This is a genomic window from uncultured Sphingomonas sp. (genome assembly GCF_913062585.1).
Taxonomy (GTDB): domain Bacteria; phylum Pseudomonadota; class Alphaproteobacteria; order Sphingomonadales; family Sphingomonadaceae; genus Sphingomonas.
Genome location: NZ_CAJXWX010000004.1, coordinates 57672 through 168979 on the forward strand (window position 1 = coordinate 57672; position 111308 = coordinate 168979).

The 111308-nt window shown below is 66.7% G+C and carries 106 protein-coding genes and 1 tRNA gene (2 of these 107 cut by a window edge); 61 read left to right on the plus strand and 46 right to left on the minus strand.

What is annotated here, in order from left to right; genetic code table 11:
* Positions 1 to 295, minus strand: the 5' portion of a protein-coding gene (locus QZ546_RS04800; RefSeq protein WP_294235349.1) for an RNA pyrophosphohydrolase. Its footprint begins 221 nt before the window's first position; 295 of the gene's 516 nt are visible here — the first part of the coding sequence; the start codon lies at positions 293 to 295; the stop codon falls past the left edge of the window.
* A gap of 2 nt (positions 296 to 297) precedes the next feature.
* A complete protein-coding gene (locus tag QZ546_RS04805; RefSeq protein WP_294235352.1) occupies positions 298 to 1272 on the minus strand; it encodes an alpha/beta hydrolase in 975 nt (324 codons plus the stop codon).
* 19 nt (positions 1273 to 1291) lie between these two features.
* On the opposite strand from QZ546_RS04805, the gene QZ546_RS04810 reads away from it, so the two are divergent.
* Both QZ546_RS04810 and QZ546_RS04815 read left to right on the plus strand, forming a co-directional pair.
* On the plus strand, positions 1292 to 2230 hold the full coding sequence (locus QZ546_RS04810; protein ID WP_294235354.1) for a histone deacetylase: 939 nt from the start codon (positions 1292 to 1294) through the stop codon (positions 2228 to 2230).
* 7 nt (positions 2231 to 2237) lie between these two features.
* Positions 2238 to 3605 (plus strand): deoxyribodipyrimidine photo-lyase, encoded by a 1368-nt coding sequence (locus QZ546_RS04815; RefSeq protein WP_294235356.1) that lies wholly within the window; start codon positions 2238 to 2240, stop codon positions 3603 to 3605.
* Positions 3606 to 3697: 92 nt separating this feature from the next.
* On the opposite strand, the gene QZ546_RS04820 is transcribed toward QZ546_RS04815, so the two are convergent.
* From QZ546_RS04820 to QZ546_RS04830, 3 genes are read right to left on the minus strand one after another with little or no spacing between them, the layout of a single operon-like run.
* Complete coding sequence (locus QZ546_RS04820; RefSeq protein ID WP_294235357.1) at positions 3698 to 3838, minus strand: DUF2256 domain-containing protein; 141 nt, start codon at positions 3836 to 3838, stop codon at positions 3698 to 3700.
* Complete coding sequence (aroB, locus tag QZ546_RS04825) at positions 3838 to 4938, minus strand: 3-dehydroquinate synthase (protein ID WP_294235359.1); 1101 nt, start codon at positions 4936 to 4938, stop codon at positions 3838 to 3840. The genes QZ546_RS04820 and aroB overlap by 1 nt, the downstream gene beginning before the upstream one ends.
* Positions 4935 to 5477, minus strand: a complete 543-nt coding sequence (locus tag QZ546_RS04830; protein WP_294235361.1) for a shikimate kinase — start codon at positions 5475 to 5477, stop codon at positions 4935 to 4937. Before QZ546_RS04830 ends, aroB begins: the two co-directional genes overlap by 4 nt.
* A gap of 81 nt (positions 5478 to 5558) precedes the next feature.
* On the opposite strand from QZ546_RS04830, the gene QZ546_RS04835 reads away from it, so the two are divergent.
* From QZ546_RS04835 to QZ546_RS04850, 4 genes are read left to right on the plus strand one after another with little or no spacing between them, the layout of a single operon-like run.
* Complete coding sequence (locus QZ546_RS04835; RefSeq protein WP_294235363.1) at positions 5559 to 5693, plus strand: hypothetical protein; 135 nt, start codon at positions 5559 to 5561, stop codon at positions 5691 to 5693.
* Positions 5677 to 7515 carry a hypothetical protein gene (locus QZ546_RS04840; protein WP_294235365.1) on the plus strand — a complete coding sequence of 613 codons (1839 nt, stop codon included), beginning with the start codon at positions 5677 to 5679 and terminating at the stop codon, positions 7513 to 7515. The genes QZ546_RS04835 and QZ546_RS04840 overlap by 17 nt, the downstream gene beginning before the upstream one ends.
* Positions 7512 to 8411 carry a tyrosine-type recombinase/integrase gene (locus QZ546_RS04845; RefSeq protein ID WP_294235367.1) on the plus strand — a complete coding sequence of 300 codons (900 nt, stop codon included), beginning with the start codon at positions 7512 to 7514 and terminating at the stop codon, positions 8409 to 8411. Before QZ546_RS04840 ends, QZ546_RS04845 begins: the two co-directional genes overlap by 4 nt.
* Positions 8412 to 8422: 11 nt before the next feature.
* Complete coding sequence (locus tag QZ546_RS04850; protein ID WP_294235369.1) at positions 8423 to 9373, plus strand: acetyl-CoA carboxylase carboxyltransferase subunit alpha; 951 nt, start codon at positions 8423 to 8425, stop codon at positions 9371 to 9373.
* A 119-nt stretch (positions 9374 to 9492) separates the two neighbouring features.
* On the opposite strand, the gene QZ546_RS04855 is transcribed toward QZ546_RS04850, so the two are convergent.
* On the minus strand, positions 9493 to 9660 hold the full coding sequence (locus QZ546_RS04855) for a Flp family type IVb pilin (RefSeq protein ID WP_294235371.1): 168 nt from the start codon (positions 9658 to 9660) through the stop codon (positions 9493 to 9495).
* Positions 9661 to 9787: 127 nt separating this feature from the next.
* Entirely contained in the window at positions 9788 to 9979 is a 192-nt protein-coding gene (locus QZ546_RS04860) for a Flp family type IVb pilin (RefSeq protein WP_294235373.1), read from the minus strand.
* Between the two features lie 33 nt (positions 9980 to 10012).
* On the opposite strand from QZ546_RS04860, the gene QZ546_RS04865 reads away from it, so the two are divergent.
* The gene (locus tag QZ546_RS04865) at positions 10013 to 10477 is read left to right on the plus strand and encodes a (deoxy)nucleoside triphosphate pyrophosphohydrolase (protein WP_294235375.1); all 465 of its coding nucleotides are present in this window, start codon (positions 10013 to 10015) and stop codon (positions 10475 to 10477) included.
* On the opposite strand, the gene QZ546_RS04870 is transcribed toward QZ546_RS04865, so the two are convergent.
* Positions 10423 to 13092, minus strand: coding sequence for a DUF5695 domain-containing protein (locus QZ546_RS04870; RefSeq protein ID WP_294235378.1), 2670 nt, complete (start codon positions 13090 to 13092; stop codon positions 10423 to 10425). The two genes, QZ546_RS04865 and QZ546_RS04870, sit on opposite strands and share 55 nt — an antisense overlap.
* A 182-nt stretch (positions 13093 to 13274) precedes the next feature.
* Between QZ546_RS04870 and QZ546_RS04875 the strand changes: the two genes are divergently transcribed.
* From QZ546_RS04875 to QZ546_RS04900, 6 genes are all read left to right on the plus strand, one after another.
* On the plus strand, positions 13275 to 15650 hold the full coding sequence (locus QZ546_RS04875; RefSeq protein ID WP_294235380.1) for a glycoside hydrolase family 127 protein: 2376 nt from the start codon (positions 13275 to 13277) through the stop codon (positions 15648 to 15650).
* A gap of 11 nt (positions 15651 to 15661) precedes the next feature.
* Positions 15662 to 16657, plus strand: a complete 996-nt coding sequence (locus QZ546_RS04880; RefSeq protein WP_294235545.1) for an Ldh family oxidoreductase — start codon at positions 15662 to 15664, stop codon at positions 16655 to 16657.
* A gap of 17 nt (positions 16658 to 16674) precedes the next feature.
* A complete protein-coding gene (locus QZ546_RS04885; RefSeq protein WP_367113511.1) occupies positions 16675 to 18453 on the plus strand; it encodes a DUF885 family protein in 1779 nt (592 codons plus the stop codon).
* Positions 18454 to 18524: 71 nt separating this feature from the next.
* Positions 18525 to 19439, plus strand: a complete 915-nt coding sequence (locus QZ546_RS04890) for a dihydrodipicolinate synthase family protein (protein WP_294235385.1) — start codon at positions 18525 to 18527, stop codon at positions 19437 to 19439.
* A complete protein-coding gene (locus QZ546_RS04895; RefSeq protein ID WP_294235387.1) occupies positions 19439 to 20149 on the plus strand; it encodes a GntR family transcriptional regulator in 711 nt (236 codons plus the stop codon). The genes QZ546_RS04890 and QZ546_RS04895 overlap by 1 nt, the downstream gene beginning before the upstream one ends.
* A gap of 57 nt (positions 20150 to 20206) precedes the next feature.
* On the plus strand, positions 20207 to 21610 hold the full coding sequence (locus QZ546_RS04900; protein ID WP_294235389.1) for an amino acid permease: 1404 nt from the start codon (positions 20207 to 20209) through the stop codon (positions 21608 to 21610).
* Here the strand turns inward: QZ546_RS04900 and QZ546_RS04905 are convergent.
* Complete coding sequence (locus QZ546_RS04905) at positions 21574 to 23916, minus strand: EAL domain-containing protein (RefSeq protein ID WP_294235391.1); 2343 nt, start codon at positions 23914 to 23916, stop codon at positions 21574 to 21576. The two genes, QZ546_RS04900 and QZ546_RS04905, sit on opposite strands and share 37 nt — an antisense overlap.
* A 156-nt stretch (positions 23917 to 24072) precedes the next feature.
* Between QZ546_RS04905 and QZ546_RS04910 the strand changes: the two genes are divergently transcribed.
* From QZ546_RS04910 to QZ546_RS04920, 3 genes are all read left to right on the plus strand, one after another.
* Positions 24073 to 24681, plus strand: coding sequence for a TetR/AcrR family transcriptional regulator (locus tag QZ546_RS04910; RefSeq protein ID WP_294235393.1), 609 nt, complete (start codon positions 24073 to 24075; stop codon positions 24679 to 24681).
* Positions 24682 to 24881: 200 nt separating this feature from the next.
* Positions 24882 to 25301 carry a hypothetical protein gene (locus QZ546_RS04915; protein WP_294235395.1) on the plus strand — a complete coding sequence of 140 codons (420 nt, stop codon included), beginning with the start codon at positions 24882 to 24884 and terminating at the stop codon, positions 25299 to 25301.
* 77 nt (positions 25302 to 25378) lie between these two features.
* Positions 25379 to 25975, plus strand: a complete 597-nt coding sequence (locus tag QZ546_RS04920) for an alpha/beta hydrolase (RefSeq protein ID WP_294235397.1) — start codon at positions 25379 to 25381, stop codon at positions 25973 to 25975.
* Between the two features lie 108 nt (positions 25976 to 26083).
* On the opposite strand, the gene QZ546_RS04925 is transcribed toward QZ546_RS04920, so the two are convergent.
* The gene (locus QZ546_RS04925; protein WP_294235400.1) at positions 26084 to 26314 is read right to left on the minus strand and encodes a hypothetical protein; all 231 of its coding nucleotides are present in this window, start codon (positions 26312 to 26314) and stop codon (positions 26084 to 26086) included.
* 114 nt (positions 26315 to 26428) lie between these two features.
* On the opposite strand from QZ546_RS04925, the gene QZ546_RS04930 reads away from it, so the two are divergent.
* The 3 genes from QZ546_RS04930 to QZ546_RS04940 all read left to right on the plus strand — a co-directional run bounded on the left by QZ546_RS04930 (position 26429) and on the right by QZ546_RS04940 (position 29960).
* Entirely contained in the window at positions 26429 to 27616 is a 1188-nt protein-coding gene (locus tag QZ546_RS04930) for a hypothetical protein (protein WP_294235402.1), read from the plus strand.
* Between the two features lie 62 nt (positions 27617 to 27678).
* Entirely contained in the window at positions 27679 to 28683 is a 1005-nt protein-coding gene (locus tag QZ546_RS04935) for an NAD(P)-dependent alcohol dehydrogenase (RefSeq protein WP_294235404.1), read from the plus strand.
* Between the two features lie 5 nt (positions 28684 to 28688).
* The gene (locus tag QZ546_RS04940) at positions 28689 to 29960 is read left to right on the plus strand and encodes an NAD(P)/FAD-dependent oxidoreductase (RefSeq protein ID WP_294235406.1); all 1272 of its coding nucleotides are present in this window, start codon (positions 28689 to 28691) and stop codon (positions 29958 to 29960) included.
* A gap of 9 nt (positions 29961 to 29969) precedes the next feature.
* Here QZ546_RS04940 and QZ546_RS04945 read toward each other — a convergent pair whose 3' ends face one another.
* From QZ546_RS04945 to QZ546_RS04955, 3 genes are all read right to left on the minus strand, one after another.
* On the minus strand, positions 29970 to 30614 hold the full coding sequence (locus tag QZ546_RS04945; RefSeq protein WP_294235408.1) for a GntR family transcriptional regulator: 645 nt from the start codon (positions 30612 to 30614) through the stop codon (positions 29970 to 29972).
* Between the two features lie 108 nt (positions 30615 to 30722).
* Positions 30723 to 32777 carry an NAD(+) synthase gene (locus QZ546_RS04950; RefSeq protein WP_294235410.1) on the minus strand — a complete coding sequence of 685 codons (2055 nt, stop codon included), beginning with the start codon at positions 32775 to 32777 and terminating at the stop codon, positions 30723 to 30725.
* 64 nt (positions 32778 to 32841) lie between these two features.
* Positions 32842 to 33219, minus strand: coding sequence for an excalibur calcium-binding domain-containing protein (locus QZ546_RS04955; RefSeq protein WP_294235412.1), 378 nt, complete (start codon positions 33217 to 33219; stop codon positions 32842 to 32844).
* A gap of 36 nt (positions 33220 to 33255) precedes the next feature.
* On the opposite strand from QZ546_RS04955, the gene QZ546_RS04960 reads away from it, so the two are divergent.
* The 5 genes from QZ546_RS04960 to der all read left to right on the plus strand — a co-directional run bounded on the left by QZ546_RS04960 (position 33256) and on the right by der (position 38090).
* The gene (locus tag QZ546_RS04960; RefSeq protein ID WP_294235413.1) at positions 33256 to 33600 is read left to right on the plus strand and encodes an ArsC family reductase; all 345 of its coding nucleotides are present in this window, start codon (positions 33256 to 33258) and stop codon (positions 33598 to 33600) included.
* A gap of 50 nt (positions 33601 to 33650) precedes the next feature.
* Entirely contained in the window at positions 33651 to 34520 is an 870-nt protein-coding gene (gene panB, locus QZ546_RS04965; protein ID WP_294235415.1) for a 3-methyl-2-oxobutanoate hydroxymethyltransferase, read from the plus strand.
* Between the two features lie 116 nt (positions 34521 to 34636).
* Entirely contained in the window at positions 34637 to 35305 is a 669-nt protein-coding gene (locus QZ546_RS04970) for a tetratricopeptide repeat protein (protein WP_294235417.1), read from the plus strand.
* A complete protein-coding gene (locus tag QZ546_RS04975) occupies positions 35302 to 36624 on the plus strand; it encodes a PQQ-binding-like beta-propeller repeat protein (protein ID WP_294235419.1) in 1323 nt (440 codons plus the stop codon). The genes QZ546_RS04970 and QZ546_RS04975 overlap by 4 nt, the downstream gene beginning before the upstream one ends.
* Positions 36625 to 36719: 95 nt before the next feature.
* Positions 36720 to 38090, plus strand: coding sequence for a ribosome biogenesis GTPase Der (gene der / locus QZ546_RS04980; protein WP_294235421.1), 1371 nt, complete (start codon positions 36720 to 36722; stop codon positions 38088 to 38090).
* 306 nt (positions 38091 to 38396) lie between these two features.
* Here der and bfr read toward each other — a convergent pair whose 3' ends face one another.
* The 4 genes from bfr to QZ546_RS05000 form a co-directional block, all read right to left on the minus strand.
* Positions 38397 to 38918, minus strand: coding sequence for a bacterioferritin (bfr, locus tag QZ546_RS04985; protein WP_294235423.1), 522 nt, complete (start codon positions 38916 to 38918; stop codon positions 38397 to 38399).
* A gap of 86 nt (positions 38919 to 39004) precedes the next feature.
* Positions 39005 to 39080 (minus strand) — tRNA-Ile (locus QZ546_RS04990).
* A 136-nt stretch (positions 39081 to 39216) separates the two neighbouring features.
* Entirely contained in the window at positions 39217 to 39483 is a 267-nt protein-coding gene (locus tag QZ546_RS04995) for a hypothetical protein (protein ID WP_294235425.1), read from the minus strand.
* Between the two features lie 194 nt (positions 39484 to 39677).
* Positions 39678 to 41075: a M20/M25/M40 family metallo-hydrolase gene (locus QZ546_RS05000; RefSeq protein ID WP_294235426.1), complete on the minus strand. Its 1398-nt coding sequence runs from the start codon at positions 41073 to 41075 to the stop codon at positions 39678 to 39680.
* A 106-nt stretch (positions 41076 to 41181) separates the two neighbouring features.
* On the opposite strand from QZ546_RS05000, the gene ettA reads away from it, so the two are divergent.
* On the plus strand, positions 41182 to 42861 hold the full coding sequence (ettA, locus tag QZ546_RS05005) for an energy-dependent translational throttle protein EttA (RefSeq protein ID WP_294235547.1): 1680 nt from the start codon (positions 41182 to 41184) through the stop codon (positions 42859 to 42861).
* Positions 42862 to 42997: 136 nt separating this feature from the next.
* Positions 42998 to 44182 (plus strand): histidine kinase dimerization/phosphoacceptor domain -containing protein, encoded by a 1185-nt coding sequence (locus QZ546_RS05010; RefSeq protein WP_294235428.1) that lies wholly within the window; start codon positions 42998 to 43000, stop codon positions 44180 to 44182.
* A gap of 37 nt (positions 44183 to 44219) precedes the next feature.
* Here QZ546_RS05010 and QZ546_RS05015 read toward each other — a convergent pair whose 3' ends face one another.
* The 4 genes from QZ546_RS05015 to QZ546_RS05030 all read right to left on the minus strand — a co-directional run bounded on the left by QZ546_RS05015 (position 44220) and on the right by QZ546_RS05030 (position 48040).
* A complete protein-coding gene (locus QZ546_RS05015; protein ID WP_294235430.1) occupies positions 44220 to 44996 on the minus strand; it encodes an NYN domain-containing protein in 777 nt (258 codons plus the stop codon).
* Positions 44997 to 45022: 26 nt separating this feature from the next.
* Positions 45023 to 45403, minus strand: coding sequence for a DoxX family protein (locus tag QZ546_RS05020; protein WP_294235432.1), 381 nt, complete (start codon positions 45401 to 45403; stop codon positions 45023 to 45025).
* Between the two features lie 114 nt (positions 45404 to 45517).
* Entirely contained in the window at positions 45518 to 46000 is a 483-nt protein-coding gene (greB, locus tag QZ546_RS05025) for a transcription elongation factor GreB (protein ID WP_294235434.1), read from the minus strand.
* A gap of 30 nt (positions 46001 to 46030) precedes the next feature.
* Positions 46031 to 48040: a lytic transglycosylase domain-containing protein gene (locus QZ546_RS05030; RefSeq protein ID WP_294235436.1), complete on the minus strand. Its 2010-nt coding sequence runs from the start codon at positions 48038 to 48040 to the stop codon at positions 46031 to 46033.
* A gap of 80 nt (positions 48041 to 48120) precedes the next feature.
* Between QZ546_RS05030 and dapA the strand changes: the two genes are divergently transcribed.
* The 11 genes from dapA to QZ546_RS05085 all read left to right on the plus strand — a co-directional run bounded on the left by dapA (position 48121) and on the right by QZ546_RS05085 (position 62280).
* Positions 48121 to 49020, plus strand: a complete 900-nt coding sequence (gene dapA / locus QZ546_RS05035; RefSeq protein ID WP_294235438.1) for a 4-hydroxy-tetrahydrodipicolinate synthase — start codon at positions 48121 to 48123, stop codon at positions 49018 to 49020.
* 232 nt (positions 49021 to 49252) lie between these two features.
* On the plus strand, positions 49253 to 49732 hold the full coding sequence (gene smpB / locus QZ546_RS05040; protein ID WP_007403364.1) for an SsrA-binding protein SmpB: 480 nt from the start codon (positions 49253 to 49255) through the stop codon (positions 49730 to 49732).
* Positions 49733 to 49767: 35 nt separating this feature from the next.
* Complete coding sequence (locus QZ546_RS05045; protein ID WP_294235445.1) at positions 49768 to 50307, plus strand: DUF2062 domain-containing protein; 540 nt, start codon at positions 49768 to 49770, stop codon at positions 50305 to 50307.
* A 109-nt stretch (positions 50308 to 50416) separates the two neighbouring features.
* A complete protein-coding gene (locus QZ546_RS05050; RefSeq protein WP_294235447.1) occupies positions 50417 to 52474 on the plus strand; it encodes a M13 family metallopeptidase in 2058 nt (685 codons plus the stop codon).
* A gap of 60 nt (positions 52475 to 52534) precedes the next feature.
* Positions 52535 to 54562 (plus strand): M13 family metallopeptidase, encoded by a 2028-nt coding sequence (locus QZ546_RS05055; protein ID WP_294235449.1) that lies wholly within the window; start codon positions 52535 to 52537, stop codon positions 54560 to 54562.
* Positions 54563 to 54638: 76 nt separating this feature from the next.
* On the plus strand, positions 54639 to 57056 hold the full coding sequence (locus QZ546_RS05060) for a PAS domain-containing sensor histidine kinase (protein WP_294235452.1): 2418 nt from the start codon (positions 54639 to 54641) through the stop codon (positions 57054 to 57056).
* A 43-nt stretch (positions 57057 to 57099) separates the two neighbouring features.
* A complete protein-coding gene (locus tag QZ546_RS05065; RefSeq protein WP_294235454.1) occupies positions 57100 to 57450 on the plus strand; it encodes a response regulator in 351 nt (116 codons plus the stop codon).
* A 155-nt stretch (positions 57451 to 57605) separates the two neighbouring features.
* Entirely contained in the window at positions 57606 to 59327 is a 1722-nt protein-coding gene (gene ilvD / locus QZ546_RS05070) for a dihydroxy-acid dehydratase (protein WP_294235456.1), read from the plus strand.
* Positions 59314 to 59700 carry a hypothetical protein gene (locus QZ546_RS05075; RefSeq protein ID WP_294235458.1) on the plus strand — a complete coding sequence of 129 codons (387 nt, stop codon included), beginning with the start codon at positions 59314 to 59316 and terminating at the stop codon, positions 59698 to 59700. The genes ilvD and QZ546_RS05075 overlap by 14 nt, the downstream gene beginning before the upstream one ends.
* Positions 59697 to 61079, plus strand: coding sequence for an NAD(P)H-hydrate dehydratase (locus QZ546_RS05080; RefSeq protein WP_294235460.1), 1383 nt, complete (start codon positions 59697 to 59699; stop codon positions 61077 to 61079). Before QZ546_RS05075 ends, QZ546_RS05080 begins: the two co-directional genes overlap by 4 nt.
* Positions 61080 to 61083: 4 nt before the next feature.
* Entirely contained in the window at positions 61084 to 62280 is a 1197-nt protein-coding gene (locus QZ546_RS05085) for a class I SAM-dependent RNA methyltransferase (protein WP_294235461.1), read from the plus strand.
* Here the strand turns inward: QZ546_RS05085 and truA are convergent.
* Both truA and fmt read right to left on the minus strand, forming a co-directional pair.
* On the minus strand, positions 62262 to 63011 hold the full coding sequence (gene truA / locus QZ546_RS05090) for a tRNA pseudouridine(38-40) synthase TruA (protein ID WP_294235463.1): 750 nt from the start codon (positions 63009 to 63011) through the stop codon (positions 62262 to 62264). The genes QZ546_RS05085 and truA overlap by 19 nt on opposite strands.
* On the minus strand, positions 63008 to 63913 hold the full coding sequence (gene fmt, locus QZ546_RS05095; protein WP_294235465.1) for a methionyl-tRNA formyltransferase: 906 nt from the start codon (positions 63911 to 63913) through the stop codon (positions 63008 to 63010). The genes truA and fmt overlap by 4 nt, the downstream gene beginning before the upstream one ends.
* A 55-nt stretch (positions 63914 to 63968) precedes the next feature.
* Here fmt and recR point away from each other — a divergent pair, with 55 nt between their 5' ends.
* From recR to rmuC, 3 genes are all read left to right on the plus strand, one after another.
* Positions 63969 to 64565 (plus strand): recombination mediator RecR, encoded by a 597-nt coding sequence (recR, locus tag QZ546_RS05100; RefSeq protein ID WP_294235466.1) that lies wholly within the window; start codon positions 63969 to 63971, stop codon positions 64563 to 64565.
* Positions 64566 to 64610: 45 nt separating this feature from the next.
* Entirely contained in the window at positions 64611 to 65132 is a 522-nt protein-coding gene (gene def / locus QZ546_RS05105) for a peptide deformylase (RefSeq protein WP_294235467.1), read from the plus strand.
* 92 nt (positions 65133 to 65224) lie between these two features.
* The gene (gene rmuC / locus QZ546_RS05110; RefSeq protein WP_294235468.1) at positions 65225 to 66691 is read left to right on the plus strand and encodes a DNA recombination protein RmuC; all 1467 of its coding nucleotides are present in this window, start codon (positions 65225 to 65227) and stop codon (positions 66689 to 66691) included.
* A 133-nt stretch (positions 66692 to 66824) separates the two neighbouring features.
* On the opposite strand, the gene QZ546_RS05115 is transcribed toward rmuC, so the two are convergent.
* The 7 genes from QZ546_RS05115 to QZ546_RS05145 are packed head-to-tail and all read right to left on the minus strand — an operon-like array spanning position 66825 to position 71915.
* Positions 66825 to 67637 carry an RNA methyltransferase gene (locus QZ546_RS05115; protein ID WP_294235469.1) on the minus strand — a complete coding sequence of 271 codons (813 nt, stop codon included), beginning with the start codon at positions 67635 to 67637 and terminating at the stop codon, positions 66825 to 66827.
* A complete protein-coding gene (locus tag QZ546_RS05120) occupies positions 67637 to 67909 on the minus strand; it encodes an HPr family phosphocarrier protein (protein WP_294235470.1) in 273 nt (90 codons plus the stop codon). The genes QZ546_RS05115 and QZ546_RS05120 overlap by 1 nt, the downstream gene beginning before the upstream one ends.
* Entirely contained in the window at positions 67906 to 68313 is a 408-nt protein-coding gene (locus QZ546_RS05125) for a PTS sugar transporter subunit IIA (protein ID WP_294235549.1), read from the minus strand. The genes QZ546_RS05120 and QZ546_RS05125 overlap by 4 nt, the downstream gene beginning before the upstream one ends.
* 18 nt (positions 68314 to 68331) lie before the next feature.
* Positions 68332 to 69243, minus strand: a complete 912-nt coding sequence (gene rapZ / locus QZ546_RS05130; protein ID WP_294235471.1) for an RNase adapter RapZ — start codon at positions 69241 to 69243, stop codon at positions 68332 to 68334.
* Positions 69243 to 69677 (minus strand): HPr kinase/phosphorylase, encoded by a 435-nt coding sequence (locus QZ546_RS05135; RefSeq protein WP_294235472.1) that lies wholly within the window; start codon positions 69675 to 69677, stop codon positions 69243 to 69245. Before QZ546_RS05135 ends, rapZ begins: the two co-directional genes overlap by 1 nt.
* Positions 69674 to 71239: a stimulus-sensing domain-containing protein gene (locus tag QZ546_RS05140; RefSeq protein WP_294235473.1), complete on the minus strand. Its 1566-nt coding sequence runs from the start codon at positions 71237 to 71239 to the stop codon at positions 69674 to 69676. The genes QZ546_RS05135 and QZ546_RS05140 overlap by 4 nt, the downstream gene beginning before the upstream one ends.
* Positions 71208 to 71915 (minus strand): response regulator transcription factor, encoded by a 708-nt coding sequence (locus QZ546_RS05145; RefSeq protein ID WP_294235475.1) that lies wholly within the window; start codon positions 71913 to 71915, stop codon positions 71208 to 71210. The genes QZ546_RS05140 and QZ546_RS05145 overlap by 32 nt, the downstream gene beginning before the upstream one ends.
* A gap of 213 nt (positions 71916 to 72128) precedes the next feature.
* On the opposite strand from QZ546_RS05145, the gene QZ546_RS05150 reads away from it, so the two are divergent.
* Positions 72129 to 73736, plus strand: a complete 1608-nt coding sequence (locus QZ546_RS05150; protein ID WP_294235476.1) for a phosphoenolpyruvate carboxykinase — start codon at positions 72129 to 72131, stop codon at positions 73734 to 73736.
* A gap of 142 nt (positions 73737 to 73878) precedes the next feature.
* Here QZ546_RS05150 and QZ546_RS05155 read toward each other — a convergent pair whose 3' ends face one another.
* Positions 73879 to 74328 carry an NfeD family protein gene (locus QZ546_RS05155; RefSeq protein WP_294235479.1) on the minus strand — a complete coding sequence of 150 codons (450 nt, stop codon included), beginning with the start codon at positions 74326 to 74328 and terminating at the stop codon, positions 73879 to 73881.
* Positions 74325 to 75299 (minus strand): SPFH domain-containing protein, encoded by a 975-nt coding sequence (locus tag QZ546_RS05160; RefSeq protein ID WP_294235481.1) that lies wholly within the window; start codon positions 75297 to 75299, stop codon positions 74325 to 74327. Before QZ546_RS05160 ends, QZ546_RS05155 begins: the two co-directional genes overlap by 4 nt.
* A 123-nt stretch (positions 75300 to 75422) precedes the next feature.
* Here QZ546_RS05160 and guaB point away from each other — a divergent pair, with 123 nt between their 5' ends.
* From guaB to QZ546_RS05175, 3 genes are read left to right on the plus strand one after another with little or no spacing between them, the layout of a single operon-like run.
* Positions 75423 to 76880 (plus strand): IMP dehydrogenase, encoded by a 1458-nt coding sequence (gene guaB / locus QZ546_RS05165; protein ID WP_294235483.1) that lies wholly within the window; start codon positions 75423 to 75425, stop codon positions 76878 to 76880.
* Positions 76881 to 76898: 18 nt separating this feature from the next.
* Positions 76899 to 78086: an RsmB/NOP family class I SAM-dependent RNA methyltransferase gene (locus tag QZ546_RS05170; protein ID WP_294235485.1), complete on the plus strand. Its 1188-nt coding sequence runs from the start codon at positions 76899 to 76901 to the stop codon at positions 78084 to 78086.
* 32 nt (positions 78087 to 78118) lie between these two features.
* Positions 78119 to 78622 carry a tetratricopeptide repeat protein gene (locus tag QZ546_RS05175; protein ID WP_294235487.1) on the plus strand — a complete coding sequence of 168 codons (504 nt, stop codon included), beginning with the start codon at positions 78119 to 78121 and terminating at the stop codon, positions 78620 to 78622.
* 118 nt (positions 78623 to 78740) lie between these two features.
* Here the strand turns inward: QZ546_RS05175 and rsmA are convergent, their stop codons facing one another.
* From rsmA to QZ546_RS05195, 4 genes are all read right to left on the minus strand, one after another.
* On the minus strand, positions 78741 to 79565 hold the full coding sequence (gene rsmA, locus QZ546_RS05180) for a 16S rRNA (adenine(1518)-N(6)/adenine(1519)-N(6))-dimethyltransferase RsmA (protein WP_294235489.1): 825 nt from the start codon (positions 79563 to 79565) through the stop codon (positions 78741 to 78743).
* A gap of 1 nt (position 79566) precedes the next feature.
* Complete coding sequence (gene pdxA / locus QZ546_RS05185) at positions 79567 to 80562, minus strand: 4-hydroxythreonine-4-phosphate dehydrogenase PdxA (RefSeq protein ID WP_294235491.1); 996 nt, start codon at positions 80560 to 80562, stop codon at positions 79567 to 79569.
* Positions 80563 to 80575: 13 nt separating this feature from the next.
* Positions 80576 to 81940, minus strand: a complete 1365-nt coding sequence (locus QZ546_RS05190; protein ID WP_294235493.1) for a peptidylprolyl isomerase — start codon at positions 81938 to 81940, stop codon at positions 80576 to 80578.
* Between the two features lie 76 nt (positions 81941 to 82016).
* Complete coding sequence (locus QZ546_RS05195) at positions 82017 to 84254, minus strand: LPS assembly protein LptD (protein ID WP_294235495.1); 2238 nt, start codon at positions 84252 to 84254, stop codon at positions 82017 to 82019.
* Between the two features lie 171 nt (positions 84255 to 84425).
* Here QZ546_RS05195 and QZ546_RS05200 point away from each other — a divergent pair, with 171 nt between their 5' ends.
* The 4 genes from QZ546_RS05200 (at position 84426) to QZ546_RS05215 (ending at position 87508) form a co-directional block, all read left to right on the plus strand.
* A complete protein-coding gene (locus tag QZ546_RS05200) occupies positions 84426 to 85892 on the plus strand; it encodes a leucyl aminopeptidase (RefSeq protein WP_294235497.1) in 1467 nt (488 codons plus the stop codon).
* A gap of 20 nt (positions 85893 to 85912) precedes the next feature.
* The gene (locus QZ546_RS05205; RefSeq protein ID WP_294235499.1) at positions 85913 to 86353 is read left to right on the plus strand and encodes a DNA polymerase III subunit chi; all 441 of its coding nucleotides are present in this window, start codon (positions 85913 to 85915) and stop codon (positions 86351 to 86353) included.
* A 214-nt stretch (positions 86354 to 86567) separates the two neighbouring features.
* Complete coding sequence (gene ndk / locus QZ546_RS05210) at positions 86568 to 86990, plus strand: nucleoside-diphosphate kinase (protein ID WP_007403624.1); 423 nt, start codon at positions 86568 to 86570, stop codon at positions 86988 to 86990.
* Positions 86990 to 87508 (plus strand): GNAT family N-acetyltransferase, encoded by a 519-nt coding sequence (locus QZ546_RS05215; RefSeq protein ID WP_294235501.1) that lies wholly within the window; start codon positions 86990 to 86992, stop codon positions 87506 to 87508. The genes ndk and QZ546_RS05215 overlap by 1 nt, the downstream gene beginning before the upstream one ends.
* Here the strand turns inward: QZ546_RS05215 and QZ546_RS05220 are convergent.
* Genes QZ546_RS05220 through purM form a run of 4 tightly spaced genes read right to left on the minus strand, consistent with a single transcriptional unit; the run spans position 87505 to position 90086 of the window.
* Entirely contained in the window at positions 87505 to 88104 is a 600-nt protein-coding gene (locus QZ546_RS05220) for a hypothetical protein (protein ID WP_294235503.1), read from the minus strand. The genes QZ546_RS05215 and QZ546_RS05220 overlap by 4 nt on opposite strands.
* Complete coding sequence (locus QZ546_RS05225; RefSeq protein WP_294235505.1) at positions 88101 to 88388, minus strand: MmcQ/YjbR family DNA-binding protein; 288 nt, start codon at positions 88386 to 88388, stop codon at positions 88101 to 88103. The genes QZ546_RS05220 and QZ546_RS05225 overlap by 4 nt, the downstream gene beginning before the upstream one ends.
* Positions 88385 to 88963, minus strand: a complete 579-nt coding sequence (purN, locus tag QZ546_RS05230) for a phosphoribosylglycinamide formyltransferase (protein ID WP_294235507.1) — start codon at positions 88961 to 88963, stop codon at positions 88385 to 88387. Before purN ends, QZ546_RS05225 begins: the two co-directional genes overlap by 4 nt.
* Positions 88953 to 90086, minus strand: a complete 1134-nt coding sequence (gene purM, locus QZ546_RS05235; protein WP_294235509.1) for a phosphoribosylformylglycinamidine cyclo-ligase — start codon at positions 90084 to 90086, stop codon at positions 88953 to 88955. The genes purN and purM overlap by 11 nt, the downstream gene beginning before the upstream one ends.
* Before the next feature lie 59 nt (positions 90087 to 90145).
* Between purM and QZ546_RS05240 the strand changes: the two genes are divergently transcribed.
* The 4 genes from QZ546_RS05240 to QZ546_RS05255 are packed head-to-tail and all read left to right on the plus strand — an operon-like array spanning position 90146 to position 95685.
* Positions 90146 to 91405 carry a heavy-metal-associated domain-containing protein gene (locus QZ546_RS05240; RefSeq protein WP_294235511.1) on the plus strand — a complete coding sequence of 420 codons (1260 nt, stop codon included), beginning with the start codon at positions 90146 to 90148 and terminating at the stop codon, positions 91403 to 91405.
* Positions 91402 to 92010, plus strand: coding sequence for a chromosomal replication initiator DnaA (locus tag QZ546_RS05245; RefSeq protein WP_294235513.1), 609 nt, complete (start codon positions 91402 to 91404; stop codon positions 92008 to 92010). The genes QZ546_RS05240 and QZ546_RS05245 overlap by 4 nt, the downstream gene beginning before the upstream one ends.
* A gap of 43 nt (positions 92011 to 92053) precedes the next feature.
* Positions 92054 to 94195 carry an RNA degradosome polyphosphate kinase gene (locus QZ546_RS05250; RefSeq protein WP_294235551.1) on the plus strand — a complete coding sequence of 714 codons (2142 nt, stop codon included), beginning with the start codon at positions 92054 to 92056 and terminating at the stop codon, positions 94193 to 94195.
* Between the two features lie 17 nt (positions 94196 to 94212).
* Positions 94213 to 95685, plus strand: coding sequence for a Ppx/GppA family phosphatase (locus tag QZ546_RS05255; RefSeq protein WP_294235515.1), 1473 nt, complete (start codon positions 94213 to 94215; stop codon positions 95683 to 95685).
* Here QZ546_RS05255 and QZ546_RS05260 read toward each other — a convergent pair.
* The gene (locus tag QZ546_RS05260) at positions 95672 to 95956 is read right to left on the minus strand and encodes an I78 family peptidase inhibitor (protein ID WP_294235553.1); all 285 of its coding nucleotides are present in this window, start codon (positions 95954 to 95956) and stop codon (positions 95672 to 95674) included. The genes QZ546_RS05255 and QZ546_RS05260 overlap by 14 nt on opposite strands.
* Positions 95956 to 97134, minus strand: a complete 1179-nt coding sequence (rnd, locus tag QZ546_RS05265; protein ID WP_294235554.1) for a ribonuclease D — start codon at positions 97132 to 97134, stop codon at positions 95956 to 95958. The genes QZ546_RS05260 and rnd overlap by 1 nt, the downstream gene beginning before the upstream one ends.
* A 139-nt stretch (positions 97135 to 97273) precedes the next feature.
* Between rnd and aspS the strand changes: the two genes are divergently transcribed.
* Positions 97274 to 99088, plus strand: a complete 1815-nt coding sequence (gene aspS / locus QZ546_RS05270) for an aspartate--tRNA ligase (protein ID WP_294235517.1) — start codon at positions 97274 to 97276, stop codon at positions 99086 to 99088.
* A gap of 98 nt (positions 99089 to 99186) precedes the next feature.
* On the opposite strand, the gene QZ546_RS05275 is transcribed toward aspS, so the two are convergent.
* Positions 99187 to 99843, minus strand: a complete 657-nt coding sequence (locus tag QZ546_RS05275; RefSeq protein WP_294235519.1) for a carbonic anhydrase — start codon at positions 99841 to 99843, stop codon at positions 99187 to 99189.
* Positions 99844 to 99995: 152 nt separating this feature from the next.
* Between QZ546_RS05275 and lipA the strand changes: the two genes are divergently transcribed.
* Together lipA and QZ546_RS05285 are read left to right on the plus strand one after the other, a co-directional pair.
* Positions 99996 to 100919 (plus strand): lipoyl synthase, encoded by a 924-nt coding sequence (gene lipA / locus QZ546_RS05280; protein WP_294235555.1) that lies wholly within the window; start codon positions 99996 to 99998, stop codon positions 100917 to 100919.
* The gene (locus tag QZ546_RS05285; RefSeq protein ID WP_294235522.1) at positions 100919 to 101377 is read left to right on the plus strand and encodes a type II toxin-antitoxin system RatA family toxin; all 459 of its coding nucleotides are present in this window, start codon (positions 100919 to 100921) and stop codon (positions 101375 to 101377) included. The genes lipA and QZ546_RS05285 overlap by 1 nt, the downstream gene beginning before the upstream one ends.
* Here the strand turns inward: QZ546_RS05285 and QZ546_RS05290 are convergent.
* Genes QZ546_RS05290 through QZ546_RS05300 form a run of 3 tightly spaced genes read right to left on the minus strand, consistent with a single transcriptional unit; the run spans position 101338 to position 103521 of the window.
* Positions 101338 to 101838 (minus strand): CinA family protein, encoded by a 501-nt coding sequence (locus QZ546_RS05290; protein WP_294235524.1) that lies wholly within the window; start codon positions 101836 to 101838, stop codon positions 101338 to 101340. The genes QZ546_RS05285 and QZ546_RS05290 overlap by 40 nt on opposite strands.
* A gap of 1 nt (position 101839) precedes the next feature.
* Complete coding sequence (locus QZ546_RS05295; RefSeq protein WP_294235525.1) at positions 101840 to 102364, minus strand: hypothetical protein; 525 nt, start codon at positions 102362 to 102364, stop codon at positions 101840 to 101842.
* Positions 102361 to 103521 (minus strand): bifunctional 2-C-methyl-D-erythritol 4-phosphate cytidylyltransferase/2-C-methyl-D-erythritol 2,4-cyclodiphosphate synthase, encoded by a 1161-nt coding sequence (locus QZ546_RS05300; RefSeq protein ID WP_294235527.1) that lies wholly within the window; start codon positions 103519 to 103521, stop codon positions 102361 to 102363. The genes QZ546_RS05295 and QZ546_RS05300 overlap by 4 nt, the downstream gene beginning before the upstream one ends.
* Positions 103522 to 103613: 92 nt before the next feature.
* Between QZ546_RS05300 and dusB the strand changes: the two genes are divergently transcribed.
* The 6 genes from dusB to hfq all read left to right on the plus strand — a co-directional run.
* Positions 103614 to 104615: a tRNA dihydrouridine synthase DusB gene (dusB, locus tag QZ546_RS05305; RefSeq protein WP_294235529.1), complete on the plus strand. Its 1002-nt coding sequence runs from the start codon at positions 103614 to 103616 to the stop codon at positions 104613 to 104615.
* A gap of 34 nt (positions 104616 to 104649) precedes the next feature.
* Positions 104650 to 105666 carry an ATP-binding protein gene (locus QZ546_RS05310; protein WP_294235556.1) on the plus strand — a complete coding sequence of 339 codons (1017 nt, stop codon included), beginning with the start codon at positions 104650 to 104652 and terminating at the stop codon, positions 105664 to 105666.
* Positions 105663 to 107111, plus strand: coding sequence for a nitrogen regulation protein NR(I) (gene ntrC / locus QZ546_RS05315; RefSeq protein WP_294235531.1), 1449 nt, complete (start codon positions 105663 to 105665; stop codon positions 107109 to 107111). Before QZ546_RS05310 ends, ntrC begins: the two co-directional genes overlap by 4 nt.
* Positions 107112 to 107168: 57 nt before the next feature.
* Complete coding sequence (locus QZ546_RS05320; RefSeq protein ID WP_294235533.1) at positions 107169 to 109415, plus strand: ATP-binding protein; 2247 nt, start codon at positions 107169 to 107171, stop codon at positions 109413 to 109415.
* A 7-nt stretch (positions 109416 to 109422) separates the two neighbouring features.
* Positions 109423 to 110799, plus strand: coding sequence for a sigma-54 dependent transcriptional regulator (locus QZ546_RS05325; protein WP_294235535.1), 1377 nt, complete (start codon positions 109423 to 109425; stop codon positions 110797 to 110799).
* An 89-nt stretch (positions 110800 to 110888) separates the two neighbouring features.
* On the plus strand, positions 110889 to 111308 hold the 5' portion of the coding sequence (gene hfq, locus QZ546_RS05330) for an RNA chaperone Hfq (RefSeq protein WP_294235557.1). It continues 111 nt past the right edge of the window; the window shows 420 of its 531 coding nt (coding positions 1-420); it begins with the start codon at positions 110889 to 110891; its stop codon lies beyond the right edge, outside the window.

Genomic DNA, 111308 nt, shown 5'->3' on the forward strand with positions numbered 1-111308 from the left:
CCTGACGCTGGCCGCGCCACTTGCCCTTCCATACCTTGCCGATCAAATCCTCGGGCAGGTCGTAGGTCAGCTCGCGCGGGGCGCGGGCGATCAGCTCTACCTTGTCGGCGGTGACGCCGGTTTCCTCGAATAGTTCGCGCAGGCCCGCCGCATCGGCCTCCTCGCCCGGATCGATCCCGCCCTGCGGCAACTGCCAGGCCTCCAGCGTCGAATCGATCCGCTGGCCGACAAAGACGCGGCCGTCGCGGTTCATCAGGATGACGCCCGCGCAGGGGCGATAGGGAAGGTCGGTCATCGTCATTGTCCCATCGGGCTTGCCGCTCCCGCCTCGGCGATCATGGCCTTCAACGCAAGCAGGAATGCGTCCAGGTCCGCCGCGCCGGAGGGGATCGCCTTGCGCAGTGTCGCAAAGCCATGGATCGTGCCGCGCGCCTCGCGGAACGTGACCGGGACGCCCGCGCGGGCAAGCGCGGCGGCATAGGCGCGGCCTTGATCGCGGATCGGATCGCACTCGGCGGTCATGATGACGGCGGGCGGCATGGCGTTCAGCTCGGCGCGCATGGGGGCGGCGCGGACGTCGCTCAGATCGGCGGCATAGCAGGCGACGAACCAGTCGAGCATCGCGCGGGTCAGGAAATGACCCTCGGCGAAATCGCGCAGCGACGGGTGCGCGCGTGCCATGTCGGCGGCCGGATAGAGCAGCGCCTGCGCGATCACCGGCACCGCGGCGGGCCGCTCGCGCAAGGTCAGCGCGGTGACGGTGGCGAGCGTTCCCCCCGCGCTGTCGCCCGCCACGATCAGCGCGGTGGTACCCGGCTGTCCGGCCAGCCAGCGCGCCGCCGCTTCGCAGTCCTCGGGCGCGGCGGGCCAGGGGTGCTCCGGGGCCAGCCTATAGTCGATCGACACCACGGGCAGGTCGAGCGACCGCGCCATCTCGGCGGCGAGCGGGGCATGGGTGTCGATGTCGCCGATCACGAAACCGCCGCCGTGGAAGAACAGCACGACCGGTCCCGGTGCGCGTTCCGCGCGCGGGTCGAACAGCCGGGCGGCGATCGCGCCCGCCGGCCCGTTGATGGTGAAGTTCCGGTCGGTGCCCAGCGGCCCGATCGGCGGATCGGTCAGGTCGCGGGCGGCACGCATCATCGCGCGGGCCGCCTGGGGCCCCAGTTCCTGCTGGGGCGGTCCTGGCAGGCGGTTATAATAGCCGAGGAAGCGGGCGACATCGGCGCGCAACTCGGGCAGCGGGGCCGGGGCCCTCCTATCGCGGGTCATGGCTTCCTAACTAGGGCGCATGATCCATGTCGTCCATCACCCCGCCTATGTCACCGAGGCCCCGGCGCGCTCCACCTATCGCTGGGGAAAGAACGGTGCGATCCGCGATCTGCTGCGGGCGCGGGGCGATGCGGTCACATGGACCGAGCCCGAGCTGATCCCGCGCGGATGGCTGGAGGCGGTGCACGATCCGGACTATGTCGCCGAGGTTCTGGAGGCGCGGGTGCCGCCGGAAAAGACGCGGCGGACGGGCTTTCCGATTACCGAACAGGTGGCCTATCGCGCGCAGGCGGTGCCGGGGGGTACCTGGACCGCGGCGATGCTGGCCCTGGACCATGGCTTTGCAGCCAACACGGCCGGGGGCAGCCATCATGCGCTCGCCAATACCGGCGCGGGTTACTGCGTGTTCAACGACCTGGCGGTGACCGCCGTGCGGCTGGTGGAGCAGGGCACGGTGGCGCGGGTCGCGATCGTCGATTGCGACGTCCATCAGGGCGACGGCACGGCCGCGCTGACCGCCGGGCGCAGCGATATCGTCACCTATTCGATCCATGCCGAGAAGAATTTCCCGGCACGCAAGGCACGCTCGACATTGGACGTGGGCTTGCCGGACGGGGTGGATGACGAGGGCTATGTCGCCCAGTTGAAAGCGACGCTGGTGCCCTTCCTCGACGATCATCGGCCCGACATGATCCTGTATCAGGCGGGAGTCGATCCGTTCGTCGAGGATCGGCTGGGGCGGCTGTCCCTGACACAGGAAGGGCTGATCGCTCGTGAAAATCTGATAGCCGATATCGCGCTGGCAAGGGGGCTGCCGCTCGCGAGTACGGTCGGCGGCGGCTATGGCGATGACGTCATGGCGATCGCCGAGCGGCATGTGACCGCGATCCTGACCCTGGGCAAACGATTGAGTGAGCGGGAACCGGCCGGGGGGAACCAGAACATGATCGAAACGTAGCGCGTGCATGACTTCCCCGCACATCGTCTGGTTTCGCCAGGATCTTCGCCTTCATGACCAACCCGCGCTTCTGGCAGCCGCGCAGGCAGGGGCGGTCATCCCGCTCTACATCCTGGACGACGAGACACCGGGCGACTGGCGGATGGGCGCGGCGCAGCGTTGGTGGCTGCATCACAGCCTGACGTCGCTGGGCAACGACCTGACGGATCAAGGCAGCCGCCTGATCCTGCGGCGCGGCAAGGCCGTCGATGTCTTGCGGGCCATGATGGAGGAGACGGGGGCGGAGACGATCCACGCGATCCGGCATTACGAACCCTGGTGGCGCTTGGCCGAGCAGGAATTGGGCGATCGCCTGTGTCTCCACGACGGCAATCACCTCGCCCGTCCGGAGCTGGTGACGACGGGAAGCGGCAGTCAGTTCCGCATCTATTCCGCCTTTTGGAAGGGGTTGCAGGGCCACATGCCGCCCGAGCATCCGCTAGACCCGCCGGGCAAGCTGTCCGCGCCCGCCCAGTGGCCGGAGAGCGAAACACTGGCCGACTGGGCGCTGCTGCCGACCAAGCCCGACTGGTCAACGGGCTTTGCGAAGGACTGGACGCCCGGCGAAACGGCGGCGCGGGAGCGGATGGCGGATTTCGGCGACAAGGCGGTGGCCTATGACACGGCGCGCAATATGCCGTCGGAGGAAGGCAGCTCGCGCCTGTCGCCCCATCTCCACTTCGGCGAGGTCTCGGTCCGGGCCGTGTGGTACTCGCTGAACCGGCGCGGCGATACCGAGACGTTCCGCAAGGAGCTGGCGTGGCGCGACTTCACGTCCGGGGTGGTGATGGCGATGCCGGACTATGCGGATCGCAACGGCCGGGAGGCCTTCGATACGATGCCGTGGCGAACGGGTGCCGAGGCGAAGGCGGACCTGAAGGCATGGCAGACGGGCCGCACCGGTTATCCGATCGTGGATGCGGGGATGCGCCAGCTATGGGCGACGGGCTGGATGCACAACCGCGTGCGGATGATCGCGGCGTCCTTCCTGATCAAGCATCTGCTGATCGACTGGCGCGAGGGCGAGCGCTGGTTCTGGGACTGTCTGGTCGATGCCGATTACGGGAATAATGCGGTCAACTGGCAATGGGTCGCGGGGACCGGCATCGATTCGAACATGTTCGGGCGGATCATGGCACCGCTCAGCCAGTCGGAGAAGTTCGACGCGGGCGACTATATCCGGGAATGGGTGCCGGAGTTGAAGGATCTGTCGGACGCGGCGATCCATGATCCGGAGGAGGCCGGACGTCGACCCGAGGGTTATCCGGCCAACATCATCGGGCACCGCGAGGGGCGGGAGCGGGCGCTGGCGGCGGCGAAGCGGATACGGGGATAGGGCTTCCCTTGGCCTTCGACTTCGCTCAGGCTGAACGGGTTTCAGAAAAACCTCCGTTCAGCCTGAGCGAAGTCGAAGGCCACGCGAAAACCTCACCGCTTCTTCCGACACGCATCCGAACAGTAAACGACCTGCTCCCAATCCCGCGCCCATTTCTTGCGCCAGGTGAAGGGCCGCCCGCAGGCCGGGCAGGTCTTGCTCGGCAGATCCCGCTTGGCGACCCCGTTAGGCATCAGCGCGGTTCCGCATCCAGGAAGGTCGTGACGTCGGCCAGGTCGACCGTCTTGTCGAGATAGGTCCGGCCGATCCCGCGGGCGAGCAGGAAGGGCAGGGTGCCCGCCGCCATCTTCTTGTCGTGCTTCATATGCTCGACCAACGTCGAAGACGGCGCATGAATCCTGGCGGCGGCCAGGCCATCGGGCAGACCGACCGCACGCAGATGCGCGGCGACCCGTTCGGCCTCCTGTCCTTCGCAAAGCCCCATCCGCACCGAATAGCGGAAGGCGAGCGCGCAGCCCGCCGCGACGCCTTCGCCATGGAGCAACCGGTCGGAGAAACCGGCCTCGGCCTCCAGCGCGTGGCCGAACGTATGGCCGAGGTTCAGCAGCGCGCGGATACCGTTGGTCTCATGCTCGTCCGCCGCGACGATCCGCGCCTTGGCCGCGACCGAATGGGCGATGGCATAGACCCGCGCTTGCGGATCGCCCGCCAGCAGGGCAGCGGCATTGCCCTCGCACCATTCGAAAAAGGCGAAGTCGTCGATCAGGCCGTATTTGACGACCTCGGCATAACCGGCGCGCACCTGGCGCGCGGGCAGCGTGTCGAGCACGTCGGGGTCGATCAGGACCATGGCGGGCTGGTGGAACGCGCCGATCAGGTTCTTGCCCGCCGAGGTATTGATCGCAGTCTTGCCGCCCACCGACGAATCGACTTGCGACAACAGCGTTGTCGGGATCTGCACGAAGCGACAGCCGCGCTTTACGATCGAACAGGCGAAACCGACCAGATCGCCGATCACCCCGCCGCCCAGCGCGATGACATGGTCCGCCCGCTCGATCCCCAGTTCGAGCAGCCGGTCGCAGACATGCTCCAGCATCGACCAGCTCTTGGTCTTCTCGCCTGGCGGCAGGATGATCGCCTCACTCTCGACACCCGCCGCGCGCAGGGACGCCTGAAGCACGTCCAGATGCGGCCGGACATGCTCGTCGGTCACGATCGCCATGCGCCGCCCGCGTGACAGCGGCGCCAGGAACTCGGCGGCGCGGGGCAGCAACCCGCCTTCGATATGGATGGGATAGCTGCGGTCGCCCAGCGACACGGTGACGGTCTTCATCGTCCGATGGCTTTCAATATGGCATTGACGGTGGCCTCGTGCGGCCCCCGCTTGCTGGAGACATGGATGGGCGCGAGCGCATAGATGGGATTGCGCTTTTCCGAGAGTTCGCGAAGCACCTTCAGCGGGTCCTTGCCGCGCAGCAGTGGCCTGGTGTCGCGCCGCCGGACGCGCTCGGCGAGCACCTCGGGACTGGCGTTCAGCCAGATGGCGGTCGCCTGTTCCAGGATCAGGGCGCGCGTGTCGTCGTTGATGAAGGCGCCGCCGCCGGTTGCGATCACCTTGGGCCGTCCATCGACCAGCCGGGCGATCACCCGGCGTTCGCCGTCGCGGAAATAGGGTTCGCCGAACTGCGCGAAAATCTCGGTCACGCTCATGCCGGCGGCTTCCTCGATCGCGGTGTCGGCATCGACGAAGGGCACGCGCAACCGATTCGCCAGGCGGCGGCCCACGGTCGACTTGCCCACGCCCATCAGGCCGACGAGCACGATGGGCGACCCGTTCCAGCTTGCATCTATAGGGTTGTGGCTTTGCAACATTGCACTCTGCGCTATACAGCGGGCGCGCGCCCGGCAACACCGGCCGGGCTTTCACGGGTCCATTATAAGGTTTTGCGTTTCATGTCCCGTATGGTCGTCACGCTCATCGTCCTTCTCGTCATCGTCGTCGGGGGCCTGTTCCTGCTTTCGGGGCGGGCGACCGAACGGCCGACCACCCAGGTCGAAAAGGCGGTCTCGCTTGGCAACCTGCAATAAGCGGAACGCCGCTTTTCGCCACCTGCCCCGGGCCGTCGCCTTACTGATGGTCGGGGCCGCCGCGATTGCCGCGGCGCAGGATCGGCCCGAATCGCTGCTTCCCCCCGGCTTCGGCCAGCCCGCCGCCCCGGCCAGCCCGCGCAGCACCCCGCGCGCCGCGGCGACGCCTGTCCGCACGACACCGGGCGCGGTCGCGACGCCCGCTGCCGTACCGACGCCCACCGCCGCGCCCGCCGATCCGGTCGGTGCGCTGATCGAATCGCTGTCCACGCCGACGCCGTCGCCGACCCCGTCGCCCAGTCCGACGATGGATGCCCGGATGCTGGCCGATTACGAACTGCCGGCCTCCGCCCGGCGTTCGCTGGCGCTGGTCGGCCCGGCGGGGCCGGGCGAAGGCGCGCTAGACCAGAATGCTTTTGTCGGGGTCGATGGCCGCGTCGCGGAGACCCTGATGCGGCGGCTGTCCGCGCCCCTCCCGTCGCGCTGGACCTCGATCCTGCTCCGCCGGACGCTGGCTGCGCGGATGACGACGCCGCGGGGCGTGAACGGCGCGGATTTCGCCGCCGAGCGGGCCTGGCTGCTGCTGCGCATGGGCGAGGCGCAGGTCGCGCGTGCGGTCGTCCAGTCGGTCGACACCGCCAATTACACGCCCAAGCTCTATCAGGTCGCAATGAACACCCTGCTGGCGGCGAGCGATCCGGCCGGTCTGTGCCCGCTGGCCGATGGCGGTGCCCGTGCGACCGGGCTGGGCGGCTACCGCGTGGCGCAGGGCTGGTGCGCGGCGCTCGCGGGCAATGCCGCGCGCGGGACGATGCTGGTGAAGCAGGTCCGGCGGCAGCATATCGCCGACGAGTTCGACCTGAAGCTTGCCGACAAGGTGATGGGCGCTAGTGCGGGCGGCCGCGCGGTCAGCATGGATTGGGGCGGTGCCGATCGCCTGACGACGTGGCGTTACGGTCTGGCCACGGCGACCGGCATGACGGTGCCCGAGGAATATCTGTCCTATGCCGGTCCGCAGGTGCGCGGATGGCTGGCGACCTCGCCCTCGATCGCGGCGACCGACCGGGCGGCGGTGGTCGATCGGGCGGCGGCCATGGGCGTGCTGTCCAATGCCGCGCTCGTCGACTTTTATGCGGCGCTGGCCGATGACGATCAGGCCAGCCGAGACCAGAGTGCGATCGGCAACGATCTGCGCAACGCCTATGCCGCCAGCGACGAGGGGCAGCGGCTGTCCGCGATCCGTTCGCTCTGGGGCGGAGCGGGACAGACGCCCTATGCCCGGCTGGTGCTGACTGCACGCGCAGCGGCGCGCCTGCCCGTCGTGACGGGGCATGACGAGGCCGACCGGCTGGTCGCATCCATGCTGTCGGCCGGTCTGGACCGCAGCGCCGCGCGCTGGCGCGACGCGGTGAAGCCGGGTGGCGATGGCTGGGCGATGATCATGCTGAGCGATCCGGACCAGCAGGGCCGGGTCGCCTATGACCAGGTCGGCAATTATGGCGGTGGCGATGCCTATCGGCAGCGTATGTTCTTTGCCGGGCTCGCGGGGCTCGGCCGGTTGTCGAGCAGCGACATCGAAAAGGGAGCCGAGGCGCTCGACGTGCGGGTCGGCCAGCGTAACGCCTGGACCGAGGCGCTGGACCAGGCAGTGGCCGATGGCCAGCCCGGCATGGTCGTGCTGCTCTGTGCGATCGGTATGCAGACCGGCGACTGGCACGGCGTCCCGCCCCAGGCTCTTTTCCGCATCGTCCAGGCGCTCAGCTCGGTCGGGTTCGATGCCGAGGCGCGGATGATCGCGGCGGAGGCGATCGCGCGGGCATGACATCCCGCGACGCTGCGCTTCTGGACCGTTTCCTGGAGATGATGGCGGCGGAGGCGGGCGCGGCGGGCAACACGCTGGCCGCCTATCGCTCCGACCTGCGGCTGGCGGGCGAGGCGATGGAGGGACTGGCCGATGCGCGGCCCGAGGCGCTCCGCACCCTGGCCGAGGGCTGGTCGCGGCTGGCCAATGCCACCGTCGCGCGCAAGGCCGCGGCGTTGCGTCGATTCTACGCGTTCCTGCACGAAGAGGGGCTGCGGGCCGACGATCCCTCCTCGGTGCTGCCACGGCCCGGTCAGAAGCGTCGGTTGCCCAAGGTGTTGAGCCATGCCGATATCGACCGGCTGTTCATGGCGATCAGCGAACGGACCACGGCCGCACATCCGAGCGCGAACGATCTCCGCCTCGCTGCGCTGGTCGAGCTTCTCTATGGCTCGGGTCTGCGAGCGAGCGAACTGGTCGCCCTGCCGCGCAACGCCGTCCATCCCGATCGTCCCTTCCTGATCCTGAAGGGCAAGGGCGGGGCCGAGCGGATGGTGCCGATTTCCGACCGTGCGCGCGGGGCGGTGGCGGCGTGGCGGGTGCATGTGCCGACCGAAGCGCCCTGGCTGTTTCCCGGCGGCAAGAAGCATCTGACGCGCATCCGCCTCTATCAGTTGATCAAGGCGCTGGCCGCGGAGGCGGGCATTCCGCCGGACCGGGTGAGCCCCCATGTGCTGCGCCATGCCTTCGCCACGCACCTGCTGGGCGGCGGGGCTGATCTGCGCGCGGTGCAGGCGATGCTGGGCCATGCCGACATCGCGACGACCGAAATCTACACCCATGTCGAGGCGGGCAAGCTGGTCGAACTGGTCAACACCCGCCACCCGCTCGTTGATTTTCGCATCAAGCGCCCTTAGGCGCTAGGCGCATGTCCACGACCTTCCTCGATTTCGAGAAACCGATCGCCGAGCTTCAGAGCCGGATCGACGAGCTGCGCGACACGACCGCCGAAGGTGCGGTCGATATCGGCGCGGAGATCGCCAAGCTTCAGGCCAAGTCGGATAAGCTGCTGCGCGATACCTTCGCCAAGCTGACCCCCTGGCAGAAGACGCAGGTGGCGCGCCATCCGCAGCGTCCGCACTTCAAACATTATGTGGCCGGGCTGTTCGACGAGTTCGTCCCCCTGGCGGGCGACCGCGCATTCGGCGACGACCAGGCGATCATGGGCGGCTTCGCGCAGTTTCGCGGCCAGCGCGTCATGGTGCTGGGCCATGAAAAGGGCGAGGATACCGCCAGCCGCCTGCGCCACAATTTCGGCATGGGTAAGCCTGAGGGCTATCGCAAGGCGATTCGTCTGGTCGAGCTGGCCGATCGTTTCGGCCTGCCGATCGTGACCTTGGTCGATACCTCGGGCGCCTTTCCCGGCATCCAGGCCGAGGAGCGCGGCCAGGCCGAGGCCATTGCCCGTTCGACCGAAGCCTGTCTGGCGGCGGGCGTGCCGGTCGTCTCCGCGATTGTCGGCGAAGGCGGCTCGGGTGGCGCGGTCGCGCTGGCGGCGGGCAACCGGGTGCTGATGTTCGAACATGCGGTCTATTCGGTGATCTCGCCGGAGGGCTGCGCCTCGATCCTGTGGCGGACCGCCGACAAGGCGGCCGAGGCGGCCGAGGCGATGCGCGTGACCGCGCAGGACCTGAAGAGCTTCGGCGTGATCGACACCATCGTGTCCGAGCCGGTCGGTGGGGCGCACCGCGATCATGCGGGCGCCATCGCCAATCTGGGCGATTCGATCCAAAAGGCGCTGGGCGAGCTGGCCGGGCTGGGCCGCGACGAGCTGAAGCGCGGGCGGGCCGCCAAGTTCCTGGCCATGGGGCGGCTGTAACCCCACGGCTTGCCAAAACACCAAAACCGCCGATCGGTGGACGATCGGCGGTTTGAATGTCAGCGAAAAATTGCCGCAGACAAGTGACGGCGGACCGCCACCCGCTACGACATGGCCGATCAGGGGTTGGCCAGCTTGGTGTTGATGTTGGTGAAGGTGGTGCTGAGCGTGCCGCCCAGCGTCTTCATCGCGCCCATCGCGGCAACAGCGATCAGAGCCGCGATCAGGCCGTATTCGATGGCCGTCGCACCCTTGCTGTTCTTGAAAATCTTGCGAAACGTCTTCATTCCGGTCTCCGTCTCTTTCAATACGGTCGATCACCCGGCTGAGCCGGAGCGCCGGTTCAGCTGTCGATGGTGTAGCGGGCCACTGGTTGACGAAGATTTAAGATCGCTGGGGGTCGGATAGAAAAACCTAGGTAATCGCGTCGCGTAGCGCGGCCGCCACATAGGTCATGAAGCCCTCCAGCCCGCTGCCAAGCTGTGACAGGGCGGCGAAGATCATCAGCATGATACCCGCCAGCAGCAAGCCATATTCCACGGCGGAGGCACCGCGCGTATCAGCGCAGAGCTTTCGCAGATCGTGATAGAGCGATGTCGCTTTCATGACGCTGGTGGAATAAGCGGATAAGGTTAACAAATGATCGACGCTTCGGCCGTCCCTTCGCTCTTTCCTGTCGTTGCCGCCGCTCTGGTGGATTCGGGCGGACGCGTGCTCCTTCAGCAGCGCCCGCTGGGCAAGGCCCTGGCCGGCTTGTGGGAATTCCCCGGCGGCAAGCTGGAAACCGGCGAGACGCCGGAGGCCGCGTTGATCCGCGAACTGCACGAGGAACTGGCGATCGTGGTCGAGCCCCACGCCCTCGAACCCGCCGGATTCGCGACCGAGCCCTTGGCCGGCAAGCATCTGTTGCTGCTGCTCTATGTCATCCGGACATGGTCGGGGACGCCGGTTGCGCTGGAGGCGGATGGGCTGACCTGGTGCGAACCGGCGGCGATGGGCGCCTGGCCCATGCCGCCCGCCGACGGGCCGCTCGTCCGCCAGTTGCAGACCTATCTCGCCGACAGCACGATCTCGGTCGGTGCGGCGGACAGCGGAATGCTGTAACCGCCACGCTCCGGCGTGCCCCGGTCGGGACGATAGGGGCGGCCTTTCGGCGTGGTCGTCTCGACGAACAGGCGCGCGGTCGGCGTGTCGGCGGTCGCCGGGTCGAGGGTCAGGCGCACGGTGGCGCTTGCTGGATCATAGTTGACGCGTCCGATCTTGCCCGCCTCCAGCGTCAGCCAGAGCCCGGCAGGAGCGACGAACAGACGCGAGCGCGCGCCATCGCGCGGGACGACCTGGATCCGCCCGCCGACCTGCGAGAGATTGCCGCCATAGCTGAGCCAGCCGAGCGTCGGATCGTCCACGACATAGGTCGCGGCCGCATAGGCATGGCCAAAAAAGCCCATGCCATAGTCGCCGCTATAGGGATCCCACTGCATCCGGTCGGGCCAGCTGTGGAAGGCGGCGGACGAGGCGCCGTCCTGGTCGATATTGGTGATGCCGCCCATCAACCCGCCATAGGCGACGCGCAGCAGATGCATGTCGGCCGGGTTGCGGCGGAACGAATCGAACAGCGGAATGGCGTTCAGCGTCGATCCGTAATGATGGATCTGCCGCTCCAGCCGGGGATATTTGCCGCCATACAGGAAATCCCAATAGCGCCGCGCATTGCCGTTATAGCCCCAGTGCGGGATGGAGGGATCATAGCCCAGGATCACCTCGCGCGTGACATCGGCCTGCGGGCCATAGCCGAAATAGCGCATCCAGGCATACACCTCCGCCTGGCCGGTCGAGTCCCAGGCCATTTCGCTGCCGAAGGGATATTGCAGGGTGCGCCAATGGTCGGCGCGCCCTTTCATCAACCCCTCCACCTCGGCGGCCTTGGCGGTCCAGCCCTCGCGCTTCAGGTCGGTCAGGATGTCGACGAAGACATCGCCCTCCATCAGCCCGAATTGCGCATAATGCGGCGCGTCGCGCATCATCGCCACGATCGTCTGATAGGCATGATCGAGATACCAGTCCCAGGCGTGCACCTTGGTCATGCCCGGATGGTTGCGGGCGATCCGATAGAGCACCCAATGCCCCGCCGCGACATGCGGGTAGTTATAGGCGCGGCCCAGATCGTCGGCCTGGTCCTTTTTCCAGGAGGTCCAGCTCTGCCAGTCCTTGGCGGGCTGATAGAGGTCGGGGAAGGCGGCCGAATCATAATAGAACAGGCTCTTCTTCACGCCGCCCGCATGGGGGCCGTCGGCGACCTGGAGGCGGCCGACGACCGTCTTGTCGACCAACTGCTCGATCCGCGCGATCTCCTGCGCATCGGGGTTGTCGAGCTGCTTCATGACGGCTGCGACCCAGCTGCCCGCGCCGCCTTCGTCGCTCATCCCCGAGATCCAGACGCGCGGATCGGCGGTGACGATCTTCTTCGCCTCGCGGTCATAGGTCAGGATGGCGGGCGATCGCCCGAACGGATCGCCCTGGCCCTCGAACCATTGTTTCGTGGTCGAGAAGCGGCCGAGATCGGCCATGGTCTGCTCGAGCGGCTTGGTCACGAAATACTGGACCGTCTGCTCGCTCCCATCGGCATAGCTGAGCGTCAGGCGGGCGCGACCCCATTGTTTGCCGCGTACCGACAGGCGCGTCCAGCCGGGCTTGCCCGGTTGCCGCGTCACGTCCAGCGCCCCCGCCGGATAGCTGGCGATCCCGGTGATCGCGGACGGCGAACGGACGAAGAGTGCGGCGTCGAGATCGGTCGGCACGACATAGCCGGGCACGCCGACCACCACGGGTCGCTTCTGCGCGATCAGCGTCGGCTCGATCGCACGAATGCTGGGCGCGGCGACTAGGCGCAGGCCGATCTGGCGGCTCTGGCCGGGGGCCAGGGTGAAACTCGTCGGCGCGTTCCAGGGGGCGCCCGCCTTGGCCCATTCCTTGTCCGCATAGGCGGCGCTGGCGATCGTCCAGTCGTAAAAGCCCTCCGACGTCTGGGCGCGGGGGCTGGCCTCGACGATCACCGCCTGGCCCTTGGTCTCGCGCATCGTCGGGATGGGCACATAGGCCTCCAGCGGCGTATTCCGCTCCGGCACGACGAGCAGCGCGGGCCCGGCGCCGTTCAGCCGCGTGACCTGCACATAGCCCGCATCGCGCCCGATATAGGGATCGGCGAAGCTCGCCTGTGCATGGGCCTGTTCCAGCGTCCGGTCGGTGATGATGTTGTCGAACACCATCGGAATGCCCAAGCCACCCACCTCCACCGGCGCATTGGAGGTGTTCGTCAGGGTGAAGCGCAGCGCGGGCGTCCCCTTGTCGTTCACCCATTCGCGGACGATGCGCAGCGGCAGGCCCGCGCCCATCGAAGCGCTGATATCCGCCGAAGCCATCACGGTGCCCTTGACCGGCAACGCGCGGACCGGCCGCCGTTCGCGCGACGAGGAATAATCCCGCCACTCGCCCGTCCCGGTCCGCAGCCGCAGATGGATATCGCCGAGATGGTTATAGCCATTCCCCGCGCGTTCCTTTGCGCGACCGATCGGCAGGAAGTCGAAACCCGGCGTGCCGATCGGCGACAGACCGCGCGCCGTCTGGCTGGCGGGGTCCAGAATAAGGTTGAACGCCCCGACGCGGATGCGCGGCGCGGCGCGGACCGGCGCGGCGGATGCCTCTTTCCCGGTGGCAGCCACGCCAGGCCCCTGCGCATCCGCGACGACCGAAACCAACGCTAATGTTACGGGAAGAAGGTAGATAAGGCGATGACGCATCACGAAAATTTCCCCTGACGGCGGGATGTTCGATCGCGGAACCATCGCGATTGACCCTCTCCCGATCGGTCGATATTGGTATACAGTATTACCGGGAGGGCAAGATGCTGCGTACGAATAGGCGCGAATGGATGCGGGGTGCGGCCACCATGGCGCTGGTCGGCGTGGCGCCCCGAGCGATGGCGGCGAGCGGGGGGATGCTTCCCGAAAAGGCGGAGCCGTTGCCGCTATCGGCCGTGCGGCTGCGCCCCTCTATCTATGCCACGGCGGTCGAGACGAATCGCCGCTATCTCTATCGCCTGAGCCCCGATCGGCTGCTCCACAATTTCCGGGCCTATGCGGGGCTGGAGCCCAAGGCGGAGATCTATGGCGGCTGGGAGAGCGATACGATCGCGGGCCATACGCTGGGCCATTATATGTCCGCGCTGGTCCTGACCTGGCAGCAGACCGGCGATACCGAAATGCGCCGCCGCGCCGACTATATCGTCGCCGAGCTGGCCGAGGCGCAGGCCAAGCGGGGCACCGGCTATGTCGGTGCGCTGGGTCGCAAGCGGCCCGACGGCAAGATCGTCGACGGCGAGGAAATCTTTCCCGAGATCATGGCGGGCAAGATCAAGTCGGGGGGGTTCGACCTCAACGGCTCCTGGTCGCCGCTCTACACCGTGCACAAGCTGTTCGCCGGGCTTCTCGACATTCATGGCGGCTGGGGCAATGCCCAGGCGCTCGACGTCGCGGTGAAGCTGGGCGGCTATTTCGCCAAGGTCTTCGCGGCGCTCGACGATGCCCAGATGCAGACCGTGCTCGGCTGTGAATATGGCGGCTTGAACGAGAGCTTCGCCGAACTCTATCAGCGGACGAACGACCGGCAGTGGCTGGCGCTGGCCGAGCGCATCTATGACCGCAAGGTGCTCGACCCGCTGGTCGCGGGTCAGGACAAGCTGGCCAATTTCCACGCCAACACACAGGTGCCCAAGCTGATCGGCCTGGCGCGGATCCATGAGATCACCGGCAAGCCCGAACCGGCCAGGGGTGCAAGCTTCTTCTGGGAAACCGTCACCGGCCATCACAGCTATGTCATCGGCGGCAATGCGGACCGGGAGTATTTCTCCGAGCCCGACACGATTGCGCGGCATGTCACCGACCAGACGTGCGAGCATTGCAACACCTACAATATGATGAAGCTGACCCGGCATCTTTACGGATGGAAACCGGACGGCAGCCTGTTCGACTATTATGAGCGCGCGCACCTCAACCACACGATGGCGGCGCAGCATCCGGACAATGGCGGCTTCACCTATATGACGCCGCTGATGTCCGGCACGGTGCGCGGATATTCGACGCCGCAGGACGACGCCTTCTGGTGCTGCGTGGGCTCCGGGATGGAGGCGCACGCCAAGCATGGCGAGTCGATCTTCTGGCAGGGCGGCGACACCTTCTTCGTCAACCTCTACATCCCGGCCGAGGCGCGCTGGGAAAGGCGCGGGGGCATCGTCACGCTCAACACCGCCTATCCGATGGACGGCCAGGCGACGCTACGCTTCGACCGGCTCGACCGCGCGGGGCGCTTCCCGGTGGCGCTGCGCGTGCCGGGCTGGGCAAATGGGCAGGCGGTCGTGGAGGTCAACGGCCAGCCGGTCACGCCGGTCTTCGAGCGGGGCTATGCCATCGTACAGCGCCGCTGGAAGGCGGGAGACAGCGTCGCCATCCGCCTGCCGCTCGACCTGCGGGTCGAGGCAACGCCGGGCGACGACACGGTGGTCGCGGTTCTGCGCGGGCCGATGGTGATGGCTGCGGACCTGGGCGATACCGAGGGGACGTGGGACAAGCCCGACCCCGTCCTGATCGGCGCCAATCCGCTGAACGCCTTTACCCCGACCGATGCCGCCAAGGCGCGCTATGCCACCAAGGGCGTCTTCCGTCCGGCCGATCTGTCCTTCGTGCCCTTTTTCAGCCAATATGACCGGCGCAGCGCGGTCTATTTCAAGCGCTTCACCGAGGCGGGTTGGCAGGCGCAGGAAGCGGCCTTCCTCGCCGAACAGGCCCGCGCCCGCGACATCGCCGCGCGTTCGGTCGACGTCATGCATCTGGGCGAGATGCAGCCAGAGCGTGACCATGCGCTGACCTCCGACATTTCCTATCCCGTATCCTATCGCGGCAAGCAGGGCCGCGATGCGCGGTCGGGCGGTTATTTTGAGTTCACCATGGCGGTGCGGCCGGGGCCGATGATCCTGCAGGGCACCTATTGGGGCGACGAGCGCAAACGCGACTTCGATATCCTGGTCGACAATGTGAAGATCGCGACCCAGCATCTGGAGAATGACAAGCCGGGGGCGTTCTTCGATGTCGAATATCCGCTGCCCGAGGCGCTGACCAAGGGTAAGAAGAGCATCCGCATCCGCGTCGTGCCGCATGACGGCAGCTCGGCAGGGCCGATCTTCGGGATGCGGCTGTTCGCGGCCAAGCCGGGAGCGACCGCGTGACCGGCATTCGCATGACGTTGGACGAATTGCGGCAGCTGGCGCGGGCCAAGCTGCTGGGCGCCGGGCTGGCTCCTGCCCATGCCGAGGCGGTTGCCGAGACGATGGTGGCGGGCGAGCGCGACGGCTGTACCTCGCACGGCATTTATCGCCTGCTCGTCGCCGTCTCCAGCATCGACAAGGGCGTGGTCGTGCCCGATGCCGAGCCTGTTTTGTCCGAACCGGCGCGTGCACTGGTACGGGTGGATGGCGGCGGCGGTTTCGCCCAGCTGGCGTTCCAGACCGGCCTGCCTATGCTGATCGAGAAGGCGCGCACCAACGGCATCGCGGCGCTGGCGCTCAACAACGTCGTCCATTTCGCCGCGCTCTGGCCCGAGGTCGAAGAACTGGCCGAAGCGGGCCTCGTCGCGCTCGCCTTCACGCCCAGCCATGCCTGGGTCGCGCCGTCGGGCGGCGCGGAGCCGGTGTTCGGGACGAACCCGATCGCCTTTGGCTGGCCGCGCCTCGATGGCCCGCCCTTCGTCTTCGACTTCGCCACCAGCATGGTCGCGCGCGGGGAGATCGAACTCCACCGCCGGGCGGGCAAGCGCGTGCCGGATAACTGGGGCGTCGATGCGGAAGGGCGGCTGACCACCGACCCGGCGGCGATCCTGTCGGGTGCGATGCGGACCTTCGGCGGGCACAAGGGATCGGCGCTGGCGGCGATGGTCGAACTGCTGGCCGGCCCGCTGATCGGCGACATGACCAGCCGCGAGTCGATCGAGTGGGACGCCGGGCGGGGCGGATCGCCGCTGGGTGGCGAGCTGATTATCGCGATAGATCCCAAAGGTTTCCTCGGCGATCTTCTGCCCGAACATCAGGCGCGAGCCGAGGCGATGTTCGGCGCGATCACGGGGCAGGGGGCGCGGCTGCCCTCCGCCCGGCGCTATGCGGCGCGGCGCGTCTCGCTGGCCGAAGGGGTCGAGATTCCGGCGGACCTGTACCGGGACGTCATGGCATTGAACGGTTGAATAAGGGGGGTATGCGCATGACGAACCGGATCGGATGGCTGCTGGCGGGTGTGGCGTTGGCGACCGTGCCGCTGGGTATGGCCGAGGCGAAGGCCCCGGTGGTCACGGCGGCGCGAAGCGCGGATGCGCGCTTCCGGGCCTTGTCGGACGCCGAGTATAAGTGGCGGACCAGCCAGACGGCGGTCGATGAAGACAGCGGCAGCGGCGGCTCGCGCCAACTGCCCGATGTCGGTCCCAAGGCGCAGGCGGCCCGGCTCGCGCGCTGGGAAGCGACCGCCAAGGCGCTGGACGCCATCGCTCCGGCCAGCCTCTCGCCCGCGGTGCGCATCGATTACATGGTCTATCGCGGCCAGATCGACGCGCTGCTCGCCGAGCAACGCTTTCACGAATATGAAAAGCCGCTCAATTCGGACACCAGCTTCTGGGGCAATCTGGCCTCCTGGTCGCGCGACAGCTTTACGAAGGAAAGCCAGTATCGTGACTATATCGCGATGCTGCGGCAGATGCCGGTCTATTTCGATCAGCAGATCGGCAATATGCGGGCCGGGCTGGCGCGCGGGTTCACACCGCCCCGGATCACGCTGAAGGGGCGCGACATCGGCGTTGCGCAGGTCGTGGATGCGGGGACGGGCGACGATCAGCCCTTCTACGCGCCGTTCAAGACCATGCCCGCCACCATCCCGGCGGCCACTGCGAACGCGCTGCGCGCAGAGGCCAAGGCCGCGATCCGTGACGACGTCCTTCCGGCGCACCAGCGCCTGCTGACCTTTCTGCGCCAGGACTATATCCCGCATGCGCAGGTCAGCACGGCGGCCTATGACCTGCCCGACGGCAAGGCCTATTATCGGTCGAAGATCCGCGAATATGTAACTGCCGACATGACCCCGGAACAGGTCTATGCGATCGGCCTGTCGGAGATGAAGCGTATCCGCGGGCGCATGGACGATGTCATGCGCGAGGTGAAGTTCAAGGGCGATTTCGCCGCCTTCCTGGCCTTCCTGCGCACCGATCCGCAATTCTATGCCAAGACGCCGCAGCAATTGCTCGATCGCGCGGCCTGGTTCGCCAAGAGTTTCGACGGTGTCGCGTCCGACTGGTTCGGCCGCCTGCCGCGCAGCCGTTTCGCGATCAAGCCGGTGCCAGCCGACCTCGCGCCCTTCTATACCGGTGGGCGGGGCGGGCCGGGGGTGTATCTCGTCAACACCTACGACCTTCCATCGCGGCCGCTCTACTCGCTCCCCGCCCTGACCCTGCACGAAAGCGCGCCTGGCCATGCGTTCCAGATGCCGTTGGCCGCGGAGAATAAGGACCTGCCCGCCTTCCGGCGCGACAGCTATCTGTCGGCTTATGGCGAGGGCTGGGCGCTCTATTGCGAGGCGCTGGGCGAGGATATGGGCATCTACAAGACGCCCTATGAGCGGTTCGGGATGCTGTCCTACCAGGCATGGCGGGCGGCGCGGTTGGTCGTCGATACCGGCGTCCATGCGATGGGCTGGACCCGCGAGCAGGCCCAGGCCTATCTCCACGACAATACCGCCCTGTCCGATCACGAGATCGAGACCGAGGTGGATCGCTACATCGCATGGCCGGGCCAGGCGCTGTCCTATTATATGGGGCAGCTCGCCTTCCAGCGGGCCCGCGCCAAAGCCAAGAAGGCGCTGGGGGCGAAGTTCAACATCCGCGCCTGGCACGACGCGATGCTGCAACTCGGTTATGTGCCGTTGCCCGTCATCGAGATGCGCAACGATCGCTTCATCGCGGAGGGCGGCAAGGGGCCTTATCCCGACGAGGAATGACGATTGACCGCCTCCCGGCAATACGCTAGGAAAAGTATACGGTATCTAAAGCTAGAACAGGAAGACAGATTGTGAGCATCGGCTGGCGCGGCGTATTCCCCGCAGTGACGACCCAGATTCGGGAGGATCTGTCGATCGACCTCGCCGATACCCAGCGGGTCGTGGACGATCTGGTGAACGACGGCGTCACCGGCGTCATCGCCCTGGGCACGGTCGGCGAGAACAACTCGCTGGACTATGACGAGAAGGTCACGGTCCTGACCGCGATCGTCGAGGCGGTGGCGGGCCGCGTGCCGGTCATCACCGGCGTGTCGGAATATGATACGCGCCGTGCGGTCCGTTACGCGCAGGCGGCCGAAAAGGCCGGGGCCGACGGTCTGATGCTGCTGCCGCCGATGGTCTATGTGCCCAAGGCGCATGAGCTGGTGAACCATTTCAAGGGCGTGGCGGACCAGACCGGCCTGCCGATCATGCTCTACAACAACCCGCCCGCCTATCGCACCGTGATCGACCAGTCGGTCCTGGAAGCGCTGGTCGATGTGAAGAATATCGTGGCGGTCAAGGAATCGGCGCCCGATACGCGCCGCTTCACCGATTTCCGCAATGCGTTCGGCGATCGCTACACCCTGTTCGCGGGGCTCGACGATGTGGCGCTCGAGGGCCTGTATCTCGGCGCGCAGGGCTGGGTCTCGGGCCTGACCAACGCCTTCCCCAAGGAGTCGGTCGAGCTGGTCGCGGCGTTCGACCGTGGCGATCATGCCAAGGCGATGGAAATCTATCGCTGGTTCATGCCGCTTCTCCACCTGGATGCCGAGCATGACCTGGTCCAGTCGATCAAGCTGGCCGAGCAGGTCATGGGCCGTGGGTCCGAGCGTGTCCTGCCGCCGCGCTACGTCCTGCAGGGCGAGCGTCGCGCAGAGGTGATCGCGATGGTCGAAAAGGCTGCCGCGACCCGCCCGTCGCTGACCCAAGCAAAGGCCGCCTGATGGCGACGACGCTCTCGCTCGACGGGCTCGCTCTGGAAGAAGGGCGCGCCCGGGGCGAGGGCGTCATCGTCGTTCAGACCCTGGCGGACCGGATCTTCGCGATCGTTCGCGAACGGATCGTCGCGGGGACGATCCCCGCCGATCGCACGATCCGCCAGGATGCGCTGGCCGCCGAACTGGGGGTCAGCAAGATACCGCTGCGCGAGGCGATGGCCCGGCTGGAGCAGGAAGGGCTGCTCGATGGCGTCGCCAATCGCGGCTATATGATCGCCCCGCTGTCGGCCGCGCAGGCGGAGGATATTTACGGCCTTCGCCTGAAGCTCGAACCGGCCGCCGCTGCGCAGGCGGCGATGGTCGCCACGGACGAGGACCGCGCCAAGCTGGTCGCCGCATTCGACGCGCTAGACCAGGCGGCGGCCAGCGATCTGGCGCGGGTCGCCATCTGCAATCGGCAATTCCACATGGCGATGGTGCGCCCGATTCGGCGGCCGCTGACCATCCAACTCATCCGGCAGCTGGCGATCCTGGCGGAACGCTATGTCGTCGCGCATCTTCAGCCCGCCGGGCGTGACGCACGCGCACATCTGGAACATCGCGAACAGCTCGACGCCTTCATGGCACGCGACGGGGCGCGGCTTCAGGCATTGCTTGACGGGCATATCCGGTCCACGCTGACCGATCTGAAAGGCGGGTTCGCACCCGTCTGCTGACGATGATAATCCAATAATGCGGGACAAGCCCATGAGGCGGGGGGATTTCTTTTAGTCATGTTCGGACCGTTTAAACCGCTGGGCAGTGCGACCCGGCACGCCGAGGGACAGGCGCTCGCCAAGACGCTGAGCTGGCCGCATCTGATCGCGCTGGGGGTCGGCGCGATCGTCGGCACCGGCATCTACACGCTGACCGGCGTCGGTGCGGAGCGGGCAGGGCCCGCCGTGATCCTGGCCTTCGCCATTGCAGGGGCGGTCTGCGCCTGCGCGGCGCTGGCCTATGCCGAACTCGCCACCCTGATCCCGGCGGCGGGCAGTGCCTATACCTTCAGCTATACCGCCCTGGGCGAACGGATCGCCTGGGTCGTCGGCTGGAGCCTGATCCTGGAATATTCGCTATCCTGCTCGGCGGTCGCGGTCGGCTGGGGCGGGTATCTCGTCGGCTGGCTGCAGGCGGCGGGCGTGCATCTGCCGCCCGAGCTTCTGTCGGGTCCGCATGGCGGCGGCATCGTCAACCTGCCCGCCGTCCTCGTCGCCCTGTCGGTCATGGGAATGCTGATCGCGGGCACGCGCGAGAGTGCGACGCTGAACATCATCCTGGTCGCGATCAAGCTCGTCGCGCTGGGCGTCTTCATCGCCTTCGCGCTGCCCGCCTTCAACGCCGACAATCTTCACCCCTTCATGCCCTATGGCTTCGGGGCGCATGAGGTCGACGGGGCCAAGCGCGGCGTGATGGCGGCCGCCGCCATCGTATTCTTCGCCTTTTACGGCTTCGACGCGGTCGCGACCTCGGCCGAGGAAGCCAAGAACCCCAGCCGCGACCTGACGATCGGCATCGTCGGCTCGATGCTGGTCTGCACCTTGATCTACATGGCGGTGGCGATCGCGGCGATCGGTTCCATGCCCTTCCTGAAGCTGGCCAATTCCCCCGAACCGCTGGCGCTCGTCCTGCGCTCGCTCGGTCAGCCGACGGCCGCGCACCTGATCGCGCTCGCTGCGGTCATTGCGCTTCCCTCGGTGATCCTGGTCATGATGTACGGGCAGAGCCGGATCTTCTTTACCATGGCGCGCGACGGCTTGTTGCCGCAGTCGCTGGCGGTGGTCAGCAAGCGGAGCGGTGCGCCGACCCGCATCACGCTGGTGACCGGCGTATCGATCGCCTTCGTCGCGGGCGTCTTCCGCCTGGACGAGATCGCAGAGCTTGCCAATGCGGGAACGCTGCTGGCCTTTATCGCGGTCGGGGCCTGTCTGATGGTGCTGCGTCGCAAGGCCCCCGATGCCAAGCGCCTGTTCCGTTGTCCGCAACCCTATCTCGTCGGGACGCTCGCCATCCTGGGGTGCATCTATCTGCTCTTCAGCCTGCCCAGCTCGACGATCATCCGCTTCGTCATCTGGAATGTCGCGGGGCTCATCCTCTACTTCGCCTATGGTCGTCGGCGGAGCGCGCTCGCCGGGCGCTGATCGGCGACCGGCTCGGGACGGCCGAACAGATAACCCTGGGCCTGGGGGCATCCTTCCTCCAGGACCATGCGATGCTGTTCGGCCGTCTCGACGCCCTCGGCGACGACCGGCAGATTCAGGCTGTGGCCCAGCCCGACGATCGCCCGGACGATGGAGCGGGCGGCCTCGTCATCGGTGACGCCCGAGATGAAGCTCTTGTCGATCTTGATCTTGTCGAATGGGAAGCATCGCAGGTTGCTGAGCGAGCTGTAGCCTGTGCCGAAATCGTCCATCACGATGCCTATACCCATCGCCTTCAGCTGGTGCAGCGTCTTGAGCGTGGCATCCCGGTCGTGGAGCAGGACATTCTCGGTGATCTCCAGCTCCAGCCGGTCCGCCGGAAAGCCGCTGTCGGCCAGCGCCCTGGTCACGATCTCGGTCAGGTTGGGCAACTGGAACTGGATGGGCGAGATGTTGACCGCCAATGTCATCCTATCGGGCCAGCCCGCCGCCGTGCGACAGGCTTCGCCAAGCACCCATTCGCCCAGTTGCAGGATGATGCCCGTCTCCTCGGCGATCGGCACGAATTCGTCGGGGTCGATCAGTCCGCGTTCGGGATGCTCCCACCGCAGCAGCGCCTCATAGCCGATGATGCCGGTGCTGTCGGTCGCGACCAGGGGTTGATAGAATAGCCGCATCTGGCGGCGCAGCAGCGCGTGGCGAAGATCATGCTCGATCGCGAGGCGCGCCCGGACCGCGCGGTCCATCTCCTGATCGAAGAACGAGGCCATGCCGCGCCCGCTGGTCTTCGCCCGATAGAGCGCGATGTCGGCATTGTGGCGCAAGGTCGCCGCATCGGTCGCATCCTGCGGAAAGAAGGAGACGCCGATGCTGACCCCGACAGCCATGGGATCGCGGGTCAGGTCCATTTCGGTGGCGAAGCGCTCGAGGATCGTGTCGACCAGCTTTCGCACCTGCTCCGGCCCGTCGATCCCCCGCTGCAGGATCAGGAATTCGTCGCCGCCGACCCGCGCGACCACGCCCGCTTCGTCGATCGCAGCGGTCAGCATGGCGGCGACACGGCATAGAATGGCGTCGCCCGCCGCATGGCCGAACAGGTCGTTCACCGCCTTGAACCGGTCGAGATCGAGCGCGAGGAGCGCGAAGGGGCCTTTCTGGTCGGCCTGCGCGATCGCAGTCTCCAGCGCCTGGGTGAAGAAGGCGCGGTTGGGCAGTTCGGTCAGCGGGTCGTGGACCGCCAGGAATTCGATCTGCCGCTGGCTGCGGCGCTGTTCGGTGAGGTCGCGGACCGTCATCACGGTGGCACGCCGTCCGCGATATTCGATCTCATGGGCGGCGACCTCCAGGCAGCGGTCGCCGATGCCGGTATTTCGCGGGCGGGCCTCGACCAGACCATTGTCGTCCAGGGTCAGCGGCTTGCCGTCGCCGCCCTCGAGCCAGTCCCCCGGCCGCGATCCGAGGAGCGCGGCTGAATCCAGGTCGAGCAGCGCGGTCAGGCGCGCATTGGCCTCGACGATACGGCCATGGTGAAGGATGGCGATGCCCTCGCGCGTTGCCTGGGTCAGGCCGCGCAGATCGGTCAGCAGCCGGTCGAGCATGGCGGCGCCGATCAGCAGCACGATGATGACGGCCGTCGCGACGCCGATGACCCGTGCAAGGCTCAAGGCATTCAGCGACATCGGGGATGGATCGACCACGCTGCTGCCGAGAACTAGCTTCGTCGCCGCCATCGCGCCGAAATGTAGCACCACGACGGCGACCGCCGAGGTGGCCACCGAGAGGATCGTGCGAAGCGGGCCCCGAAGTCGCCTATAAACGTGAAACGCCAGGGTTATCAGGAGCGCACCGATCACGGCGGCCTGGGCGATCCCGCCGGAGCGATAATGGATCTGCGCGGGCACGATCAGCGCGCTCATGCCGATAAAGTGCATCGCGGCGATGCCCAGCGTGGCGATCAGGCCGCTGCCCCACGTCGCCATGCGCCGGTCCGGAACATGCAGCAGGCTCAGGGCCGCCCAGAAACCCGCGACTGGCGCTGCGATCGAAACGATGGTCAGCGACAGGTCGAAACCCAGCGGCACCGGACCCCGATAGGCGAGCATGCATAGAAAGTGAGTCGCCCAGACGCTGACCCCCGCGGCGACCGCGGCCATGGCGACCCAACTGCGTCGGCGCGACTCGATGCATTCCTCCGATCGGGCAACGAGCAGGAACAGGGCGCACAGGCCAAGAAGACAGACGCCCAGTGCTGGCAGAATAAGCCAGGGATCATGGTCTCCGGTGATGCATCCGACGATATCCAGCATGTGATAACGCTTCCCCCGGGTCCGCATCCTACACCCGGGAAAATTGCCAAAGTTTAAAGCCGGTCTCTCTCTCCATCCGTTCGTGAGCCGTGCGCGTCCCGTTTTCGCGACAAACGGGGCTTTAAAAATTCGCCTTTGAGTTCTATACCAATCGTTATGAAAAATATCCTGCCCGTGTGTAAGGGGCGCCCGCGTGAATTCTGTACCGATCAGGCCCTGGCCTCGGCTCTACGGGTGTTCTGGAGCAAGGGGTATGAAGGCGCGTCCATGGCGGACCTGACGGAGGCCATGGGGATCACAAAGCCCAGCCTCTATGCCGCGTTCGGCAACAAGGAAGCCTTGTTCCACAAGGCGCTGGAACTCTATGAGGCCGAGAAGATGGCCTATATGCGGCAGGCGCTGGAGCAGCCGACGGCACGCGGCGTGGCCGACTGTCTGTTACGCGGCGCGCTGGAGGTGATGACCAGCCAGTCCGAGCCGCGTGGCTGCCTGGGCGTCATCCATTCGGTCGCCTGCGGGACGGAAGCCGAGTCGATCAAGGCCGAGGTGGTCGCCCGCCGCTCTTCGTCACGAGCCGCGCTGGTCGCCCGGTTCCAGCGGGCGGTGGACGAGGGAGACCTGCGTGCCGACGTCGATCCGGTGGGGCTGGCCAATCTGCTCTTCGGGTTGCTGCAGGGCATGGGCGTCCAGGCCGGGTCGGGCGTGGCCCGTAAGGAACTGGAGTCGCTGATCGACTCCGCCCTGGCGCTCTGGCCATCGCGATAGGTCGAATTATTCCATACCGAACGGTATAAAACGCTTGACCCGGATCGGCCTGATTAATATACCGACCGGTATCGAAGGTGCCAAGCACCCTAGAGGATGAAATCGGCGAGACAGCAAGACCGACGGTCCGGCGCCGTCGACTTCGGCGGGCATGGGCTGGCCGGGGCGGGATGTCGCGCGGCAGGAAGAGGGGTTGTATCATGGCCTATGTCGCTTTTCAGGAAATCGGCGCGGCACGCTCGGCGACGGATGCCGCGCTGGCCCGGCAGGGGGCTGCCGCCATTCGCGCCGATGCACGGCTGTCGGCGCTGGAATGGCAGGTCGTGGCGCTGGCTCGTCGCGATCGTGTCTCCAGCCTGCGCGAGCCGTCGCGGCTGACCCGTGCGATCAGCAGCATCTTTGGCGAGACCCGCAATCCTCGCCTGGCCGATCCGTCGCTCGAGGCGCTGCGGCGCATGGCGGTGCTGAGCTGGCATCACGGTTACAGCGTGCCGTCGCATGAGGTCCGGGCCTTCCTCGCCTCGGGCTATACGGCCGACCAATATGAGCTGTTGGTCGACAGCATCGCGGTGGCGCTGAGCGATTCGCGGCGTGGCATCCGGGCGATCGCGGCGGAGTGAGGCCAGGTTGCGTCGATAGCCCTTGCTCTCTGGGCGAGGCGGCGTACCTTGGGCGGTGATCTTCGACGGAGCAGACCATGACCGGCGAACTGCGTCTCACCGACCCCTTTTCGATCATTACCCTGCCCATGGGGCGTCCGGGTACAGGCGTCGACCGCGCCATGCCCTGGGAAAATCTTTTTGCATGGCCTCGGCAGGGCGACGTGCAGCTACCGTTCGACGGGGCCTCGCGCGAGGCGCGGGATATCTGGGCGACGCGGCTGGACCATGCGGTCGCTCACGCCGATCGCGCCGTGCTGCTGGTCGCGGAAGGGGCCGCCTGTCTCGCCAGCGTCTGGTGGGCCCGGCTGTCGCCCAGCCATTACGTCTCCAAGGTCGCGGGCGCGCTGTTCTTTCAGCCGCCTCCCGCCGGTTCGCTCGACCGGACCGGCGGCCAGCTTTTCGCCTCGCCCGATGTGGCCTTGCCCTTTCCCTCGCTGGTCGTCGACGCGACCGAACGTGGTTCCGGCCTGGCCCAGCTCTGTGGCGGCCGCATACTCAACGCGCCGCGCGCCGCGCCCTTGCCGACGGGCATGTGGCGACAGGCGCAACGCCTGATCGAGCGTTTCTCCGCCAATGTGGTCGAGCAGGACATGCGCGTCCTGCGCAGCTGGGGCCTCGACGAACGCCCATAAAAACGGCCCGGCGGTCGAACCGCCGGGCCAGTCGATCGCCTTAGGGAGCTTCCTTTGGCGAGGCAGGAGCGGCAACCGACCGGAATGGCCGGTCGCCGGAAGACATCTTTACCGGGCGGCGGAGTCGTTCGCGGCCGTTCCGTTTCCTTCCAGCAGATCGTTGACCAGCGCGGCATTGTCCGCGGCGCCGAAGTCGTCATTGGCGATGCCGTCATTGCCGAGCTCGGCCACATCGGCGGTGTTGGCGACGGCGGCGTTATCCGAATGGGACGGCGAGCAGGCGGCAAGCGGCAGCGCCGACGCCAGGAGGATCATCGGTAAGGTACGGCGTCGCAACATCGGTTCGGTCCCCTTGGTTTTCGTGTATGGCCTCGCACGGGCTTCACGGATTGAATACACATCAAATTGATGGGATATAAGCAACGCAAATCTTGGCCGCGCGATAGCTGCGCTTTGCGCTGGTTCTGCGGTCTGGCGATCCTGCTGCTGGCGTGGCCGGTTATAGGCACGGCCCAAGGCCTGGATGGGACGGCGGCGCTGGCGCTCGATGCCGATCGCTACGCCACGACATCGGGGCTGACACCGCAGGCGGTCCTGCACGAGCTGACCGTGCAGCAAGCGTCGATAGCCGTGACCGATGCGCTGGAGAGCGAATTTGCGGATCGGATCGCGGGCCTGTCGGTCGGCCATGCACCCTTTCATATCGACGTTCTTCTGACCGGCGACGCGCCGGTGGCCGACCGGGTGGTGCAGGTGGCGGGCAGTCCGGTACTCATCCGGTTCCGCACTGGCGCCTATGCAACCCACCGGCAGCTGGTCGTCGCGCTGGCGCTTCATCAAACGGAGATCCGTGCCAGCCTGACCCGACCGCCCGGGATCGGCATCGACCCGCGCATCGGCGCGCTCGTCGTGATGGTTTCCCGCGCGGACGCCGATGCCGAGCCGGGCGACGCGTTGCGAGACCGGATCGCGCAAATCGCGGGCGTGCCGGTCCGGATCACGACCCTCGATATGGCGGATAGCGACTTTGCCGACCTGCAAGGAGGCGCGCGGCTGGTTGGCGTCGATCCGGCGGATGGGCGTCGTTATGCCTGTACCAGCGGCTTCGTCGTGCGGCGCGGCGTAGAAAGCGCCGTGGTGACGGCGGCGCATTGCCCCGACGATCTGTCCTGGATCGCCGCCGGAGGCGTGGCGCATCCGCTGCGCTTCGCTGGGCAATGGGGTTGGGGCTATCAGGATGTGCAGGTCAATGTCAGCCCGACGCCGCTCGCTCCGCTGTTCTGGAGCGATACGGCCAAGACGATCGCTCGCCGGGTGGCGGGGGCGACGCCGCGTGGCTCGACGCGGGCGGGGGACATCGTCTGCCATCGGGGCGAGCGGACGGGGTATAGCTGTGCGGAGGTGTGGATGCCCGATTTCGCGCCCGCCGGGGATTTGTGCGGCGGCGGTTGTACCCCGACCTGGGTCGCGGTCCGGGGGCCGACCTGTCGTAGCGGCGATAGCGGCGGCCCGGTGTTCCTGGGCAGCACGGCCTATGGCATCGTCAAGGGCGGCAGCTATCGCGGCGACGGCAGCTGCGTCTTCTATTATTATATGTCAGTCGATTTCCTGCCGGACGGGTGGCTGCTGGCGGCCGGCTGAGGGATCGCATCGCGGCGGCGCGGCGTTGGCCGATCAGGACTTGGCTGATGGAAGGCGTAGCGATGAGAGCGATGATCCTGGACGCGCCGGGTGGTCTCGACCGTCTGCGAATGGTCGACCGGCCCGATCCGGGGGCGCCGGGACCGGGCATGATCCGGGTCCGCCTGCACGCCACTTCGCTTAACTATCATGATTACGGCGTCGTGGCGGGCCGGATGCCGACGGAGGACGGCCGTATTCCGATGGCCGATGGCGCCGGGACCGTCGAAGCGGTGGGCGGGGGAGTCGACGCGTTTCGGAGCGGCGACCCGGTCGTCTCCTGCTTCTTTCCAGACTGGCAGGAGGGGCCACCGCGCATCGGGGACTTCTCCCGCGTGCCGGGCGACGGGATCGACGGCTATGCCTGCGAGACGGTGGTCGCGCCCGCCACGGCCTTCACCCATGCGCCTAAGGGGTATGACCATGCCGAAGCGGCGACGATCACGACGGCGGGCCTGACCGCCTGGCGGAGCCTCGTGGTCGATGGCGGTCTAAAAGCCGGTGACAGGGTGCTCGTCCTGGGCACGGGCGGCGTATCCATCTGGGCCTTGCAGATCGCACGGATGATGGGGGCTGAGGTCGCCGTCACCTCCTCGTCCGACGAGAAGCTGGAACGGGTCCGGATTTTGGGGGCCGCTTACACGATCAACTATCGCGAACAGCCCGAATGGGGGCGTCAGGTGCATGACTGGGCAGGCGGGGGCGTCGATCATGTTATCGAGGTCGGCGGCCCAGCCACGCTGGCCCAGTCGATCGACGCGGTGCGGATCGGCGGCCATATCGGCCTGATCGGCGTGCTGACCGGGATCGCGGGCGATGTGCCGACAGCGACGTTGATGCGCAAGCAGGCCCGGTTGCAGGGGCTGATCGTCGGCAGTCGGCGGATGCAGGTCGAATTCGTCCGGGCGCTGGAGGGCGCGACATGGCGTCCGGTGATCGACCGCCGCTTCGCCTTGGACGAACTGGCGGCGGCCTTTCGCTATCAGGAAAGCGGTGCGCATTTCGGCAAGATCGCGGTGGAGTGGTGAGCGGCATGACCGTCGATCCGGACTGGCCGCATGTCGTGATCGTCGGCGCGGGCTTTGGTGGGCTGGCCGTGGCGCAGCGGCTGGCCAATGCGCCCGTCCGGGTGACGGTCGTGGACCGCAACAATTACCACTTGTTCGTACCGCTCCTCTACCAAGTCGCGACCGCCGCCCTGTCGCCCGCCGATGTGGCCGAGCCGATCCGTCATGTCCTGGGCCGCTATCCCAATATCCGCGTCGTGCTCGGCGAGGTGTCGCGGGTCGATCCGGAGGGCCGCCAACTCACGCTCGCGACCGGCGAGACGCTCAACTACGACCGTCTGGTCGTCGCGACCGGCTCGACCAGCAGCTATTTCGGTCATGACGAATGGCGCAGCGTCGCGCCTGCGTGCAAATCCATCGAGGAGGCCCGGCTGATCCGCTCCCGCGTGCTCGGCGCGTTCGAGGAAGCCGAGCGTGACGGCGCGGCCGATCGCGAGGCGCTGATGACCTTCGTGATCGTCGGCGGCGGGCCGACCGGTGTCGAGCTGGCGGGGTCGGTCGCGGAACTCGCCCGCTATGCGCTGGCCGCCGATTTCCGGCGCATCCGCCCCGAGACCGCGCAGATCATCCTGGTCGAGGGCGGGCCGCGTATCCTGTCCGCCTTTCCCGAATCGCTGGCGCTTTATGCCGGACGGGCGCTGGCGCGGCTGGGCGTACGGGTGATGACGGACATGCCGGTCGAGACGATCACGGCGGAGGGCTTGACCGCCGGGGGCCGGTTCATTCCGGCCCGCACCGTGCTGTGGGGCGCCGGCGTCGCCCCGACCGGTGCGTCGGCTCTGCTCGGTATCGAACCGGGGCCCGGCGGGCGGGTTGCGGTCGACGACCGGTTACGCGTCCAAGGATTGCAGGGCGTCTATGCCCTGGGCGATGTCGCCGCCTGTCTGGGCGAGGACGGCAAGCCGTTACCCGGCCTGGCACAGGTTGCGCAGCAGCAGGGCGGATATCTGGGCGATGCCTTGCGTGCGGAGCTGACCAAGGGACGCGAGGCCAAGCCCTTCCGCTTTCACAACCGCGGCAATGCGGCGATCATAGGACGCCATGCCGCGATCTTCGACTTCGGGCGATACCGGATGAAGGGCTATCCGGCCTGGATGCTCTGGGCGGTCGTCCATGTCATGCTGCTCGTGAATTTCGCGCAGCGTATGCGGGTCAGCCTGCAATGGTTCTGGCGCTACCTGACCTATCGGCGGGGCGCGCGGATCATCACCACGCCTATCGCGCGACCGCCCGGCTGACCGCCCGGCTCAGCGGGTGAGTTGGGCCCGCAGATCGACCAGGGTCGCGCCGATATGGTCGGTCAGAAATTCGACCACCCGCGCCTCGTCGCGCGCCAGCCATGCATCGAGTAGCGCCTGATGCTCCTTGTGCGCGCGATCCTCGCGCCCGGCCGGCTTCAGATGCTGAACGACATAGCGCTCGGCCAGGACCTGCAGGCGCTCGATCAGCTGAAAGGTCAGGGCGGCGCCCAACGGCCGGACAAGCGCGAGGTGAAAAGCGCGGTTGCGGTGCGCCACCTCATGCAGCGCCTCGCGCGCCGCGACGTCGAGCGCGGTCAGCGCGTCGCGGGCGGCGGCATGGTCCTCCGCCGTCGCGACCCGCGCGGCGCGCGCGGCGGCGTCCGGCTCGATGGCCAGGCGCAACTCGTAAATCTCCTCGGCTTCGCTGGCGCCCAGCGAGCGGACGAAGAAGCCACGATTGGCCTGGCTGGTCAGCAGGCCTTCCTGTTCCAGCCGTGCCAAGGCCTCGCGCAGCGGAATCTTGCTGACGCCCAGTTCGTTGGCCAGTGCGTCCTGACGGATCGGCTGATCCTCGGGAAGATCGCCACTGATGATGCGTTCGCGAATGATCGTAAAGATCTGCTCGGACAGGGTGCGAACGACAAGGCTCATGGTCTCTCTCGTGCCGACAGGCCGGGGAGGAGCCTGCAATTCAGGGAAATCGGTACAAACGGGACAGTAACATAGACCTGATCCGTGGCCGATGCCAAGTCCGCGAAATCAGGCCGGCGGCAGCGCGTCCTCCAGCTCCGCCAGCCAGATCGCGGCGCGACCATCGGACGGCGCGCGCCAGTCGCCACGCGGCGACAGGGCCCCGCCGCCGGACACTTTGGGCCCATTGGGCAGCGCCGAGCGCTTGAACTGGCTGGTCTGGAAAAACCGCGTCAGGAACCGGCCGAGCCAGTGGCGGATCGTCGGCAGGTCATAGGCGACCCGCGCATCATCTGGCAGGTCCTCTGGCCAAGCGCCTGCCTCGGCATCATGCCAGGCGTGCCAGGCCAGGAACGCGATCTTGGACGGCTTCAGGCCATAGCGGATCACGTAATGCGCGAAGAAATCGTTGAGCGCATAGGGGCCGATCATCGCCTCGGTCGACTGCATCGCGCCGTTGGCGTCGGCGGGAACCAGCTCGGGCGATATTTCCTGGGCCAGGATGGACGCCAGCACGCGATTGGTCGCGTCGTCATATTGGCCGGTCCGGATGCACCAGCGGATCAGGAACTGGATCAGCGTCTTCGGCACGCCGGCGTTCACCGCATAATGGCTCATCTGGTCGCCGACGCCATATGTGCACCAGCCGAGCGCCAGCTCCGACAGGTCGCCGGTGCCCAGCACGATCCCGCCACGCTGATTGGCCAGGCGGAAGAGATAATCGGTGCGCAGGCCTGCCTGCACATTCTCGAAGGTCACGTCATGGACCGGCTGTCCTTGTGCGAAGGGGTGCCCCATATCGCCCAGCATCTGCTGCGCGGCGGGCCGGATGTCGATTTCCTCCGCGCTGACGCCCAGCGCGCGCATCAGCGCCCAGGCATTGGCCTTGGTACCCTCGCCGGTCGCGAAGCCCGGCATGGTGAAGGCCAGGATCCGGTCGCGCGACCAGCCCAGCCGGTCGGTCGCCTTGGCCGCGACGATCAGCGCATGGGTGGAATCGAGCCCGCCCGACACGCCGATGACCAGCGTCTTCGCACCGCTGGCCTCCAGTCGCTTCGCCAGCGCCTCGACCTGGATGTTATAGGCCTCGAAACAATCCTCGTCCCGTCGCGCGGGGTCGTCGGGCACGAAGGGAAAGCGCGCGACGGTGCGGCGCAGTCCGTGATCGGCGATCTCGGCGGCGTGGACGAAACCGATGCGGCGGAAACGCTGTTCGGGATGGCCGGAAACGGTGGCGGCATCGTTGAATGTCCCGAAGCGCATCCGCTCCTGCACGATCCGCTCCGCGTCGATATCGGCGACGGTCATTGCGGGCTCGCGCAGGAAGCGCTCGGACTCGGCGATCGTCTCGCCTAGTTCATGGACCAGCCCCTGACCGTCCCAGGACAGGTCGGTCGTGCTCTCACCGATCCCGGCGGCCGAATAGACATAGGCGCAGGCGGCGCGCGCCGATTGCGCGGCGGCAAGCAGCGCGCGGTCCCGCGCCTTGCCGATCACGATGTTGGAGGCGGACAGGTTGCAACAGATCGTCGCCCCCGCCAGCGCACCCAGGGTCGAGGGCGGGGTGGGAGCCCAGTAATCCTCGCAGATTTCGGCATGGAAAACGAAACCGGGCACATCCTTCGCCGCGAAGATCAGGTCGGTGCCGAAGGGGACGCATTGTCCGTCCAGTTCGATCGTCAGCCCGGTCAGGCCCGCGCCGCTCGCGAACCAGCGCTTTTCGTAATATTCGCGGTAATTGGGCAGGAAGGTCTTCGGAACGACGCCCAGCACCCGTCCGCGCGCGATGGCGACCGCGCAATTATAGAGCCGTCCATTGCGGGGCAGCGCCGCGCCGACCAGCATGACGGGCGACAGGGCCGCGCTGGCATCCACTATCTCCCCCAGCGCGGCGAGGGTGGCGGCCTGCATCGCGCCCTGAAGGTGGAGGTCGTCGATCGCATAGGATGTCAGCGACAGCTCGGGAAAGACGATCAGGTCGACCCCGTCCTCATCCGCCCGGCGCGCCAGGGCAAGCATCGCATCCGCATTGGCATGGGCATCGCCGACCGACGCGGCGGGCGTCGCGGCCGCAACGCGGATCAGGCCATGGGTGTGAAGGGCGTAAAAGGGATGGTCCTGCATGACAGCGGGATAGCGGGGTGGGGAGAGGGACGCCACCCCGTGTGGGTTGCTGCGGGTTAGTGCATCATTCGTCGGGTCGCGGTTCGCAGGCTATGCCGTCATCGTCGCCGTCCATCTTTTCGTCGTAACCCGGCTCGCCCCGGTAGATCGGGGCCGTTCCCATGGCGCGGGCGTCGTTGCAACCCGCCCAATGATCGCCCGCCTCGGGTTCGCGACGGCGCTTGATCCCGGTGGCAACCGCCATGCCTGGCAGCAAGGTGCTCGATGGGGCGATCGAGCCGGATGGGGAGGCTTCAGAGCTTGCTTTCTTGCTGGGCGCCGTCCCGATTCCCACGATTGCGCCAACCACGATCGCGGCCGTGATCATTAAAAGAGTGGAAGTCCGCATGGTCATCTCATGCGCCGCAGATGTAAAAAATGTGTTCGACACGTCGATCGCCAAGTGTACCGGAGCTTTGACTGAGCGATCGGAAGTGTGATGACAAACACCCTCTACGGTATCCCCAATTGCGACACGGTGAAGAAGGCCCGTACTTGGCTCGACCAGCACGGCGTCGCCTATCATTTCCACAACTATAAGACCGACGGCGTCGACGAGGCGACCCTGCGCCGCTGGGTCGATCAGGTGGGTTGGGAAGCGCTGCTCAATCGCGCCGGAACCACGTTCCGCAAACTGGACGAAGCCGACCGGCAGGACATCGACGCCGACAAGGCGATCCGGCTGATGCAGGCCCAACCCTCGCTCATCAAGCGGCCTGTGCTCGACCGTGACGGCTTGCTGACCGTCGGGTTCAAGCCCGAGCGTTACGTCGAAATTTTCTGATATAACCCATGGGGGTGGAGCGGCAGCAACCGGCGGAGTAAGGCGCGGCGATGTCCACGACCTACACGCTCGACACCGCGACGAGTCGCGCCAATCCGACGCCCGCTCCGATGAAGCGGCTGACCGTCCCCGCCATCCGCCGTGCCAAGGGCAGCGGCACCCCGCTCGTCATGCTGACCGCTTATACGGTGCGGTCGGCGCAGTTGCTCGATCCGCATTGCGACATGCTGCTGGTCGGGGACAGCTTGGGGCAGGTGATCTATGGCCTGCCCTCCACGGTGCCGGTCACGCTCCAGATGATGGCGGCGCACGGCGCGGCGGTGGTGCGGGGCAGCTATCACTCGGTGGTCGTCATCGACCTGCCCTTCGGCAGCTATGAGGCGAGCCCGGAAAAGGCGTTCGAGAATGCCGCCTGGCTGCTGAAGGAAACCGGCGCAGCGGCGGTCAAGCTGGAGGGCGGCGTCGCGATGGCGGCGACCGTCCGCTTCCTGGTCGAGCGCGGCATTCCCGTCATGGGCCATGTCGGCCTGACGCCGCAGGCGGTGAACGTGCTGGGCGGCTACGGCGCGCGTGGCCGGACGCCCGAGGAAGCCGAAAAGATCATTGCCGACGCGGTCGCCGTGGCGGACGCCGGTGCCTTCTCGGTGGTGATCGAGGGGGTGGTCGAGCCCATCGCCATCGAAATCACCAAGCGTATCGCCTGTCCCACGATCGGCATCGGCGCCTCGGTCGAGTGCGACGGGCAGGTGCTGGTAGGCGAAGACATGCTGGGCTTTTTCGAACGTACGGCCCGGTTCGTACGCCGATACGAGACGATGGGCGACCGGATCGGCGAGGCGGCCCGCGCCTATGCCGAGGATGTCCGCGCCCGCCGCTTCCCGGGGCCGGAACAGATCTATGCCCCCCGCGACGCCGGATAAGCCAAGGCCGCTTCCCACCGGGGCCTGTCCTCGCTAAAGGTCGCGGCTTCTTGTTGCCTTGATCCAGAATAGCGGAGCCCGTCTTGGCCCTAACGCCCCAATCCAGCCAGGCCTTTATGAGCGAGGTCGACGACGAACTGCGTCGCGAAAGGCTGACGAAATTCTGGACCCGGTGGGGCCTGGTCATCGGCGGCCTGATCGTGGTCGCGCTGGCGGCCTTTGGCGGCTATCTCTATTGGCAGCACCGCCAGAATCAGGCGGCCGCGGCCGATGGCGAGCAGTTGCAGGCCGCCTATGATGCGGTCGGCGAGAACGACATGGCGACGGCCGGCGACAAGCTGAAGAGCGTCGCCGGTTCGGATATCGACGCGTATCGCGCGCTGGCGCAGTTCACCCAGGCCGATATCCTGCTGAAGAAGAACGATCTGAAGGGGGCCGCCGCGCGGTTCGCCGCGATCGCCAATGACGGCGGGCTGGCGCAGCCGTTTCGCGACCTGGCCCTGATCCGCCAGACCATGGCGGAATATGACACACTGAAGCCCGAGGCGGTGATCGCCCGGCTGGGTGGCATGGCCGTTCCCGGCAATGCCTATTTCGGCAGCGCGGGCGAGATGGTGGCGGTGGCCTATCTGCGGCTGAACAAGCGCGACCAGGCCGGCCGTCTGTTCGGTCAGATTGCCAGCGACAAGGATGTGCCCGATACCCTGCGGCAACGTGCGGTTCAGATGGCCGGTGTATTGGGGGTCGACGCGGTCGGCCAGAGTGAGGACACCAAGACCCAATGACGAAGAATTTCCGCACCTCCGCAGCGCTGGCCGCGCTGATGGCGCTGGGTGCCTGCGGGGTGTTCAAGTCCGCGCCGAAAAAGACCCCGACCGTGGGCAACCGCGTGCCGATCCTGGTGTCGGAAACCGGGGTCGAGGCCGATAAGACGATCGCCGACGTGCAGGTCACGCTGCCCGCACCGGAAACCAACACGGAATGGGCGCAGCCGGGCGGCAACGCCTCCAAGTCGATGGGCCAGCTGGCGCTCGGCGAGCAGCCAACGCGGCTGTGGGATGCGACGATCAACGGCGGCTCGGCCCGCGATCCGCTGGGCGCCCCCCCGGTCGTGGCCGAGGGCAAGCTGTTCGCCGTCGATGCGGGTGGCAATCTTGTCGCCATGAACGCCGATACCGGCGCGAAGCTGTGGTCGACGCCGATCACCGAGGGCGACGAGAACCGTCTCGCCCGTTTCGGCGGCGGGGCCAGCTATGACAGTGGCACGGTGTACGCGACCGATGGCCTTGGCGATGTGGTCGCGGCCAATGTGGCCGATGGCAAAGTCCTGTGGCGCGCCAAGCCCGGTGGCCCCCTGCGCGGTTCGCCGACGATCGCCAATGGCAATGTCTATGTCCTGACCCAGGACAATCAGCTTTACGCGATCAACCAGGCAGATGGTAAGATCGTTTGGGCCGGGCAGGGCACGCTGGAGACGCAGGGCGTGTTCGGCGTGGCGGCGCCCGCCGCGAGCCAGGGCACCGTCGTTGCCGGTTTCTCGAGCGGCGAGCTGAACGCCTATCGTTACGAGAATGGCCGCATGTTGTGGCAGGACGCGCTGTCGCGGACCAGCATCTCGACCTCGGTGTCGACGCTGTCGGACATCGACGCCGCGCCGGTGATCGACCAGGGCCGGGTCTATGCGCTGGGCCAGGGTGGCCGCATGGTCGCGCTGGAACTGTCGACCGGCCAGCGCCTGTGGGAGCAGAATTTCGCGGGTCTTTCGACGCCGTGGATCGCGGGCGAGTGGATCTTCATCGTCACGGACGATGCCCGGCTGGTCGCGCTCGCCCGGTCCAGCGGCAAGGCGCGCTGGATCGCGCAGCTTCAGCGTTTCCACAAGGCCAAGAAGAAGACCGGCGCGATCACCTGGTTCGGGCCGGTGCTGGCAGGCAATCGCCTGATCCTGACCAATTCCGAAGGCCAGATCGTCTATGCCAATCCGGGCGACGGCACGGTCGAGGCGACGGTCGAGACCAAGACGCCCTTCGCCCTGCCGCCGATCGTGGCGAATGGAACGCTCTACGTCCTGGACCAGAAGGGGCGGATCGCCGCCTATAAGTGATGCTTTGGCCGCTCCGTGGGACATGGATGCCACGGAGCGGTACATTTGTGTCGCTACCCCGTGACGAAAGCCTCGCCTTTCGCTAACGGACGACGATGGCAAAACTCCCTATCGTCGCGATCGTCGGCCGTCCCAATGTCGGCAAGTCGACGCTGTTCAATCGTCTGGTCGGAAAGAAGCTGGCGCTGGTCGACGACCGGCCCGGCGTGACTCGCGACCGCCGCGAAGGCGACGCGCATCTGCTCGGCGTGGATTTCCGCGTCATCGACACGGCGGGTTACGAAGACGAAGACCCCGACACGCTGCCCGGCCGGATGCGCCGCCAGACCGAAGCGGCGATCGACGAAGCCGATGTCGCCCTGTTCCTGATCGATGCCCGCGCGGGGATCATGCCGCTGGACGAAGAGATCGCCCGCTGGCTGCGCAGTTCCGACACGCCGATCGTGCTCGCCGCGAACAAGGCGGAGGGGCGCGCCGCCGAACAGGGCGTGCTGGAAGCGCTGGCGCTCGGCTTCGGCGATCCCGTTCAGCTCTCGGCCGAACATGGCGAAGGCGTGGGCGACCTTTTCGAGGCGCTGCTGCCCTATATCGACGTGGAGATCGAGGAAGAGGAAGAGGTCGACCTCGAAAATCCCCTTGCGCCGCTCAAGCTGGCGATCGTCGGCCGCCCCAATGCGGGCAAGTCGACGTTGATCAACCGCTTCCTGGGCCAGGATCGCCTGATCACCGGCCCGGAGGCCGGGATCACGCGGGATTCGATCGCCATCGATTGGGAATGGCGTGATCGCGACGGCGAAGTCCGGCAGGTTCGCCTGATCGACACGGCGGGCATGCGCAAAAAGGCCAAGGTGCAGGACAAGCTGGAAAAGCTGTCCGTCGCCGACGCCCTTCGCGCGGTCGATTTTGCGGAGGTCGTGGTGCTGCTGCTCGACGCGACGCTGGGCCTCGAGTCGCAGGATCTACGCATCGCCGACCGCGTCCTGGAAGAGGGGCGCGCGCTGCTGATCGCGCTGAACAAGTGGGACGTCGCGGAAAACCCGTCCTCGCTGTTCAACGGCGTGAAGAAGGCGCTGGAGGATGGGCTCAGCCAGGTGAAGGGCGTGCCGCTGCTGGCGGTGTCGGCCGCGACCGGCAAGGGGCTCGATACGCTGATCGAGGCGGCCTTCGAGACGCGGGCCGCCTGGTCGAAGCGTGTGCCGACCGGCGAACTCAACCGTTGGTTCGAGCGCGCCGTCGACGCCAACCCGCCGCCTGCGCCCGGCGGCAAGCGGATCAAGCTGCGCTACGTCACTCAGGTGAAATCGCGTCCGCCGAGCTTCGTGATCTTCGGTACGCGCGTGGACCAGCTGCCGGCCAGCTATGAGCGGTATCTGGTCAACTCGATGCGGCGCGAACTGGGGTTCGGTGCGGTGCCGGTGCGCCTGACGCTGCGGGCGCCGAAGAACCCGTTCGGCAACAAGGACTAAGGGAGCGTGGCGGGCGTTATCGTCCGCCTCGCTCCTCCCACTTTCGTTCAGCCTTAGCGAAGTCGCAGGCCAAGGGAATTCAATAGTCCCAAGCCCTCACCCCGGCGAAGGCCGGGTTCCAGGAACGGTCAAGTTCGTAGCGCGCCACGACATTGCGGGGGAGGCTATCGCTTCGCAACTGGTCGCCGGCCTTCGTCGGGGTCGTGGCGGATGTCGTCGCGGACGCGCTCCCTTGGTCTTCGACTTCGCTCAGGCTGAACGGACGTTGGGGATAGGGGCGGACCCGTCAGGCCCGCCCCACAACCCTTACCCCTGAAGGTGCGGAGCCGCGCCCGACTTGGGCGTGTCGTTTTCCGCCATGGCGTTCAGCTGGACATAATTCTGGATGCCCATGCGCGCGATCATCTCGAACTGGCGTTCCAGCGTGTCGACATGCTCTTCCTCGCTGGCCAGGATGCGCTGGAACAGGTCGCGGCTGACATAGTCGCGGACTTCCTCGCAATAGGCGATGGCTTCCTTGAGCTGGGCGACCGCTTCGATCTCGATTGCCAGGTCGCCCTTCAGCACCTCTTCGACCGTCTCGCCGATGCGCAGGCGGCCGAGTAGCTGGAAATTGGGCAGGCCGTCCAGATAGAGGATGCGCTCGGCCAGCCAGTCGGCATGGCGCATCTCGTCGATCGATTCGTGATACTCGAACTGGGCGAGCTTGTAGACGCCCCAATGGTCGAGCAGGCGATAATGCAGGAAATACTGATTGATCGCGGTCAGCTCGTTCTTGAGCGCCTCGTTCAGATATTCGATGACCTTAGGATCGCCCTTAACCGACATATGCCCATCCTCGATGAAGTTTGGGCCACCCTAGGTAGGCGGAGGGCCGGACGGCAACCGGTTTTTACAGACGAACCGCGATTTGTTGGTGGGCCCGGCAGGACTCGAACCCGCAACCTAGCCGTTATGAGCGGCCAGCTCTAACCATTGAGCTACAGGCCCCACCGACATCGTCCGTAGCGTGACGCCGGACGGCTTCGCAAGCGCGAAAAAGCAAAGAAAAAGGGCGCCTCCGCGAAGGAGGGCGCCCTTTTCCGACAAACAGTCGGCGCTTCGGACCCGAGGGTCCGAGGCGGCATTACTGCATGTTGTCAGCCTTGGCGTCGGCAGCGTCACGGACGTTGTCGGCGGCGGCGTTCATGTTGTCGGCAGCGTTCTCGAGCGAGGCAGCGGCAGCACCGTTCGAGGTGTTGTCGGCAACCGCTTCGAGGTTGTCGGCCTGCATTTCCATGTTGTCAGCCAGCATGTCCGCGTTGTTCTCAACAGCGGCAGCTTCAGGCGACTTAGTGCAGGCGGCCACGGACATCAGGCCGGCGGCAGCGAGAACGAAAGCGATCTTCTTCATTCGAATGCTCCCAAGCATAAGCAATCATCGCGGCCGACCCGAATGCCGTCGCGAAGCGGCTCAAATAACGCGCGGTTCATCGCGGTCAATCCGCAAAATTCACATTCCGGCAAGGTTCGCGACGAACCGATGGCGGCTATCAGGCTTTTTCAAGGCGTTGGCGTTACCAAAGGGTTACCGCTCCCTTGCGGAAATCAGCGCGGTGTGACCGGGTCGATCGCCTCGGGCGCGTTGGCGACCACCGCCAGCATCGCGGTCCATGCGGCGACATTCTGGCGCAGCGACGCGGGGTCGACGCGGTCTAATACGTCGTCGGGCGTATGATGGGTATCGAAATAATCCCATCCCGATTGGTTCAGGTCGATCGCCGCGGTACCGAGTTTCAGCGTCGGGCCGATATCGGTCCCGTCACCGCCCAGGCCGCTGCCGCGCGTGATGCCAAGCGGCGCCAGCGCGGTCTGCAGCCGGTCGGCGATGGGCCTGGCGGCGGGAGGCAGGTTGACCTCGAAGCGCCAGACGCGATCGGCACCGAAATCACTTTCCGAGGCGGTCGCGTGGCGTTCATGGGCATGGGCTTTGGCATAGGCATCGCCGCCCATGCCGCCGACCTCCTCGGCCCCGAACCAGACGACGCGGATCGTGCGGCGAGGGCGCGGCCCGTCCAAGATCCGCTTGGCCGCCGCCGTCGTGATCGCCACGCCGCTGGCATCGTCGATCGCGCCGGTGCCCAGATCCCAGCTGTCCAGATGCCCGCCGACCAGCACGATGCCGGCCGCCGGTTCGCTGCCCGGCACCTCGGCGATGACGTTGCCCGATTCGCGCATCCCGACCTGTCGGGGCGTCAGGACCAGCTTCATGCGGATCGGGCGGCCACGCGCGGCTATGCGCTCCAGCTGCTCGGCGTCCGGCACCGACAGGGCGGCGGCGGGGATCGGCGTCACGCCCGCCGGGAAATTGGTCGTGCCGGTATGGGGGAAGCGGTGATGGTCGGTTCCAATCGAGCGGATGACGATCGCCGCCGCGCCGCGCTTCGCCGCAAGCGCCGGGCCGGTGAAGCGGGCGGTGCCATAGGCGCCATAGCCCGAACCGTCCTGGGTGCGCGGCATGGCATTGCCGATATAGACGATCTTGCCCTTGATCGCATTATCCGGTGCGGCCTGGAACGCGGCCATGCTGGGGAACACGGCAACCTCGCCGGTCAGCCCGGCGGCAGGCGTCGCCCCCGAATTGCCGAGCGCGGCCAGCGTCAGCTTCTGCGGGAAGGGGGCCAGGATCTCGGCCGTCTCGGTGCCCCGTTCCCATACCGGCATCCGATAGGGCTCGATGCGTACGTTCTGGAAACCCAGCGCGGTCAGCTTGGCGACCGCCCAGGCGCGCGCCCGGGCCTCGGCCTCTGTGCCCGCCAGTCGCTGGCCGACCTCGGTCGTCAGCCCCTCGACGATGTCCCAAGCGACATCGTCCTTCAGCGCGGCGTCGCGGAGTTCCGCAACCTTCGGATCGACGGCGGCGGGCATGGGCGGCGGGGTGCGCTGGGCCAGGGCGGGGGCGGATAGGGCGGAGGCGGTCAGGGCCGCGAGGATGATGCGCTTCATGGCCGCGACTGTTACGCAGGCCGTCCCGTTTGCCAACCGCCCGCGCAACCTCTACATGGGCGGCAAATATCCAACAGTCGCAAAAAGCACGGAGCCCCGCGCCGCCATGGCCGTCCAATATACCTATGTGATGAAGGGTCTGACCAAGACCTTCCCCGGCGCCAACAAGCCTGTCCTGAACAACATCCACCTTCAGTTCCTGCCGACCGCGAAGATCGCGATCATCGGCCCGAACGGCGCGGGCAAGTCCACGCTGATGAAGGTGATGGCGGGCATGGACACCGACTTCACCGGCGAAGCCTGGGCCGCCGAGGGCGTTCGCGTCGGCTATCTGGCGCAGGAGCCGCAGCTCGATCCGTCGAAGGACGTGATGGGCAACGTGAAGGACGGCGTCCGCCCGATCGCCGACCTGGTCGATCGCTTCAACGCCATCTCGGCCGAAATGGGCGATCCCAAGGACGACACCGATTTCGACGCCCTGATGGAGGAGATGGGCGAGCTTCAGGCCAAGATCGATGCGGTCGACGGCTGGTCGCTCGACAGCCAGCTGGAACAGGCGATGGAAGCGCTGCGCTGCCCGCCCGGCGACGCCGACGTCACCCGCCTGTCGGGCGGTGAGAAGCGTCGCGTGGCGCTGTGCAAGCTGCTGCTTGAAAAGCCCGACGTGCTGCTGCTCGACGAACCGACCAACCACCTCGACGCCGAAAGCGTGTCGTGGCTGGAAAACTATCTGAAGGAATATGCGGGTAACGTCATCCTCGTCACCCACGACCGCTACTTCCTCGACAACGTCGTGAACTGGGTGCTCGAGCTCGATCGCGGCCGCTACTATACCTACGAATCCAACTATTCCGGCTATCTGGAAAAGAAGGCCAAGCGCCTGGAGCAGGAAGAGCGCGACGAGGCGGGCAAGCAGAAGGCGATCGCCGACGAGCTGGCCTGGATGCGTCAGACGCCCAAGGCCCGCCAGACCAAGTCGAAGGCGCGTATTCGTGCGTTCGAGGAGCTGATGGAGAAGCAGGAGAACCGCGTCGCGGGCAAGGCGCAGATCCTGATCCAGATCCCCGAGCGTCTGGGCGGCAAGGTGATCGAGGCCAAGGGGCTGACCAAGTCGTACGGCGACAAGCTTTTGTTCGAGGGTCTCGACTTCATGCTGCCGCCGGGTGGTATCGTCGGCGTGATCGGGCCGAACGGCGCGGGAAAGTCGACGCTGTTCAAGCTGATCACCGGCCAGGAACAGCCCGATGCGGGCACGATCGAGATCGGCTCGACCGTCAAGCTCGGCTATGTCGACCAGAGCCGCGACGACCTCGATCCCAACAAGAATGTCTGGCAGGAAATCTCCGACGAGCTGGAGGTCTTCCGCTTCGGCAAGCAGGAGCTGGGCACGCGCGCCTATGTCGGCGCGTTCAACTTCCGCGGCCCCGACCAGCAGAAGAAGGTCGGCCAGCTGTCGGGCGGTGAGCGCAATCGCGTCCATATGGCCAAGATGCTGAAGGAGGGCGGCAACGTCCTGCTGCTCGACGAACCGACCAACGACCTGGACGTGGAAACGCTGCGCGCGCTCGAAGAGGCGCTGGAGACGTTTGCGGGCTGCGCCGTGGTCATCAGCCACGATCGCTTCTTCCTCGATCGCCTGTGCACCCACATCCTGGCCTTCGAGGGCGACAGCCATGTCGAATGGTTCGAGGGCAATTACGAGAGCTACGAAGAGGATAAGCGTCGCCGCATGGGCGATGCCGCCGATCGTCCGACCCGTCTGGCGTACAAGAAACTGACCCGCTGATCCGGCGATCCCCGCCGACGATGACGCCCTTCCAGAGCGATCGGGGAGGGCGTTGTCATATGGGCGGTTTAAACCGATGCGGCGAATTCCTATTCTGATCGTTATCGGGGTAAGGAATGAACGGGGTCGAATAGGAATGGCGGTCGTGGAACAAGCGCCGGGCGATGATGAGGAGATCGCCGGTGCGGGGCAGTTGCATTACCGGCTTCGACAGCAATCGGTCCTTTCGGCCTTTGGAATCGAAGCGCTCCGGTCACGCGATCTCGACCCAATGCTGCAACGGGCGACCGAATTATGTGCAGAAGGGATGCGATCTTCTTTCTGTAAGTTCCTGGAATATAAGCCGGACCGCGAAACGTTGCTGGTGCGTGCCGGGGTCGGTTGGGGCCCGGGCGTGGTCGGCTCGACCGAGATGCGGACCGATTTGGGCTCGCCTGCCGGGTTTGCGCTCCAGACCGGGCAGGGGGTGATCTCCAACCATCTCGACATGGAGGAGCGGTTCCGCACGCCGCCGTTCATGGCCGATCACAAGATTCGCCGGGCGATCAACGTGCTCGTCGAAGCATCCGGCCAGCGCTACGGCGTGCTGGAGGTCGATAGTCCCGACGAGGGGCGGTTCGAGGAAGCCGATCTTGCCTTTATGCAGGGTTTCGCCAATCTGATCGGCGTCGCCATCGAGCGGCAGGAGGCGGAGCGGCGGCTGGCCGAGGCGGTCGAGCACCAGCAATTGCTGACCCGTGAGGCCAGCCACCGGGTCAAGAACAGCCTGGCGCTCGTCTCCGCGATGTTGAACCTGCAGAAGCAGGAGGATGACGATCCGCGCGTCCTACGGATGCTCAACGACGCGCAGGCGCGGATTGCGGCGATCGCCCAGACCCATGACCAGCTCTGGCGCAGCGAGCGGGTCGGCATGGTGTCGCTCGACGATCTGGCCTGCGGTATCGCGGAGCATCTCGCCCAGCAGTCGCAGAACCACCACGTCACCTGCGATATCGAAGCCATCGAGATCAGCGCCGACACGGCGATCCCGATCGGCCTGATGCTGACCGAGCTGATGACCAACGCGATCAAATACGCCTATGGCGAGGCCGGTGGCGTCATCGATGTGTCGCTCCAGGCGCATGACGGGCGGATCGTCCTGTCGGTCCGCGACCGTGGCAAGGGGATGCCCGACGATTTCGACATGAAGGCAGCGTCGCGCCACAGCCTGGGGATGCGGATGATCGCCAGCCTTGCGCGACAGCTACGCGGCGATGTGCGGTTCGATGATGCGGGGCCGGGAACGTGCGCGACCCTGACCATGCCGGATCCACGGGAATAGAATATTCCTCCCCTTTGCAGGGGACGAAATCACATGATCACCGCACCCGCTTGACGAAGGTCCGGCCGTCTTCGCGCCGTTCGGTCTGGAAATTGGGCACCGCCTCGATCAGGTCGGACAGGCGCTTGAACCCGTAATTGCGCGTGTCGAAGCTCGAACGGTTGCCTGCCAACTGGCCCATCGCCGACAGGCTGGCAAAGCCGCGTTCGTCGCGCTTTACCGAATTATAGGCGTCGACCAGCAGCTTGAGCAGTTCCTCGTCGATCGGGCGCGGCGTGCCCGCCGTGCGCTTGGCCTGTTCGATCGACGGGGGCAGCGATTCGGCGAGCGGCACGTCGGCGGCGGTCGGCTTAGCATTGGTGGGCCGCGTCGCCTCGCCGATCAGCGCGCCGACGTCGATGAACCGGCTGCACGCCTGTTTGAACGCCTCGGGCGTACGGGAATTGCCGAAGCCGTAGACGGGGAATCCGTCCTGTCGGATGCGCGTGGCCAGCGGCATGAAGTCGCTGTCCGACGACATGATGCCGAACCCGTCGATGCGCCCCCGGAACAGCAGGTCCATCGCGTCGATGGTCATCTTCATGTCGGTGGCGTTCTTGCCCTTGGTCAGGTCGAACTGCTGCTGCGGTTCGATGCCATGCTTGACCATGACGTCGCGCCAGCCCTTCAGCCCGGGCTTGGACCAGTTGCCATAGGCGCGGCGGACATTGACCGTGCCCAGCTCGGCCAGCACCGTCAGGACCGGGTCGATGGCCGCCGACTGGGCATTGTCGGCGTCGATGAGCAGCGCGATATTGCGGGTCAGGGCGTTCATGGCGCCCTGACTATCAGAGCCGCGGGTCAGCCGCCACGCCGCATTGCGTCGACGCCGACGGATCCGCCACCGGCGGCGGCCAGATACAGGAAGGCGAAGCAGTAGAGGATCGCTGCCTCACCGCCATTGGCGAGCGGCAGGAAGCCCTGCGGCGCATGCGCCAGGAAATAGGCGACCGCCATCTGGCCCGAAAGGAGGAACGCGACCGGGCGGGTGAACAGCCCGATCAGCAGCAGCGCGCCGCCGACCAGTTCCAGCACGCCCGCCGCGGTCAGCAGCGGATTGAGCGGCATCGGAAAGGGGGGAAGGCCGAAGAATTTCGAGATGCCGTGGGACAGGAAGAGCAGGCCGAACACGGCCCGGAACAGCGACAGGAGCGGGGCGGACCAGCGAGCGGGAATGGGCATGGTCGATCGACTTTCGAAAACATGGCCGCGCCGATCGCGGCCTCATGCGACGATCATCGCCAATCCTTGATCCAAGACAAGGATCGGATCCGAAACGAATTGTTGCCTGTGTGGCTACTCATTCGGATAGGTGATGGCGATCACTTCATATTCCCGCTCGCCCGCTGGAAGGACGACGCGACGCAGGTCGCCGACGGCTGCACCGCGCAGTGCCCGGACCAGCGGCGCGTTCCAGCCGACCCGGCCCTGGGCCGCATCCGCCTCGTCATCGCCGACCAGCGTCAGCACGCGCTCGTTATCGTCCTCGTCGGCGATGGTGACGGTCGCGCCGAACCACACTTTTGTGCGATCCTCCTGCCGGGCGGGGTCGATGACCTTGGCGGCCTTCATTCGCTTGGACAGCCAGCCCAGCCGCCGGTCGATCTCGCGCAGCCGCTTGCGACCATAGATATAGTCGCCATTCTCGGACCGGTCGCCATTGCCCGCCGCCCAGGCGATCGTATCGACCAGCTTGGGCCGCTCGACCGCGAACAGCGCCTCATATTCCTGGCGAAGCGCGGCATAGCCGGCAGGGGTGATATAGTTGGGACGATCCATCCGCCCGCTCTATCGACTAGGCCCGCCCGATCAACCCGGCCGGGACGACTTGCCCAGATACCAGCTGAGCGGCGTCGGCCCCCGGCTGGTCGCGCGCGACGGGTTCATCAAGTCGTAGACGACCGCGTTTTCGAGGACGCGCTGCACATAGTTGCGGGTTTCCGAATAGGGGATGGCCTCGATCCAATCGACGATATCGACCGCGCCGGTACGCGGATCGCCATTCTGCCGCAGCCATTTATTCACATTGCCGCTGCCCGCATTATAGGCGGCGATGGCGAGCGGATAGCTGGCGAAATTGTTGCGGATCCGCTCGAAATAGCTGGCGCCGATCCGGATCGACATGGTCGGATCGGTGGTCAGCAGGTCGGGGGAATAGGCGAGCCCGATCTTGCCCGACTGTTCCGCAGCGGTGGCGGGCATCAGCTGCATCAGGCCGCGCGCGCCCGCATGGCTGACGGCGGCGCGGTCGAACTGGCTTTCCTGCCGCGCGATGGCGTGGATGATCGTCCAGCTGGGCTCATAGCCTGTGGGCACGGCGATGGTCGGGAAGCCTGCCGCCGAATATTCGGTCAGCCCGTTCTGCATCGCGCTGCGCCCGACCATCACGGCTAGGTCAGGGCGATTGATCGTGCGCGACAGGTCGGCGGCGAGCAGATGGTCGGTTTCGTCCTCGGCATCGGCGGCGATCTGGCGGACGAACGCGGTCTGGTCCTGCCACTGGCCGATCTGGCCCAGGAACTTGGCGGCGCGCACTGTCTCGCGTGCGTCGAAGGCGGCGCGGGCGGCGGGCGAGACGCTGTTCGTCGCGATCGCGGGGGGTGCGACCAGCGGGCGACCGGTGCGCTCCAGGGCCAGCTGGCCATAGAATTGGTCGCGATACTGGGCGGCGCGATTGAAGAAGGCCGCCGCTTCGGTGGTGCGTCCGGCGGCCTCGGCCGCGCGACCCGCCCAGTAGAAGCCCTTGGCGCGCGTCTGCGGCGACTGGCTGCCCCGGCCATAGCGGTCGAACAGCGTCATCGCATCGGCGGGCCGCGTGAGCTTCATCGCCGTCTGCCCGCCCAGCCAGACCAGGCTGGTATAGTCGTCGCGCTCGCCATACGGCTTGGTCGAAACGTCGGTCCCCGCCGGATAGGCATCGTCGACCTGACGCGCGATGTCGTACGCGGTCTGAAGCTGGCTGTCGGCGGCGGCGGCACGGGCGTTGACCAGCAGCGCCTCGTAGAATTTCTCGACATTGCCCGGCCGCGTCGTCAACTGCCGGCTGCGGGCGAGCCAGGACCGCGCGGTCAGGCTGTCGCCCGTGTCGCGCAGCCACATCGCCCGGTCGGCGATATAGCCGGCATCATTGGCGTACAGCTCCGCCGTCGAGGCAGAGAGGCTGGCGGCATCGGCCGATTTGGTGCGGAAGGCGAGGCGGGCCGCGAAGATCGGTCGCCGCGCCGCACTGGTATAGCCGAGCTGTCGCGCCGCCGCACTTGTCTGGCCCGACCAGAGAAGCGCGTCCATCCGCGCATCATGATCCTCGGGCGTCAGTGCAGAGGCGAAGGTCGACATGACCAAAGCCTCGTCCGTTGGCGAGAGGACGCCGCGCCGCCAGGCGTTTCGCGCGGCCTGGGCGGCTTCGCCCGGCGCGCCGGTCGCCAGCAGTGCCCTGGCATAGGCGACGCCGCCGGTGGCGGACAAAGGCGGGAAACGGCGGAAATAGGCAACGATGCTCGACGGGGCGGCAGTGAAGTTCGCCGCCTGCCGCTCGGCCGCGCGCCGGTTGCTAGCCTCGCCGGGCCAGCCCGGATGCGCCATCAGGAACCCGGCATAGCTGTCGAAGGGCAGCGAATCGGTCTGTTGCAGCGCACGCCACTGGGCCAGCGCCGCCGCGATCGCACCGTCGGCCGGGGCGGGCATGGTGCTCGCGTTCTGGCTCGGGCTCATATTCGCCATTTGCGTGCGATATCGGTCGAGCTGATCCTGCCCGCCCGGCGCGATCATCGAACCTGCCAATGTCGCGAGGAGCGCCCCCGCCTTCGTCAATGCCATCATGGTGGACAGAATAGGGACTCTACCCGTACATGTCCTGAACAAATTGTCCCACTCGGCGCAGCAGGAGCGCATTTCCTCTCATGTTTTCAGGGTCCATTCCGGCGCTTGTGACGCCGTTCGACGATCAGGGCGATCACGTCGGCGGAGCGTTCGACGAGGCGAAATTCCGCGATTTCGTCGAATGGCAGATTTCGGAAGGCTCCACGGCGCTGGTCGCGTGCGGCACGACGGGCGAAGCGGCGACCATGCCCAAGGACGAGCATTTCCACGTCGTGCGCGTCTGTGTCGATCAGGCGCGCGGCCGGGTGCCGGTGATCGCGGGGGCGGGATCGAACGACACGATCGTCGCGATCGAAAATCTGAAGGCCGCGCAGGAAGCAGGCGCTGACGCCGCCCTGATGGTGCCGCCCTATTACAACCGGCCGAGCCAGGAGGGCATCGCCCGCCACTTCGCCGAATTGGCCAAGTCGGCGCCGCTGCCGATCGTCCTCTATAACGTCCCGGGGCGGACCGTCACCGACATTCAGCCCTCGACGCTGATCCGCATCGTACAGGACGCGCCCGACATTTTTGTTGGCGTGAAGGATGCCAGCGGCGCGCTCCCCCGCGTGGCGCACCATCGCGCCGCGCTGGGCCCGGATTTCTGCCAATTGTCGGGCAATGACGACCTGGCGCTCGCCTTCAACGCGATGGGCGGGGTGGGGTGCATTTCCGTCACGGCCAATGTCGCGCCGCGTTTGTGCGCGGAATTCCAGGCGGCGTGTGCCGCGGGAGACGGGGCGCGTGCGCTGGAGCTGCACGATCGCCTCTTCCCACTGCACGAGGCGATGTTTGCCGATGCCTCGCCCGGCCCGGTGAAATACGCCGTCAGCCGTATCCTGTCGCATTTCCCGCAAGGCGTGCGCCTGCCCATGACCTGGCCCTCCGAGGCCGCGCGGGCGCAGGTCGATGCGGCCTTGGCCCATGCTGGGCTGATTTAAGGCTGATCGACATTCGGCTATGCCTGCTTTCCTTTCCCGCCGCTGGGGAGGGATGGCAGGAAGCCGGGATAAAGGTCGTTTCGACCTGAACGCCGTGTCGTCGATCGTGCGATAATCTGACGGAAAATCCTGCTGGGCCGACCGCGCGCGAAGCGAGGTTTGCGCGCGAAACGCGACAGGCGGCGATCACCGGCTTTTCACGAGGGGCCTGAGCGCCTACATCCGCCCATCCATGCGCCCGAAACCCCAAACCTTCGACAAGAAGAAGATCGTCGCCGAGAACCGGCGCGCCCGCTTCGATTACGCCATCGAGACGACCTATGAGGCAGGTATCGCCCTGACCGGGACCGAGGTGAAGTCGCTTCGCTTCGGCGAGGGCTCGATCGCGGAATCCTATGCCGAGGTGCGCGGCGAGGAGGTGTGGCTGGTCAATTCCAACGTGCCGGAATTCAGCCACGGCAACCGATTTAATCATGAGGCGAAGCGCCCGCGTAAATTGCTCCTTCATGAGCGCGAAATAAACAAGCTCCACGGTGCGGTGGCGCGCGAGGGCATGACCCTGGTGCCACTGATGATCTATTTCAACTCGCGCGGTCGCGCGAAGGTGGAGCTGGCGTTGGCGAAGGGCAAGAAAGCGCACGACAAGCGCGATTCGATCAAGGAGCGGGACTGGAAGCGCGAGCAGGGTCGTATCCTGCGCGATCGCGGCTGATGGCATCGGCCGTGCCCACTTTGTGGGGCCGTTCCATGGCCTGGGTCCGGCGCAACATGCCGACCCGCGATTCGATGGAGAATAACCGGCTGCTCCGGCCGGTCGCCCACCGCGTGCTCGCGCCCGAGCTGTGGCGCTTCACTCGCCGGTCGGTGCCGCGCGGCGTCGCGCTGGGCGTGGTAGCGGGATTCCTGTTCCCGGTCGCGCAGATCGCGATCGCGGCGGTCTTCGCGCTGCCTTTCCGTGCCAATGTCCCCGTCGCGGCGCTGACCACCTTCATCACCAATCCGCTGACGACGCCGATCCTGTGGGTCATCGCCTATCGCATCGGGACGTTCCTCCTGCGCAGCGAGACGCCGATCAATACCCAGCCGGTGGCCGAGGCTGCGACCGGCTGGCTGCAATGGGCGTTCAGCGCCTTTCACTGGCTGTGGGAGCAGGGGCCGGCGTTCGGCCTGGGCCTGTGCGTCCTGACCGGCGGATGCGCGGTGTTCGGCTATGCCGCATCGGCGCTGGGCTGGCGGCTGTGGATCGCCCGCAAGTGGAGGAACCGTAGGGTATCGGCCGCCCTGTGACACCGGACGGCGGCCGCTCCACCTCCGTTTGGCTCGCCTTTCTAACGGTTTGACTAGGCGTATCGTCTCGCTACAACAGTCGCATCACCATCCTTTTTCGGGAATTCCGATGCGCTCTCTGCTGATCGCTGCTCTCCTCACGACTGCTATTTCGCCCGCCATCGCCCAGACCAGCAATCCGGTCGACAAGGCGGCGGCCGGTCCCGTCAAGCCGAATGCGAAGAACGGCCCCGAAATCGGCGATTTCGGCTTCGACATGGCGGGGCGCGACACGGCGGTGAAGCCGGGCAACGACTTTTTCGATTATTCGAACGGCACCTGGTACAAGAACACGACGATCCCCGCCGATCGTTCGTCCTATGGCATGTTCCATGTCCTGCAGGACCGCTCGCTGGAGCAGACCCGCACCATCCTGGACGCGGCCGCCAAGCAGCCGGGCAACAAGGCCGGTGACTTCTATTCCAGCTTCATGGACGAGGCCGCCGTCAACGCCAAGGGCGTGACCCCGGTCAAGCCGTGGCTGAATGCCATCCGCGCGACCGCCGATCGCACCGCACTGGCCGTCGAGATAGCGAAGCTCCAGCGTCAGGGCATCGGCGCGCCGTTCGGTATGTCGATTGGTCAGGACGACAAGGCGCCTGACACCTATATCCCGGGTTTCGGCCAGAGCGGCCTGGGCCTGCCCGATCGCGATTATTATCTGAAGGACGACGCCAAGCTGGCGACGATCCGAACCGCCTATCAGGCCTATCTCGCCCGGATGCTGACGCTGGCGGGCGAGCCCGATGCAGAGGCGCGCGCGGCGGCCGTCTTCAATTTCGAAAAGGCGCTGGCGGGCGTGCACTGGACGCGGATCGAGAGCCGCGATGCCGACAAGACCTATAACAAATGGACCGCAGGCGATTTCACCGCCAAGGCGCCGGGCTTCCCCTGGACGCAATATATGCAGACGCTGGGCATCGCCGGTCGCCCCGCTTTCCTGGTCGCACAGCCCAGCGCGATCACCGGCGAGGCCAAGATCTATAGCGAGACGCCGCTGAACGTCCTTCAGGACTATGCGATGCTGAAGGTCCTGCGCGGCTATGCCAGCTATCTGTCGAGCGATTTCGATAAAACCAACTTTGCCTTTTACGGCACCACCCTTTCGGGCACGCCCGAGCAGCAGGCGCGGTGGAAGCGCGGCGTCGGCCTGGTGTCCAACGGCCTGGGCGACGACGTCGGCAAGCAATATGTCGCCAAATATTTCCCGCCCGAATCGAAGGCCGCCGCCGACGCGCTGGTCAAGAACCTGATCGCGGCGATGGGCAACCGGCTGCGCAACCTGCAATGGATGGCGCCCGAGACCAAGCAGAAGGCGCTGGCCAAGCTGGCCGCCTTCACGCCCAAGATCGGCTATCCCGACACGTGGAAGGATTATTCCACGCTGACCATCGATCGGAACGACCTGGTCGGCAATGTCGCGCGTGCCAATGCCTATGAGTTCCAGCGCGACCTGAACAAGCTGGGCCAGCCGATTGATCGCAGCGAGTGGTTCATGACGCCGATGACGATCAACGCCTATGCGAACCCGCCGATGAACGAGATCGTGTTCCCGGCTGCGATCCTCCAGCCGCCCTTCTTCGATCCGAAGGCGGATCCGGCGGTCAATTATGGCGGCATCGGCGCGGTGATCGGGCATGAGATCAGCCACCATTTCGACGATCAGGGCCGCAAGTACGACGCGACCGGCAAGCTGACCGACTGGTGGACGCCGCAGGACGTGGCGCGGTTCAAGACCTTCACCGACGCATTGGTGAAGCAGTATGATGCCTATGAGCCGCTGCCGGGTCAGCATGTGCAGGGTGGCCTGACGCTGGGCGAGAATATCGCCGATCTGGCGGGCCTGACCGTGGCGCTCGACGCCTATCACAAGTCGCTGGGCGGCAAGCCTGCGCCGATCATCGATGGCACGACCGGGGACCAGCGCTTCTATTATGGCTGGGCGCAGGTGTGGCGGACCAAGTGGCGCGAACCGGCGCTGCGCCAGGCGCTGTTGTCCGATCCGCACTCGCCGGGTCATGAGCGCGTCCTGACCGTGCGCAACCTCGACCCTTGGTATGCGGCGTTCAAGGTCCAGCCGACCGACAAGATGGCACTGCCGCCAGCGCAGCGCGTCCGCATCTGGTAATCACATGATCCAGGCTCCCCGGCGACGACCGGGGAGCCTTTTTTGTTTCTGGAGAGAATGATGAAGAGCTTGGCCATCGCCGCGCTTCTGGGCGCGACCGCGATCACCGGCGCCGTGGCGCTCCACGCGCAGGAGCGCGCCACCGTGTCTAAGGGCCCGACCTATGGGCGTTTCGGCTTCGACGAAAAGGGCATGGACAAGTCGGTCCGCCCCGGCGACGATTTCTATGCCTTCGCCAATGGCGAATGGGCCAAGACGACCGCGATCCCGGCTGACAAGTCCAGCTATGGCGCGTTCGACGTGCTCGCCGACCTGTCCCGCGACCGCACCCACACGATCCTGGAACAGGCCAAGGGGCAGGGCAGCAAGATCGGCACGGCCTATGCCACCTTTCTCGACGCCGGGACCATCGAGGCCAAGGGCCTGGCGCCGATCAAGCCCTGGCTCGACCGGATCAAGGGGCTGAACGACAAAGGCGGTTACGCCGCGCTGCTGGCCGAGGCGGATCGCAACGGCGTTGGCGTGCCCTTCGGCGCGGGCGTCGGCCAGGATGCGCGCCAGCCGGATCTCTATACGGTCGGGCTGCGCCAGGCGGGGCTCGGGATGCCGGACCGCGATTACTATCTGAGCGACGATGCCAAGCTGGTCGCGGCACGAACCGCCTATCAGACGCATCTCGCCAAGATGCTGGCTTTGGCGGGCGAACCCGATGCCGAGGCGCGGGCGCAGGCGATCGTCGCGTTCGAGACCGAGATCGCCAAGGTTCACTGGACCCGGATCGACAGCCGCGACCGCACCAAGACCTATAACAAGGTGAGCGTCGCCGATCTGGCCCGTACCGCGCCGGGCTTCGACTTCGCCGCCTATCTGAAGGGCGTCGGCACGCCGGTCGACACGCTCGTCGTCGCACAGCCCAGCGCGATCACGGGCATCGCCGCGCTGATCCAGCAGACGCCGATCGCGGTGTTGAAGGACCAGCTCCTCGTCCGCTCGCTCGACGAGTTCGCGGCCGTGCTGCCCGCCAAGTTCGACCAGGAACAGTTCGCCTTTTACGGTACCGTCCTGTCGGGCACGCCGCAGCAGCAGGAGCGCTGGAAGCGGGCGGTCGACTTCACCAGCGGCGCGCTGTCGGACGAGGTAAGCAAGGTCTATGTGGCGCGCTATTTCCCGCCCGCGACCAAGCTGGCGGCCGACAAGCTGGTCAAGAACGTCCTCGCCGCCATGGGCAAGCGGATCGACCAGCTCGACTGGATGGCCCCGGAAACCAAGGTGAAGGCCCATGCCAAGCTCGCGGCGTTCACGCCCAAGATCGGCTATCCCGATCGTTGGCGGGACTATTCCGCGCTGAATATCGTTTCCGGCGATGCGTTCGGCAATGCGTTGCGCGCGGCGCAGTGGCGGCACGACTATAATATCGGCCATCTCGGCAAGCCGATCCAGCGCTGGGAATGGGGCATGACCCCGATGACGGTGAATGCCTATGCCAATTTCGGCATGGTCGAGATCGTGTTCCCGGCGGCGATCCTGCAACCGCCCTTCTTCGACCCGAAGGCGGATGCGGCGGTCAATTATGGCGGCATCGGCGCAGTCATCGGGCATGAGCTGAGCCATCATTTCGACGACCAGGGATCGAAATTCGACGCCAAGGGCCAGCTGACCGACTGGTGGACGCCCGCCGACGTCGCGGCCTTCAAGGCGCGTACGGGCGCGCTGGTGAAGCAATATGACGCCTATGAGCCGCTGCCGGGCCTGCATGTGAAGGGCGCGCTGACCCTGGGCGAGAATGTCGCCGATCTGGCGGGGCTGTCGGTCGCCTATGACGCCTATCACGCGTCGCTGGGCGGCAAGCCAGCGCCGGTGATCGACGGCTTCACCGGCGACCAGCGCTTTTATCTGGGCTGGGCGCAGGTCTGGCGGCGCAACTATCGCGAGGCCAATTTGCGCAACCGGCTGCTGACCGACCCGCATTCCCCGTCGCAGCAGCGCGCCTGGGTCGTGCGCAATCTCGATCCCTGGTACGGCGCCTACAATCCCAAGCCCACCGACAGGCTGTACCTGACGCCCCAGCAGCGCGTCCGGATCTGGTAACCGCGGGCTATCCCGTCATGGGTCGGGTGCAGGATCGCGCTTGACCCATGACGGGTCGCCGGATGAAGAGTTCATCATGGCGATCGCGTCCTCCGAAAGGTTCAGTCCCGTCCGCGTCGCGGGCCTTGTGTCGATCGCGAGCGGAGTTTGCGCGGCGGCCCTGCTGTTCGCCGCGGTCCGCAGCTGGATCGTCGCGGCGGGATTCCTGGCGGCGGCGCTGCTGGTGTTCGGGGCGATGCTCGCCTGGCGATTGCTGATGCCCCGGACCGAACAGGCGCGACGTAGCGTCGACTGGGACTTCGCACGCGTCGTGGCGGATGCCAGCCATGATGCGATCGCGGTGACCGATCGTGCGGGGCGGCTGGTCTGTGCCAATGACGCCTATGCCTCGCTCTTCCCGATGATGCCGACCCCGCCCGGCGTTCCGCTGGACGCGACCTGTGTCGAGGCGCTGGCCCAGGCCGGCCGGACCGCATGGCGCGACGGGCTGGGGCGCGCGGACCGGATCGCGGTGATGGGCACCGAGCTGTCCGTGCTGGTCACGCGCGCGGGGGACGAAGCGGACCTGCTGGTCTGGCGCTTCGCGGTCGCTGACGAGCAGGATCTGGCGGAGACGGTCGAGCGGCTGATCGGCGGCATCCATGGCGACCGGCTGGGCGCGGCGGGCATCATGGCCGCGCTGATCGCCCCGGACGGCCGGGTGCGCGCCGCCAATCGGGTGCTGTGCGCCCGCGCGATGGGGGGCGAGATGCTCTCGATCGTCGGCCGCGATTTCGCGACCTTCCTGGCGCATGATCCCGGCGGCCAGGTCCGCTTCGCCGCTGAACTGGGCACGGCGGAGAGCAGGCCGCTGCGCATCCTGCAGATCCCCTTTGTCGAGGGGGAGGGCGCCCCGATGCTCGTGATCCTGCTCGACGAGGAGGAGCGGCTGGTCGCGCCGGCGGGCACCAATGCGGGCAGCCATGTGCGCGGGCTGGTATCACTTATGCCCTTCGGCATCGCACTCGTCGACCGGGATGGCCGTTTCATCCAGATGAACTCGGCCTTCATGCGCGCGGCGGGCGTGAAGGGGGCCACGCCGCCCCTCTATCCGGGCGATCTGGTGGTGCGGGAGGACAAGGCGGCGGTGGCCGACGCGATCCGCCGTTTCGCAGGGGGTGCGACCCATTCGGCCGACATGGCCGTGCGCCTGAAGGACCACCCCGAAGAACCGGTCGCCCTGACGATCGCGGGCGCGCGCGGGCTGGGCGAGGCGGCGGTGCTGCTCAGCCTGAAGGACAATTCGGAGGAAAGCCGCCTGAAGCGCGAAGTGGCGCAGGCGACCAAGATGCAGGCGGTCGGTCAGCTGGCGGGCGGCGTCGCACACGACTTCAACAATATCCTGACCGCGATCATCGGGCATTGCGACCTGATGCTGATGCGCCATTCGCCGGGCGACAGCGACTATGACGACATCCAGCAGATCCGCACCAACTCGAACCGCGCCGCCAGCCTGACCCGCCAGCTGCTCGCCTTCTCGCGGCAACAGACGCTGCGGCCGCAGATCCTGCAGCTGCCCGATGTCGTGTCGGAGGTGTCGAACCTGCTGAAGCGCCTGCTCGGCGAACGGGTGCGCCTGGACGTCAGCCATGGCCGAAACCTCGGGCCGGTCCGCGCTGATCCGGGGCAGCTGGAGCAGGTGGTCGTCAATCTGGCGGTCAATGCGCGCGACGCGATCCTGGACAATGAACCGGCGGGCGGGGGCATCCTGACCATCCAGACGCGCGCCGTGTCGATGGCCGACGTACGCGCGATGGGCAATGATATCCTGCCCGCCGCCGACTATACCGCCCTGACCATCAGCGACAACGGCACTGGCATCCCCGCCGACATTCTGCCCAAGATCTTCGAGCCCTTTTTCACGACCAAGGAACTGGGCAAGGGAACCGGCTTGGGCCTGTCCACCGTCTATGGCATCATCAAGCAGTCGGGCGGCTATATCTTTGCCGATTCGCCGCCAGGGGGCGGGGCGAAATTCTCCATTTATCTGCCGGTCCACGCGGCCCCCGCCTTGCCCGCCGCCAAGGCCAGCGCGGCCAAGCCCGCCGCGCGCCCGGCGACGCATTGGGGATCCGGCACTATCCTGCTGGTCGAGGACGAGGACATGGTCCGCGCAGTCGCCGAGCGGGCGCTGACCAGGCAGGGCTATACGGTGCTGGCGGCCGAAAATGGCGAGGTCGCGCTGGAGATGCTCGACAAGCACGGCAAGCCCGACCTGCTGATCTCCGACGTGGTCATGCCGACCATGGATGGCCCGACGATGGTCGGCCATGTCCGAAAACGCTATCCCGATCTCGCCGTCCTGTTCATGTCGGGCTATGCGGAGGAACAGCTGCGCAAGTCGATCACGCTGCCCAATGTCGGCTTCCTGCCCAAGCCCTTTTCGGTCCAGCAACTGGCCGAGGCGACCCAGGCGGCGCTGTCCCAGGGAAGCGACCCGGATACGGCCTCGTAACAAGCCGCTGGCGGATGGCGCAAAGCGTGATATGGCGGTGTCGATGACAGAGCCTGTGCAGATCCTCATCGTCGAGGACGAACCCCTGATCGCCATGATGCTCGAGGATTTCCTGGACGTCCTCGACAAACAGGTTGCGGGCACCGTCGACAGCGTCGACGACGCGCTTGCCCGGGTGGCTCAGGGCGGCATCGACGCGGCGATCCTCGACGTCAACCTGCGCGGCGGCCAGAAGAGCACGCCGGTCGCCGAGGCGTTGGCGGAGCGCGGCGTCCCGTTCGTCTTCGCCACGGGCGGCTCGGACGATTCGGTGGACGAACGGTTCCGCGATCGCCCCCGCCTGCAAAAGCCCTTCACGATGGACGGCGTCGCCAAGGCGTTGAATTCTCTCTGACGCAAAATCCTCTCCATCATGGATGGAGTGGGTGGGGCAAAGCCCATGCGGACAGCAAGCGCACCCGTATCGGTGATGGCTTTTCCGCACGGCCTCGACGGTTAACGCGAAATTTGCTTGCGTCAAAGGTGCGTCTCGCGACATAGGCCTGCGCCATGACACGCCAATTCGACAAGTCCCGCCTGCCGTCCCGCCATGTTTCCGTGGGCCCGGAGCGTGCGCCGCACCGCAGCTATTATTACGCCATGGGTATCCAGGAAGAGGATATCGCCAAGCCGTTCGTTGCGCTGGCGAGTGCGGGCAACAATTCCGCGCCCTGCAACACGACGCTGGATGCACAGGCGGATGCGGCGCAGGGCGGCGTGATCCGGGGCGGCGGTATGCCGCGCCGGTTCAACACGATCACCGTGACCGACGGCATCGCCATGGGCCATCAGGGCATGAAGTCCTCGCTGGTCAGTCGCGAGGTCATCGCCGATTCGGTCGAACTGTCGGTACGCGGCCATTGCTATGACGCGTTGGTCGGCTTTGCGGGATGCGACAAGTCGCTGCCCGGCATGATGATGGCGATGCTCCGCCTGAACGTGCCGTCGATCTTCGTCTATGGCGGCTCGATCATGCCCGGCCGTCACCAGGACCGCGACGTGACCGTGGTCGACGTGTTCGAAGCGGTCGGCCAGCATGCGGCGGGCAACTGCCCGCTGCACGACCTGATCGCGCTCGAAAAGGTCGCGTGCCCCGGCCATGGTGCGTGCGGGGGCCAGTTCACCGCCAACACCATGGCGTGCGTCGGCGAGGCGATCGGCCTGTCGCTGCCCAACAGCAACATGATGCCCGCGCCGTTCCTCGACCGCCATGGCATCGCCGAGGCGGCGGGCGAGCAGGTGATGGAGCTGGTTGCCCGCAACCTGCGCCCGCGCGACATCTGCACCCGCGAGGCGTTCGAGAATGCTGCGCGCGTCGTCGCCGCGACCGGCGGCTCGACCAATGCCGGGCTTCACCTGCCCGCCATGGCGAACGAGGCGGGCATCGACTTCGACCTGTTCGACGTCGCCGAGATCTTCAAGACCACCCCCTATATCGCCGACCTCAAGCCCGGCGGTCGTTATGTCGCCAAGGACATGTACGAGGCGGGTGGCGTCTATATGCTGATGAAGACGCTGCTGGCGGGCGGCTATCTGCACGGCGACTGCATCACCGTCACCGGCAAGACGCTGGCCGAGAATATCGACGAGGTGACGTGGAACCCCGACCAGAAGGTCATCTACGACGTGAAGACCCCGATCACGCCGACCGGCGGCGTCGTCGGTCTGCGCGGCAGCCTGGCCCCCGAGGGGGCGATTGTGAAGGTGGCGGGCATGAAGCGCCTCCAGTTCGAAGGGACGGCGCGTGTCTTCGATTGCGAGGAAGAAGCGTTCGCCGCGGTCGAGGCCCGCGCGATCACCGAAGGTACCGTCGTCGTGATCCGCTATGAAGGGCCCAAGGGCGGTCCGGGTATGCGCGAGATGCTGTCGACTACTGCGGCTCTCTATGGCCAGGGCTTGGGCGAGAAGGTCGCGCTGATTACCGACGGGCGATTCTCGGGCGGTACGCGCGGTTTCTGCATCGGTCATGTCGGGCCCGAGGCGGCCGATGGCGGCCCGATCGCACTGGTCGAGGATGGCGACACCATCCGCATCGACGCCGAAGCCGGAACCATCGACCTGCTGGTCGAGCCCCAGGTGCTGGACGAGCGGCGCGCCCGCTGGACCCCACGCATGAACGATTACCAGGCCGGCGTGTTGTGGCGCTATGCCCAAAATGTCGGCCCGGCGCATCAAGGCGCGGTTACGCATCCCGGCGCCAAGAGCGAGCGCCACGTCTATGCGGATATCTGATGTCCGCTGGCTGGCCGGTGCCATGGCACTGGCCGGCTGCTCAGGTGGGCAGGGGGATCGGGAGACGGCCGCGGCCAATACGCCATCGGCTCCGCAAAATCCCGGCCTGTCCATCGCATGCGCCCTGTCCGGTGCGCAGGGCTTCACGCGCGACTGTACCGTCGAGCAGTCTTCGTCCGGCGATGCGACGATCCTGACCGTCCGTCACCCGGATGGCGGTTTCCGCCGGCTTCGGGTGACGCAGGACGGGCGCGGTGTGGCTTCGGCGGACGGCGCGCTCCCGGCGCAGGTCAGCGTGGCGGGAGATCGCCAGATCGAGATCCGGATCGGCGACGACCGTTACCACCTGCCCGCGACCATCGGCACGCCATGATCCCGATCGACGGCCAGTTCATTCTTAACGCGGCCGGGATGCGCGCTGCGGAAGCCGCGGCGATAGCCCGGGGCGTATCCGAAGCGGAGCTGATGGACTGTGCGGGCCGTGCCGTGGCGCAGGCTGTGGCCCGGCTGGGTGCGGGGCGCGACATTCTTGTTTTATGCGGGCCGGGCAATAATGGCGGCGACGGCTATATCGCGGCCCAGGCTCTCCGCAGTCTTGGACTGACCGTTCGGGTCGCGGCGTTGGCCGAGCCCCGCAGCGAAGGGTGCCGCCAGGCGGCATCGCAATGGAACGGCCCTGTAGAGGTGCTCGACCACGCGGCACCAGCGCCTGTTCTGCTCGACGCCCTGTTCGGCACGGGCCTGTCGCGCGGCCTGGAAACGGTAGCCGAACAGGCACTGGCCCGGCTGGCGGCCAAGGCCTGGATACGTATCGCGGTCGACCTGCCCAGCGGGATCGCGACCGATGACGGCAGAGTCCTTGGGGATGTGCCGCGCTTCGATGTCACGCTGGCGCTGGGCGCGGTGAAGCCCTCGCACGTGTTGCAACCGGCCGCGTCGTATATGGGCCAGGTCCGGCTGCTCGATATCGGCGTGCCGGTGACGAGTTCCGTCCGCGTCATGGCGCGCCCCGACCTGCCGCAACCGGACGCCAACTCGCACAAATATAGCCGGGGCATGGTGGCGATCGTGGCGGGCAACATGTCCGGCGCGTCGGAGCTGGCGGCGACAGCGGCGTTGCGGGCAGGCGCCGGTTATGTGCTGCATCTCGCGGCGCAGTCTGGCGGTGGGGCCGCGCAGCCCCATGCCGTTGTCCGGCGCGCATTCACGCCGGATGCGCTGGGTGACGAGCGGATCAACGCGATCGTGATCGGTCCCGGTCTCGGCCGCGACGACGATGCCCGGCGGCGGCTCGGCGCGGCGCTGGGGAGCGGACGGCCGCTGATCGTTGACGGCGACGCGCTCCACCTGGTCGAGGCGCAGGCACTGGCCGAGCATATCGGGCCGAAAATCCTGACCCCGCATGGCGGCGAGTTCGCCCATCTTTTCGGCAAGCCAACGGCCGACAAGCTCGGCGCGACGATCGACGCCGCCCGGCGGACAGGCGCGGTCGTCGTGCACAAGGGCGCCGACACGGTCATCGCCGCGCCCGACGGGCGCGCGATCCTGTGCCCCGAGGCAAGCCCCTGGCTGTCCACCGCCGGGACGGGCGACGTACTGGCGGGCGCCATCGGCGCGATGCTGGCCGTCGGGCTGGAACCGCTGGCGGCGGCGGAGGCCGGGGTGTGGCTGCACGCACAGGCGGCGAGGCGGCTCGGCCCGGCTTTCATCGCGGACGACTTGGCAGATGCGCTTTCCGCCGTCAGAGGCTGATGGCATGAGCGATACCATCATCCGCGTCGCCGCCCGGGGCGACGGCGTGACCGCGACCGGCCGCCACGCCGCCTTTACCGCGCCCGGCGATTTGCTGGCCGAGGACGGGACCGTCACGCCGGGACCGCATCACCAGACGCCGCCCTGCGGCCATTTCCCGCGCTGCGGCGGATGCCAGCTCCAGCATCTGGACGATGAAAGCTATGCCGGGTTCGTGACCGACCGGGTCGCCTCGGCACTTGATGCGCAGGGGCTGGCGGCGCCGCTGCGTCCCACCCATGTCTCGCCGCCGCATAGCCGCCGCCGGGCGACGCTCCATGCCGAGTTCAAGGGCGGGCGCGTCCTGATCGGCTTCTCGGAGGAAAAGAGCCATGCGATCGTCGACATGGCGGAATGCCACATCCTCGACCCGCAACTCTTCGCGCTGGTCGCGCCCTTGCGGGGGCTTCTCCAGCGTCTGGGCTTCAAGCGGCGCGGTGACGTCCATCTGACGCTGGCCGATCAGGGCGCGGATGTGCTCGTCACCGGTTTCTCGCCTGACGGGTTGGAGGCTGCGGAGGCGATCATCGGCTTTTGCCAGCGGCACGGCGTCGCGCGTTTCGCGGTCGATGACGGGCTGGGTCCGGAAACGCGCTGGGAGCCCGAACCGGTCACGGTGATGCTGGGCGGCATCGGTGTTCCCCTGCCGCCGGGTTCCTTCCTTCAGGCGACGTGCGATGGCGAAGCGGCCCTGGTCGCCGCCGTTCGCGAAGCGGTGGGAAGTCCGCGCACCACGGCGGACCTATTCGCCGGTCTCGGCACCTTTGCGCTGGCGCTGCCCGGCAAGGTCTATGCGGCTGAGGGCGCGCGCGATGCGATCCTGTCGCTGAAGGGCGCGGCGAATGCGCAGGGTCGCATGGTCTTTGCCGAGCATCGCGACCTTTATCGCCGGCCTCTCACCAAGGCGGAGCTGGACCGGTTCGACGCTATCGTCCTCGATCCGCCCCGCGCCGGTGCGCGCGATCAGGCGGATGCGCTGGCCGAGGCGGAGGTGCGTGCCGTCGCCTATGTCTCGTGCAACCCGGCCAGCTTCGCGCGCGATGCCAAGGCGATGGTCGAGCATGGCTGGACGCTCGACTGGGTGCAGCCGGTCGGGCAATTCCGCTGGTCGACCCATGTCGAACTGGCGGCGTGCTTCTCGCGTCAGGCTTCGTCCGGATAATCCGCGCGGACGAAAAACAGCCCGTCCGACGGTGCGTTCAGCCCCAGCTGCGCACGGTCGCGGGCGTGGAGCGCGGCCTCCACATCATCGGGCGACCAGCGTCCCATGCCGACCAGCGCCAGGCATCCGACCATCGACCGGACCTGATGATGCAGGAAGGACCGGGCGGCCGCCCGGATGAACAGGCGCACGCCGTCCCGTTCCACCGACAACAGGTCCAGCGTCCGCACCGGGCTGTCCGCCTGGCAATGGACCGAGCGGAAGGTGGTGAAGTCGTGCCGCCCGACCAGCCGTCCGGCGGCGTCCGCCATGGCGCCTTCGTCCAGCGGCGGCGGCACCTGCCACGCCAGTCCCGCCTCATGGGTCAGCGGCGCGCGCCGGTTGACGATGCGATATTCGTAGGATCGCCGGATGCAGGAAAAGCGGGCATGCCAGTCATCCGCCACCGTGACGCAGGCGAGGACCGCCACCGGGTTCGGCCTGATCCGCGCGTTGATGGCCTCCATCAGGCGAAAGGGCGCGATGTCCTTGGCGATGTCGACATGCGCGCGCATGGCGAGGCCGTGCACCCCGGCATCGGTACGCCCCGCCGCATGGACGGCGGTGCGCTCGCCGGTCACGGCGTGGATCGCATCCTCGAGCGCCTGCTGCACGCTGGGCCCATGCGACTGGCGCTGCCAGCCCATGAAGGGGCGTCCATCAAACTCGACCGTCAGCGCGAATCGGGTCAAAGCTGCGTTCCCGCCGGGATGACGAAGCCGCGCAGCAGATCGTCCGCGCTGGACACGCCGCGCCCGGCGCGCTGGACGGTGAGCGGGCGCAGCGCATCGTTTCCGCACGCGATGGTCAACCGATCGTCCAGGACTTCGCCCGGCACGCCGCTGCCTTCGACAATATCCGCCGCCAGGATCTTGATCCGCTCGCCCTGATGCTCGAACCACGCACCCGGAGCCGGGTGGAAGGCGCGGACCTGACGTTCGAGATCGACCGCTGGCCTGGCAAAATCGAGCCGAGTCTCCGCCTTGTCGATCTTGGCGGCATAGGTGATGCCCTCGACCGGCTGCGCGTGCGGCGGATAGCGATCGGGATCGGCGAGAACCTTGACCATGAGCGCCGCGCCCATCGCGGCCAGTTCGTCGGTCAGTTCGCCCGTCGTCTTGCTGCCGATCGGGGTCGAACCCTCCAGCCGGACCGGTCCGGTGTCGAGCCCGGCCTCCATCTGCATGATGCCGACGCCCGTCATCAGGTCGCCCGCTAGGATCGCCCTCTGGATCGGCGCCGCTCCCCGCCAGCGGGGCAGCAGCGAGCCATGGACGTTCAGGCAGCCCAGCCGCGGCGCGTCGAGAATGGCTTGCGGCAGGATCAGGCCATAGGCCGCGACCACCGCGACATCGGCGTCGAACCCCGCAAACCGCGCTTGTTCGTCCGCTGGCCGCAGCGATACCGGCGTCAGCACCGGAATGCCCAGGCCCTCCGCCATCTGCTGCACCGGCGAGGGTACTAGTTGCCGCCCGCGTCGCCCGCCGGGGCGGGGCGGCTGGCTATAGCTGGCGACGACCTGATGCCCGGCCTCGACCAGCGCCTGCAGAACCGGGACGGCAAAGCCCGGCGTACCCATGAAGATGATCCGCATGGCCAAAGCCTCTCCCCGCTGGCGGGACGGCGCGCAACCCCCTATCTGTTCATCCATGGCATCCCCCGAGATCGAGGCGCTGACCCAGGCGCTGGCGCGTATTCCTGGCCTAGGCCCCCGATCGGCACGCCGTGCGGTCCTGCATCTGCTGAAGAAGCGGGAGGCGGCGCTGGTCCCGCTGCTGACGGCACTGGGCGCGGTCGAGGAACGGCTGGAGACCTGTTCGACCTGCGGCAATATCGACACCGCCAATCCTTGCGCGATCTGTGCCGACCCCCGGCGGGACGCGGGCGCGCTGTGCGTCGTGGAGGAAGTCGCTGACCTATGGGCGCTGGAGCGGTCGCGGCTGTTCCCTGGGCGTTTCCATGTTCTGGGCGGGCGGCTCTCCGCACTGGAGGGTGTTCGGCCCGAAGACCTGGCGATCGACGCGCTGGTCCGCCGGATCGAAGGCGGCGGGATCGACGAGGTCGTCCTTGCGATGAACGCCACGCTGGAGGGGCAGACGACCGCGCATTACATCGCCGAGCGGATCGAGCGTTTTCCGGTGCGCGTGACCCAGCTGGCGCACGGACTGCCGGTCGGCGGCGAGCTGGACTATCTGGACGAAGGCACGCTCGCCCAGGCGCTTCGGGCGCGGCGGCCGGTCGTCTGACGCCCATGCTTGACGGTTTCCGCCGCTGACCGTAGCGGAACTGTCATGGCCATTCTTCCGATCGTCGAAGTTCCCGACCCCCGCCTGCGCCTCGTCTCCAAGCCTGTCGAGACGGTGGACGACCATGTCCGCCAGCTCGTCTCCGACATGATCGAGACGATGTACGACGCCCACGGCATCGGCCTTGCCGCGATCCAGGTCGGCGTCGACCAGCGCATTCTCGTCATTGACCTTCAGGAGGAAGAGGATGAAGAGGGCAAGCCGGTCAAGAACCCGAAGGCCTATATCAACCCCGAAATCCTGTCGGTCAGCGACGAGCTGTCGACCTATAACGAAGGCTGTCTGTCGATCCCCGAGCAATATGCTGAGGTGAAGCGGCCTGCCGCCTGCCAGGTGAAGTGGCTGGACGAAAAGGGCGAGGCGCATGAGGCCGAACTGACCGGCCTGCTCGCTACCTGTATGCAGCATGAGATCGACCATCTGAACGGGGTGCTGTTCATCGACCATGTCAGCCGGCTGAAGCGCGACATGCTGATGCGCAAGCTGACCAAATTGCGCCGGGGCTAAGCCTCCTGCGTGTCCCCGGTCGAATAGCCTTGTTCGACCGGGTTCGTTCGTTCTATGTTCCGATCTGTCCTAGTATCTGACAGGTTGCCATTATGCCCGAATTGATCGCCGTCGCGCTGCTCGCCCTTTTGCTGGGGGGCGTGGTCGGCTGGCTGATGGCGCGGCGCAAGGCCGATGGGCTGGCCGCCGAATTGGCGACCGCGACGATGCGCGCGTCGGAGGTTGAGCCGCTGAAGGTTGCCCGTGCGGCGGCGGAGCGGGAGCGGACCGACGCGTTGCAGGCGTTGGCCGAACTTCGCGGCCGGGCAGCCGATCTCGACATGATCCGGGCCGCCCGCGATGCGGTGGAGGCCGAGCGGAACGCGGCCCTTCGCGAGATTGCCGAACTGCGCGCGCGGGCGCAGGAGCGCGAGACGGCCTATGCCCAGACGCTCGAGGCGCTGGGGCAGGCCCGCGAACAGATCAACGCGCAGTTCGGTGAAGCGGCGGCGCGTGCGCTCGAGGTTGCCCAGCGCCAGTTCTTGGAACGCGCCGAGGCGCGCTTCCGCCAGTCCGAGGAGGCTTCGGGCCAGACGCTGAAGGCTTTGCTCGATCCGGTCCATCAGCGCTTGCAACGCTATGAGGAAGGCGTCCGCAAGGTCGAGGACGAACGCCGCGATGCCTTTGGCGAACTGAAGGGGCAGATCGAGGCGATGCGCATCGGCCAGGAGCGCGTCTCGGGCGAGGCGGCCAAGCTGGTCAATGCGCTGCGCAATGCCCCCAAGGCACGCGGACGCTGGGGCGAGCAGCAGCTTCGCAACGTGCTGGAAAGCTGTGGCCTGTCCGAACATGCCGATTTCCAGACCGAGGTCAGTGTCGCCGATGGCGATGGTGGACGGTTGCGGCCCGATGCGATCGTACGGGTGCCCGGCGGCAAGGCGCTGGTCATCGATGCGAAGGTGTCGCTCAACGATTATCAGGACGCGTTCGGCGCGGTGGACGAGGTCGAGCGGCTCTCGGGGCTGTCGCGCCATGCGGCCGCGATGCGGGCGCACGTCAATGGGCTGGGCAACAAGAGCTATTGGAACCAGTTCGACGACGCGCCCGACTATGTCATCATGTTCGTGCCGGGCGAGCATTTCTTGTCGGCCGCGCTGGAGCATGACCCGACGCTATGGGACTTCGCGTTCGACAAGCGCGTGTTGCTGGCGACGCCGACCAACCTGATTGCGATCGCGCGAACCGTCGCGGCCGTCTGGCGGCAGGAGAAGCTGGCGCAGGAGGCCCGGCAGATCGGCGCGCTCGGCAAGGAACTCTATGCCCGTCTGGCGGTGATGGGCGGGCATGTGTCGAAGCTGGGCAAGAATCTCGATACCGCGATGACGGCATATAATGCGTTCGTCGGCAGCCTGGAGAGCCAGGTCCTGACCAGCGCGCGCCGGTTCGAGGCGCTCAACATCGACACCGGTGGCAAGAGCATCGAGCAGCCGCCGATCGGCGAGCAGGCGGTGCGGCCTTTGACCAAGCTGATGCCGGTGGCGGAACTGACCGGCGCGGAAGAGGGCGCGGCGATTTCCTGAAACCGCCTGGCGGGTCCTTCCGTCCTCCGTTCGCACTGAGCGCAGTCGAAGTGCACGGGATGACGCTCGCCAAAGGCGGGGCGTGGCCTTCGACCTCGCTTAGACTGAAAGGGGCGCGGGATGGCGGCGGGGTTTAGCCCGCCTTGCCGCCGCCCTGCTGCGCCAACACCTCATAGGCCATGACCGCCGTGGCCACCGCCGCGTTCAGGCTGTCGGCCTTGCCCAGCATTGGGATTTTCACCAGCGTATCGCATGCGGCGGCGTAATCGTCCGGGATCCCCTGCGCCTCGTTGCCGGTCAGCAGGAAGGTCGGCGCGGAATAGCGTGCCGCGCGATAATCCGAATCGGTGTCCAGGCTCAGGCCGACCAGCTGCCCCGGCCCCTGTCGCAGCCAGTCGACAAAGGGCTGCCACTCGGTCCGGACGATCGGCACGGTGAACAACGCCCCCATGCTGGCGCGCACCGCCTCCACCGAGAAGGGATCGACGCACTCGCCGACCAGGATCAGGCCGCCGGCGCCGACCGCGTCGCCGGTCCGCAGGATCGTGCCCAGATTGCCCGGATCGCGCAGGCGTTCGGCGACGAGCCAGATGCCCGCCGACGACCGGTCGAGTTCGCCCAGCGGAACGGCGAATTCCTCGAATACGCCGACCACCGCCTGTGGATTGTCCTTGCCCGACAGCTTGGACAGGATGTCGGGCGTCGTTTCGATCGCCTCGCCTTCGGAGGCTTCGACCGCCTCGATCATCTCGCGGACCAGCGGATGTCCGGCGGACGGCCTGGCGTAGAATAACAGGGTGGGGAGGCGCCCGGTCTCGCGCGCTTCGGTCAGGATGCGCAGGCCCTCGGCCAGGAACTGGCGGGCCTGCTTGCGGTGACGCTTGTCGCGCAGATCGCGCGCCCACTTGATCAGCGGGTTGGAATAAGCGGTAATTTCGCGAGGCATCAGTCTTCGCCGAACTTGGCTTCCACGAGGGCCGCAAGCGCCTCGACCGTTGCGTCCGCGCCGTCGCCGGCCGCGCTGATCGTGATGGTGTCGCCCATCGCGGCGCCCAGCATCATCAGGCCCATGATCGAGGTTCCCGTTACGGTGCTGCCGTCCTTGGCCACCCGGACCTCGCAGGGCTGGGTCGAGGCGAGGGTGACGAACTTGGCGCTGGCGCGGGCATGAAGACCGCGCCTGTTCGTGATGAGGACGGTGCGGGTCTGCTCCGTCATGCGGCGGCCTCGCCCAGCACCTCGGACGCGACCGAGATATATTTGCGGCCCGCCTCGCGCGCGGCGGCAACCGCATCGACGACCTGCATCGACTTGCGCGCCGAGCCCAGGCGGATCAGCATCGGCAGGTTCATGCCCGCAATCACCTCGACCCGGCCACGCTCCATCAGCGAGATGGCGAGGTTCGACGGGGTGCCGCCGAACAGGTCGGTCAGCACGATCACGCCGCGCCCGGCATCGACGGTGGAAATGGCGGCAGCGATATCGGCGCGCCGCTCCTCCATGTCATCCTCCGGCCCGATCGCGATGGTGGCGATCCGCTCCTGCGGGCCGACCACATGTATCATCGCGGTCACGAACTCATCGGCGAGCCGCCCGTGCGTCACCAGAACCAGACCGATCATGTCAGACACGCATATCCATCATTGTTTGGCCGGCCTGGCTTCCACGGAGTCTTTCGGCGCGGCACTCAAATCACGATGCACCACCGTGGGGGAAAAACCGATTTTGCGCAACTGCCCCGCGATCCGTTCCGCGACATGGACCGAGCGATGTCTCCCGCCGGTACAGCCGATCGCGATGGTGATATAGGATTTTCCGCTTGCGATGTAGCGTGGGACGAGCGTGTCCAGCAGTCCCTCGATCTGGCCGACCGACGTCTCATAGGCGGGGTCGCAGCGGATATAGTCGATCACCCCCTGGTCGAGGCCGGTGCCCGGCCGCAACTCCGCCGACCAGTGCGGGTTGCGAAGGAAGCGCATGTCGAACACCAGGTCAGCGTTGCGCGGCAGCCCCTTGGAAAAGCCGAAGGACATGACGGTCAGCACCGGCTCGCTCAGCCCCTCGACCGCATAATTGGCGCGCAGCCACTGGCCCAGGTCGTTGCTGGTCATGTTGGTCGTGTCGAGCAGGCGATCGGCCATGTCACGAAGCGGCGCGAGCAGCGCCCGTTCATGCGCGATCCCGTCATCGGCGGCGCGATCCATGGCGAGCGGATGGCGGTGGCGCGTCTCCGCATAGCGCCGCTTCAACTCTACCCCGCCGCAGTTCAGGAATAGCGTCTCGATCGCCAGATTGGGGCTTTCGTTGAGGCGGCGGATGCTCTGGGCGATCTGGTCGGGGGCAAAATCGCGGGTGCGCACGCCGATGCTGATTGCCAGCGGCCGATTCTTGCCCTCCATGCCCCTGGGCGGCGTCGCCTGGAGAAGGCCGTCGAGCAGGAACAAGGGCAGGTTGTCGACTACCTCCCACCCCAGATCCTCCAGGGTCTTGAGCGTGGTCGAGGTGCCGGCACCGGACATGCCGGTGACGAGGAGGATGCGTTTGCGGTCCATCACAGGCGCTCCTTGAGGCGCGATACCATAAGCTCGACCTTGATCGGGGCCGATGCGGAAAGGGGGGTAAGCCGGTATATAGGTAGGGGGACGCCCGCGATCACCGTCTCATCCGGCTCGGGCAGGCGATCCTCCGCTGCCACGAGTTCGATGACCAGGGCGATCCGGGCGGATGGCCGATAGGGCATCGGTAGAATACCAACGCCCCGGACTTCCATCAGCCCCGCGATCCGATCGGGCACCGACACGTGAAGATGTCCGTCCTCGACGCCCGCCCGGACGTAATCGTCGGCGATCAGCGTCGCCCCGCGGTCGATCAGGCGCAAGGCGAGGTCGGACTTGCCCGCGCCCGAGGCCCCGCGCAGCATGACGCCCATCCCGTCGATCAGGACGCAGGTCGCATGGACCAGTTCGCCATCGGAACCGGTGGTCATGCGCCCGCCGCGAGCGGAAGGCGGACGACGAACCGGGCGCCGCTCAGCCGGTCCTCTCGCGCTTCGACATGGATCTGGCCCTGATGCGCCTCGACGATCGTCCGCGCGATCGCCAGGCCCAAGCCGGAATGCTGGCCGAAATCCTCGGCAGCGGGGCGGATCGAGTGGAAGCGGCGGAAAATGGCCTCGCGCGCTTCCTCGGGCACGCCGGGGCCTTCGTCCTCGACACGGACGATCCAGTCGTCCTGCTCGCGCGCCAGGCTGATCGCGACGACCGCTTCGTCCGGGGAAAAGGATAGGGCATTGGCGATAAGGTTCTCGAACACGCGTTCCAATCGCGCGCCTTCGCCCGATACCATGGCGGGGCCGGGCTCGGTCGAGTCGAAGCGCAGGCGGATGCCACGTTCCACCCCACGCGCCTCGCGCTGGGCGATCAGTCCGGCGAGCAGCGCATGGAGGTCCACCGGATCGAACTTGGCCCGGCTCAACTGGGCATCCAGGCGGGAGGCATCGGAGATATCGGTAATCAGTCGGTCGAGCCGCCGTACATCGTCGCGCACGATCGCTAGCAGCTGGGCCTGAAGATCGGGGTCGTGGATCGTCTCCAGGGTATCGACGGCAGAGCGCAGCGAGGCGAGGGGGTTCTTCAGTTCATGCGTGACATCGGCGGCAAAGGCCTCGGTCGCGTCGATCCGCGCGCGCAGGGCCAGGCTCATATCGGACAGCGCGCGGGCCAGCATACCGAGTTCGTCGCGGCGATCGGGCAGACGCGGCACGACCACTTCGCGCGCGCGGCCCAGCCGGACGCGGACGGCGGCGCGCGCCAGACGGCGAAGCGGCCGGACGATGGTACGCGCAAGGAAGAGCGACAACAGGATCGAGATCAGCGCGACCAGCGCCAGCAGGACGCTCAGCCGGAACCGCTCGATACGGACCGTCTCGGTGATGAAGCGGGCATTCTCGGTCGCCATGATCGCGCCGCCATCGGGCAGGGGAGCAGCAGCGGTGATGACCGGCGTTCGGTCTGGCGCACGCCAGACCGAGGCGGACACCCGCCCGGCACGGGCTGCGCGCACATCCGGCCACTCCGCGCCGCCGCGTCGCTCGCGATAGAGGGGCGGCCGGGCGGCACCGACCACGGTGTCGATCGCCGCATCCAGAAAACGGGCAATGGCCTGCCCCCAATCCTGCTTGTCCGGGTCGCGCAGCACGACGTTGCGGACCCCCAGCGCGCGGCTGTCGCCGGTCAGCGTCCCCCGCGTATCGAACAGTCGTAGCCGGGCACCGGTGTCGCGCGCCAGCCGCCCGATCAGCACGTCGCGCTCCTCGTTCCGGACCGAGGTAAGCGCCTCGCCCATCAGCCGCACTTCGCGCAACGACTGGGCGAGCCGGTTGTCGAGCAGCCGGGTGCGATAAGAATCGAGATAGAAAAACCCACCCGCAAGCAGCAGCAGCGCAAAAATGTTGAGCGCCAGAATCCGCTGGGTCAGCGAAATCTGGCCCGACCATCGCAGCGCGAGGTCGGGGGCGTCACTCCTCGGAGAATCGGTAACCGGCGCCATAGAGCGTCTCGATGGCGTCGAATTCGGGGTCTACCTGCCGGAACTTGCGGCGCAAACGCTTGATATGGCTGTCGATCGTGCGGTCGTCGACATAGATGTCGTCCTGGTACGCGGCGTCCATCAACTGGTTGCGGGTGCGCACGATGCCCGGCCGCTGCGCAAGTGTCTCCAGGATCAGGAATTCGGTCACGGTCAGCGTGACGGGCTCGCCTTTCCAGGTGACGCGGTGCCGTGCCGGGTCCATTGCCAGCGCGCCCCGGGTCAGCGGCCCCTGCGCATCGGCCGATGGCGTTCCTTGCGGCGTTCCGACATATTCTGACCGGCGCAGGATGGCCCGGATGCGCGCGATCAGCAGGCGTTGCGAGAAGGGCTTGGCGATATAATCGTCCGCCCCCATCGCCAGTCCCAACGCCTCGTCCAGCTCGTCGTCCTTGCTGGTCAGGAAGATGACCGGGATCTGGCTTTTCTCGCGCAGGCGGCGCAGCAGCTCCAGCCCGTCCATGCGCGGCATCTTGATATCGAAGATCGCCAGGTCGGGCGGATTGTCGATCAGCGCCTTCAGCGCGGCCTCGCCATCGGCATAGACCCGGGTGACGAAACCCTCCGCCTGAAGCGCGATCGATACGGAGGTCAGGATATTCCGGTCGTCATCGACCAGCGCGATCGTTGCGGTCATGCGACGAACGAACCCCCAGAGGTGCCGAGAGAGGAAACCGCCATGGCCTTCGGTTAGGCGAAAGCGAGACACGGCTCAACCGTCTTCGTCGAACCGCCTGTTTGACGTGTTTAACAAAAGCGGTATGAGACGGGTCGAAACATACGCAAAAGTATGTGGTGAACGGTGCCTGGCCCTGTGCGGCCCGGCGCCTTGGGGAACGAGGAAGCTCTTATGAACGAACGGATTCCGGAGATCGGTCTGCAGGCCCAGGGTATCGAAACCCGTGCGACGCTGCATTGGAACCTGGTCACTGCCCGGCTGATCGAAACGGCCGTTGCGCGCGGTGAGGGCAAGCTGTCGGCAGACGGCCCGCTGGTGGTCGAGACCGGCGAGCACACCGGCCGTTCCGCGCAGGACAAGTTCATGGTCCGCGACGACGAGACCCGCGACACCGTCTGGTGGGGCAAGGCCAACAAGCCGATGAGCCCGGACGATTTCGCCGCGCTGAAGGCCGATTTTTTTGCCGCGCTCGGGCAGAAGGAAGACCTGTTCGTCCAGGACCTGTATGGCGGGTCGCAGCCCGAGCACCGGGTCCGCGTTCGTGTCGTCACCGAACTCGCCTGGCACAATCTGTTCATCCGCACGATGCTGGTCCGCCCCGAAGAGCATGAACTGCGCAAGTTCGTCGCCGACTATACGATCATCGACCTGCCCAGCTTCCGCGCCGATCCTGCGCGTCACGGCTGCCGCTCCTCGACCGTCATTGCCGTCAACATGACCGAGAAGCTGATCCTGATCGGCGGCACGCGCTATGCCGGCGAGATGAAGAAGTCGGTCTTCGGCCTGCTCAACTATCTGCTGCCGACGACGGGCGTGATGCCGATGCACTGCTCGGCGAATATGGGCGCGGATGGATCGACGGCGGTGTTCTTCGGCCTGTCGGGCACCGGCAAGACGACTTTGTCGGCCGATGCCAGCCGCACGCTGATCGGCGACGACGAGCATGGCTGGTCGGACACGGCGGTCTTCAATTTCGAGGGCGGCTGCTATGCCAAGATGATCCGCCTGTCGCCCGAGGCCGAGCCGGAGATCTTCGCGACCACCAAGCGCTTCGGTACGGTGCTCGAGAATGTCGTGATGGACCCGGTCACGCGCCAGCTTGACCTGAACGACAACAGCCTGGCCGAGAACAGCCGGGGGGCGTATCCGATCGACTTCATCCCCAATGCGTCGAAGGACAATATGGGGGGCGTGCCGCGCAACATCGTGATGCTGACGGCGGACGCCTATGGCATCCTGCCGCCGATCGCGAAGCTGACGCCCGACCAGGCGATGTATCATTTCCTGTCGGGCTATACCGCGCGCGTAGCGGGCACCGAGATCGGCGTGACCGAGCCGGATGCGACCTTCTCGACCTGCTTCGGCGCGCCGTTCATGCCGCGCCACCCGTCGGTCTATGGCAATCTGCTGAAAGAACGGATCGCCAAGGGCGTCGTCGATTGCTGGCTGGTCAATACCGGCTGGACCGGCGGCAAATACGGCGTCGGCAACCGGATGCCGATCAAGGCCACCCGCGCGCTGCTTAACGCGGCGCTCGATGGCAGCCTGAACAGCGCCGAATTCCGCACCGATCCGAATTTCGGCTTCCAGGTGCCGGTCTCGGTGCCGGGCGTCGATCCGGCGATCCTGAACCCGCGCGACACCTGGGCGGACAAGGCCGCCTATGACGCGACGGCAGCCAAGCTGGTCGATCTGTTCAACGAGAATTTCCAGCAGTTTGCCGACCATGTCGACGAGGGCGTGCGGGAGGCTGCACCGAAGGTTTCGGTTCCGGCGTAAGGCTGGTCAGGGGAAAGCGCTCTGGGGCGGGCGCTTTCCCTTGGCCTTCGGCTTCGCTCAGGCTGAACGGGGTTTTGGAAGGACCAGCTACCGACCTCCGTTCAGCCTGAGCGAAGTCGAAGGCCACGCCCGACGGCCAGCCTCAATCCCCAAGAGGCTCCACCAGCAAAACCCCATTATCGACATGCGCCACCCGCAATCGGGTGCCGGCTTCGGCTTCCGGCCCGCGCACCGGCCACTCGCCATCGGCCAGCCGCGCCCGGCCTTCTCCGCCGACGATCGGGGTCGTGACCGTCACGACCTGTCCCCGCAGTCTTAGCGCAGGCGCATTCAGCACAGGCGCATCGCTCTCGACCGGAAAGTCCCGGTACCAGCATCGCCCGATGACGACGCACACGACGCTCCACACCGCAAACTCGGCGAGCTGCAGTCCGATCGGCAATTTCGGAATGGCCCAGCTCGTTAGCGCGGTGATACCTGCCGCAACCGCCAGAAAGATCAGGAACACGCCCGGGACCAGCAGCTCGGCAATGCCGAGGACCAGCCCGAATGCCAGCCAGAGCGCCGCCGGGTCGATGGTCTCCAGTGTCACGACGGCGTCTGGTCGAACGGCCCCGGCTTGGTCGCGACGCGCGGGGTGGTGGCGTCCGACTTGTTGGGGGCCAGCGCCTCCTTGGCCAGTTCGCCGATACCGCCCAGCGTGCCGATCAGTTGCGTCGCTTCAACCGGGAACAGGATCGTCTTGGCATTGGGGCTGGTCGCGAACTTGCCGACTGCTTCGACATATTTCTGCGCGATGAAATAGTTGATCGCCTGTGTGCCGCCCGATTCGATTGCCTCGGAGACGACACGGGTCGCCTTGGCCTCCGCCTCGGCCGCACGCTCGCGGGCTTCCGAGTCGCGGTACGCCGACTCGCGGCGGCCTTCGGCCTCCAGGATGCGCGCCTGCTTCTGACCCTCAGCGCGCAGGATTTCCGATGCGCGGGAGCCCTCCGCTTCCAGGATATTGGCCCGCTTCTCGCGCTCCGCCTTCATCTGGCGGGCCATGGCGTTGACGATGTCAACGGGCGGGCGGATGTCCTTGATCTCGACACGGGTGATCTTCACGCCCCAGGGCGTGGTCGCGTGATCGACCACATTGAGGAGCCGTGCGTTGATCTCGTCGCGCTTCGACAGGGTTTCGTCCAGGTCCATCGATCCCATGACGGTGCGCAAGTTGGTGGTGACGAGGTTGAGGAGCGCGACATAGAGGTCCGACACCTCATAGGCCGCCTTGGGCGCGTCCAGCACCTGGAAGAAGACGACCCCGTCGGTCGAGATCATCGCATTGTCCTTGGTGATGATCTCCTGCCCCGGAATGTCGATCACCTGCTCCATCATGTTCACGCGGCGGCCGACACGATAGAAAAAGGCGGGATAGAAGTTGAAGCCGGGAATGGCCGTGCCGGTATAACGGCCGAAATGTTCGATCGTGTATTGATAGCCCTGACGGACGATCTTGATCGACATCATCAGATACATCAGCACCAGCAGGACGGCGAGTGCGGCGATGATCAGGCCCATATGGCTCCCCCAAAATCTGTCTGACCCGCGTTCTAGCATGGCGGTGCAGCAAGGGCCTAGCGGGAACGGCTTGCTTTGGTTACATGGCCCGCCACTTGTTCCCTCCGCAGGATTGGCAGCCCCATGGATATCCGCCTCGGCCTCACCTTTGACGACGTGCTCCTCGTGCCCCAGGAGTCGGACGTCCTGCCGAGCACCGCCGACACGCGCACGCAACTGACCCGCTCGATCGCGCTCAACATCCCCGTCCTGTCGGCGGCGATGGATACCGTGACCGAGGCCGACATGGCGATCGTCATGGCGCAGCTGGGCGGCATGGGCGTGCTGCACCGCAACCTGACCGTCGAGCAGCAGGTCGCCGCCGTCCGCCAGGTCAAGCGGTTCGAGAGCGGCATGGTCGTCAACCCGATCACCATCTCGCCGACCGCCACGCTGGCCGAGGCGCAGGCGCTGATGGCGCGCCACCGGATCAGCGGCATCCCCGTCGTCGAGTTCGACGGCCGCCTGGTCGGCATCCTGACCAACCGCGACGTTCGCTTCGCCGAGAACCCGCAGCAGCCCGTCTCTGAGCTGATGACGCATGAAAATCTGGCCACCGTGAAGGTCGGCGTCGGCCAGGACGAGGCGCGCCGCCTGCTCCACGCGCGCCGGATCGAGAAGCTGCTGGTCGTCGACGAAAGCTATCGCTGCGTCGGCCTGATTACCGTCAAGGATATCGAAAAGGCCGTTACCTATCCCTCGGCCACCAAGGATGCCGCCGGTCGCCTGCGCGTCGCCGCGGCCTCGACCGTTGGCGAGAAGGGCTTTGAGCGGACCCGCGCGCTGATCGAGGCTGAGGTCGACTGCGTCATCATCGACACCGCGCATGGCCATAACCGCGACGTCGCGCGGGCTGTGGAAGCCGCCAAGAAGCTGTCCGACACCGTGCAGGTGATCGCGGGCAACGTCGCCACGGCGGCCGCCACCCGGGCGCTGATCGATGCGGGCGCCGACGCGGTGAAGGTCGGCATCGGGCCGGGCTCGATCTGCACCACCCGCGTCGTCGCGGGTGTCGGTGTGCCGCAGCTGACCGCCGTGATGGACTGCGCCGAGGAAGGCTGGAAGTCGGGCGTGCCGGTGATCGCCGATGGCGGCCTGCGCACCTCGGGCGATCTTGCCAAGGCGCTGGCGGCGGGTGCTGGCGCCTGCATGGTCGGCTCGCTGCTGGCGGGCACTGAGGAAGCGCCGGGCGAGACCTTCCTGTATCAGGGGCGCGCCTATAAGTCCTACCGCGGTATGGGCTCGGTCGGCGCGATGGGCCGCGGCTCGGCGGATCGCTATTTCCAGGGCGATATCAAGGACCAGATGAAGCTGGTGCCCGAGGGCATCGAGGGCCAGGTCGCCTATAAGGGGCCGGCGCGCGACGTCATCCACCAACTGGTCGGCGGCATCAAGGCGGCGATGGGCTATACCGGCTCGGCGACGCTTGAAGCCCTGCGCGAGCGGGCGCAGTTCGTCCAGATCACCGGCGCTGGCCTGAAGGAAAGCCACGTCCATGACGTGACGATCACGCGCGAGGCCCCCAATTACCCGACCCGCTAAGTCCAAGGACGCCCGCGCATGACCCCCGGCGCCCGCACCCAGGCGGCGATCGAATTGCTTGACGAGATCGTCGCTGCAGCTGCCAGTGGCGGCGCGGCGGCGGACACGCTGATCGCCCGCTATTTCGCGACACGGCGCTATGCCGGATCGAAGGACCGGCGTGCGGTACGCGAGCTGGTCTATGCCGCCATCCGGCTGGCTGGGCCAGTGCCGGCATCGGGCCGCGCCGCCATGGTGGCGCTGGCGGACATCGACCCGGCCGTCGCCGCGACCTTTGACGGCGAAGGTCATGGTCCGGCACCGATCCGATCCAACGAGCCCCGTGCCGAGCGGGGCGTGGCCCCGGACTGGCTGGTCGAGGCGCTGGCCGAGTCCGGACTGGACGAACGGCAGCAGGGGGCGCTCGTCGGCCGGGCGCCGCTGGATATTCGCGTCAACAGCCTGGCGACCAATCGCGAGGCGGTGCTGGAGCAATGGCCCGAGGCGAGTCCGACGCCGCACGCGCCGCTGGGCCTCCGGCTCCCGAACGGAACGGCGGTCGAAGCGTCCGACATCTACCGCGCCGGTCTGGTCGAGGTTCAGGACGAAGGCAGCCAGTTGGTCGGCGCGGCCCTGAATGCCCAGCCCGGCGAATGGCTGGTCGATCTATGCGCCGGCGCGGGTGGCAAGACGTTGCAGATCGCAGCGGCGATGGCCAATCAGGGCACGCTTCTCGCCTGCGATATCGACCGCGCCCGGTTGCAGAGGCTGGCGCCACGCGCCGAACGGGCCGGGGCAACGATCGTGGAGAGCCGTCTGCTCAACCCCGGTCGGGAAACGGAAATGCTCGCCGACTGGGCAAGCAAGGCCGATGGCGTGCTGATCGACGCGCCCTGCTCCGGTACGGGAACGTGGCGGCGCAATCCGGAAGCGCGTTGGCGGCTGACGCCCGAGCGGCTCGCCCGCCTGTCGGATATGCAGCGGCAGGTGCTGGAGGTCGGCGCGACCCTGGTGAAGCCTGGCGGGCGGCTGGTGTATATCGTCTGCTCGCTGCTCGATGCCGAGGGAACGGACCAGGTGGCGACGTTCCTCGCCGGTCATCCCGGCTGGTCCACTCTGCCCGTCGAACCGGCGATCGGTTCGTCCCATGGGCTTGGCCAGCGGCTCGATCCCGCCACGCATGGCACGGACGGGTTTTTTGTCGCCTGCCTCCGGGCGCCATGCTAGCATCGGCCCCAGTGCCACGTCCGGAGTTCCTCATGCGTTTGTCGTCCCTGGCCGCCGCCGCCGCCCTGGCGGTGGTTTCGATTTCCACATCACTCAGCGGCCAGCGCCCGGACAATCAGATCGACGCCCGTTCGCTTCAGTTGCTGGAACAGGGACGCGGCCTGAAGGCGGCGGGCAATCTCGAAGGCGCGACCGATGTGCTGGAAACAGCCGTTACGGTCGATCCGCGCAACCGCGCCGCCTTCGTCCTGCTGGCAGAGGTCGCCGATGCGCGCGGTCTGCCCGGCAAGGCGATCCGTCTGTATCGTGAGGCACTGCTGCTCGACCCGAACGACACGCGTGCGCTGCGCGGGCAGGGCGAGGCCCTGGTCCAGCGCGGTGCGGTGACGCGCGCGAAGGACAATCTCGCGAAGATCAAGACACTCTGCAAAAGCGACTGCGCCGATGCGACGGCGCTCGCCGCGCAGATCGCCAAGGGGCCGCCCGCGGCCGTGACGACCGCGCAGGTCGACACGAAGACACCGCCGACGCCGTAAGGGCATGTCCCAATTCCTCCCCCTGTAAGGGGGGAGGGGTGTTCCGCTATCGAGAGGGTGACACCCCTCCGTCAGGCCTTTGGCCTGCCACCTCCCCTTGCAGGGGAGGAATGGATATTCACCCCAGGGCGCGCGCGATAGCGACGAATTCGTCCACCGACAGAGTCTCGGCGCGGCGCGCCGGATCTATGCCGATCGCCTCCAGCGCTTCGACCGCCCCGGTCACCGGCTTCAGGCTCTGACGCAGCATCTTGCGGCGCTGGCCGAAGGCGGCGGCGGTCAGGCGCTCTAGCGTGCGGAAGGTCACGCCCTCTGGCGCGGGCTTGGGCGTGATATGAACCACCGCCGACATCACCTTGGGCGGCGGCGTGAAGGCGGAACGATGGACCGGCATCGCAATCCGCGCCTCACTGCGCCACTGGGTCAGTACCGCCAGGCGACCGTAGGACGACTGGTCGGGTGCTGCCACGACCCGCTCGGCGACTTCCTTCTGGAACATCAGCGTGCAGGATTGCCACCAGGGCAGCCATGCCCCGGACAGCCAGCCGACCAGCAGCGGCGTGCCGACATTATAGGGCAGATTGGAGACGATGTGCGGCTTGCGCTCGAACAATTCGGGCGCGTTGATGCGAAGGGCGTCGCCTTCGATCACCTTCAGCCGATCGGGAAACGCCTCGGACAGTTCGGCCAGCGCCGGGATACAGCGGCGGTCGCGTTCGATCGCGGTGACCTTCGCGCCCGCCATCAGCAGCGCGCGGGTCAACCCGCCGGGGCCGGGCCCGATCTCCAGGACATCCTGATCGGTCAGGTCGCCTGGAATGGCGGCGATCCGGGCCAGCAACTGGCCGTCGAACAGGAAATTCTGGCCCAGCGACTTGGATGCGGACAGACCATGGCGCGCGATGACGTCGCGCAAAGGCGGCAGGGGCGTAACGGGATCCATGTCAGGCGGCGGCTTCGGCCCGCCGCCGGGATGCTTCCCCGGCCATTGCGATGGCGGCGATCATCGCCCCGGGATGCGCACGGTCCTGCCCGGCGATGCCGAACGCGGTGCCGTGATCGGGCGAGGTCCGCACGATCGGCAGGCCCAGCGTGATGTTGACGCCCTCGTCGAAATGCAGCGTCTTGATCGGCACCAGCGCCTGGTCGTGATAGCAGCACAGCGCCGCGTCATAGGCGGTGCGCGCGCGCGGATGGAACAGCGTGTCGGCAGCGAAGGGGCCGGTCGCGTCGATTCCCTCGGCCCGCAACTGGGCGATGGCCGGTTCGATCAGTTCGATTTCCTCGCGCCCGATCGCGCCGCTTTCCCCGGCATGGGGGTTGAGGCCGGCAAAGGCCAGGCGCGGGTTCCAGATCCCAAAATTCCTGCAAAGACCGCGCGCCGTGGCCCGCCCCTTGGCGACGATCAACTCGACCGACAACAGGGCCGATACGGCTGCCAGCGGCACATGCGTCGTGATCGGCACGACGCGCAGGGTCGGCCCCGCCAGCATCATGACCGCATTGGCGCCCGAGACGCCGCAGCGCTCCGCGACGAACTCGGTCTGGCCGGGATGGGTGAAACCGATATCGTAGAGCTGGGCCTTGCTGACCGGGCCCGTCACCAAGGCGCTGGCGGCGTCAGAGCGGACCAGGCCGACCGCGAGTTCGAGCGAATGGAGCGCACAGCGCGCGCCCTCGACATCGGGCTGGCCGGGACGAATTTCGCCTGCGTCGTCGACCGACAGGATGGGGAGCGCCTCGTCAAAGGCGGCGAGTGCGCTGGCGATGTCGGATACGCGGACGACCGGGCCGTCCCAGACCCGTTCGATCGCGCGCGCGTCGCCGACCGCCACGAAAGGCGGCAGGCCAGCGTCGCGGCGCGCAGTCCAGGCCTTGGCGATGATCTCCGGCCCGATCCCGGCCGGGTCGCCCATGGAAATCGCCAGCGGCCGGATCATCGCTTTGCCCCCATCAACGATATTCGATCACCGCGTCGCGACGCAGATCGCGCATCTTCTGGTTGGCACGCAGGTTGACGCGCTGCTGCTCGACCTGGTTCTGGATCTGGTCGTTGGTCGGCAGGTTGCCCGAGCGCGGCTCCTCGCGGTCGCACAGCACCAGCGAGCGAACGCCCTGTTCGGGTGAACCGAAGGGCGGGGTCGCCTGGCCGATCTGCATCTTCAGCAGGATTTCCTGTAGTGGTGCTGGCAGCTGGCGGATCGTCACCTGGTCATTGTCGACCACCTCGGCCTTCAGCGCGGTCGCAACGCGCTGAACGTCGCCGCAGCCGCGAATCGCTTGGGTCGCCTTGGCGAACTCGGCCGCGCGGCCGCTGGCCTGGGCCTGGGTCGTACCCGCCGGGAACTTCACGGTGAGCTGCTTGAGCGACAGGCGCGAATCGCGCGGGTCGGCGGTCAGCACCTGGCGCTTGTCGGTCAGGTACAGGATCGAGAAGCCGCCCGGGATCTGGATCGGTCCGGCAACCTGGCCGACCTGCATCTGCTGGACCGCGGCCTGCAGTTCCGGCGGCAGCTGCGCCGCGCGGACCCAGCCCAGATCGCCGTTCACCGCGCGGGTCGACGCTTCGGAGAAGCTGCGCGCGAAATATTCGAAGGGCTGCTGCCCCTTCTGGATTTCGGCGATGATCTGACGCGCATTGGCAAAGACTTGCTGCTGCGTCGCCTCGTTCGCCGAGAGGAAGATTTCCTTGAGGTTATATTCCTCGGTGCCCTTGGCAGCCTCCAGGCGTGCCTTGATGGCGTTGACCTCTTCGTCGCCGACATTGACGAACGGCTCGACCCGCTTGCGCAGGTACCGGCTCCAGGCCAGCTCACCCTCGATCTGGCGGCGCATCGACTTGTCGGATGAGCCGACGCTGCGCAGGAAGGTCGTCATCTCGCTGGGCGACTTGCCGAACTGCTTGGAGAAGCGGGCATAGGCCTGGTTGATCTCGTCGGTCGTGACGGTGATCTCGGCGGTCTTGGCCTCCTGGATCTGCAGCGTCTCGTCGATCAGCTGGCGCAGGATCTGCATCCGCAGCCGGTCGCGATCCTCGGCCGACAGGTTGGTGACGTTGTTCAGCGCCATGGCCAGCGCCATGCGCTGGTCGATGTCGGTCTGGGTCAGCACCGTGTCGTTGACGATCGCGGTCGGCTTGCGGACATTGGGGTCCAGCTTGCCGAACAGCTGCATGTTCGACGGGATGTTGAGCCCGCCCGTGTCCGGCACGGTCTGATCGGGCACGGTCTGCGCCAGCGCGCCGGACGCGATCGCGACCAGCATCAACGTTGCGCCCGCGCGGAGGCGGCGGCCCTTGGTACGAATGTCGTGCTTCACCGTGTCTGTGATCCCCATCGCGCCTGACGAAGGCGCGTAACCGTCGCGATATGGTTCGCCCATGCTGAATACCGGCTTAGCGGCCGAGATTGGTGAACGCCAGAGTCAACAGGAAGCTGTTGCCTGCCCGGGCGTCGCCGGTGTTCACATAGTCGCGTCGCCAGGTGAAGCCGAGCCGCAGGCAGTCATCCTCATATTGCACGCCCAACCGGTGGCGAATCGGGTCGAACCCGTTGGCCAGTGACAGCGCGTCTTCCGCCCTGGTAGTGAGGTCGATCACGGTCGAGCCAAAGGCGGACCAGAAGCGCGCGAACTGGACGCGGCCCGCCAGGCGGAGTTCCCGACGATCCTGCAAATCCTCGATCGAGGTGAAGATGTTGCGGTTCAGCTGAAGATAGCCGACCTGGAAATAGGTGGAGCGCGACCCGACCGTGGCGTCGACCTCGTTGCGACGAACGGCGAAGCTGTCCTTGTCCAGGCGGAACCGATGGGTCAGCGACAGGAAGTCGCGGAACCGGATCTCCGTCCGGCCGACGATGTCCGACCAGCGATCCGACAGGCCGGTACCGGGATAGAGGATCGTCGGCCGGTCGTTCAGGCGGAAGCTCTGCCCGACCAATGTGTCCAGGGTGAAGCCCGGCAGGGTCAGCGCCCATTGCGCGCCGTAAGTGATGCGGGTCGAATCCTCGAACCGATCATAGCCGGGGAAGCGGTTCAGCGCGAAGAGGTTGGAATCCTCCAGGTCGACCGAGCGGGCGTCCTCGTTCGGAATGCCGATATTGCGGATGGGCGGGCTGGCGACGATCTGCACGCGCGGGGTGAAGCGCTGGCTGCCGCCCCAAAGCTCGCCGACGAACGGCCACTGCACATCCACCGCCAGCGCGCCGATGACGCGGCCCTGGAACCCGGCCAACCCCTGATAGACCAGGGGCGTCGTGGCGATGTTGTTGGCGTTATAGGCGTCGCCCCGGCCATAGGCGGTGAACGTCACCTCCTGCCCCCAGTTGGTCAGGCGGCGCAGGTCCCAGCGCATACTGGCAAAGGCCCGCTGCGTGTCCTGTCCGGCGGTCCGGCTGATCGCCAGCGTGTTCAGCTCCAGCTCGAACTTGCCGCCCAGCCACGGGTCGTTGAAGCGTCGGCGATAGTCGAGTTCGGGCAGCGCGATCGGCTGCTGCCCCTGCGGATCGTTGACGCGCAGCGTTTCGACATACCAGCCGGTCAGCGCGAAATAGCTGTTGGCGTCGATATGCTCCAGGCTGGCGGTGGTGCGGAGCCGGTCGTCGCGCGAAATGTCATAGCGGCGCAGGAAGGTACGGTCGGTGGTGATCCGCATCGAGCCCGACAGGCTCCATTCGGGCGAAAACTGAAAACGGCCGACCGCGTCCAGATAGCCGCGAAACGCCTGGGTCGTGTCGGTGGGGTTGAGCGTGTTCAGGTCGTCGCTGCGACGGCTGGCGGTGCCGTAGCCCGTGATGCGGAACGCGCCCTTCGTGGTCAGCGCCTCATATTGCGCCTCCAGCATCGGCAGCACGGCGCTGAACACATGGGGCGTGACCGTCAGGCCCTTATTGGGTGCCAGGCGCCAGTAATAGGGGACCGCAACATCGACGCCATTGACCCGGTCGAGCCGGATGTCGGGCGTCAGGAACCCGCTGTCGCCGCCAGGTCCGACCGGCGCGGACAGGCGCGGCAGCGGAATGGTCGGCAGGCCGAACAGATTGAGCTTCGCGCCGTTGAAATAGATGCGCTCGCGGTCGGGGCGATAGGTGACGCGGACGGCTGTGATCTTCCAGGACGGCTCCTTGGGGCAGCCCTCCGACGTCTCGACCGCGCAGGGCGTATAGGCGGCGCGTTCCAGATTGACCGTTCCGTCGGTCTGCCGCGTACCGCGAACGGCGGAGAGCCGGCCACCCTGTTCCAGCACGACCAGCATATTGTCGACCACGCCGTCCTTGAGCGAATCGGTCAGCTCGATCTGGTCGCCATAGGCGATGTCGCCCTGGGGATTGGTGACGGCGATGTTGCCGGTCGCCAGCACCTTTCCGGTCTTGCGATTCCACGTCACCTTGTCGGCGCGCAGCCGCTGGCCCTGCCGGATCATGCGGACTTCGCCGGTCGCGGTCACGATATCGGCGTTCATGTCATATTCGAGCTGATCGGAACTGAAGCGGACCTGATCGGGATCTGCGGGCGCTGGCCCTTCGCTGGGCGGCGGCGCGACCGCGCGATCCTGGAGATCCTGCGCCGCCGAGGGCGAGGCCAGGACGAGGGCCAAGGGCAGGGCGCTGCCGGTCAGAAGCGTCAATCTGCGCACGATGATATCCGGTCCGTCCTTGCCGACACGATGATAAGCCTCCCCCGGCCGGGTGACGCCACTGAACGCCCGCCTATCGCATCACCGGCGGTTTGCTGCAATCGCGCGCTTGCCTCGTTCGATACAAGGCCTAGATGGTAGCATTCGTTATCAGTTGATCAGAGGTTCCTCATGCAGATCGCGTTCAATGCCTCCGCCGAATCCGACGACGTCCTGGTTCTCCCGCTGGGCAAGGACCAGACCGACATCGGCCAGGCCGGCGGCGAAGGCATGGTCGCGCTGGGCAAGGCCGCCATCGCGGCGGCGCGGTTCAAGGGCGAGGCGGGCTCGGTCGTCGAGTTCTTCGCCCCGGCCGATGCTGGCGTGCGGCGTGTCGTCCTGCTGGGCGTCGGTACGAGCAGCGAGGCGGATTGGCGCAAGGCGGGCGGTGCGCTGACCGCCAAGCTGCTCACCACCGCCTCCGCCGCCTCGGTCGTCCTGACGGGCCTGGGCAACAAGCCGTCGGCGGCTGCGATCGCCGCTTTTGCCGGTGCGGCCGTGCAGCGTGGCTGGCGCTATGACGTGTACCGTACCAAGCTGCCCGAAAGCGCGAAGCCGACCCTGACCCGTATCGCGATCGTCGATGCCGGTGCGGAAGCCGAGGCCGCCTATGCCCGCATCCATGCGGTCAATGGCGGATTGGAGCTGACCCGTACGCTGGTGTCCGAACCGCCGAACAAGCTCTATCCGGAAAGCTTCGTCGAGCGGGTCCTGAGCGATGTCGAGGGACTCGGCCTGGAAGTCACCGTGCTGGACGAGGCGCAGATGCGCGACCTGGGCATGGGCGCGCTGCTGGGCGTCAGCCAGGGCTCGGTGCGCGAAGGGCGGCTGCTGGTCCTGAAGTGGAATGGCGGCGCGGCCGATGCCGAAACGGTGGCGCTGGTCGGCAAGGGCGTGACCTTCGACACCGGCGGCATCTCGATCAAGCCCGCCGCGGGCATGGAGGACATGAAGTGGGACATGGGCGGCGCGGGCGCCGTGGCCGGTGCCATGAAGGCGCTCGCCGCGCGAAAGGCCAAGGCCAATGTCGTCGGCGTCATGGGCCTTGTCGAGAACATGCCCGACGGCAATGCGCAGCGCCCCGGTGACGTCGTCACCTCCATGTCGGGCCAGACGATCGAGGTCATCAATACCGACGCCGAAGGCCGCCTGGTCCTGTGCGACGCGCTGACCTGGGTCCAGAAGGTGCATTCGCCCTCGACCATCGTCGATCTTGCCACCCTGACCGGCGCGATGATCATCAGCCTGGGCAACGAGCATGGCGGCCTGTTCGCCAATGACGATTCGCTGGCCGATGCGCTGCTGGCGGCCAGCAAGGCCACCGACGAGAAGCTGTGGCGCTTCCCGCTGTCCGACGCCTATGACAAGCTGATCGACAGCCAGATCGCCGACATGAAGAATGTCGGCCCGCGCGGTGGCGGTTCGATCACGGCGGCGCAGTTCCTGAAGCGCTACATCAATGAGGGCGTCGCCTGGGCGCATCTGGACATTGCGGGCATGGTCTGGTCGGACAAGCCGGGTGTGAACCATGACAAGGGCGCGACCGGTTACGGCGTGCGCCTGCTCGAGCAGTTCGTCGCGGACCGGTTCGAGGCGTAAAGGACGGGAAGGGCGGCGCGATGCAGGTCGATTTCTATCATCTGACGCTCGCGCCGCTCGATCGGCTGCTGCCCGTGATCGCCGACCGGGTGCTGATGGGTGGCGGCCGGTTGCTGGTCGTGAGCGGCGACGCCGAACAGCGCGCCGCGCTCGACCGGCAGCTATGGATGATCCCGGCGGACGGCTTCCTGCCCCATGCCCAGGCCGGGGAAGGCGATGACAGCGCCCAGCCGATCCTGATCGCGGGCGAGGTGCAGCCCGCCAACAACGCGCGTCACATCGCACTGGCGGACGGGGTGTGGCGCGACGCGGCGTTGACGTTCGACCGCGTGTTTCATTTCTTCGACGGCGACCGGATCGGCGAAGCACGGGCGGCCTGGCGTGCGCTGGCGGACCGCGAAGGCGTCGAGCGGCGCTATTGGAAACAGAACGACCAGGGCCGCTGGGAACAGGCGGCGTAAGTTTTTCCTCCCCTATAAGGGGAGGTGGCAGCCCGCAGGGCTGACGGAGGGGTGTCAGCATCAGCGGGAACACCCCTCCACCAGCTCCGCTGGTCCCCCTCCCCTTGCAGGGGAGGAATGAGAGACTGGCATAAGACATTGCATTGCAACCCCGCCGCGACTAGGGCGGCGCCACTTCCAGCCAACACCTTAATTCAGGAGCTGCGTGACCATCATGGCCGCGAACCGTACCTTTTCGATCATCAAGCCCGACGCGACCCGCCGCAACCTGACCGGCGCCGTCACCAAGATGCTGGAGGAAGCCGGCCTGCGCGTCGTCGCCTCGAAGCGTATCCAGATGACCCGCGAGCAGGCTGAAGGCTTCTACGCGGTCCATAAGGAGCGTCCCTTCTTCAACGATCTGGTCGAGTTCATGATCTCGGGTCCGGTCGTCGTGCAGGTGCTCGAGGGCGAGAATGCGATGCAGCGCAACCGCGACATCATGGGCGCGACCAACCCCGCCAACGCCGAGCCGGGCACGATCCGCAAGGAACTGGCCGAGTCGATCGAAGCCAACACCGTCCATGGTTCGGACTCGGACGAGAATGCCGAGATCGAGATCGCCTATTTCTTCAAGCCCGAAGAAATCGTCGGCTGATGCCGTGGCGGCTGCGACGGGCGGAGCCGGGCGATGCGCCCGCGCTATCGCTCGTCGCGGCCGCGACTTTCCTCGAGACATTTGCCGGGATCATTGCAGGTCCCGACATGGTGCATCACTGCACCATTAATAGCTCGCCCGCCAAATTCGAGCGCTGGATCGCGGATGGCGCCTGTGTCGCCACGCTGGCCGAGCATCCCGACGGCGGCGCGCCGGTCGGCTATAGCCTGTTGGTCCCGCCGGACCTACCCATCGACACCGATGCCCGCGATATCGAGCTTCGCCGCATCTATGCCCTGTCGCTGACGCGCGGCACGGGGCTGGGCCATCGGTTGATGGCGATAGCGATCGACGAAGCGCGGGCGCTCGGTCGCCGCCGTATGCTTTTGGGTGTGCTGGGCATCAACAGGGTCGCCCGCGCCTTTTACGAGCGCGAAGGCTTTGCATTGGCGGGCACGCGACAGTTCCAGGTCGGCGACACGCTTTATGACGATGTGGTCTACGCCCGGTCGCTTTAACCGCGCTTGGCCGCCCATGCGGCATCGAGCTTGGCGGTCGTACCGTTCCGGTCGCGAAGCCGCAGCCCCTCCAGCCGCAACGTCCGCCCGCGCAACAGGCGGCCATGGGTGCTCCAGATCAGGTCATAGAGGCCCGTCACGGTCCGCGCCGTGTCGCCGTCCCAATAGCGCGTCGTGACGAGGACCGGCAGGCGGCCCTCCTTGGTGTCGGCCTGACCGTCGGTCAGGGCCAGGATCGGGCCGGCAATGGGCTCTGCTTCGATGGCCGGATCGCCAATCGGTGCCTGACGCCCGATGCCCGATTTCCTCGGGAAGTCGATCGTAACGTCCTGCAGATCATGGTTGGGATCGCGCAGCGCCAAGCGACGGCCATCCCCCTCGACCGTCGCGGTCAGGTCCAATCGCGCGCGTTCGTTGCGCTGCGCCGAGGCGGCTGCCGCCTTGTCGGCGGCGTCGTTGCGACGCTGAGACCAGTTGAGATAGAGGGTCAACGCCGCGACGAGCAGGCCCGCCACCGCTACGAACTCGGCCAGCGTCAGCAGCCGCCGCCGCGACTTGGCGCGGTCTGCGGCTTCGTCCCCTGCCGAAGCGCTCATCGGCCGCCCGCCTCCAGCAGCGCGTTCGGCGCGACGAGTTCCCAACTGCGCGCGATCCGGTCCTCGATCAGCGTCCAGTCGCTATCGTCGGACAAGGCGATCTCGGTCCAGTGCGGCTCCGTCCCCTCATCGGCGACGCACACATGCAGGCCCGACGCACCGTCATGGATGCGGACGAACGCCTGGCCCTCGACCAGAAAGCGGGTCTCGCTGCCCTCGCTTTGCTCGGTCGCGCCCGGCAGCAGCATGGCGATGTCGCGGATGCGGGTCAGGAAATCGGTCATCGGCGCACAAACTCCGTCAGCACTTGAGGATATAAGCGATGCTCCTCAACGAGCACGCGCGCCGCAAGTGCCGCTGTGTCGTCACCGGGCAGGATCGGCACGTCCGCCTGGCCCAGCACTTCGCCGTCATCCAGCTCTTCGGTGACGATATGGACCGAACAGCCCGCCTTGCCGTCGCCCGCGGCGATCGCGCGGGCATGGGTGTCGAGACCCTTGTAGAGCGGCAGCAAAGACGGGTGGATATTTAGGATACGCCCCCGCCACCGCGCGACGAACGCGCTCGACAGCAGCCGCATATATCCCGCCAGCGCGATGATCTCGACACCCGCATCGCGCAGTGCCTGGTCGATCGCCGCTTCGTAGGCGGGCTTGCCGATCCCCTTGGGGGACAGGGCGAAGGTCGCGATCCCTTGTTCGCTCGCCCAGGCAAGGCCCGCCGCGTCCGGCTTGTCGGAGGCGACCAGCGCTACCTCATAGGCCGCGCCCGGCGCTTGCGACGCCGCGACAAGCGACTGCATGTTCGAACCCCGGCCGGAAATCAGGATCCCGACCTTGACCCGCTTGTCAGCCGACATGGGTCGCGGTCCAGTCCGCCTTGGCGCTCCAGGTGCCTGCCGATCCCTTGACGGTGCAGCCGCGCTCGCCCGCGGCGATCCGGCCGACGGTCACGACCGTCTCGCCGGCCGCGCGGAGCGTCTCGGCCACCGCCTCAGCCTGGTCGGCCCCGACGATCACCGCCATGCCGATGCCGCAGTTGAACGTGCGCGCCATTTCCTCGGGCTCGATCCCGCCCTGGGCCTGCAGGAAGGCCATCAGGCGCGGCTGCTCCCAGCCATCGGCATCGACGATGGCGTGGGCGCCCTTCGGCAGGACGCGCGGAATGTTTTCGAGGAGGCCGCCGCCGGTGATATGGGCCAGGCCCTTGATCGCACCCGCCTTGATGGAGGGCAGCAGCGCGCGGACATAGATGCGAGTCGGCGCCATCAGCGCGTCGATCAGCAACTGGTCCTGATCGAACAGGGCCGGGCGATCGAGCTTCCAGCCCTTGTCGGCCGCCAGGCGGCGGACGAGCGAGAAGCCGTTGGAATGGACGCCCGACGATGCCAGGCCCAGGATCACGTCGCCCTCGCCGATGGTCGCGCCGGTCAGCACCTGATCGCGCTCGACCGCGCCGACGCAGAAGCCCGCCAGGTCATAGTCCCCGGCGGCATACATGCCGGGCATCTCGGCCGTCTCACCGCCGATCAGCGCGCAGCCCGCGATACGGCAACCCTCGGCGATCGAGGCGATCACGCGCTCGGGCACATCGCCTTCCAGCTTGGCGGTCGCGTAATAATCAAGGAAGAACAGGGGTTCGGCACCCTGCACCACCAGGTCGTTGGCGCACATGGCGACCAGGTCGATGCCGACGCCGTCATGGCGGTCATGTTCGATGGCGAGCTTCAGCTTGGTGCCGACGCCGTCATTCGCTGCGACCAGCAGCGGATCGGTGAAGCCCGCCGCCTTCAGGTCGAAGAAGCCGCCGAACCCGCCCAGGTCCGCATCGGCACCCGGCCGGCGCGTCGCCTTGGCAAGCGGGCCGATCGCGCGGACCAGCGCATTGCCTGCGGCGATCGAAACGCCCGCATCGGCATAGGTGTATGACGTGCCCGTTTCGGCGGGCGAGGAGGTGGGGGACGGCGTGCTATGGTCGGTCATGTTTGCCGGTTAGCGACATCGCGCTTGGATTTCCACGTCTGGTTCGCCAAAAGGCCGCGATGCGTTTGCGTTCGCCCTCCATGATATTCGGCCTGGCCGCGCTTGTCGGCCTGTGTGCCGGGGGCGGTGCCGTGCTGGCCCAGATCGACGGGCAGGCGCGTGGCGTCGCGCCGGTCGACAATGGCGGCTCCTATGAAGTGACGGGCGTGGCCGTCGATGTTTCGGGCAAGACGGCCGAGGCCGCTCGCCTCGGCGGCTGGCGTATCGCCCAGCGTAAAGCTTGGGCCATGCTGGCGCAGCGGCTGGGGCGGAGCGGTATGGGCGCCTCTGACGGCCTGCTCGATTCGCTGGTCAGCGGCATCGTCGTCGAGAATGAACAGATCGGCCCGACCCGCTATGTCGCGAAGCTGGGCGTGCTGTTCGACCGGGTGCGTGCGGCGTCCGTGCTGGGCGTGTCGGCCTATGCCGACCGCTCGCCGCCGATGCTGGTCATGCCGCTTCAGGTGTCGGGCGGCGTCTCGCAGATGTTCGAGACGCGCACGCCCTGGCAACAGGCCTGGGCCCGGTTCCGCACCGGCAACAGCACGATCGACTATGTCCGGCCCGCCGGAACGGGTGCCGATCCGCTCTATCTGAATGTCGGCCAGATCGGCCGGCGCTCGCGCGGATGGTGGCGGACCATCCTGGACCAATATGGCGCATCGGACATCCTGATCCCGGTGGTTCATCTCTATCGGCAATGGCCCGGCGGGCCCGTGATCGGCGTGTTCGAGGCGCGCCATGGCCCGGACAATGCGTTGCTCGGCACGATCACCCTGCGAGTCGGCAGCACGGACGGGCTGAACCAGTTGCTCGACACCGGCGTGGCGCGGCTGGATGGCCTGTACCAGCGGGCCTTGGCCAGCGGCGCGCTGCACCCCGATTCGACCCTGAGGCCGCCGCCCAAGCCACAGGCCCCGGTCATCGACGATACGACGCCCGGCGAGGAGCCGATCTCGGGGCTCGATGCCACGATCGCCTCGACGGGTGCTGGCATCGCCGTCACGCTCCAATATGACGCGCCCACCGCCAGCGCGGTCGCCAATGCCGAAAGTCTGGTGCGCTCGATCCCCGGCGTCGTCCGGGCGGGTACGACCAGCCTGGCGCTGGGCGGCGTGTCGATCATGGCGGTGACCTATGACGGCGATCCGGATCAGCTTCGCCGCGCGCTTGAGCAGCGCGGTTTCCAGGTGTCCGGTTCGGGCACCACCCTGCGCGTTCGACGCGCGCCGCAGGTGAATGCACCTGCGCTTCCATCGGATAGTGTGATTACCGGATGAACCAGATGGCGCTGCCGCTGCAATGGCCGGCGGACCCCCGATCCGATGCGTTCCTGATGACCGAGTCCAACCGACTGGCGGCACGGATGCTGGAACAATGGGAAGCGTGGCCGACCATGGCCGCGATCCTGACCGGCCCGCGCAAGTCCGGGCGATCGCTGCTGGCGCGCATTTTCGCCGCGCGAACCGGCGGCACGATCATCGACGATGCCGAACGCGTGCCTGAGGTGCAGATCTTCCACGCCTGGAACCGGGCGCAGGCCGATCGGCTGCCGCTGCTGATCGTCGCCGATGCGCCGCCGCCGCGCTGGCAGGTGAAGCTGCCCGACCTGCGTTCGCGCCTGGCGAACAGCAGTCTGGCGGAGATCGGACCGCCCGACGACGAACTGGTCGCCGGGCTGTTCGAGCATCTGTTCGAGCGACGCGGCCTGGATGCACGGCCCGATCTGATCGAATGGTTGACCCTTCGGATCGAGCGTAGTCACCTTTCTGTCATCCGCGCGGTGGATATGCTCGATCAGGGGGCGATGGAACGGCGTGCGCGCTTGTCGATTCCCCTTGCACGATCCACTCTGATCGCGGCCGGTCTGATCGCCGAACCGTGAAGCCAAGCGAGAAATGATGACACGTCCTGCCCATATCGCGCAAATGTCCGAACCGGACGACGATCATTTCTCGGCCGAGCCCAATGGGCGGTATTTCAATCGCGAGCTATCATGGCTGGCCTTCAACCGCCGGGTGCTGGAGGAGGCGTGCAATACCGCGCATCCGCTGCTCGAACGGCTGCGCTTCCTGTCGATCTCGGGGTCGAACCTCGACGAGTTCTTCATGGTCCGCGTGGCGGGCCTGAAGGGTCAGCAGGCCCAGGATGTCGAGCAGCGCTCGGTCGACGGGCTGACGCCGGGGCAGCAGCTGAGCGGTATCGTCGCCGAGGCTGACCGGCTGATGGCCAGCCAGCAGGAGGTCTGGGGCGACCTGCGCAACCTCCTCGATGAGGCGGGTATCTTCGTCCTGCGGCGCGACGCGATCGACCAGGAGGCGAGCGCTTGGCTGGAGGGGCATGTCCGCGACCAGATCTTCCCGATCCTGACGCCCCAGGCGCTGGACCCGGCGCACCCCTTTCCGTTCATCCCCAACAAGGGTCTGTCGATGATCTTCGACCTGACCCGTGTGTCGGACAAGGCGCCGATTCGCGAGTTGGTAATGATCCCGGCGACCATGCCGCGCTTCGTCCGTCTGCCGGGCGAGGGTGCGCGCTATGTCGCGATCGAGACGATCCTGCGCCGTTTCTCCGGGCTGCTCTTCCCGGGCTATGTCGTGAATGGCGCGGCGACGTTCCGGGTGCTGCGCGACAGCGATATCGAGATCGAGGAAGAGGCCGAGGATCTGGTCCGCTACTTCGCCAATGCGATCAAGCGGCGGCGGCGCGGTCGGGTAATCCGGCTGGAGCTGGAAACCGGGATGCCCGACGAGCTGGCCGACGTGCTGCGCGACGAGCTCGGCGGATCGGATGCGATCATCACCGAGAGCGGCAATCTGCTCGGCATCGGCGACCTGGACATGCTGGTCGACGAGGATCGCCCGGACCTGAAGTTCCCGCCCTATGCGCCGCGCTTTCCCGAGCGCATCCGCGAATTTGCGGGTGACTGTTTCGCGGCGATCAAGGCCAAGGACATCGTCGTCCACCACCCGTACGAGACGTTCGAGGTGGTCATCGCCTTCCTGAAACAGGCGGCGGCGGACCCGGACGTGGTGGCGATCAAGCAGACGCTCTACCGCGCGGGCAAGCAGTCGGCGGTGATCGCCGCGCTGATCGCGGCGGCTGAGGCGGGCAAGTCGGTGACCGCCATCGTCGAGCTGAAGGCGCGGTTCGACGAGGAGCAGAATCTCTACTGGGCCTCCGCGCTGGAGCGGGCGGGCGTGCAGGTCGTCTATGGCTTTATCGACTGGAAGACCCATGCCAAGGTCTCCATGGTCGTCCGGCGCGAGGGGAGCGGCTTCCGCACCTATTGCCACTTCGGCACGGGCAATTACCACCCGATCACCGCGCGCATCTATACCGATCTCAGCTTCTTCACCGCCGACCCGCTGATCGGGCGCGATGCGGCGCAGATGTTCAACTATATCACCGGCTATGTTGAACCGGTGGCGATGAACCGCGTCAGCCTCTCGCCGCGCGACCTGCGCCACAATCTGATGGCGTTGATCGACGCCGAGATCGCCCATGCCCGCGCCGGGCGGAAGAGCAGCCTGTGGGCGAAGGTCAACTCACTTGTCGACCCGTTGGTGATCGAGAAACTCTACGAGGCGAGCGGCGCCGGCGTCGAGATCGACCTGATCGTGCGCGGCATCTGCTGCCTGCGACCCGGCGTGCCGGGCATGTCGGAGAATATCCGTGTGAAGTCGGTCGTCGGCCGCTTCCTGGAGCATAGCCGTATCTGGGCGTTCGGCGACGGCAAGGTGCTGCCGCACGATTCGGCGAAGGTCTTCATTTCGTCGGCCGACTGGATGCCGCGCAACTTCGATCGCCGGGTCGAATATATGCTCCCCATCCTGAACCCGACGGTGCACGACCAGATCCTGGACCAGGTGATGGTCGCCAACCTGCTCGACAATGAGCAAAGCTGGGAGTTGGAGCCGGATGGCAGCTATGTCCGTGACCAGCCGGGCGATCAGCGCCCCTTCAACCTGCATCGGTATTTCATGACCAATCCTTCGCTTTCGGGGCGCGGCGCCGCGCTCGACACCAGCAAGGCGGTGCCGACCCTGTCGCTCCGGCGGCAGCGTTGACGGGGGTAAGCTGACCGATGGTGGGTTCCCGCGCGCCGCGTAACGCGATCATCGACATCGGCTCCAACTCGGTCCGCCTCGTCGTCTATCAGGGGCCGGCGCGATTACCCGCGATCCTGTTCAACGAAAAGGTCATGGCGGGGCTGGGGCGCGGGCTGGCCGCGACCGGGGCGATGGAGCCGGCATCGCTCGCCAAGGCGCAGGTGGCGCTGGCCCGTTTCGCCAGCCTGGCGCGCGAAATGGACGTCGCGACGCTCCGGACGGTCGCGACGGCGGCGGTGCGCGACGCGGCCAATGGCGGCGAACTGATCGCCTGTGCCGAGTCGCTGGGCCTGGAGGTCGAGCTGCTGACCGGCGAACAGGAAGCCAAGGCGGCGGGCGAGGGCGTGTTGTCGGCGATCCCGGATGCCGATGGGATCGTCGGCGACCTGGGCGGGGGCAGCCTGGAACTAGTGCGGGTCCGCGACGGCGGCGTCGAGGACCGGGTGTCCTTTCCGCTGGGTGTCCTGCGCATCCCCGCCCTGCGCGAAAAGGGCGGCAAGAATTTCGAGCGGCATATCGGCCGCTTGATCGAGGATGCCGGCTGGAAAGGGCGGGGGCGTGGCCTGCCCTTCTATCTCGTGGGCGGATCGTGGCGGGCGCTGGCGCGGCTGGACATGACCTTGGCCGACTATCCGCTGCCGATCATCCATCATTACGAACTGACGCCGGTGGACATCCTGCGGCTGTCGCGGACCATCCCGCACCTGAGCAAGGCCCGGTTGCGCGAGGTAAAGGGCCTGTCGTCCAGTCGCGCGGCGACGCTGGGCGATGCGACCGCGTTGCTCAGCGTCCTGCTGAAGCATCTGGGCAGCAGCACGACCGTCGTCTCCGCCTTCGGCCTGCGCGAAGGGCTGCTCTTCGGGGGACTGGACGCCAGGACCCGCGCACTGGACCCGCTGATCGTCGCCGCGCGGGAGGAAGGGCGGTTGCTCGGGCGCTTTCCCGAACATGGCGATCTTCTCGAAAGTTGGATCGCGCCGTTGTTCGAGGGCGAGGCCGTCGCGGAAGCCCGGTTACGCCATGCCGCCTGCCTGCTCGCCGATGTGGGCTGGCGTGCGAACCCCGAATTTCGCGCCGAGCGCGGCGTGGAGATTGCGCTGCACGGCAATTGGGTCGGGATCGACGCGGAGGGCCGGGCGATGCTGGCACAGGCGCTGCACACCAGCCTAGGCGGTGGCCTCGACGTGCCGTCACCGCTGGCCGAGCTGGCGAGTCCGGCGCAGTTGAAGCTTGCGACGAGCTGGGGGCTGGCGATCCGTCTGGGGCAGCGGTTGAGCGGTGGCCTAGCCGGGCCGCTGGAGCGGACCACGCTCGTTCTGGGCGACACGACTTTGGGTCTTGCCCTGACGGACGGGGATCGCGGCTTCTACGGCGAGGCCGTGGAGCGCCGCCACGCAGCACTCGCCACCGCGCTCGGCAAGACGGCGGAGCGGATCAGCCGCAGTTGAGGCGGGTGATCCGTCCCGCCGCATCGGTTTCGATGTTCAACCGGTCGGGGCGGTAATCCATCGTTACGACCGTGCCGGGCGCGATCACCCGCAGGCTTCGTGCGCCGGAGGTCTTGAGGGTCTCGGCCCGGCGTGTTTCGTTCCAGACCTGACCGACCAGCTTGGCGACCCTGCTATCGCCGCAGCCACCGCTCGTAGCTTGCTGGTCCGGCTTGGGCGTCGGCGTGCAGGCGACCAGCCCGACGGCCATGCCCAGGACCAGCGCGCGCATCACGCCGCTTCCTCGGCGGTGCGGACCATCTTCAGCTTGCCGCCCTTGACGACGAACCCGGTCCGCCCCTCGACCAGATCGAGCGCGTCGCGACCGAACTGCTCGAAACGCCAGCCCTCCAGCACCGACAGGCCGGTGCGGACCCCGGCGGCCAGCATCTCCAGATCGTCGGCCCGGGCCAGCAGCCGTGGGGCCACGTCGATGTCCCGCGCGCGAATCTTGAGCAGCAGCTTCAGCAGATCGGCGACCAGCGCGCCTTCGCGGCCCAGACCCGGCTTGCGATCGTCGCGCGCAGGCAGCTCATCGGCGCCGAGCGGTTCGGCGGCGTCGAGCGCATCCATCAGGCGCGCGCCGATATCGTTGCCCGCCCAGGTCGCGGACAGGCCGCGCACCTTGGCCAGATCGGCCTGTTTGCGCGGCGGATGCCCGGCGAGATCGGCCAGCGTCTCGTCCTTTACGATCCGCCCGCGCGGCAGATCCTTGGCCTGCGCCTCCAGTTCGCGCCAGCGCGCCAGTGCCTTCAGGCGGCCGAGCAAATCGGGCTTGCGCCCGGACACGCGGATCCGCTTCCAAGCGACATCGGGGTCATTGGCGTAATGCGCCGGATCGGCGAGCCGCTCCATTTCCTGATCCAGCCACGCCCCGCGCCCGGTCTTGCGCAGCCGCTCCAGCATCTTGGGGAAGATCGCGGCCAGGTGAGTCACGTCGCCGATCGCGTAATCGACCTGGCGCTGATCGAGCGGGCGACGCGACCAGTCGGTGAAGCGCGCGCCCTTGTCGACCTGGATGCCCAGCCAGCTGTCGACCAGGTTGGAATAGCCGATCTGCTCGCCCTGACCCAGTGCCATGGCCGCGATCTGGGTATCGAACAGGGGGTGGGGGGTCTTGCCGGTCAGGTTGTAGATGATCTCGATATCCTGCCCACCGGCATGGAAGACCTTCAGCACCGCGTCATTGTCGACCAGCAGGTCGAGCAACGGCTTCATGTCCAGCCCCGGCGCCTTGGGGTCGATCGCGGCGGCCTCTTGCGTGTCGGCGATCTGAATCAGGCAGAGTTCGGGCCAATAGGTACTCTCTCGCATGAACTCGGTATCGACCATCACATAGTCGGATTGCGAGAGACGGGCGCAGAGATTGGCGAGCGTGGCGCTGTCGGTAATCAACGGGTGAACGTGCATCAGCAGCACATAGCGCCGCCCGCGCGGGTTGACAAAGAGGAACGCGCATATGCCCCGTTAGGGCACATTGGGATTGACAAAAGGGGGGTGGGCGCGGAAGCGGCGACACTTTCCCCCCGACGTACAGAGAATGTCCGCCATGCACGCCTATCGCACTCACACCTGCGCCGCGCTGACCGCCGAAGCAGTTGGCCAGACGGTCCGCCTGTCCGGCTGGGTTCATCGCAAGCGCGATCATGGCGGCGTGCTGTTCGTCGATCTGCGCGACCATTACGGCATCACCCAGATCGTCGCCGACAGCGACACGCCCGCGCTCGCCATCCTGGAGGCGGTGCGCGTCGAGTCGGTCGTGACGATCGACGGCGTGGTGAAGGCGCGCTCGGCGGGGACGGTCAACGCGAACCTCGCGACCGGCGAAATCGAGGTGTTCGCGCGCGGCGCGACGGTGCTGTCGGCCGCCGAGGAACTGCCGATGCCGGTGGCGGGCGAGCAGGAATATCCTGAGGATATCCGCCTGCGGTACCGCTTCCTCGACCTGCGCCGCGAGACGCTGCACGCCAATATCGTGCGCCGCACCCAGGTGATCGCCGACATGCGTCGTCGCATGGAGACGGCGGGCTTCACCGAATATTCGACGCCGATCCTGACCGCCTCCTCGCCCGAGGGAGCGCGCGACTTCCTGGTCCCCAGCCGCATCCATCCGGGCAAGTTCTACGCGCTGCCCCAGGCGCCGCAGCAATATAAGCAGCTGCTGATGGTCGCGGGCTTCGACCGTTATTTCCAGATCGCACCCTGCTTCCGCGACGAAGACCCGCGCGCCGACCGCCTGCCGGGCGAGTTCTATCAGCTCGACCTGGAGATGAGCTTCGTCACCCAGGAAGAGGTGTGGGAGACGATGGAGGCGGTGATCGGCGGCATCTTCGAGAAGTTCGCCGACGGCCGCACCGTCACCCCGATCGGTGAATTCCCGCGCATTCCCTATTCCGAGTCGATGCTGAAATACGGCAACGACAAGCCCGACCTGCGCAATCCGCTCATCATCACCGACGTCTCCGAGCATTTCACGACCTCGGGCTTCGGGCTGTTCGAGAAGATCGTCGGTTCGGGCGGTGTCGTCCGTGCGATCCCCGCGCCCAACACCGCCGAGAAGAGCCGCAAGTTCTTCGATGAGATGAACGAGTGGGCGCGCGCGGAGGGTCATGCGGGTCTGGGCTATGTCACTCGCAAGGGCGGCGAGTTCGGTGGTCCGATCGCCAAGAACCATGGCACCGAGGGCATGGAGGCGCTCTACGCCGCGCTCGGCCTCGGCCCCGATGACGGCCTGTTCTTCGCGGCGGGCAAGGTCGAGGCGGCCGCCAAGCTGGCAGGCCTCGCGCGCACCCGCGTCGCCGAGCAGCTGGGCCTGATCGAGGAGGGCGCGTTCCGCCTGTGCTGGATCGTCGACTTCCCCTTCTACGAATGGGACGAGGACGAGAAGAAGGTCGAGTTCGCGCACAACCCCTTCTCGATGCCGCAGGGTGGCATGGAGGCGCTGACTTCCGCCGATCCGCTGTCGCTCAAGGCCTATCAATATGACCTGGTCTGCAACGGCTTCGAGATCGCCTCGGGTTCGATCCGCAACCAGTCGCCCGAACTGATGGTCGCCGCGTTCGAGAAGGTCGGCCTGTCCAAGGCGGATGTCGAGGAGCGCTTCGGCGGCCTTTACCGCGCGTTCCAATATGGCGCGCCGCCGCATGGCGGCATGGCGGCCGGTGTCGACCGCATCGTCATGCTGATCTGCGGTGCGCAGAACCTGCGCGAAATCTCGCTGTTCCCGATGAACCAGCGTGCCGAAGACCTGCTGATGGGCGCGCCGAGCCTGCCCAGCAGCAAGCAGATGCGCGAGCTCTCGCTGCGCTCGACCGCCGAGCCGAAGAAGGACGTGGATCAGGTGGTCGCCGCTTCGGCGGGCTGATCCCGGTCGCCGGACAAGGAAAAGGGCGTGCGCCGGATGCGGCGTCCGCCCTTTTCGTTTGGTGCAATTCCTCCCCAGCAAGGGGAGGAATATACAGGTTAAGCCGCGACCAGCGCCGGAGCGGCGGGCTTGAACTCGCCGCTTTCGTCCATCAGGTGCAGCACGCCGTCAGCGATCGCGAAATAGGCGCCGCGCAGGGTCAGCGTACCCGCATCCTCACGCTTGGTGACGAAGGGGAAAGTCCGCAGGTTCGCGATGGAGGTACGAACTGATTCCAGCTCCATTTCGCGCATCGCATCGGCGTCGGCACCGTCGCCATGCTTGGCGATGACCTTCTCACGCGCACCGTCGAGCAGGCTCACCCAGTCCGAAACGAAGCCGCCTTCGCCCTGGGGGGCATGCGCGAAACCTTGCGTCAGTGCAGCCTTGCAGCCGCCGCATGCGCCATGCCCCATGATGACGACATCCGTCACTTCCAGCTGCGTCACCGCGAATTCCAGCGCGGCAGACACGCCGTGATGGCCGCCGCCCGTCTCGAACGGGGGAACGAGGTTGGCGACGTTGCGCACGACGAAGATTTCGCCGGGCAGTGTGTCGAAGATCTGGGCGGGGTCGACGCGGCTGTCCGAGCAGGCGATGACCATCACCTTGGGGCTCTGGCCTTCCTTCAACTCGGCCCAGCGGTCGCGCTGGCGACGCCAATCGGAGGTCCGAAAGCGCTGATAGCCATCCACGAGGTCGTTAAAGTCGGTCATTGCTCTCTCTTATCCAGTTAAGGAAACGATGCTGTAGCAGGCGAACCCGAGCATGGCCGTTTCGGTTCCATATCAAAATGTGTCTGTCCACCGATATGTTCGGTGTGACGCTAAGCATTGTGTCCGGCGGGCAGCATCGCTATTTCGCGGGCATGAACGAGTTGACACCGTTGGTCGCGCCGGTGCGCGCGCGCAAGCCGGACTGGATCCGCGTCAAGGCTCCGACGAGCGTCGGGTTTGCCGCCACGCGCGAGTTGATGCGGTCGAAGAGCCTGACGACCGTCTGCGAAGAGGCCGCGTGTCCCAATATCGGCGAGTGCTGGTCGAAGAAGCACGCGACCGTGATGATCCTGGGCGACACCTGCACCCGCGCTTGCGCTTTCTGCAACGTGAAGACCGGCATGCCGCGCAAGGTCGACGCGATGGAGCCGCAGAATGTCGCCGATGCCGCTGCGCAGATGGGGCTGAACCATATCGTCGTCACCTCGGTCGACCGTGACGACCTGCCCGACGGTGGCGCGTCGCAATTCGTGAAGGTGATCCAGGCGCTGCGCCGGACGACGCCCAACACCACGATCGAAATCCTGACGCCCGACTTCCGCAACAAGGCGCAGGCCGCGATCGAATCGATCGTCGAGGCGCGGCCGGACGTCTACAACCACAATCTGGAGACGGTCCCCAGGCTCTATCCGACGATCCGCCCGGGTGCGCGCTATTATGCGTCACTGCGCCTGCTGGAAAGCGTGAAGCGCCATGATCCGTCGATCTTCACCAAGTCCGGCATCATGCTGGGCCTGGGCGAAGAGCGGCTGGAGGTCCATCAGGTGATGGACGACATGCGCTCGGCCGACATCGACTTCCTGACCATGGGTCAGTATCTGCAGCCGACGCCGCGCCATGCCAAGGTGGCCGAGTTCGTCACGCCCAAGGCGTTCGATGCCTATGCCGCGATCGCGCGGGCCAAGGGCTTCCTGCTGGTCGCCAGCTCGCCGCTGACTCGGTCGAGCTATCATGCCGGCGACGATTTCGAGCGGCTGCGGGCGGCCCGCGAGGCGAAGCTGGCCACCGCGCGCTGATGCCCAAGCATAGCGAGACGCGGCATCTGCCCTATACGCCGGAGCAGATGTTCGATCTGGTCGCCGATGTCGCGCGCTACCCGGAGTTCCTGCCCTGGGTATCGGCGATGCGCGTGCGCTCGGACACGCCGACCGAGACGGTCGCCGACATGATCGTCGGCTTCAAGGGTCTGCGCGAGACCTTCACCAGCCGCGTGACCAAGGAGCGGCCGGAATCGATCGACGTCGAGTATCTCGACGGTCCGCTCAAGTACCTGCGCAACAACTGGCGGTTCCGGCCCGATGAGCAGGGGTGTGCGGTCGACTTCACCGTCGACTTTGCCTTCAAGAATCGGGTGTTCGAGATGCTGGCGGGGCAGGTGTTCAGCACTGCCCTTCGCCGCATGATCGGCGCGTTCGAGGATCGCGCCGCCAAGCTTTATGGTAGCAGCAGTTCCAGCGCCAACAGCGCCGCCTGAAGCCGGATCGCGCCGCGGCCGATATCGCCGAACTCATGGCGTTCGGCCTTCACCTCTTCGGGGTCGCCGCCCCGTAGCGCCTGGGCGAAGACGACGGTGCCGACCGGCTTCTTCGTCGTACCGCCGCCGGGGCCGGCCACGCCGGTGATCGCGACCGCGACATCCGCCTCGCTCGCCGCCAGCGCGCCCTGCGCCATGCCCCAGGCGGTTGCCGTCGACACCGCGCCGAAGGTCTCGATCACGTCCGGGCTGACGTTCAGCATGCTGATCTTCGCCTGGTTCGAATAGGTCACGAACCCCGCCTCGACCACGTCCGATGATCCCGGAATTTCGGTGAGCGCGGCGGAGACCAGGCCGCCTGTGCAGCTCTCGGCCAGTGCGACGCGGCGACCTGCGGCGCGATTGGCGAGGACCACACGCTCGGCCAGGTCGATCAGTTCGCGGGGAAGAAGGACGTCCATATCAGTTTCCGTTGGTGCAGAGCGGCAGGTCGGGCACGGCCACCTGCCGTCCGCGTGCCTTTTCGGTCTTCAGATATTGTAGCGCGGTCACGACCACGCCCGCCATGTTGCGCGGGGGCAGGGGGGCGAGCTGCGTCACCAGCCGGTCGATCGTGCCGCAATCCTCCAGTCCGATCCGCCCGACGATGAAGGGCACGAGAAGGGAGGTCAGCAGCGGTCGGGCATAGTCCGACTGAAGCAAAGTATCGATCGCCGGGTCGGACAGCTTGACGATCGCGGCACGGGCGGCGGGCCAGGCCTGGTCGGCGGCGCTTTCATATTTCGAGAGGAGCGTGCCATTGCCCCGGATCAGGCTGGTCGCGGGCAGACGCGCGCCGCAGACCCGGCCGGTTTCGCGTAAGATGTCGGGCATGGCGACCAGGGTCATCGCTTCCGCCTCTGGCGCGGTGATGCACGCGCGCTGGGCCGTGGCGACCTCTGGCGCGGCCAGCGCCATCAATGCGGCGACGAAGCCCAGGCGCTTCATGCCGCAGCCCCGCCGGGTAGACGGACGGTCGCCACCGCCTGTGTCGCGATCCCCTCGCCGCGTCCGGTAAAGCCCAGCCGCTCGGTCGTCGTCGCCTTCAGGCTGACCCGGCTCTGGTCGATGTCCAGCAGCCCTGCGATCCGTTCGACCATGGCGGCGCGGTGCGGGCCGATCTTGGGGGCTTCGCAGATGATCGTCAGATCGACGAAATCGATCCGGCCGCCCTTGTCGGCGATCAACTTGGCGGCGTGTTGCAGGAACTGGCCCGACTCGGCGCCCTTCCATTGCGGGTCGCTGGGTGGGAAATGCGTGCCGATATCGCCCGCCGCGATAGTGCCGAGCAGCGCGTCGGTCAGCGCATGGAGTGCGACATCCGCATCGCTATGCCCCGACAGGCCCTGATGGTGCGGAATCAGCACGCCGCCCAGCCACAATTCCTCGCCATCCTCCAGACGGTGGACGTCGAAGCCCATCGCGGTCCGGGTTTCCCAGGTCAGGCGCATATCGGCGCCGGTCATGTCGTCGGGATAGGTGATCTTTTCGAGCATGGCATCGCCCTGCACCAAAGCGACGCGTCCGCCAAGCCGTCGCACCATCTGGGCATCGTCGGTCGCCTCGGCATCGGCGGGCCAGGCGGCATGGGCGGCGACCACGGCTTGCAGGTGAAAGCCTTGCGGCGTCTGCACCCGCACGACATCGTCACGGGGCACGATCTCCCCCAGAATGGCGGCCTGCGACCGCGCCAGCGTGTCCGCGACCGGCAGCACCGGCATCGCGCCATCGGCGGACTCCAGCCCCGCCAGCACCCTGTCGATGACCTCGGCCGAAAGGAACGGGCGAGCGGCGTCATGGATCAGCACTTTGGTGACACCCGCCAGGGCCAGATGGCGAAGGCCGTGCGCCACCGAGTTCCGGCGGCTGGCCCCACCCGTCTCGATCCAAGCGCTCGGCGACAGGCTCTGGGCATGGTCGCGCTGATCCTCTGCCACCATGGTCAGGACCAGGTCGATCGCCGGATGTCCGCCAAAGGCCTCTTGGCTCCAGGCCAGCATCGGCCGCCCGCCCAGATCGCGAAACTGCTTGGGGGTGCCGCCGCCCATCCGGCTGCCGCCACCCGCCGCCACGATCAGCGCGGCGATCTTTCCATTCTGGCTCATGGCTTCTCGCCTAGCGGCTTTGCGCGAGGTCGCCAATCTTGCCTTTGCGAGGCGATTGGGCTAGAGCGCGTGCTTATTTTTCAGGCAGTATGATGCGTAACCTCGCTCCCATTCAGGTCGGTCCGGTGACGATCGACAGCCCCGTCGTGCTGGCGCCGATGACCGGCGTCACCGACATGCCGTTCCGCACGCTCGTTCGCCGCTATGGCTCCGGGTTGAACGTCACCGAGATGATCGCCAGCCAGGCCGCGATCCGCGAGACGCGCCAGTCGCTCCAGAAGGCCGCCTGGCATCCGCTGGAAGAGCCGGTGTCGATGCAGCTGGTCGGCTGCACCCCCTATGAAATGGGCGAGGCGGCCAAGCTGAACGCCGATCGCGGGGCGGCGATCATCGACATCAACATGGGCTGTCCGGTGCGCAAGGTCGTCAACGGCGATGCGGGCTCGGCGCTGATGCGCGACCTGAAGCTCGCCTCGGCGATTATCGAGGCGACGGTCAAGGCGGTCGACGTTCCGGTGACGCTGAAGATGCGGATGGGCTGGTGCCATGACAGCTTGAACGCCCCCGAACTCGCGCACATCGCCGAGGATATCGGTGTCAAGATGATCACCGTCCATGGCCGCACCCGCAACCAGATGTACAAGGGCAGCGCCGACTGGGCCTTCATCCGGAACGTCAAGGACGCGGTGTCGATTCCCGTCATCGCGAACGGTGACATCTGTTCGCTAGAGGATGCCGATGCGGCACTCGACCAGTCGGGGGCGGACGGTGTCATGATCGGGCGCGGTGCCTATGGTCGCCCGTGGCTGCTCGGCCAGGTGATGCACTGGTTCGCAACGGGCGAGCGTCGTGAGGACCCCGCCCTGGACGAACAATATCGCGCGGTGACCGAGCATTATGATGCGATGCTCGAACATTATGGCACCGAAACCGGCGTCAACATGGCCCGCAAGCATATCGGCTGGTACACGCGTGGCCTGCACGGCTCGGCCGAGTTCCGCAACAAGGTGAACCAGGAATCGAGCGCGGATCGGGTGAAGACCATGTTGCGCGACTTCTACCTGCCGCAGATCGAGCTTGCAGCGGCTGCCTGAACCGGCGCGGCATGGACGACCCGGCTTCGGCGCGATGTTCGCGGCGCTGCCGGTGGCGGTCGTCGTCGTCGATCCCGACGATCGCATCGCCCATGCCAATGCCCTGGCCGAACAGCTGCTCAACCTGTCCGAACGACTGATGGTCGGCCAGCCGGTGGCCGCGATCCTGCCGCCGCCGGATGAGCCGCGTAGCCGCGACGGCCATGGCTTCGCGGTCTATGATACCGTCATCGAAACGCCGCGCGGGCCGAAGATCCGCGTCGATTTCGTCGAAGCGCAAATCCCCGATCACCCGGGTTGGCGCGCGATCACGCTGCACAGCGCGGCCCCGTCGCGACGCCTGGCTCATGCCTCGGACCGGGGGGCGGGGGCGCGCGCCGCGATCGGGGCGGCGGCGATGTTGGCACATGAGATCAAGAACCCGCTGTCGGGCATTCGCGGCGCCGCCCAACTGCTCAACGGCGGCGAGCTGACGACACTCATCACCACCGAGGTCGACCGTATCGCCGCCCTGATCGACCGGATGGAGGATTTCAGCGACACCCGGCCCCTGCCGCTGGCCCCGGAGAATATCTATCCGCTGCTCGCCCATGCACGCGGCGTCGCGCTGGCGGGCTTTGCGCGGGGCATACCGATCGAGGAGCGGTTCGACCCGTCGCTGCCGCCCGCTCGGATCAATCGCGATGCGCTGCTGCAGATCGTCATCAATCTTCTGAAGAATGCGCGTGAAGCGGTTCGGGAGGTGCGGAATCCCCGCATCCTGCTCACCACCGCCTATCGCCATGGCATGTCGGTCAGCACGGGCGAGGGGCGGCCGCGCCTTCCCCTGCCGATCGAGATCTGCGTGATCGACAATGGTCCGGGCGCCCCCGCCGATATCGCCGATCACCTGTTCGACCCGTTCGTCTCCGGCCGTCGCGAAGGGCAGGGCCTGGGCCTCGCGCTCGTCGACAAGCTGGTCCGCAACATGAGCGGCATCATCCAATATGCCAGAGAGGGCACGCCCGAAATGACCGTCCTGCGCCTGCTTCTGCCAAGGGCCCAGCCATGAGCCATGTCCTGGTGGTCGATGACGACGCTGCGATCCGGACCGTGGTCGGCCAGGCGCTGCGCCGGGCGGGGCACGAGGTGACGACGGTCGAGACGCTGGCCCGGCTCGACCGTATCCTGGCGGGCGGCGCGCCGGACGTGCTGGTGACCGACGTCATTCTGCCCGATGGCGACGGCATCGACCATGTACGCAGCGTCGCGGAGCGCTATCCGGCGCTGCCCATCATCGTCCTGTCGGCGCAGAACACGCTGACCACTGCGGTTCGCGCCGCCGAGGTCGGTGCCTATGAATATCTGCCCAAGCCCTTCGATCTGGATGCGCTGACACAGGCGGTGTCGGGCGCGCTGGCGCGGGGCGGCGTCTTGGTCGAGGATGGGCTGGGCGAAGACGATCGCTCTCTGCCGCTGATCGGGCGCTCGCAGGCGATGCAGAGCGTGTACCGGATCATCGCGCGGGTCGTCTCGACCGACCTGACCGTGCTGATCTCCGGCGAGTCCGGCACGGGCAAGGAACTGGTCGCAAGGGCCATTCATGACCTGGGGCCGCGTCGGGCGGCACCCTTCGTCGCGATCAACATGGCGGCGATCCCCCGCGAGCTGATCGAAGCCGAGTTGTTCGGTCACGAGCGAGGCGCCTTCACCGGTGCGGCCCAGCGCAATGCCGGCCGCTTCGAGCAGGCGGCGGGCGGCACGCTGTTCCTGGACGAGATTGGCGACATGCCGATGGAGGCCCAGACGCGTCTGTTGCGGGTCCTCCAGTCCGGCGAGTTCACCACGGTCGGCGGCGCTCGGACGATCCGGACCGATGTACGGATCGTCGCGGCGACCAATCGCGACCTCAGCCAGCAGGTCGCATCCGGACAGTTTCGCGAGGACCTGTTCTATCGCCTGAACGTTGTGCCCATCGCGCTTCCCGCGCTGCGTGAGCGTCGGCAGGATATTCCTCTGCTGGCCCGACATTTTTTGGAGAGTGCAGCGCTGCAGGGTCTCCCCCGCCGGCGGATCGACGCCCACGCTCTGGACGTCCTGGTCGCGCATGACTGGCCGGGCAATGTCCGCGAACTGGAAAATATGATGCGTCGTCTGGCCGTGCTGGCGCGCGACGAGGTGATCGATGCCGAATCGGTGCGCGGGATGCTCGGCGAGAGCAGGGTCGGCGCCGGCGTGATGGCCGATCAGGTATCGGATGGCGATCTCAGTGCCGCCGTTCGGGCCTATCTGGCGCGCCTCGCGATCGCTCGTCCGCAGGCGCTGGACGACGGGACACTCTACGACCGTATCATCGGAGAGGTCGAACGGCCGCTGATCGAGGCGATGCTGGCGCGCCACGGTGGCAACCAGCTTCGCACCGCCCGGGCGATGGGGATTAATCGCAATACGCTCCGCAAGCGTCTCGATAGTCTCAATATCGCCGCAAGCGGTGATGACGACAGCGGCGAGGCTTGACATAATTTTCACGAATTGTGGCTTGCAGGTCACGCTTCACGTTGTACGATTGCAACGATGTCGGCGTTTCTGAAGCCTGCTGATCCCACCGAACCACCGCGCTCTCGTTTCGCGGTGACCCCGGCGGTGGAAATCGCGGTGGTCGTCGGCGCCGTCGCGATCGCGGTCGGTACCTATGTCTTCATCGCCAGCCGCCATGAGGCGCAGGGGCTGATCGCGCCACCGGTCATGGCGGGGTTGCTGGCCCTCAATCTGATGCCCGGTGTCCTGCTTCTCATGCTGCTTGGGAGGCGCGTGGCCATGCGGCGTGCGGCCAAATCGCCGGTCGGGGGCGGCGGGCGTCTCCATGTCCGGCTGGTCGCGTTGTTCTCGCTGACCGCCAGCGTACCGATCCTGTTGACCGTGGTGACCGCGTCGGTGCTGTTCCAGTCCTCGGCAGAGTTCTGGATCTCGGACCGGGCGCGCAAGGCCTTTGGCGATGCGATGGACATTGCGCGCCAGTCACAGCAGCAGATCATCAAGCGCTGGGTCGATACCGGACGCGCCATGTCGCAGGATCTGGGCCGCAACCTGCCCATACTGCGCGAGAACCCGCGCGACTTTCACGATTATCTGGTCCAGCAGACCGTGGTCCGCGACACGGTGGAGTCGGTCCTGTTCTCCTACGACCCCAAACAGGGCTTCAAATTCTACGACTTTTTCAACCAGCCATCGGACACGACCTTTCGCGAGCTGGTGACGCCGGAAATGATCCAGCAAGCCAGCAAGCTCAGCCGTCCGGAAGTCGGCATCAACGAGCAGCGGGTCTGGGTCGTCACGCCTTTGCCCGAAGGACGCGGGCTGATGCTCTATATCGGCACGCCGGTGAACGCGGAGTTCCTGAGCAAGCAGCATTTCGCCGCCGAGGACGTGTTCGACGATTACCGCGCGCTTCAGGGGCGGGCGCGCTCGCTGCAGCTGAAGTTCAACCTCGTGCTGTTCGCCATCGCCTTGCTGATCGTCGGCATCGCCGTCTGGATCGCGCTGGCGGTGGCCGACCGCCTGGTCCGGCCGGTCGGCGAGTTGGTCGACGCGGCCCGGCGGATCGCAGGCGGCGACCTGAGCGTCCGCGTTCCCGATCCGCGTACCCGCGACGAGGTGGGCACGCTAGCGAACGCCTTCAATCAGATGACGGGACAGCTCGAAGAGCAGAATACCGAGCTGGTTACCGCCAACGCCCAGCTGAACAATCGCCGTGCCCTGATCGAGGCGGTGATGGCCGGCGTGTCGGCGGGCGTGGTCGCGGTCGGGCGCGATCGCCAGGTGCGGATCGCGAACAACTCCGCCGACCTGTTGCTCGGCGCGGATCAGGAGGGGTTGATCGGCCGCAAGCTGGGCGAAGTCGCGCCCGAGCTTGACGAACTGCTCGACCAGGGACGGCGCGAGGCGACGGTGCAGGTGGCGCTCGATGGTGACATGCGGACGCTGGCGGTGCGGATCGCGCAGACAGGCGACGGTCCGATCCTGACCTTCGACGATATCACCCAGCAACTGCTCGACCAGCGGCGTGCGGCCTGGTCCGACGTCGCACGTCGTATCGCGCATGAGATCAAGAATCCGCTGACCCCCATCCAGCTGGCGGCGGAGCGCCTGCAGCGCCGCTATGGCAAGGTCATCGGCCCGGAGGATGAGACGTTCGGCCGCCTGACCGAGACCATAGTGCGCCAGGTCGGCGACCTGCGCCGGATGGTCGACGAATTTTCCTCCTTCGCGCGTATGCCGAAACCCGTGTTCCGAGAGGAAGCAATCGCCGACATCTGCGCCCAGGCGATGTTCCTTCACGAGGTCGCGCATCCCGATGTCCGCTTCGTGCTGGACCAGGACGAGCCCGCGCCGACCCTGGTTTGCGACCGTCGCCAGATGAGCCAGGCTCTCACCAATATCGTCAAGAATGCTATCGAAGCCATTGAATCCAGGCCAGAAGGCATGACGGGCGGCAAGGTCGTCATGACCGTGGGTGAGCAGGGTGGCATGGTAGCGATCACCGTGACGGACAATGGCATCGGCCTTCCGCCCGAACGCGACCGGATTATCGAGCCCTATATGACGACCCGCGCGCGGGGCACCGGCCTGGGCTTGGCGATCGTCAACAAGATCATCGAGGAACATGCCGGCACGATCGGCTTTTCCGACAATCCGACCGGCGGCACCATCGTATCGATCATGTTCGATGCGGGCGCCCTGGCGGCCCTCGATCAGGGGGGTGCCGAACCCGAGCTGGCTGGGGAGGGCCAGCTCACTGCTTTGACTCGTACCCGGACGTAACAAGATCATGGCTTTGGACATCCTCGTCGTCGACGATGAACTCGATATCCGCGAACTGGTAGCGGGCGTGCTGGAGGACGAGGGCTATGAGGCCCGGGTCGCGGCCGACAGTGATGCCGCGCTGGAGGCGGTGGCGGTGCGGCGTCCGTCGCTGGTCCTGCTCGATGTCTGGTTGCAGGGATCGAAACTCGACGGGCTGGAACTGCTCGACGAGATCAAGCGGCGCGATCCGTCGATCCCGGTGCTGGTCATTTCAGGCCATGGCAATCTCGACACGGCGGTCGCCGCGATCCGCAAGGGCGCGGCGGACTTCATCGAAAAGCCGTTCGAGGCCGAGCGCCTGTTGTTGATGGTCGGTCGCGCGACCGAGACCGAGCGGTTGCGCCGCGAGAACGCGTCGCTTCGCGCCTCGGCAGGACGTGAGACCGACCTGACCGGATCGTCGAGCGCGATCAATGGGATCCGGGCGACGTTGAAGCGCGTGGCCGCGACGGGCAGCCGGGTACTGATCATGGGCTCTGCGGGTGTCGGCAAGGAGGTGGCCGCGCGCCTGCTCCATGGCTGGAGCAATCGCGCCGATGCTCCTTTTGTGGTGGTCAGCGCCGCACGCATGACGCCCGAACGGGTTGAGGAGGAATTGTTCGGGGTGGAGGAGGGGGGTGACCTCGTCCGCACCGGTCTCCTGGAGCAGGCGCATGGCGGCACGCTGTTCCTGGACGAGATCGCCGACATGCCGATCGCGACCCAGGCGCGTATCCTGCGCGTATTGACCGACCAGAGCTTCACGCGCGTGGGCGGCACCCGCGTCGTCAAGGTCGATGTCCGTGTCGTCTCGGCGACGGCGCGTGACCTGACCCAGGAAATTGCCGAGGGACGCTTCCGGGAAGACCTTTATTACCGCCTCAACGTCGTGCCGGTGACCATTCCGTCGCTGGCCGAACGGCGCGAGGATATCCCGCCGCTGGTCGAGCATTTCATGGCGCATTATGCCAGCGAACGCCGGGTACGCACGCCCGAAATCGCGCCCGACGCGATGGTCGCGATGCAATCCTATGACTGGCCCGGCAATGTCCGCCAGCTGCGCAATGTCGTCGAACGTACGATCATCCTGGCGCCGGGCGACCGGGTCGGGCGGATCGATCTCGACCTTCTGCCCGCCGAAGTGCTGGGCGAGGGGGGCGACATGGGATCGGCTGGTGCGACCGCGACCATGGGGGCTCCCTTGCGCGAGGCGCGGGAAAGCTGGGAGCGCGAATATCTGCGAGTCCAGATCCGGCGCTTTTCCGGGAATATCTCCCGCACGGCCAGCTTCATCGGCATGGAACGCTCGGCGCTTCACCGCAAACTGAAGCTGCTGGGCATCAGCGAGACGCGCGAGGATTGATCGCCGCCTCTGGACGAACGCGCCCCGAAACCATAGATGTGGGCTGCGTCCAGTCCACGGGCGCGGCTCCGACGCCGGGAAACGGCGCAATTTGCGGGCACGGACCCGCCAAGAACAAGGGCTCGACCATGGCCGACAAATCGGGTTCGCTCCAGGACCTGTTTCTGAATGCACTGCGCCGCTCCAAGGCGCCTGTGACCATGTTCCTCGTGAAGGGCGTCAAGCTCCAGGGTATCGTCACCTGGTTCGACAATTTCTCGGTGCTGCTGCGCCGCGACGGTCAGTCGCAGCTGATCTACAAGCACGCCATCTCCACCATCATGCCTTCAGGCCCGCTGGATGTCGCGGCGATCGTCGACGGCGTCAACGAACAGCAGCGCAAGAACCCGCTTTTGCAGGAAATCTTCCTGAACGCGGTGCGCAAGTCCGAAGACCCCGTCACCATGTTCCTGATCAACGGCGTCATGCTGCAGGGCCAGATTGCGGGCTTCGACCTGTTCTGTATGCTG

Excerpts from the sequence above, each read along its gene's own strand:
- QZ546_RS05015 (WP_294235430.1), bottom strand. The coding sequence starts at position 44,996 with ATGAACGCCCTGACCCGCAATATCGCGCTGCTCATCGACGCCGACAAT.
- QZ546_RS04885 (WP_367113511.1), top strand. The coding sequence starts at position 16,675 with ATGACGAACCGGATCGGATGGCTGCTGGCGGGTGTGGCGTTGGCGACC.
- ilvD (WP_294235456.1), top strand. The coding sequence starts at position 57,606 with ATGACACGCCAATTCGACAAGTCCCGCCTGCCGTCCCGCCATGTTTCC.
- QZ546_RS05225 (WP_294235505.1), bottom strand. The coding sequence starts at position 88,388 with ATGACCGATTTCCTGACCCGCATCCGCGACATCGCCATGCTGCTGCCG.
- QZ546_RS05215 (WP_294235501.1), top strand. The coding sequence starts at position 86,990 with ATGCCGTGGCGGCTGCGACGGGCGGAGCCGGGCGATGCGCCCGCGCTA.
- QZ546_RS04935 (WP_294235404.1), top strand. The coding sequence starts at position 27,679 with ATGAGAGCGATGATCCTGGACGCGCCGGGTGGTCTCGACCGTCTGCGA.
- dapA (WP_294235438.1), top strand. The coding sequence starts at position 48,121 with ATGTTTTCAGGGTCCATTCCGGCGCTTGTGACGCCGTTCGACGATCAG.
- QZ546_RS04910 (WP_294235393.1), top strand. The coding sequence starts at position 24,073 with ATGAAAAATATCCTGCCCGTGTGTAAGGGGCGCCCGCGTGAATTCTGT.
- QZ546_RS05145 (WP_294235475.1), bottom strand. The coding sequence starts at position 71,915 with ATGACCGCAACGATCGCGCTGGTCGATGACGACCGGAATATCCTGACC.
- QZ546_RS05080 (WP_294235460.1), top strand. The coding sequence starts at position 59,697 with ATGATCCCGATCGACGGCCAGTTCATTCTTAACGCGGCCGGGATGCGC.
- QZ546_RS04970 (WP_294235417.1), top strand. The coding sequence starts at position 34,637 with ATGAGCGAGGTCGACGACGAACTGCGTCGCGAAAGGCTGACGAAATTC.
- QZ546_RS05115 (WP_294235469.1), bottom strand. The coding sequence starts at position 67,637 with ATGCCTCGCGAAATTACCGCTTATTCCAACCCGCTGATCAAGTGGGCG.
- ntrC (WP_294235531.1), top strand. The coding sequence starts at position 105,663 with ATGAGCCATGTCCTGGTGGTCGATGACGACGCTGCGATCCGGACCGTG.
- QZ546_RS04960 (WP_294235413.1), top strand. The coding sequence starts at position 33,256 with ATGACAAACACCCTCTACGGTATCCCCAATTGCGACACGGTGAAGAAG.
- dusB (WP_294235529.1), top strand. The coding sequence starts at position 103,614 with ATGCGTAACCTCGCTCCCATTCAGGTCGGTCCGGTGACGATCGACAGC.
- ettA (WP_294235547.1), top strand. The coding sequence starts at position 41,182 with ATGGCCGTCCAATATACCTATGTGATGAAGGGTCTGACCAAGACCTTC.
- purN (WP_294235507.1), bottom strand. The coding sequence starts at position 88,963 with ATGTCGGCTGACAAGCGGGTCAAGGTCGGGATCCTGATTTCCGGCCGG.
- QZ546_RS05135 (WP_294235472.1), bottom strand. The coding sequence starts at position 69,677 with ATGACCACCGGTTCCGATGGCGAACTGGTCCATGCGACCTGCGTCCTG.
- QZ546_RS05000 (WP_294235426.1), bottom strand. The coding sequence starts at position 41,075 with ATGAAGCGCATCATCCTCGCGGCCCTGACCGCCTCCGCCCTATCCGCC.
- QZ546_RS05255 (WP_294235515.1), top strand. The coding sequence starts at position 94,213 with ATGGTGGGTTCCCGCGCGCCGCGTAACGCGATCATCGACATCGGCTCC.
- QZ546_RS04950 (WP_294235410.1), bottom strand. The coding sequence starts at position 32,777 with ATGCAGGACCATCCCTTTTACGCCCTTCACACCCATGGCCTGATCCGC.
- QZ546_RS05240 (WP_294235511.1), top strand. The coding sequence starts at position 90,146 with ATGCGTTTGCGTTCGCCCTCCATGATATTCGGCCTGGCCGCGCTTGTC.
- pdxA (WP_294235491.1), bottom strand. The coding sequence starts at position 80,562 with ATGATCCGGCCGCTGGCGATTTCCATGGGCGACCCGGCCGGGATCGGG.
- def (WP_294235467.1), top strand. The coding sequence starts at position 64,611 with ATGGCCATTCTTCCGATCGTCGAAGTTCCCGACCCCCGCCTGCGCCTC.
- QZ546_RS04810 (WP_294235354.1), top strand. The coding sequence starts at position 1,292 with ATGATCCATGTCGTCCATCACCCCGCCTATGTCACCGAGGCCCCGGCG.
- greB (WP_294235434.1), bottom strand. The coding sequence starts at position 46,000 with ATGGATCGTCCCAACTATATCACCCCTGCCGGCTATGCCGCGCTTCGC.
- QZ546_RS05250 (WP_294235551.1), top strand. The coding sequence starts at position 92,054 with ATGTCCGAACCGGACGACGATCATTTCTCGGCCGAGCCCAATGGGCGG.
- QZ546_RS04900 (WP_294235389.1), top strand. The coding sequence starts at position 20,207 with ATGTTCGGACCGTTTAAACCGCTGGGCAGTGCGACCCGGCACGCCGAG.
- aspS (WP_294235517.1), top strand. The coding sequence starts at position 97,274 with ATGCACGCCTATCGCACTCACACCTGCGCCGCGCTGACCGCCGAAGCA.
- QZ546_RS05260 (WP_294235553.1), bottom strand. The coding sequence starts at position 95,956 with ATGCGCGCGCTGGTCCTGGGCATGGCCGTCGGGCTGGTCGCCTGCACG.
- QZ546_RS04920 (WP_294235397.1), top strand. The coding sequence starts at position 25,379 with ATGACCGGCGAACTGCGTCTCACCGACCCCTTTTCGATCATTACCCTG.
- fmt (WP_294235465.1), bottom strand. The coding sequence starts at position 63,913 with ATGCGGATCATCTTCATGGGTACGCCGGGCTTTGCCGTCCCGGTTCTG.
- rnd (WP_294235554.1), bottom strand. The coding sequence starts at position 97,134 with ATGCACGTTCACCCGTTGATTACCGACAGCGCCACGCTCGCCAATCTC.
- QZ546_RS05050 (WP_294235447.1), top strand. The coding sequence starts at position 50,417 with ATGCGCTCTCTGCTGATCGCTGCTCTCCTCACGACTGCTATTTCGCCC.
- QZ546_RS04830 (WP_294235361.1), bottom strand. The coding sequence starts at position 5,477 with ATGTTGCAAAGCCACAACCCTATAGATGCAAGCTGGAACGGGTCGCCC.
- purM (WP_294235509.1), bottom strand. The coding sequence starts at position 90,086 with ATGACCGACCATAGCACGCCGTCCCCCACCTCCTCGCCCGCCGAAACG.
- QZ546_RS04865 (WP_294235375.1), top strand. The coding sequence starts at position 10,013 with ATGATCGACGCTTCGGCCGTCCCTTCGCTCTTTCCTGTCGTTGCCGCC.
- der (WP_294235421.1), top strand. The coding sequence starts at position 36,720 with ATGGCAAAACTCCCTATCGTCGCGATCGTCGGCCGTCCCAATGTCGGC.
- QZ546_RS04805 (WP_294235352.1), bottom strand. The coding sequence starts at position 1,272 with ATGACCCGCGATAGGAGGGCCCCGGCCCCGCTGCCCGAGTTGCGCGCC.
- QZ546_RS05285 (WP_294235522.1), top strand. The coding sequence starts at position 100,919 with ATGCCCAAGCATAGCGAGACGCGGCATCTGCCCTATACGCCGGAGCAG.
- QZ546_RS05020 (WP_294235432.1), bottom strand. The coding sequence starts at position 45,403 with ATGCCCATTCCCGCTCGCTGGTCCGCCCCGCTCCTGTCGCTGTTCCGG.
- QZ546_RS04940 (WP_294235406.1), top strand. The coding sequence starts at position 28,689 with ATGACCGTCGATCCGGACTGGCCGCATGTCGTGATCGTCGGCGCGGGC.
- QZ546_RS05275 (WP_294235519.1), bottom strand. The coding sequence starts at position 99,843 with ATGACCGACTTTAACGACCTCGTGGATGGCTATCAGCGCTTTCGGACC.
- QZ546_RS05300 (WP_294235527.1), bottom strand. The coding sequence starts at position 103,521 with ATGAGCCAGAATGGAAAGATCGCCGCGCTGATCGTGGCGGCGGGTGGC.
- guaB (WP_294235483.1), top strand. The coding sequence starts at position 75,423 with ATGGATATCCGCCTCGGCCTCACCTTTGACGACGTGCTCCTCGTGCCC.
- QZ546_RS04845 (WP_294235367.1), top strand. The coding sequence starts at position 7,512 with ATGACATCCCGCGACGCTGCGCTTCTGGACCGTTTCCTGGAGATGATG.
- QZ546_RS05200 (WP_294235497.1), top strand. The coding sequence starts at position 84,426 with ATGCAGATCGCGTTCAATGCCTCCGCCGAATCCGACGACGTCCTGGTT.
- QZ546_RS05290 (WP_294235524.1), bottom strand. The coding sequence starts at position 101,838 with ATGGACGTCCTTCTTCCCCGCGAACTGATCGACCTGGCCGAGCGTGTG.
- QZ546_RS05010 (WP_294235428.1), top strand. The coding sequence starts at position 42,998 with ATGGCGGTCGTGGAACAAGCGCCGGGCGATGATGAGGAGATCGCCGGT.
- QZ546_RS05140 (WP_294235473.1), bottom strand. The coding sequence starts at position 71,239 with ATGGCGCCGGTTACCGATTCTCCGAGGAGTGACGCCCCCGACCTCGCG.
- QZ546_RS05170 (WP_294235485.1), top strand. The coding sequence starts at position 76,899 with ATGACCCCCGGCGCCCGCACCCAGGCGGCGATCGAATTGCTTGACGAG.
- QZ546_RS05125 (WP_294235549.1), bottom strand. The coding sequence starts at position 68,313 with ATGATCGGTCTGGTTCTGGTGACGCACGGGCGGCTCGCCGATGAGTTC.
- ndk (WP_007403624.1), top strand. The coding sequence starts at position 86,568 with ATGGCCGCGAACCGTACCTTTTCGATCATCAAGCCCGACGCGACCCGC.
- QZ546_RS05030 (WP_294235436.1), bottom strand. The coding sequence starts at position 48,040 with ATGATGGCATTGACGAAGGCGGGGGCGCTCCTCGCGACATTGGCAGGT.
- QZ546_RS04850 (WP_294235369.1), top strand. The coding sequence starts at position 8,423 with ATGTCCACGACCTTCCTCGATTTCGAGAAACCGATCGCCGAGCTTCAG.
- QZ546_RS04860 (WP_294235373.1), bottom strand. The coding sequence starts at position 9,979 with ATGAAAGCGACATCGCTCTATCACGATCTGCGAAAGCTCTGCGCTGAT.
- QZ546_RS04945 (WP_294235408.1), bottom strand. The coding sequence starts at position 30,614 with ATGAGCCTTGTCGTTCGCACCCTGTCCGAGCAGATCTTTACGATCATT.
- QZ546_RS05120 (WP_294235470.1), bottom strand. The coding sequence starts at position 67,909 with ATGACGGAGCAGACCCGCACCGTCCTCATCACGAACAGGCGCGGTCTT.
- QZ546_RS04925 (WP_294235400.1), bottom strand. The coding sequence starts at position 26,314 with ATGTTGCGACGCCGTACCTTACCGATGATCCTCCTGGCGTCGGCGCTG.
- bfr (WP_294235423.1), bottom strand. The coding sequence starts at position 38,918 with ATGTCGGTTAAGGGCGATCCTAAGGTCATCGAATATCTGAACGAGGCG.
- QZ546_RS05295 (WP_294235525.1), bottom strand. The coding sequence starts at position 102,364 with ATGAAGCGCCTGGGCTTCGTCGCCGCATTGATGGCGCTGGCCGCGCCA.
- QZ546_RS04975 (WP_294235419.1), top strand. The coding sequence starts at position 35,302 with ATGACGAAGAATTTCCGCACCTCCGCAGCGCTGGCCGCGCTGATGGCG.
- QZ546_RS04880 (WP_294235545.1), top strand. The coding sequence starts at position 15,662 with ATGACGTTGGACGAATTGCGGCAGCTGGCGCGGGCCAAGCTGCTGGGC.
- QZ546_RS04905 (WP_294235391.1), bottom strand. The coding sequence starts at position 23,916 with ATGCTGGATATCGTCGGATGCATCACCGGAGACCATGATCCCTGGCTT.
- panB (WP_294235415.1), top strand. The coding sequence starts at position 33,651 with ATGTCCACGACCTACACGCTCGACACCGCGACGAGTCGCGCCAATCCG.
- rmuC (WP_294235468.1), top strand. The coding sequence starts at position 65,225 with ATGCCCGAATTGATCGCCGTCGCGCTGCTCGCCCTTTTGCTGGGGGGC.
- QZ546_RS05075 (WP_294235458.1), top strand. The coding sequence starts at position 59,314 with ATGCGGATATCTGATGTCCGCTGGCTGGCCGGTGCCATGGCACTGGCC.
- aroB (WP_294235359.1), bottom strand. The coding sequence starts at position 4,938 with ATGAAGACCGTCACCGTGTCGCTGGGCGACCGCAGCTATCCCATCCAT.
- lipA (WP_294235555.1), top strand. The coding sequence starts at position 99,996 with ATGAACGAGTTGACACCGTTGGTCGCGCCGGTGCGCGCGCGCAAGCCG.
- QZ546_RS04995 (WP_294235425.1), bottom strand. The coding sequence starts at position 39,483 with ATGAAGAAGATCGCTTTCGTTCTCGCTGCCGCCGGCCTGATGTCCGTG.
- QZ546_RS05160 (WP_294235481.1), bottom strand. The coding sequence starts at position 75,299 with ATGGGCCTGATCATCGCCGCACTCGCCGTCCTGCTGGTGCTGATGTAT.
- QZ546_RS05220 (WP_294235503.1), bottom strand. The coding sequence starts at position 88,104 with ATGAGCGCTTCGGCAGGGGACGAAGCCGCAGACCGCGCCAAGTCGCGG.
- QZ546_RS04815 (WP_294235356.1), top strand. The coding sequence starts at position 2,238 with ATGACTTCCCCGCACATCGTCTGGTTTCGCCAGGATCTTCGCCTTCAT.
- QZ546_RS04835 (WP_294235363.1), top strand. The coding sequence starts at position 5,559 with ATGTCCCGTATGGTCGTCACGCTCATCGTCCTTCTCGTCATCGTCGTC.
- QZ546_RS04895 (WP_294235387.1), top strand. The coding sequence starts at position 19,439 with ATGGCGACGACGCTCTCGCTCGACGGGCTCGCTCTGGAAGAAGGGCGC.
- QZ546_RS05325 (WP_294235535.1), top strand. The coding sequence starts at position 109,423 with ATGGCTTTGGACATCCTCGTCGTCGACGATGAACTCGATATCCGCGAA.
- QZ546_RS04855 (WP_294235371.1), bottom strand. The coding sequence starts at position 9,660 with ATGAAGACGTTTCGCAAGATTTTCAAGAACAGCAAGGGTGCGACGGCC.
- recR (WP_294235466.1), top strand. The coding sequence starts at position 63,969 with ATGGCATCCCCCGAGATCGAGGCGCTGACCCAGGCGCTGGCGCGTATT.
- QZ546_RS05060 (WP_294235452.1), top strand. The coding sequence starts at position 54,639 with ATGGCGATCGCGTCCTCCGAAAGGTTCAGTCCCGTCCGCGTCGCGGGC.
- QZ546_RS05320 (WP_294235533.1), top strand. The coding sequence starts at position 107,169 with ATGTCGGCGTTTCTGAAGCCTGCTGATCCCACCGAACCACCGCGCTCT.
- QZ546_RS05310 (WP_294235556.1), top strand. The coding sequence starts at position 104,650 with ATGTTCGCGGCGCTGCCGGTGGCGGTCGTCGTCGTCGATCCCGACGAT.
- QZ546_RS05175 (WP_294235487.1), top strand. The coding sequence starts at position 78,119 with ATGCGTTTGTCGTCCCTGGCCGCCGCCGCCGCCCTGGCGGTGGTTTCG.
- QZ546_RS05055 (WP_294235449.1), top strand. The coding sequence starts at position 52,535 with ATGAAGAGCTTGGCCATCGCCGCGCTTCTGGGCGCGACCGCGATCACC.
- QZ546_RS04875 (WP_294235380.1), top strand. The coding sequence starts at position 13,275 with ATGCTGCGTACGAATAGGCGCGAATGGATGCGGGGTGCGGCCACCATG.
- QZ546_RS05245 (WP_294235513.1), top strand. The coding sequence starts at position 91,402 with ATGAACCAGATGGCGCTGCCGCTGCAATGGCCGGCGGACCCCCGATCC.
- QZ546_RS05065 (WP_294235454.1), top strand. The coding sequence starts at position 57,100 with ATGACAGAGCCTGTGCAGATCCTCATCGTCGAGGACGAACCCCTGATC.
- QZ546_RS05085 (WP_294235461.1), top strand. The coding sequence starts at position 61,084 with ATGAGCGATACCATCATCCGCGTCGCCGCCCGGGGCGACGGCGTGACC.
- QZ546_RS04915 (WP_294235395.1), top strand. The coding sequence starts at position 24,882 with ATGGCCTATGTCGCTTTTCAGGAAATCGGCGCGGCACGCTCGGCGACG.
- QZ546_RS04820 (WP_294235357.1), bottom strand. The coding sequence starts at position 3,838 with ATGCCTAACGGGGTCGCCAAGCGGGATCTGCCGAGCAAGACCTGCCCG.
- smpB (WP_007403364.1), top strand. The coding sequence starts at position 49,253 with ATGCGCCCGAAACCCCAAACCTTCGACAAGAAGAAGATCGTCGCCGAG.
- rapZ (WP_294235471.1), bottom strand. The coding sequence starts at position 69,243 with ATGGACCGCAAACGCATCCTCCTCGTCACCGGCATGTCCGGTGCCGGC.
- QZ546_RS05205 (WP_294235499.1), top strand. The coding sequence starts at position 85,913 with ATGCAGGTCGATTTCTATCATCTGACGCTCGCGCCGCTCGATCGGCTG.
- QZ546_RS05045 (WP_294235445.1), top strand. The coding sequence starts at position 49,768 with ATGGCCTGGGTCCGGCGCAACATGCCGACCCGCGATTCGATGGAGAAT.
- QZ546_RS05150 (WP_294235476.1), top strand. The coding sequence starts at position 72,129 with ATGAACGAACGGATTCCGGAGATCGGTCTGCAGGCCCAGGGTATCGAA.
- rsmA (WP_294235489.1), bottom strand. The coding sequence starts at position 79,565 with ATGGATCCCGTTACGCCCCTGCCGCCTTTGCGCGACGTCATCGCGCGC.